This is a genomic window from uncultured Agrococcus sp. (assembly GCF_945915485.1).
Classification (GTDB): Bacteria; Actinomycetota; Actinomycetes; order Actinomycetales; family Microbacteriaceae; genus Agrococcus.
In genome coordinates this window covers 1-97598 of the sequence record NZ_CAMEFJ010000002.1, presented here as the reverse complement: position 1 = coordinate 97598, position 97598 = coordinate 1, and the positions used below count along the sequence as shown (strand labels likewise).

The following is a 97598-nucleotide window of genomic DNA, read 5'->3' as shown; positions in this document are numbered from 1 at the left end:
GCGCGTTCCCCGCGTCGGTAGTATCAACGCCGATGTCCCATTCGAGCATAAACGACTCCGACCGTAGCGTTGAGCAGGCGAAGCCGGACCCGTTCATCGTCAGGCGCGGGCACGGCATCCCGTTGGTGTTCGTACACGGCAACGGTGTCGACCATCGGCTCCTGCGTATCAGCGAACGGGGATCGCCAGAGTGCTCCTGGAGCGCGCGTACGAACGGGCAGCACACGCGGGAATGCAGATGGTCATGGCCGAGACGGGATGCGACGGCGGCCACACACCGGCACGAGACTTGTACGAAGCAGAGGGGTTCGTGCGTTGGCCCGTGGCCAGATACTTCAAAGATCTGAATGCGTGAGCCGCGCCGGACTCTGTTCAGAACGACGGCGATCACGCGCGCTGCGAGTCGGAGGCGCCTGCAATACTGCGAAGAGCATCAGCAGCAGCTATCCGAGGAGTCAAGATGCCCGTCCCCACGCATCACACCATCAGCTACATCGAGCTGGGCGTTACCGATCTCGCCGCGACACGGGCCTTCTACGAGTCGGCGTTCGGTTGGAAGTTCAATGATTACGGCCCCACCTACAGCGGCGTGCAACCGCCGGATGGAGCCGGTGAAATAGGAGGTCTGAACACTGCATCGGACCCTAGTAGCCAAGGACCTCTCGTACTGCTTTTCTCCGAAAACCTGGACGCTACGGTTGATGCTGTGCGAGGCGCCGGAGGAACGATCGCGGTGCCGCCATACGAGTTTCCCGGCGGTCGCCGGTTCGAGTTCACCGACCCGAGCGGCAACCGGCTCGGTGTCTTCGCGGATGCTTGACCTCGAGCAAACGCAAGTCGGTTCGATAGCCTGACAGTATCTTGACGTCGAGATAGCGCCGGGAGGATCCGATGCAGCTCCACCACGTACAGGTCTCGATGCCTCGAGGCGAAGAAGAGGAAGCAAGAAGCTTCTACCGTGACGCCCTCGGTCTGCAAGAAGTGCAGAAGCCCGCTGCCCTGCAGGGCCGCGGCGGATGCTGGTTCAGGGCGTTCGACGGTGACGTCGTCACGGCGGAGATTCATCTGGGCGTGGACGAGCCTTTCGTCCCTGCGCAGAAGGCGCATCCCGGTCTCGTCTGCGACTCGTTAGCTGCTCTGGAGGCCACGGCAGGGCGCGTTCAGCAGCGAGGCTACGAAGTCTCGTGGGCGGAACGAGACTCCTTCGATGGTTATGTACGGTTCCACACCCGAGACGGCTTCGGCAACCGGTTGGAAGTCATGACGCCGGCTCACGAGTAACGGACCACTGGATATGCTCGTGTGAAGCCATGAGGAGGAAGCCATGTCCGATGTAGCCCGACTTGCAAAAGCACTGGCGAAGCAGCACGATTCGGGTGAACTGCTTGTGCTCCCTACCGTCTGGGACACCTGGAGCGCGCGCCTCGCTGCGGATGCGGGATTCCGCTCGCTCACGATCGGCAGCCACCCCGTTGCCGACGCGATCGGCAGCGCCGACGGCGAGCACATGGAGTTCTCGGCGTATCTCGATGTCGTGGGCAGCATCACGAACGCCGTCGATGTACCGGTGAGCGTGGATGTCGAGTCGGGGTACGGCTTGGCTGCTGAGGAGCTCGTCGGTCGCCTCCTGGAAGTCGGTGCTGTCGGCGCGAACATCGAGGATGTCGTGCACGGGGAAGGAAAGCGAGTTCGCGAACGACAGGAGTACGCCGACTACATCGCGGCTGTTCGCAGCGCGGCAGATACGGCCGGAGTCGATTTCGTGATCAACGGCCGCACGGATGCCATCAAACTCGGTGAGAACGTCTTCCAGAACCCGCTCGAGGAGGCCGTCGCACGCGTACAGCTCCTTGAACAGGCGGGAGCGCGCTCCGTGTATCCGGTCGGGCTGTCGACTGCGGATCAGATAACCCAACTCGTGCAGGCCGTCTCGGTGCCGGTCAACGTGACCGCGCATCCTGTGAACGGGCACGGCGCGGGCGACTTGGCCGCGCTGACGGCGTTGGGCGTCCGTCGCGTCTCGTTCGGCCCGCTCTGGCAGATGTGGCTCAGCGACGTCTCGAGTACGCAACTCGCACAGTGGCGAACTGCGTAGCGCGGCTTTTCGCGCTCGCGTGATCGCCGAGCCATTGCCGTTGCAAGTGCGCGGGCGCAGCGTCAGATGTGCGTTCCGACGTTGACGACGGCGCCCGAGGAATCGCGGTAGAAGAAGCGCCGCACGCCCCAAGGCTCCGAGGTCAGCGGGTGCACGATTTCGAGCCCAGCACCAAGGGCGTTTTCGTGCGCGGCCCCGACATCGTCGACGAACACCGAAACATCGGGATTCACGGGGGCTGTCAGGTCGGTCGTCATGAGACCAAGCTGTCGCCCCTCGTTATCAGCAAGGAACGCGACCCATCCCGAATCCATCACCACGTGCATCCCGAGCACGTCCGTGTACTCCCGAATCGCTGTTGCGAGGTCGTCGACGGTGAGGACGGGGGCGAGGCGTTCAATCTGCATACTCCGACACCATCGGGTTCAGTCCGCACTTGTCAAGGCGCGAGGGCCGCAACAAGCGCAACTCAGCGAGTCGGCCACGGGAGAGGTGGGTGCACGGGATGAGCGCACAGCACGGCGATACTGACCGCTTCGTCTTTCGAGACGAGCTTCCAGCCCTGGGCTCTCGATAAGCTCGTCGACCGCACCGTCTCCACCATCCTGTTGCGGACCTTCGGAACGACCTCTTTTCCGTGCCGGGTGACCAGATAGCGAACAGGGTAATCGCGGGGAGCCAGCTGCCCGCCACCACGCTCTACGCTTCGATCAATCTTCTTGGCCGTTCGTTCCGCGTGGTAAGCGTGCCGGTGAGAGCGGTGAGGGCGATGGCTAGTTGTGCCCGGTGCGTTCATCTGCCGCAAGAATCGTCCGCCCGAACGCAGCCCGTTCCTCGGATCTCCACGGGCCGGAATACGCGAGTGGGATCTCAGTCATGAATCTTCGTTCAGCAGCCGGGATGCGCGGGTCCGCCAGTGCAATCGCCCAGTCGCCGGCACCGCACTGGGTCCAGCCAAGCTGCAGGAGATGGTGTTCCACCTCGGTGTGCGTCGGGGCCGCCCCGATATCGGCGAGTTCTCCGTGAGCCGCGGCAGCTTCCATGGCGGGGAGCGTATCAGCGAGCAAGGGGCTTTCGATTTCACAAGCAGAGGAGGATACTGAATTTGCCGTATTCCGACGACGAGGGAGTCAACGATGGCACAGTCAATCGCAACCTATATCGCGCTACCGGGCGCGATGGCCGAAGCCATGGAGCACTGGCACGCTGTCTTCGGAGGAGAACTGGAGATCACGCGCTACGGGGACACGCCGATGGAAGGGATGCCCTTCACGCCCGACCCGAACGCCGTGGCGCACTCGACGCTCACGACGAGTGCCGGTGTCATCGCCGGCGGTGACGCGATGGACGACGGGAACGACTACCCCGTGCGTGGCACAGCGTACTCACTGCTGTACACGACCGACACAGCGGACGAAGCTCGTGAGTACATTCAGAAGCTGCTCGATGGCGGCGGCACGATCGGCATGCCGTTCGAGCAAGCGCCGTGGGGTGGTTGGTACGGCCAGGTGTTCGACCGCTTCGGCGTAATGTGGGCGTTCTCCAGCGAGTAAATCGCGGGGCGCCCGCGTGGCAGAAATCCGTCGGTGCGTTCGACGCATACTCAGGCGCACGCGGTAGACATGCCCTATGAGCGGTTCGGATGACTCGGTGCACCGAGCAAAGCCCGGGTTCATCGCTAAGCTGCGTTCTTTCGTAGCGCACCCGGCGCTGTTTGTCCCCGCGGCCCTCATAGGACTCGCAAGCGGTGTCGTTGCCTTGTGGTTTCGTCTCGCCGACGTAGAAGCTTTGGAGGGGCTCTACAGGGCGACGCAGGTGGATCTGCGCTTCGCGGCCCTTGCGTTCGGCTCGGTAGGCACCAGCGGGGCGCTTCTCGGCAAAGACGGTGGCAGCGCGCCCGTGCCGCGAATCCGACGAGTCGTCGCGTATGCGGGTATTGCAGCAATGTTGCTGGGGCTGGGATTGCTCGTGTTCGGGTTGATCAGCGCCATGGTCGCGCATCTCGTCGCGTGAGGCTTCGATCGCGAGTAGCGTGAGTTCATGCACAACGATGCGAAGGCAATGCTGCTGTCCTATCTGCAGGAGAACCGGGACGCGGTGCTCTGGAAACTCGAAGGTCTAAGCGAGCGCGAACTCCGTCTGCCGCATACTGAGACCGGCACGAACCTGCTGGGGCTCGTGAAGCATCTTGCGGGCATCGAGTTCGGATACTTCGGAGACTGTTTCGGGCGACCGGGCCCGGATCTACCGTGGATGCACGACGACGCGGAGGAAAACGCCGATATGTTCGCGACGGCCGACGAGCCGGCGACGTGGATCGTCGACCTCTACCGCCAGGCGTGGGCTCATGCAGACGCCACGATCGATGCGCTGGCACTGGATGCCTTGGGAACTGTGCCGTGGTGGCATCATGCCAGGCGGGAAGTGACGCTGCATCGCATCCTCGTCCATGTCGCAACGGAGACGGCGCGGCACGCCGGTCATGCCGACATCATTCGCGAGCGCATCGACGGTGAGGTCGGGCTACGGTCCGGCAACACGAATATGCCGGCAGCGCAGCAGGCGTGGTGGCGCGACTACAACGCGAGACTGACCGCTATCGCCCTAACGTTCGAGGATGCCGGTGCGGCGGTGCGGAGTCGGCCGTGAATGGCTGGTCGGTCAGGAATGTGACCGATGCGTCCACACTGCTGGAGAACGCTCACGTGTTCGATCACGCAGTGACACCGGAGTCGGCGGAGGACTTTCTGCGAAGAGAGGGACATCTGCTGTTGATGGCGATGACGGCAGAAGACTGTGCCGTCGGATTCGTATCGGGTGTTGAGATGCGTCATCCTGATAAAGCACCCGAAATGTTCATCTACGAATTGGGCGTGGAGTCGGCGTGGCGCAGACGTGGTGTAGCGCGCTCACTGCTCCTTGCGCTGCACGCAGAAGCAATCGAGCGCGGTTGCACCGGTATGTGGACAGGCACCGAGCAAGCCAACGAGGCCGCCCTCGCGAGCTATAGATCCCTTGGCGCGGTTATCGATCAGGAATCGGTGTTCGTCACCTGGGACGCAATCGCAGCTGGAGACGTCTCTTGACCTTGCATGTCGTTCATAAGCGACACTCGGTGTCGCACGTAGGCATGAGCGCGCGCGACCGTGGGCCGATGGCATAGCGAAGAGGTTTCTCGACGATAGAAGTATGAATCAACGAGCTTCTCACAACGTCATTCTCAACCCGTACCGTCCTCACGGCGCAGACACGAACTCCGCACAGCGCGGTGGCAAATTGCACTGGGGTGTCGTTCTTCCCCTGGCGGCGATCGCTCTGCTGTGGCCGCTCTCCGGGGTGCTCGGCTTCGACGGCCCCGTGCGCGCGTTCGCCATTATCGGCGTCACGCTCGCAGTATGGGTCGGCGTCGTCGGCTTTGCGCGCGTCGCCCGGCCGGTACTGACACTCACGCTTGCGGGCACGGGCTATGGCCTTCTCTACCTGACGGCCAACGCCATCATGGTGACACCGCTGGTCTTCTTCGCCTGGTATACGGTTGCCGTTACCGCAGGGGTCGGCGCGCTCGCGGGTCTGGCCGCACTGGGCATTCAGCGGCTCCTCCCGCGATGAGTCCTCATAGACCGCTGCGTTCGATCGCAGTTGCCGGCGCGGTCGCGGCGCTGCTTGTCGGGTGCGGTTTGGCTCCGAGCACGTCGCCGGTCGACTCCGTCGAATTCGAAACGCCCCTGGTGATCCCTCCTCTCGCCGAGTCGACCGCCCAGAACGGAGTGCGCGTGTTCGAACTCACGGCGCAGGAGGGCGAGACAGCGTTCACGGGCGGCGATACGACCGCAACGAGGGGATTCAACGGATCGTTTCTCGGCCCCACCGTGCGTGCCGAGCGGGGTGAAGTGGTCGCGTTTCGCATTGCGAACGAGCTGAGCGACGAAACCACAGTGCACTGGCACGGGATGCACCTCCCGCCTGACATGGACGGTGGCCCGCACCAGCCGATCGCTCCGGGGGAGACTTGGGAGCCCAGCTGGACGATCGATCAACCTGCCGCGACACTCTGGTACCACCCGCACCCGCACGGCGCGACCGAGCAGCAGGTGTATCAGGGCCTTGCCGGGCTGTTTCTCCTCGATGACGAACACTCATCGGCAGCTGCTCTTCCGCAGGAATACGGTGTCGACGACATTCCCGTCATCGTGCAGGACCGCGATGTGGACTTGGAAACCGGGCAGGTTCTTCACGATCGGCTCGGCGGCGACGGCACCGAAGTCGGCCTCCTCGGCAACATCGTCATGACCAACGGCGTCATCGGCGCCTATTGGGACGTCACGACCGATCGCGTCCGGCTGCGGCTCCTCAACGGTTCGACGGCGCGAACCTATTCGTTCGGGTTCGAGGACAGGAGCGTGACGCTCGTAGCGTCTGACGGCGGCCTGATGCCGGAGCCGGTCGTGCTGGATGAAATCAGGCTGAGCCCGGGCGAACGCGCCGAAATCGTGGTCGAGATGGAGCCGGGCGAGCGCGCGATGCTGCGTTCGTTCCCGCCCGATCTGGGCAACCCGGCCGCGGGATTCGCAGCCGGCGAGAAGGACGAGTTCGACGTTCTCGAGTTACGCGCGGCAGACGAGCTGCAAGCGTCGGACGAACCTGCATGGACGTACGACGACGTTGGGCTCGCAGAGGCCGACGCAACGGTTGAGCGCGAATTCGAACTCAACGGACGGCGCATCAACGGCGCCGAAATGGATATGTCTCGCATCGACGAGGTCGTCGAAATGGGTTCCACGGAGATCTGGTCGGTGCGCAACGGCGAGCTCAATCCGCACAACTTTCACGTGCACGACGTGCAGTTCGAAGTGCTGACGATCGATGGCGAAGCGCCTCCCGCTGAGCTGTCAGGACGCAAAGACACGATCTATCTGGAGCCGCATCGAGAGTATCGACTGCTCATGCGTTTCGAGGATTTCGCGAATCCGGATGTGCCGTACATGTATCACTGCCACCTGCTGCAGCACGAGGATGCCGGGCTCATGGGCCAGTTCGTGGTCGTCGAGCCGGGCGAGGGTCTCGGTGAAGTGCCGGATCACGACCATTGACGTTGATCGAAGCCGAATCGATAGACTGCCCGCATGATCGGTGAGAACCTGCTCCAGCCCGACCCGACGCTGCTGCCAGAGGAACGGGAGGTCGTGAACGCGCTGGCCGACGGCGAGCCTCCCTCCCAGGTCGTTCGAGCGCACCCGGAGTCTCCCCTCGCGTGGGTCGAACTCTCGGATCACGCATGGGAAGAGGGCAGCGAGCTCGAGGCCTATGCGTACGCTCGCGTCGGCTACCACCGTGGCCTCGACGCCCTCCGGGGTGCCGGCTGGCGGGGGAGCGGCCCGGTCCCGTGGAGCCACGAGCCCAATCGCGGCGTGCTGCGCTGCCTCTACGCACTCCGGCGAGCGGCGGAACGCATCGGCGAATCCGGCGAAGTGGATCGGCTCAGTGAATTTCTCGAAGGGGCAGACCCGACGGCCGCAGCTGCGATCGAGGCCGTTGGCGACTGAGACGAAGCGTTACGGCTCGATCAACGGCACGAAGCGAAACCGACCGTGCCGACTGATTGCGACTTCGTCACCTAACCGTTGCACGCGGTGCATCACGCCGTCCACCGGAATCACCATGATCCCGGTCTCTGCCAGCTGCTCGACGAGTGAGTTCGGCAGCCCTAGCGCCTCGGCCGAGACCAGGATGCGGTCGAACGGTGCTTCCTCCGGCAAGCCGAGGACGTGGGGATGAGCCGGCACGATCGATGCGCGCTCCGCCGCGTACCTGCCCAGCGCGGCCCGTGCCGGCGGGATCAACCGCTCCTGCCGTTCGACGCCGAGCACTCGCCCTTTATCGCCGACCAGGTGAGCCAGCATCGCCGTCGTCCAACCGGAGCCCGCGCCGACGTCGAGCACCCGATCACCGGAACGCACATCCAGTAGCTGCAGCATGATTTCGACGGTGCTGGGCTGCGAATTGGTTTGGTCTTCTCCGATCGGCAACGGACCGTCGACGTCGGCGAGATTTCGCATTTTGCTCGGCAGAAAATCCACGCGCGGAACAGCGCGCATCGCAGCAGCAACGCGTTCGAACGGTGTCTTGTCTGGCGCGTTCATGATCAGCCTCCGGCATCCTCCCCTACGTCGCCAGGCTAACAGCGCAGCCGCGGTGAGTCACCGATCAGCGACCGCTCCGCTTCGACCACTCCCACATCCATGCACCCTCTCTCTCGTGACGTTCCAGCAGCGCCAGAACCGCATCCAAATCGGCATCCGGCGGCACATCGAGCGAGAACATCGGGTTCGGAAACCAGCTCGCCCCCTCGATCCACAGACCGTACCCGTGGAAGCAGTCGGACGCGCGCTGCGGGTCGCCCGCGAACGGGCCGTCCGGCAGAACGACGGCGCGAAAGGTGTCGTGCCTTCCGTCAACGGCAAGCCCGGCGAAGTGCAGGTGGGGCGGTTCTTCCGGGCCGCGGAAGAAGGGATCCCAGGATTCCTCCCAGTGCGGCTGCTCACGAGCCTCCACGATGTCACCGACGCCGATGTCGTATTGGAAGAAGGGCGCATTGAGAATCGTATACGTGCCTGCCGTGATTTCCTCTGCCCACAACCACTCCGCCGCAGAGGGTGCCCAGCCGTGCTCCGCCGGTAGCCCGAACCTGATTCTGACGCGTCGTGTTCGGTGTTCTGTTGCATCCATGTCACGCAGCGTAGGGACAACCCGATGTCGCGAAGAGCCGCTGATGCGCGGCCTGTGGAGAACCTGGCGATTTCAACGCTGTTGAGCCCGCTTCGATGCTTCCGGATATCCGTAGTGACTCCTCAGCGGATCGTTGATTGAATAGGAACACACAGTGTTTGATGCCGAAGTTCGTTGACGTGAAGGAGATCGGGTATGGGGTTGTTCACGGGCCGGCGGGAGCGCAGTCGGCAGGAACGAGCCAGGGTAATTCTTGCCGTTGACGGCGTCGCGTGCGGAGCAGGGGCGGTGCTCGTTGCGGGTAGCGGCGCAGTCGCCCGAAGCATCGGGCTGGGCCGAAACGCTCGAGCTATCGGTGCGATTGCGCTCGCGGTTACGAGCATCATGCTGTTGCGCGGCGCGGGCCGCGAACAACAGGACGACCTCGATCTCCGCAACGCAGCGGCCGTCAACGCGGCGTGGGTTGCTACCTGCGGCCACTATGCGAAGTGGGCTCCAACTCGTGCCGGTCGACGGCTTGCAGGCACAGTGGCGCTGGCCGATGCGATTGCCGGCGTCGTGCAGTGGCGAGCGCAGAAACGGTGAATCAGCTCAGCCTTACCCAGAACTTTCCCACACGGCCCGCCATTTTTCTGCAAGCGAATCCACATTCTCATGCGCGTTGAGGCCGCTGGGTTGCGGTACGACCCACAGGGCCGTTCCGTCGGGCCAGGCGGGGAGAGCATCGGCGTGCTGCTGACCGAGCTTCGCTTTCGGTGCATTGAACGCCGTCCGGTACGCCGTGATGCCGGCGATCGCAACGGTCGCGGGCCGGAGCGTCTGCACACGTTGTATCAGCTTCTCGCCTGCATCCCGTAGCTCCTGTTTCGTGAGCTCGTCTGCTCGCACCGTCGCTCGGCCCACGAGGTTGGTTATGCCGATGCCGGCAGCGAGCAGAGCTCGCTCGTCTTCTTCGCGCAAACCGGTGGAGGCGTCGACGAGTCGATCGGTGAGGCCCGCTCGATGGAGCGACGGCCAGAACCTGTTGCCGGGTCTCGCGAACGGGGCGTTCACCGCAGCGGTCCACAGCCCCGGATTGATGCCGACGATGAGTAAGCGCAGACGACGGCCGTCGCTGGGAAGCACATCGTCAAGCGCATCCGGATTGGCGGTTGCGAAATCCGACAGCTCGGCGGCACCGGGCCGTCGACCACCGAGAGGGGACTTCCGTTCGCGCATAGGTCGATCGTAGCGAGCTGTACTCCCGCTCGAGCAGGTCGTTACCATGGCATTGTGTCTGCAGAAGTTGGAACGGTGCGAAAGCGCGCGGTCGTCTACGGAACCGTGCAGGGTGTCGGCTACCGGGTATCCGCGCGCGCCGAGGCCGTGCGGCTCGGTGTCTCCGGCACCGTGAGAAACCGTTACGACGGCACGGTTGAGACCGAAGTCGAAGGCGACCCCGCGGCAGTCGAAGAATACCTTTCGTGGCTGCACAGCGGATCGTCATGGGCGAAGGTCACCCACGTCGACGTCATCGACATCGACCCGAAGGGCGAGTCCGCGTTCAGAATTCGCTGACGGGCTGGGCCCGTCAGGATGAGGCGGCGATGATCGCCGCGAGCTCCTTCGGACGCGTGAACATCGGCCAGTGTCCGGAGTCGATGTTCACGAATGACACGGAACTCACACTGCTGAGCTCAGGCATGTCGCCGGCCTCCAGCCAGGCCCGCGCGTCCTCTGGGCTGTACTCGGGGCACACGAGAACAACGGGAATCTCTCTGCGCCGCTCGTCCAGGTACTCGACCTTGCCTTTTGCGACGCCCTCGGGAACGGGATGCGCGTCGGCTGCAACAGTCTGCTTGAGCCGGTCATCCATGTCGTCGGAGTCGGGGCCCGCGAACGGCTCCCACCCGGGGAAGGGCATGAGTCCGTCTTCGATGTCGAAGAAAGCCGCGTATTCATCGCCTCCGGTTGCGGGAAAACCACCGACCATCAGAACGCGCTCCACGCGCTTCGGCCGGCGGTCCGCTGCGAGCCAGACGAGCGTGGATGCCGCAGAGTGGCCGACGAGAACGGCGTTGGCATCCGAGGCGTCAATTGCTGCAACGACCGCATCGAGCTGATCTTGCAGTGTCGAAGCACTGGTTCCGAGACCCTGCCCCGGCAGCGTCACTGAGGTCACCGTGAAGCCCTGACCGTGCAATGCACTCTCGACGCTGTTCCATGCTGAGCCGTCGAGCCAAAGACCGGGTACTAAAATGATGTGCTGCATTGCTACTCCTTCGATGCGATGGTCCTGAGCCTACAGAGCACATCCGACACGGACACGGGAGGGCACGGCTACTCGGACGTTAGGCTGGGCGAGTGACGACGGATCAGATTAGGTTGCAGACCATCGGAGCCGACGGTGCTCCTCCAGTCGTGTTTCTCCACGGACTCATGGGTCGCGGCAAGAACTTCCTCACCATCGCGAAGGGGCTGGAGCCCGAGTTCAGGTCCGTGCTCGTCGATCTGCCGAACCACGGCAGCTCCTCCTGGACCGAAACCTTCGACTATGCAGAGATCACCGACGCTGTCGCCACTGCACTGCGTCACGAGCTGCAGGTGCCCTTTCACCTCGTGGGGCACTCGATGGGCGGCAAAATCGCCATGCTGTTGGCGCTGCGGCATCCCGAACTCATCGACCGTCTCGTCATCGTCGACATCGCGCCGGCGGACTCCTCGCGCACCGGCTCGGAGTTCGAGCACCTGCTCGGCAGTTTGCGTGCGTTGGATCTCGACACGATCGCGAGCCGCGCCGACGCCGACGCCGCGCTGGCAGAACCCATTCCAAACTCGACCGTGCGCGGATTCTTGATGCAGAACCTCCGTCGTGAAGCTGACGGGTTCACTTGGGAGCCCAATCTTGCGCTGCTGTACGCATCCCTGCCGAAGATTGCGGAGTTTCCCGATCAGTCGGGCGCAACGTTCAACGGACCGACCCTCTGGATCGCTGGGGGCCGCTCGGAGTACGTCACCGACGAAGTCGTGCCGGTTATGCGTTCCCTGTTTCCGAACGTCAGGAAATCGACGGTCAAACAGGCGGGCCACTGGGTGCACTCACAACGGCCAGAAGAGTTCCTTGGTCTGCTGCGCGCATTTCTTCCACAACCCGCGTGAGCGCGGCAGGACGCCTGCTCGAATTCGTGAATGGGATCGGCTGACGGTAGCGTCGACGTATGGTTTCTGACCCGGTATTCGATGCGCCGCTGCGCATCGCATTCGTCGTACTGCACACATCGCCGATCGACGAGCCGGGGACGAAGGATGCGGGCGGGATGAACGTCGTCGTACGGGCGCAGGCCGAGCATCTCGCCGGCATGGGGCACACGGTCGAGCTGATCACGAGAAGACAGGATCCGGATGCGCCCGGCGTCGTGGAACTCGCGCCCCGGCTTCGCCTGCACTCGCTCGATGCGGGCCCGGCGCGCACGATCGACAAGGGCGACCACGAAGGCGTCATCGATCAGTTCCGGGCGGGCCTCGAAGAGCTCTTCCAGCGGCTGGAAGTGGACATCATCCACGGCGAACACTGGTTCTCCGGCATCGCCGCTCTTCCTGTAGCGCGCACACTCGACATTCCCTTCGTGCAGAGTTTCCACTCGATCGCCGCCGATGAGGCGGAGCCGCTCGACGCGGGCGAACGAGCAGAGTCCCCCGGGAGGATCGCGGGAGAGGCGATGCTTGCTCGCGAGTCGTGCGGACTCGTCGTGATCAGTCGCGCCGAACGGAGCACGGTGATTCATCGACTCGGCGCGTCGCCGGAGTGCGTTTTCATCGTGCCGCCAGGTGTCGATGCCGAACTCTTCCATCCTCAACGTCGTCCCCTCGGCAGCGTGAAGCGGCGAATCGTTGTCGCGGGCAGACTGCACCCCCTGAAGGGCGTCGACCTCGCGATCCGCGCACTCGCGGAGATTCCTGAACGGCAACGACCGGAGCTGATCGTCGTGGGATCACCCCCTCCCGACGGCGCCGAGTACGCAGAATCGCTTGTTGCACTGTGCCGTGAACTCCGGGTCGAAGCCGACGTACGATTCGTGGGCGCCAAGACACGAGTTCCGCTCGCAGAGGAGCTCAGAACAGCGGACGTCGTCCTCATGCCATCGCATTCCGAGACCTTCGGACTTGTTTCACTCGAGGCGGCTGCAAGCGGAGTGCCAGTAGTGGCCTATCGATCAGGAGGCCTGCAGGAGTCGGTGCTCGACGGGCGCACCGGACTCCTGGTCGACTCGCGAGATCCCGCCGACTGGGCGAGCGCGATAACGCAGTTGCTGCATGACGAAGCGCTGCGATCGAGACTGGCGAAACAGGCGCGTGAGCACGCGGAGAGCATGAGTTGGCGAGCGTCGACCGTGGCACTCCTGCAGGTCTACAAGAGGAAGCTCGACGATCAGCGGGCACAGGACACGGCAGATCGTGATTGAGAACGGCGCTCGCTTGGCGGACCTGCTGTCGCGCAGGCAGCCCGCCCTTCGCATCCTGGCTGTTCACGCGCATCCCGACGACGAGGCGCTGTGCGGGGGAGCATTGCTGCGCGAGTTCCGCGAGCGCGGGGCCCACGTCAGTCTTCTGACATGCTCGCGAGGTGAAGCGGGAGAGATCGTCACGAGGGCCGTTCCCACGGGAACACCCGCAGAGCAACTTCCCGAGATCCGGGAGCGTGAGCTGCGAGGTGCTGCCGATGCCCTCGGCATAGCCGAACAACTCTGGCTGGGAACCCCGCCGGCAAGGGCTGTGGGACTGCCACCGCGGAACTACCGAGACAGCGGGATGCGCTGGATCGAGGAGGGGCTCGCGGGCCCCGCGGACACGCACGACGAACATTCACTCACCGCCGCTTCGCTGCACGACGTCGTCGCCGATATCGACGCGGCGATCGCCGCGACCGAACCGGAACTGATCCTGAGCTACGACGACAGGGGAGGCTACGGCCACCCTGACCATGTGCGCGCTCGCGAAGCCGCACTGCAAACGGCAAGAAACCGCGGCATCCTCTTCGCAGAGTTCACGGAAGAGCGAGCAGCGGACGATGTGCTCTGGTTCTCGCTACCGCAGCACCGTGACGCCGTTCTGGCCGCGCTCCGCCAGCACAGGACGCAACTCACGGTCGACCGCGACGGCCGGGGCCTCACCCATTCGGGCGGTCAGTGGCAGACACTACCGCTCGACATCGGACTCCGCGCGGTCACCGGATAGCACTGAACGTGTCAGGTGCGCAGCTGGCGCAGTCCTGACATCGCTCGGTTCTGAGCGCGGTTGATCTTCGCTGGTCTGTGCGGCCGAGTCACTCACCGCGACCTCTCACGATGCCGGGCACACTTCTCGGTCCATGCCTGGCGACACGCCGATATAGCGCGGTCATTCCAGCTATGGACCGAGAAGTTCGCCTGAAGTTGTGGTCTAGTCGTCGCCAACCATTGTCTTGAGTTGTTCGATCTCCTCGGCACGCACACCGACCGCTCCGCCGGTCGATTCGATCAGCAGTCCGAACCCCGGCTGCATGCCCTTGACGATGAGTTTGACCGGCACAGGGGCGAACGTCTGCGTCACTTCCGAAACCTTGGCCGCGAGTTCCTCCGCCGGCTCCGTGAAAGCGAGCACCATGGGTTCGTCACGCACCTGCACCGTCAGCGGCGCGGAGGGCGAACCCGGGTCGTCCTCCTGCATGCGCAGCGGAACAACGAGAATCCCGTCGATCAGTGCCGCCTGAAAATCTTCCTGGGTGACGTCTCCTGAAGCCAGACCGCTTACCGCGTTGGTCAGTGTCGAGTAGTCGATTTCCTGGTTGCTGTCCTGTTCACTCATTACGCCAGTCTAGGGGCTCGCACAAGAGCAGTTAGGCTGAGCGCATGCCCACTCGAATCGACGCAGTTCAGCACGCCCAGGATTTCATTGATTTCGTCGCAGCAGCTCCTTCTAGCTACCACGCGGCCGCAGAGGGTGCGAGGAGGCTCGCGCTCGCGGGGTGGCAGCAGCAGGACGAGCGGGAAGCATGGGATGCATCGCCGGGAGGACACTTCATCGTGCGCGGGGGTGCGCTGATCGCTTGGTGGGTTCCGGAGGAGTTAGCGGATGACTCGGCATTCAGAATCGTCGGCTCGCACACCGACTCGCCTTCGTTCAAGCTCAAGCCGACCGTGCAGACGAATGCCGTGGGATACGAGCAGGCGGCGGTCGAGGTGTACGGTGGTCCGCTGATCGGATCCTGGACGGATCGTGAGCTCGGGTTCGCGGGGCGAGTCGTCGACAGGTCAGGTCGAGAGCACCTCGTGAGCACAGGTCCGATTGCGCGCATCCCGCAGCTCGCGATCCACCTGAACAGGTCGGCGAACGAAGAGGGCCTGAAGCTCGGAAAACAAGCGCACACCGCGCCCGTGATCTCGACCACGTCCTCTGGAGGGCCGGGGTTGCTCGGTGCGCTCGCGGAGTCGGCCGGCATCGCAGCGAAGGACATCGCAGGGCACGACGTCTACGCGTTCGACGTGCAGCGGGGAGCGATGTTCGGCGCCAACGATGAGTTCATCGCCAGTTCGCGCATGGACAATCTCACGAGCGTGCACGCCTCGCTGGCCGCCCTCCTGCGGGCAACGTCGGAGGGTTACGCGGGGCGAGATGTGCTGGTGCTCGCAGCGTTCGATCACGAAGAGGTCGGGAGTGAAACCGTGAGCGGGGCATCGGGTCCCGTCCTGGCGGACGTACTTACACGCACCGGTCGGGCTCTCGGGAATGACGAGGATGCCCGATTGCGGATGCTGCGAAGGTCGTGGTGCGTCTCGAGCGACGCCGGCCATGCGGTGCACCCGAACTACGTCGGCCACCACGACCCTGCGCACCACCCGGTCCTCGGGCAGGGTCCGCTGCTGAAGGTGAACGCGAACCAGCGATACGCATCCGATGCCGCCGGCGCGGCACTCTGGAATTCCGCCTGTGAAGCGGCTGGATCTCGGGCGCAGGCGTTCGTGTCCAACAACGATGTGCCGTGCGGCTCCACGATCGGGCCTCTCACGGCGACTCGGTTGGGCATCCGGACGGTGGATGTCGGAGTCCCGCTGCTGAGCATGCATTCGGCAAGGGAAATGGCATCGGTTTCCGACCTTGCCGCAATCGCGGGGGCGATCGAGGCCGTGTACGCAGGGCGCTGACCAGGGTATGCGTCCAATCGGTCGTCTTTTACGCCCGCGGGCCCTTCGGTACGTGGATCCGGCGCTGCGCCGGGAGTGGCATCAACTCTAAGAACCCTCTCATGCGCGCCTCACGCTTCCCGCATGCGGACAGGGCTAGCGTGAGAAGTACGTAGAAGGGACACGCGTGAAAAAGCTGACACCGTTCGCCGCGCTCTCCGTGGCGGCGCTTGCACTGGCCGGATGCTCTGGCGCCGGCGACGATACCACCGACATGGGGGATGCCCCGCAGGGCACATCGGACACGACGGAAACGGCGATGCCGAATCAGAGCGAGAGCGGAGACAGCACCGAGGACGCCGAAACGGAGTTCGACGAGCGGGATGTCCGCGGACAGCAGTTCGACATCGACCACGAGCGCGCCGTCGAAATCGCGTTGTCGGAAGCGGGCGGCGGATTCGTGTTCTCGCTCGAACTCGATCACTCGCGGCACCACGGTGAGTGGGTCTACGAGGTGGAAGTCCAGGACGGGTCCGCGCAGCACGAAATCGACATCAGCGCGATGACGGGTGACGTCGTCGAGCACGACACGGACTCCGACGACGATCGCGAACGCGAAATCACCTTCGAAATGACGCCGGAAGAAGCCTTATCGCTTGCGGCGGAGTTCAAGCCGGACACGGTCTTCGAAAGTTGGACCCTCTCTTGGGATGACGGCCAGCTCGAATACGAGATCGATGCCGAGCCGGGCGACGATCTCATCGTGGATGTCGCAACGGGTGACGTCCGCGAAGACTGACGCTCGCCGCGCCCTACCAGCGAATCGCCCCATTCGCCCAACCACCCGTCCCGAACATCCCCCGCACCCGCGATGTCAACTTCTCGGTCGCTGGGCGACGACACGCCGCAAAACCGCTGTCTCAACGCCAGGCGACCGAGAAGTTGACGCGAGTCGGCGAGATCAGGCGATGGCGTAGGCAGGCTCGGCGATGGCGCGGGCGGGTCAGGCGATGGCGCGGGCTCTGCGGGTAGGTGACGACTGCGGTCAGGTCAGGCTGAAGTCCGCGCGGGGGAGGAGCAGCTCCACCTCGCGCCCGTCGAGCTTCAAGCGTCGGACCCCCTCGGCGAGCATCCGCTTGCCGACTGAGTTCATCGTCGTAACCATGCGCAGATCGATGACGACGTCGCGTTCGTCATCGGGGATATCCGCGAACCTGCGCAGCACGAGTTCTGCCGTGGAGAAGATGACGGGGCCCTGCACGGCGATCATCGGTCGGCCATCCTCGCTTTCGTCCCGTGCGCCAATCGCATCGATCGATGGCGCGGGGAGTTCCATGATGTGCAGCCCCATATCGCCGGAGAGCCGTTCGAACAGCTGCACGCCTCGCACGCTGTTGCCGAACCTGTCGAGGCGCGGCGAGAATGTGCCGATGCCCGCCTGCCCCGGGAGAGCCCCGAGTATGCCACCCGAAACGCCGCTCTTCGCGGGGATGCCCACTTGCGACAGCCAGTCGCCCGCTGCGTCGTACATCCCGCAGGACATCATGACCGAGAGCACCTGCCGGCAGACCCACTGGGGGACCACCTGCTGGCCGGTCAGCGGGTTCTTCCCGCCTCCCGCCAGCGTTGTCGCCATGACGGCGAGGTCGCGCGCCGTGACGAGCGCGGAACACTGCTTGGTGTATCCCCAGACCGCTTCGTCGGGCTCTACGTGGATGAAGTCGTTGCTTCTCGCCATCGAGGCGAGAGCCACGTTGCGGTAGCGGGTCGCGTACTCGGATTCCAGCACGGCTTCGTCGACGTCGAGCGTTCTTCCGGCAAAGCGAGAGAGCCCGTCGATCAGCACAGCAGCCCGAGCCTCATAGGGGAGGGCCTTGTTGCCGACGAGCGAGTGTGTCGTGATCGCACCGATATTGATCATGGGGTTGCGGGGCCGCCCCGTGGCCGTCTCGACGGACATCTCGTTGAACGCGTCGCCACTCGGCTCGACACCGACGTGATCGAGAACGACGTCGAGGCCGCGATCGCGCAGCGCGAGAGCGTACGCGAAGGGCTTGGAGATCGACTGGATCGTGAACTGCGCATCGGCGTCACCCGCCGAATACACCGTGCCGTCCGGTGTGCACACCGCGACCGCAAGCTGTGTGGGATCGACTTTCGCGAGCTCGGGGATATAGGAGGCGAGTGCTCCGTGGGTGTCGTCGGTGCACCCCTCGATGAGTTCGGCCAGGTAATCGGGAACCGGTGTGCGCATACAGACAATCTAACTGCGCAGCGGCTCTCCCGGCAGCCGGGTCTGCTGTCGGTCGGCCAGGCGCATGATGCCGCGCGATCCGAACATCGGCGCGGGATTCCGGCGCTGGAGGAGAGTCCACGGCAACGTCATCAATGACCAGACGACCAGAATCATGGTGCCTGCGACGACGAGGTAGAACGGCCATCCGCCCATGACATCCAGCAGTGATGGTCCTGCGGGTGCATGGGCGAGGTACCCGTAGTTCGCGCCGGTGAGGGCGTTGACGACCGCCGAAGCGCCTGCCCATAGCAGCAGTGAACCGAATGCCACGGCAAGTGATTTCCAGGTCGGTCTGAAACCGAACCCGAAGATCAATACGAGCGGTGCGAGTAACGCGAGTGTGTGGAACAGCCAGTAGGACACGAACTCGATTTCGGGATGCGTTATGTAGTTCAAATCGGGCGTCACGAGCGATTGCAGGTTCAACGTGAGGCCCCAGTAGTACGTGATCGATATGAGTGTCGGGCTGCGCGTTATGAGCGCAAGCGCCGTGATGATTCGCAGGACATCCGAGAGGTGCACGGGCAGTGATTGATCGATCGTGAAGTTTGCGGGCAGAAAGTCCCAGATGGACCAACCTATCGAGAGAAGAAGATAGAGCCAGCCGGTTATCGCAAGCGTGCGTTTGGCCCGTTGCGTGAGCCCCGACCTTCGTGCCCATGTGATGGCAAGCACAGTGATCACAAGGAGCGCCAGCAGCATCGAGACGTGTTCGATGCCGTACATGGGCATACGATCACCGGGCACCATCGCGAGAGCGGTCACACTTGCAGTGTATGCAGCAGCGGGGCTCGCGCGAGGTAACCGCACCGGTTCCCGACTCAGCGCACTGTCATGAGAGGGCCGCGACTCGACGACGTGCCATGGGACCATCGCTGATTGAGAGCAGCAGCGCAGCAGGGTCGCGCTTCGACAGTATCGCTCCTGTCGCTCTGCCCGTCCGGGGACTCGATTCGGCAGTTCCTCCTAAGCTGGGATGATGCATCACTCTTCGGCAGCCCTCTCGTTCTGGGATCGTGCTCGTGTCAGTGTTCCCGAGCTCCCAGAGTCGCTGCCAGAGGTTTGGGCATTCGGGGCGACGCCCGAGCACGCTGACGAACTCCTTGCGCTCGTGCTCGCGGGGGTGAAGACCGGAACTGCTTCGTCGATGTGGGACTACGAGTCGAGTGGTGAGCCGGTTCCGGAAGAAGGCGACTTGAGCGTGATCCTCGACGCAGCCGAACAGCCTCGCGCGGTCATCCGGACGACCGAGCTCAGCATCGTGCCCTTCGATCTGGTGACGGCCGAGCACGCTCGATCGGAAGGCGAAGGGGACCGCACCCTAGAGCACTGGCGAGCCGTGCACGAGCGGTACTGGCGGGCGCACTCCGAAAACTCTCGCGGGTTCGCCCCCGATATGCCGGTGTTGTGTGAGCGCTTCGAGGTCGTGTACCGGGAGCCGAGCGCTTAGTGTCCGGATCCACCCATCACGGCACCGCCCACCTTCGAAGACATCGTGTGTCGGTGAAAACTCTGGAGCTGCAAGGGTAGGGTCATCACTTCTTGGCGCTCAGGAGCACCGAGAGTCCCAGAACGGCGAACAGCGGGCGATAGCAGCGCCTGTCGAGTTCGCGGAAGCGCTTCCCCACCTTTGGCGCCCCCAGCACGGTGAGTGCTACAGTCCCTCCTGACGCGGCTCGAGCGAGCAGCGCGATGCCGATGAATCGTCGGAGTGCGACCGCGGCGCGGCCTTCCCCGAGCCCACCCGCGGCGATGGCGCCGCCGGTGAATGCTGCGCCGGCGACGGACAATGTGGCGCCCGAGTCGGGGAGCGCCTTCGGGTTGCCGGCCACCGCATCACTCAATTGCCTTGTGCTCTTTGCGGGCCACGGCGATCCGGATGCCCAGACGGTGTGCAGAGCACCCGCCGCGGTCAGTCCGGCCCATCCGATCAACCGAAGGACGCGCTTCCCTCTACTCATGACACCACTCTAGGCTGTGTGCCGCGTTTCCTGCGCTGACGCGTGCACCTGCGAAACGAGTTCAGGCCCGACGTATTTCGTGAACGATTCGAGCACGTGCAGGTTGAAGTCCGTGCCCAGCCGGTTCGGGGTTGCTTAACGTATATCCAGATCACTTGTAGATGTCGCGTCGATGTCCGACTTCAATTGCGAGCACGACGAGTTCAGTGTCGCGAATCTCGCAGAGCACGCGATAGTCTCCGACTCGGTAACGCCATTTGCCTGACAGTCCAGCAGCCAGGCTTTTGCCTTGCGAGCGTGGGTTGTCGCAGCCGTCAATGTTCTTATTGAGCCAGGCCACGATGACGCGGCCAACACCTGGATCAAGCTTGCTCAACTGTTTGTCGGCTCGCAGTGAATAGAGAAGACGCCACATTTAGAGGTACTTTGCTGCGATCTCGTCGGCTGACAGCGTTTTGGGGTCGTCATCAAATTCACGCTTCGCCTCGTCCCAAGCGACAAGATCGAGCTCGTCCTCAATGCGAGAGAGCGCTGCGGTGCGCACAAACTCAGAAATGCTCATGCCAAAGGTCTTTGCGTAATCAGCAAGAACTTGCTTCTCTGACTCTGCGAGACGCAGTGTGACGGTTGTCGTAGCCATAATTCCCTCCTGTGTTACAGTGTAACACGCATGTTTGTTCTCGATGAAGCGGGGAGAGGGAAGTTGGACACGATCATTCGTCCAATTGAAGCTAGTGAAGTCGACCGGCTTGCGGACTTTCTCTATCTCGCAGTTCACCAACCAGATCCCGACAATCCCATACCTCGAAGCATTCTCGCCGTTCCCGAGGTTGCTGCTTACATCCAGGAGTGGGGCAAGCCTGACGATGCGTGTCTCGTCGCAGTCAAAGATCAGCGACTTGTCGGAGCAGTCTGGACGCGGATCATTGCAGGGGAGGTCAGAGGCTACGGCAATATCGACGCCCATACGCCTGAGTTCTCGGTATCTGTGCTGCCTGTGTGTCGGGGGAGAGGAATCGGTGCGCTCCTCATGAGACAAATGCTCGAGTTGCTCAGAGAACGTGGATACTCACGGGCATCACTCTCGGTGCAGAAATCAAACCCCGCGCTCCGGTTGTATGAGCGACTCGGTTTCAAAGCGGTTGCTGATCACGATGACGAGATCGTCATGGTCTACGACTTCTCAGCAAACGAACTTCAGTAATGAAGAGGTGGTTCAGCTGATTGGGTATCCCTCGGCAGGCCCCTCAGTGTTCGGCTTCCAGCCCAGAGCGGGTGCGACGTATTTCGCGAACGATTCGAGCACGTGCAGGTTGAAGTCCGTGCCCAGTTGGTTCGGAATCGTCAGCATGAGGGTGTCGGCCTCCATGACCGCCGCATCCTGGCGCAGCTGCTCCACGAGGCGGTCGGGTTCGTCGGCGTAGGTTTTCCCGAACGTCGACCTGAATCCGTCGATGATGCCGACCTGGTCGTGCTGCTCCCGCGAGCCCAGCCCGAAATAGAGTCGGTCGCGATCGTTCATGATCGGGAAGACGCTGCGGCTGACCGACACGCGCGGTGCCCGGTCGTGCCCCGCATCCCGCCACGCCGTGCGGAAGATGTCGATCTGCTCCGCCTGGAGGTCGGAGAACGCATCGCCGGTAGCCTCCGTCAGCAGCGTCGAACTCATCATGTTGACGCCGAGCTCTCCCGTACGACGAGCCGTGTCGCGGCTGCCGGCGCCCCACCAGATTCTGCTGTCCAGCCCGGGGGAGTGCGGCTCCACGCGAAGTCGCTGGTTCTGGCCGTACTGGGCGGGGTCCGCTGCCGCGAGCCGCTCTCCTCGAATCGCCCGCAGGAACAGGTCGAACTTTTCCTGCGCGAGATCTGCGCCCCTGGGGTCTTCGCTGCCGGTGTAGCCGAAAGCCTCCCAGCCTCGGAGGGCGGGTTCGGGTGAGCCTCGGCTGATGCCGAGCGCGACTCGGCCGTCGGCGATGAGGTCGAGAGCAGCTGCCTCTTCCGCTAACTGCAGGGGGTTCTCGTAGCGCATGTCGATGACCCCCGTGCCGACCTCGATGTTCTCGGTCTTCGCAGCGATCGCGCTGAGCAGTGGCAGAGGCGAGGCGGACTGCCTCGCGAAATGGTGCACGCGAAAGTACGCGCCGTTGACGCCGAGACGATCTGCTCCGACCGAAAGGTCGATCGCGCTGTGCAGGGACTCTGCCGCGCTCATGCCGCCGTTTGGCCCGGAACCGTAGTGGCCGAAGCTCAAGAATCCGAATGATCGCATCAGCACCCTCCTCAGTTGTTTCGTATTTTAAGCAACTCGGCGGGGCTCGCAGCTATTCCCCCGCGAGGAGAGTTGCGTGAGCCCGGACGACATCTCGGCTCGTGCAGTCCTGCTGACCGACGAAGCATTCACGGCGGCACGCGTAATCTGGGGAAACTCTGATACAAAGTTCCAGAGTGATCGAGTACACTGACCTGTGTCGCGGCTGTTCTGCGCCGACTGCGCCCTCCGCGACACAGCATCGCACGACCGAAGAGGTCGTGAACGTACTACCCGGATGGTCGCCACAGTCCCATCCGCAACGTAGGTGATCGAGGAGACGCATCACAGCATGACAGTGCAGCAGGCTTCACCGTCGCGTGCCCGCAGAGACGAAACGGGCGTAATCCCGCGGCTCGCCCGCGCGGCAAGGGAGGTCGAGTCGAGCGTGCAGCGACGCGCCGCGAGCCGAACGGGGCGCACGAAGTTGCAAACCGTCGCGATCCTCGTGCGCGAGGAGCGGGCCCGCATCAAAGCCGACACGAACCTCTCCAGTGCGAAGCGTGCGGAGGAGCTCAAGCGACTCGACGGGATCGCGTTGATCCTTGCGAAGTCGGCTTCGAAGGATCCGACGCTCCTCCCGTTGCTCGGTGAAGGCGCCCCTGTTTCGGATGCCGTTCGCACATTCAAGCGCGAAGTGCTGCTGGCCGCTGGTTTGGAGCCGGAACCCGAGCCCGAACCGCAGCCCGTCGTCCAGGAGACCGTTCAGCAGGAGACATCGAAGCGGGTCGTGCCGGCAACCGTTGCAGCCAGCCAGCTCGCACGTCCGTTCCTCGAGCCCGATCTCTCACTCGCCCGCAGAAAGCCGGATCTCGACCGGCTCGCCGGGTTCGACCTGCTCGACCCCCTGTTCCTATCCTTCGAAGTCGGAGCCGACGGTCGACCGGCCTGCATGGAGTTGCCGGAGACCGGCACTGCTCGCGCCCCGAAGGGCCTCGAGCTCATGCTGCACCAGGAACGCTTCGTGGCGGCTACACAGAACGGCCATCGTTCCTTCCTGCTCGCGGACGAGCCGGGCCTCGGCAAGACGGCGCAAGCACTGCTCGCAGCGTCGGCGGCCAAAGCGTATCCGTTGCTCGTCGTCGCGCCCAATGTCGTGAAGGTCAACTGGGCTCGGGAGGCCGAACGCTGGACCCCGGGGCGCTCCGTCACCGTCGTGCAGGGCGATGGCAGCAATGTGGATGGCTTCGCCGACATCGTCATCGTCAACTACGAAGTGCTCGACCGGCACGTCGGCTGGATGGCGAAGCACGGGTTCAGGGGCATGGTCGTCGATGAAGCGCACTTCATCAAGAACCCCGAGTCGAAGCGTTCGAAGCACGTCATCCAGATCTCGAAGGCGATCCTGGAGCGTGACTCGCGTGCGCTGATGCTGGCGCTGACGGGCACCCCTTTGATCAACGACATCGAGGACTTCCGGATGATCTGGAAGTTCCTCGGCTGGATCGACGACAAGCAACCGAACGCGGAGCTCACGGAACGCCTCGAGGCGACAGAGCTCACGCCCATGGACCGCAACTTCTACCGCGAGGCCCGTAAAGCCGTTATCGACATGGGCATCGTGCGGCGACGGAAGGAAGACGTCGCCGCGGATATCCCGGAGCGTCGTATCGCAGACCTGCCCGTCGAGCTCGACGAAGCGTCCGCCCGTGACATCCGTGCGGTCACCGGCGCACTGACCCGCCGTATGGTGGAGCGCTACGACCGCGTTCTCGAACGCCAGGAGCTGCCGAAGACCACGCTCGACGAAGACCTCATGCGCCGTATCGCGCGTAGCGAGCTCGACTCCGACGATGGCACATCGAAAGACCAGAACGTGTTCAGTCTGGTGCGTCAGATCGGTAAAGCGAAGGCGACCATGGCGGCGGATTACGCTGCACAGTTGGCGCGCAGCGTCGGCAAGGTCGTGTTCTTCGCAAAGCACATCGACGTCATGGATTCGGCGGAGAGGCACTTCCGCGAGCTCGGCATCCACCACACGTCGATTCGAGGCGATCAGACCCCGGCGCAGCGTCAAACGGCGATCGACGCGTTCGTCGAAGACGAAAGCGTGCAGGTCATCGTGTGCTCGCTGCAGGCCGCCGGCGTCGGCGTGAACCTGCAGGTCGCATCCAACATGGTGCTGGCCGAGCTGTCATGGACGAATGCCGAGCAGACGCAGGCGATCGACCGCATCCACCGCATCGGACAAGACATGCCCGTCGTCGCGTGGCGCATCGTCGCCGCACAGACGGTCGACACGCGGATCGCGGAGCTCATCGACTCGAAGGCGTCACTTGCTGCGAGAGCACTCGACGGCAGCGACACACCGCCGGAGGACTCGCACGACCTGCAGGTGCAGGCGCTCTTCGGCATGCTGCGCGAAGCGCTCTCGGATCGACTGCAGACCTCGTAAAGTATTTCGCCCTCGTTGGAAGAGCGCGACACACACCCCTAGGCTGGGGCAATGACACACATCGCACTGTTCGGAGGCCACGGCAAGATCGCGCTGCTCGCGACGGAGCAGCTGACGCAGGCGGGATACACGGTTCGATCCGTGATCCGCGACGCAGCGCAGTCGGACGCGATCCGCGAGCGAGGGGCTGAGCCCTTCGTCGCGGACATCGAGGAGCCCGATGCGGATTTCGCGGCGATCCTCGACGGCATCGACCTCGTGATCTGGTCGGCGGGTGCCGGCGGCGGCAACCCCGCTCGCACGAGAGCCGTCGATCTTGAAGCCGCCAAGCGTGCGATCGACGCCGCTGTCAAGCACGGCGTGCGCGACTTCCTCAACGTGAGCTACAAGGGCGCACGGCCCGACCACGGCATCGATCGGGACAATCCCTTCTGGCACTACGCGGAGGCGAAGGCCAAATCGGATGCAGCGCTCCGGGCCTCCGAACTGGACTGGGTGATCCTCGCCCCGACGACGCTCACGCTCGAAACCGGTGCCGGGTCGGTGGATGCTGAGATCACGGTGCAGGACGACTCGGGCTTCGACGCGGCCCTGCGCATCGACTCAGGCGGCACGCCCATAGCTCGCGAAGACGTCGCGACGCTCGTCGCCCAACTCGTGCCGGCGATGGTCGAAGGGCGCGTACATCACGTCACGGTTTCGGCCACGGGCGGGACGACGCCCATCTCGGACGTCGTCGCCGCGACCGTCGAAGCCGTCAGAGATGCCTGAGAAGCGTCATTAGGAAGGACACTTCGCGCGTTCGATGCGCTCCCAGGCGAGCGCTTCTGCTGCAGCGAGCGGAGTGACCTCGCGCTCTCGAGCCGTCGCATAGACACGACCGAGTGTGTCGCCGACTCCCAGGAGCCGCTGCTCGATCTCAGGTTCTGCGAGGCCCTTGCCGACGCCCTCGAGGTGAATCACGCCTCCTGCGTTGACGACGAAGTCGGGTGCGTAGACGATGCCGCGCTGCGCTAACAGATCAGCGTCGGATGCCCGCCCAAGCGGATTGTTCGCGGGTCCGACCACGGCCCGAACGGGAAGCGAGCGAATCGTTTCGGCGGTCAGAACGCCGCCGAGACCGGCAGGGACGAACACGTCGCCCCGTGTCGTCAGGGCGGCCTCGGGATCGATCCACTGAGCTCCGAGTTCTTCGGCGAGCGAGCGCTTCGCAGGCGCGATGTCGGTGATCGAAAGCGTGCCGCCTGCGCCGGCGATCAGTCGGGCGAGACGAGACCCCACTTGTCCGAGACCCGAGATGACGAAGTGCCGCCCCTCGATAGCACCGTCGCCGAATGCTTCTCGCAGCGTCGGCTCGATCGACGAGAACACGCCGAGGGCCGTGCCACCGGCAGGCTCTCCGGCTCCTCCCGTGTCCGCGGGGAGGCCGACGACGTGCTCGGTGCGTTCCCTCACGACCAGCATGTCGTGCTCCGTTGTGCCGACATCCTCAGCTGTGCGGTAGCGGCCGCCGAGCATCTCGACGACATCACCAAGGTCGAGCAGCGCGGCCCGTCGGCGGTCACCGTCCAGCTGCTCGCCGCGAGGAACCATGATGACGGACTTCCCACCACCGGCATCAAGACCGGCGACGGAGTTCTTCCTCGTCATTGCGGCGGAAAGGCGAAGAGCGTCCGCGTTGGCCTGGGGCCAGTCGTCGTACTGCCACACCCGGCATCCGCCGAGTGCCGAACCGAGCACGCTCGAGTGCAGGGCAACGGTAATCGTGAGACCGGACCGGTCTCCTGTCGCAATGACGACCCGCTCGTGGCTGAAGTCGGGCATTGTGGTGTTCGCGTTCATGGGCGATGCTCCTCATTGAGTTGTGTCTGCGGATCGCGCAGCTCGATACTGAGTTTGGTCACTCGCGCCCCCGGATGCAAGCCGACGCATCCGGGCATGCGCCATGATGGAATCGAGGTAGGTGACGATGGACGAGCTGCACACCCGAAACGAAGTCGACGAACTCGTCGAGTTGCATCGCAAGAGCCGGAACGGTCAGCGCACGCGGGAGGAGCGCAACGTACCTCTTCCGTGGCAGCAGGGGTATCCCTACGACAGCAAGATGAAGCGCAAGGAGTACGACGAGACCAAGCGTCTTCTCCAAATCGAACTGCTGAAACTACAGTCGTGGGTGAAGAGCTCGGGGCAGAAGATCGCGATTCTTTTCGAAGGGCGCGATGCCGCAGGCAAGGGCGGCACGATCAAGCGGTTCATGGAGCATCTCAACCCTCGCGGTGCCCGCATCGTCGCGCTCGGCATACCGACGGACCGCGAGAAATCGCAGTGGTACTTCCAGCGATACGTGGAGCACCTGCCGGCCGCGGGAGACATCGTGTTTTTCGACCGATCCTGGTACAACAGGGCGGGCGTCGAACGTGTCATGGGCTACTGCACACCCGAGCAGTACCTCGAGTTCATGCGTTCGGCACCGGAGTTCGAACGGATGCTGATCGACAGCGGGATTCACCTCATGAAGTTCTGGTTCTCGGTTTCAGAACTCGAACAGGCGGCACGCTTCGCTGCGCGCTCCAAGGACCCTCTGAAGCAGTGGAAGCTCTCTCCGACCGACCTCGCCAGCCGTGACAAGTGGCAGGCGTACACGGAGGCGAAAGAGGCGATGTTCTTCTACACCGACAGCCGACACGCACCCTGGACCGTCGTGAAATCCAACGACAAGAAGCGCGCCAGAATCGAGACGATGCGCTACGTGCTCAGCCAGTTCGACTACCCGGAGAAAGACGAAGAGGTCGTCGGCAAGGTCGACAGGAAGATCGTCGGAAAGGGCAAGAAGATCCTGGAGGAGGGTGAGAGCGCGACGCGGCTCTTTCCGACACTGTAACCACCGTCACGGGAATTCGATCGTGCTGCCGCGCCCTCCGGCCCCGCGTCTCACGCGAACGCGCTCCGGCAGCCGCTCCTGCATGCTCGGGACGTGGGAGATGACCCCGATCGTGCGCCCTCCGGTCTGGAGGTCGGAGAGCGTCTGCATCGCAAGCTCGAGAACGTCCGCATCCAGCGCCCCGAAGCCCTCGTCGATGAACAGCGTGTCGAGCTGCACGCCTCCAGCTTCCTGTTGCACGACATCGGCCAGCCCGAGCGCGAGCGCGAGCGATGTGAGGAAGGTCTCGCCCCCGGAGAGCGACTGCACGGTTCTGGAAATGCCCGTGTAGTCGTCTCGCACGATGATGCCGAGACCGCCCCGTCGTCCTCGATCCTCTCCCGCGTCATCGTGTTCGAGCTGATAGCGGCCCTGCGTCATCGTTTCGAGACGCAGATTCGCGGCGTCCAGAATCGATTCGAGCCCCGCTGCGAGCACGTAGGTCTCCAGACGCATGCGCTGCACGTTCGGGCCTCTGCCGTCGAGCGATTGCGCCAGTCTGGTGAGCGCGTGCGCTCGTTCGCCGAGCGACTCGAGCTCCTCACGCAGCCGCAGCGAAGCGTCGCACTCTCGCGCGATCGTCGATATGACCTGGTCGGCGGAAGCCACCGCTCCCACGGCCGCGGAGTGCGCGCTCTCGGTCAGCGACTCCTGCTCTTCCAGGGCAGCGAGATCAGGCATCCCGTCGGCCGTGCGTTGCTGAATCGACGTGATGGCGTCGCGTTCCAGAATCGCTCGCACTCGCGTGAACGCGCTCTCGTGCTCGCGAATCCGTTCTTCGAGCCGTTCTCGCTCCTGGCGAGCAAGATGGGCAGCTCGCAGGCCCTCTTCACTCCGGTCACCGAGTACTGCGGACAGCGCAGCCGCCGAGCGCTCCTCCGATTCCTGAGCATCCAGCACACGTTGGCGCGAATCCTGGACGGCGATGGTGCGCTGCAGCTCCTGATCGAGCTCGGACTTGCGTGCCGCCGCGCTCTTCGCCTCGCCTATCGCGGAGCGGATGCGAGACTCGGCATCTCGCACGGCCTTCGTGGCCGCATCCCGTTCGGAGACCAGCCGAGTTATGCGTTCGCCGAGCTCTTCCGTCTGTTCGTGCAAGGCATTCAGCTCTGCGTGCAAAGCGCTCAGCCGCTCCAGCGCCCTGGGGAGCTCACGTTCGGCATCTTCGGCTGTGCGCAGCGCAAGGTCGCTCCTGCGCACGGCTTCCAGGAGATCGGCCTCCGCTGCGTTTCCGAGTGCTTCGCGGAGGCGATCGAGGGAGGCATGAGACTCGCGCTCCTGCTCCTTCGCGGTGTCGCAGGCGAGCGCGGCATCCCGCTCGGCGGTTCTGGCAGCGTCGACGTCCTGCTCCGTGACGACTCCGGTTGTTCCGTCAGTGCTCGTTGCCGGGTTCGGATGGTCTTCCGCTCCGCAGACCGGGCAGGGGATGCCGTGCTCGAGCTCCTGCGCCAGGCGAGCAGCAGTGTCGTCGAGCATCGCCCGCAGCGTTTCCTCCGCTCGACGTGACGCCTCCGACTTCCTCTGCAGCGCCGTCCGCAGCTGCTCCGACAACGTGGCGTGCGTCGTTTCGGCTTGCGTCTGCCGCTCGAACAGGTCGATACGTTCGTGAGCCGTCGCAGCGGCGAGCCGACGTGCCGGCAGTTCCGCAGATTCCGTGCGCAACGCGTCGATACGAGTTTGCAGTTCGGTCTGCTGCTCAGGAATCGCACTGCTGCGTTCGCGGAGCGAAGCGCGCAGGTCATTCACCTCCCGTTGCTCCTCGACAGCATCACGTTCGGCCTCGGCCAGTCGGGGGAGTTGCTCTTCAAGTGCCAGGGCGTCTTGTACGTGGGTCAATTGCTCGCGTAGCGAGTGAACGGCAGTTGCCACTTCGCGATCGTCGATGTCCTGCAGCTCCGCCTCGGACTCCGCTGACGCGAGCTGCTGTTGTGCGTCGCTCAGGGCCCGCTCAGCTGCATCCTTGGCGGTGACGTTCGGCCAGAGCTCGAGTGCCCAGTTCGCCAGTGCGAGCCGCCGATTGTCCTCCGCGACCGGTTCCGCGGCACGCTCGAGTTTCGAAAGCTCCTCGCGGGCAGTGTCGCGCTCGCGGATGTCGGACATCAGGGTGCGGGCCGCATTCGCGGCTGCAGCAGCTGCATCCCGTTCGTTCCTCTTCTCCTGCGCGCGCGCTTGTCGCTGTTCGCGGGTGCCTTCCGCTCGAGACTTCGCTGCCCCGGGAGTCGTGACCGGATCGCGCTCTTCACGATCGCCGTCTTCTTCGAGCTCCCGCAGCGCTTCCTGCGCTCGGGTCGTGCCCGCTGCGATCTCTTGCTCGAGCTGATCTATGCGCCCGGTTGCGTCGCGTGCCTCCTCGGCTATCGACGCCGTGAGCTCCCCGAATCGCTGTGTTCCGAACAGGCGTCGAAGGATGTCGGTGCGATCTTCCGAGTTCGCCTGCAGAAACTCTGCGAAGCGACCCTGCGCGAGCAGAATCGTCTGCTGGAACTGCTCCGCGTTCAACCCGACGATCTCCTCGATGCGAGCTGCAGTGTCGCGGTATGCGGTTGCGAGCGTTCGCCAGCCGCCGCCGTCGGCGAGGTCGAGCGCGACTTCCGCTCGTGAGCGTGTGAATCCCTCCCCTCGCTGCTTGGGGCGCTCGTACTCGGGGGAGCGGCGAATGCGGTAGCGGTCGCCACCGACTTCGAATTCCAGCTCGACCCGAGTTGCGGTTCGCGGTTGCGCAAAGTCGCTGCGGAGGCTCTTTTTCTTGCCGCTCACACCGTCATAGCGGGGAACCGCGTCGTAGAGAGCGAACACGATGGCATCCAGGATCGACGATTTTCCTGATCCCGTCGGCCCGCCGATCAAGTAGACACCGGTGTCGGTGAACTCGGTGAAGTCGATCGTGTGGAGGCCGGCGAACGGGCCGAAGCCCTCGACCGTCAGCTGCTGGATTCTCATGACTCCGCCTTCTGCTGCAGGAGGGTCATGGCCTCGGTGATGATGCTCAGTTCGGTCGTCGACATCGGCTCGTGCTGCCGCACGTCACGCAGAAATCCTTCGACGACCTGCAGGTCGGTTCGCCGCTGCACCCGCTCGCGGTAGCTCCTGTGCGAAGCCTCGGTCTCCCGAGGACGCAGTTCCACGTGGGCGCAGTGCGGCCACCGCTCTCGCAGCCGACGCATCGGCTCGAGCGGTCGCCGGTCATCCGTGAGTACTGCTCGAACCCAGTGCTGTTCTGTTCCGACCAATGAGTCGTCGACGAGGAGATCGTCGAGGTTTCCCGTCACGGTCGTGAGCGGGCGTTCGACGGTGAAGCCGAGCCACTCGATGCTTTCGACGCCTGCCGGGCCGAGATCGATGAGCCAACCGCCTCGCTCCCGGGAGCGCTCGCCGAACGAGTAGTGCAGAGGAGCCCCCGAGTATCTGACGTTGTCGAGGATGCGCTGCCGGGAGTGGATATGACCGAGAGCGACGTAATCCACACCGCTGAAGTGCTGTGCCGAAACCATGCTCTTTCCGCCAACCGTGATGTCGCGGGGCGCGTCGTCCTCGATCGTCTCGCCGGTCGGCGTCGTGCCGACGAAGCAGTGTGACAGTACGACGCTTCTTGCCGGGTTGGCCGCAAGCGAAGAGCGAACGCCCCGCATCGCCCAGCGCAGTGTCCCGTCAGCGGTGCCGAGCGACGGATCATCGTGATTCACACGGAGCGCATTCGGCTCGAGATACGGGATGCCGAAAACGTGCACGGGGCCGTGCTCGTCTTCGAGAACGACGGGGTCCGCCGGCCACTCCGTCAAGATGTGTGTTCCTGAGCTTGCGACGAGAGGAGCGAGGAACCCGAGCCGGGCGGCGGAATCGTGGTTCCCTGATGTCGCGACGATGATCGCTCCTGCATCCCGGATGCCCTGCAGCGCTTCGGTCAGCAGCGTGAAGTGGTGAGCGGCCGGGGTCGAGAGATCGAAGACATCACCTGCGATGAGCACGACGTCGACCTCGTGCTCGACGACGAGGTCAGCGACCTCTTCGAGCGTTCTGCGCAGGTGATCCGTCGTGTCGAATCCGTGGAACGTGCGGCCGACGTGCCAGTCGGACGTGTGCAGCAATCTCATACACTTACGGTAGTAGCCGCCCCCGACACCGCGAGTGTTGAACATGGCGGTCGGGGAATATGCGCGCCGTTCGCACTGTTATAATTGCAGTCAGCACACCGACCGAAGCGGCCCGCGCCGCGTAAGCCCCGCTGCCCAGGGCAAGAAAGGCCGCTCGTGATCGTACCGCTCGTCATCAGTGCACTCTTGGCGCTGATCACGAGTCCGCTCTCGAAGCGAATGGGCCGCTGGGTCTTCCTCATTCCGGCGATCGCGAGCACAGCGGGTTTCGTATGGTTCGCTTCGCTCGCACCGCGAGTGTGGTCGGGTGACGCGCTCGTCGAGACGGTGACGTGGATACCGTCACTGGGTATCGACTTCGGCTTCAGACTCGGGAGCCTGCAGCTGCTCCTTGCGCTTGTCGTCACCGGCGTCGGCGCTATGATTCTGGCCTACTCCGTCTGGTACTTCGAGACGCGCACGCTGAAAGCAAGGACGGTCGGCCTGCTTACCGGTTTCGCGGGCTCGATGCTGGCACTCGTGCTCGCCGACGACATCATCGTGCTCGTCATCGCGTGGGAGCTCACGACCGTCTTCAGCTACTTGCTGGTCGGCCTGAACCACTCATCGCGACGCAATAGAAGTGCCGCCCAGACCGCGCTTATCGTCACCACTGCGGGTGGTCTTTCCATGCTCGTCGGAGCGCTGATTCTGGGCTCGGAATCGGGTACATACTCGCTCGCCGGCATCCTCGCGAACCCTCCCGAGGGCATTCTTGCAGCGACCGCGGTGATGCTGCTGCTCGTCGGCGCACTCACGAAGTCCGCGAACTTCCCCTTCCACTTCTGGCTGCCCGGTGCCATGGCGGCCCCGACACCCGTCAGCGCATTTCTGCACGCGGCCGCCATGGTGAAGGCCGGTATCTACCTCGCGGCGGCGCTCGTTCCCGCCTTCGCCGGGGTCCCGCTCTTCCGCCCGGTGTTGATTCTGCTCGGTGTCACGACCATGATCATCGGCGCGTGGCGAGCACTCTCGCAGACCGATATCAAAGTCCTGCTCGCGCACGGAACCGTGAGCCAGCTCGGGCTCCTCATGACCGTCGTCGGCATCGGTACGAAAGCTTCTCTTCTCGGTGGTCTCGCACTGCTTGCGGCGCACGCGATGTTCAAGGCCGCGCTGTTCATGGTGGTCGGCATCGTCGACAAGCAATACGGAACGCGAGACCTCGATAAGCTGGGCGCCGTCGCACGAGAGAGACCCATGCTCGCCGTTGCCGCGGTGCTCGCGGCGGCCGCTATGGCTGGTATTCCGCCCACCTTCGCTTTCACTGCGAAAGAAGTCGGACTCGAGGCCGCTTGGGAGGCAATAGGGCTGGCCGCGATTCCCGACTGGCTGGGGCTGTTCGCGTTCGCGGGCATCATCATCGGCTCGATCGGGACGGTTGCGTACACACTGCGCTTCATCGTCGGCACGTTCATCTCGGTCGGCAGCTCGGCCGAGCAGGCGCGTGCCGAGGCGCCCGCCCTCAGAACGGGCCCCCGCTCTCATCTCGTCGGCCTGTTCCCGCTCTCGCTCGCACTGCTGGGTCTTGCCGGGGGGTTCTTGGGCGACGGCATCACTTCGGCCCTGCACGGCACGTTCGCGGATGCCGCAGACGGCCACGAGACGTACCTTGCGCTCTGGCACGGATTCACACCCGCGCTGGCAGGATCGGTCTTCGCGATCTTCGGTGGCGCCATCGCCTGGTTCGTGCTGGGTCGTCGAACGAACGATCCTGAGGAACCGAGGTTCTCGGCGGGCGCCGTCTATGCCGCGTTCATGCGTGATCTCGACCGCATGGCCGTCGAAGTCACGGGTCGTACGCAGAGCGGTTCGCTGCCGATCCACATCAGCACCATCATCGTCACCCTGCTCGTCCTCATGCTGGGCGGGCTCATGTTCACGTCGTTCGCGTTCCCGGAGACCGTCTTCGCCGACTCCATCGGCCAGGCCGTCGTCGGCATCGCGATCAGCGTCTGCGCCGTCATCGCCGCGAACACGCGAGGTCGTCTGAAGACGTTCATGCTGCTCGGCGCTGTCGGCTACGGGACGGCGCTCATGTTCCTGCTGCACGGCGCCCCCGACCTTGCCCTCACGCAGGTGCTCGCGGAGACGGTCATGCTCGTCTTGCTCGTGCTCGTGCTGCGGCACCTGCCGAAGTACTTCACGAACCGGCCGCTCAAGGGTGCGCGGTGGCTGCGCGCCCTGATCGCCGTTGTCGGTGGTCTCATGGCCGCGATCGTAACGTTGCTGGCGATCGGCGCCCGCTCCGAGCGCCCGATCAGCGACCGCTTCTACGAGATGGCGTACGAGTTCGGGTACGGGCAGAACATCGTGAACGTCACCCTCGTCGACATCCGCGCCTGGGACACCGTCGGCGAGATCTCGGTGCTGCTCGCCGCGGCAACCGGTGTTGCGAGCCTGATCTTCCTGCGTACGCGGGTCGTCGACCCTACGGGGACGCTCAAGGGTCGTCGTGGACGCCCGGCTCCCGTCGAATCGACGAGCACGAGCTGGCTGCGTGCCGGGGGAGCGATCGACATGCACGCTCGTGCTCCCATGCTCGAGATGATGACGAGACTGCTCTTCCCGGTGATGCTGGTCGTCTCCGTATATCTGCTCTTCGCGGGTCACAACGACCCGGGCGGAGGATTCATCGCCGGAATGGTCGCGGGAATAGCACTGTGCGTGCGCTATCTCGCGGCCGGTGCGCTCGAACTCGCGGACGCGGCACCGATCGACGCGGGGAAGCTGCTCGGCGGCGGTATCGCACTCGCTGCTCTGACACTCATTGCTCCCGTGTTCTTCGGCGGCAGCGTCGGCCAGTCGTACGACGCATACGTCACGGTGTGGGGGATGGGCGAGATTCACCTCGTCACGAGCCTGCTGTTCGACGTCGGCGTCTACCTCGTTGTCGTCGGCACCGTACTCGACTTCATTCGCAGCCTCGGCTCCGGCATCGACGCGCACTGGCGCAACGACCAGACCCCGGTTCCCTCGGCGCACTCCGATCGCACGCTGCCGATGTCTGCGAACACGCGCTGGCAAGGAGGTGGGCGATGACCGCGAGCCTCTTCCTCGTGATAGCGGGAGCCGTGCTGGTTGCGGCGGGCCTCTATCTGTTCCTCGAACGCTCCCTCATGCGCATCCTGGCCGGTCTGCTCCTGGCGGGCAACGGCGTCAACCTGCTCTTCATGGCCGTCAGCGGCCCCGCACGGCTGGCGCCGTTCGTCGAGGATGCCACGGAGCAGTCTGCCATCTCCGATCCGCTGCCTCAGGCGATGGTGCTGACCGCGATCGTTATTTCTCTCGCGACCTGCGTATTCCTGCTGGCGCTGTCGTATCGTTCGTTCCAGCTCGACGGGCACGACGAGGTCGCGGACGACATCGAAGACGCCATCGTCCGCCGTCGTGCCGAGGCCGACCTCACCTCCGCAACGTTCGACGAGGCGGAAGAGGGCGTCGACCACGACACGGATCTCGCGGAAGCGGAAGCGGAAGCGCAAGCGGCTGCAGCGGAGGCGGAACAGCACGGGGACGCGGGAGCCGGCAACACGGATGAAGAGGAGGGCGCGCGATGATCGAAGTCAACCAGCTGCTCCCCCTTCCCGTGCTGCTCCCGCTGATAGGAGCCGGGTTCGCGCTCGCCTTCGGCAGGGTGCGCAGCGCACAGCGGCTGATCTCCTCGGTGACTCTGACGCTCGTGCTGATCGTCGCGGGCATCCTGCTCTGGGTTGCCGACTCCGAAGGTGCGCAGGTGCTGTGGCTCGGTGCCTGGCCGGAAGGTCTCGGCATCATGCTGGTCGCCGACCGCTTATCGGTGCTCATGCTCGTCGTGTCATCGATCGTGACCCTCTCGGTGCTGGTATTCGCCGCGCGAAGCGACATGGACGAGGGGCGTGAGAAGGCGCCGGTATCGATCTTCCATCCGACCTACCTAGTGCTGACGGCCGGAATTTCGAACGCCTTCCTCTCCGGTGACCTGTTCAACCTCTTCGTGGGCTTCGAGATGCTGTTGTTCGCCTCCTACGTGCTATTGACGCTCGGCGCGCCCCGCGAACGTGTACGATCGGGCTCCACCTACGTTGTCGTCAGCCTCTTCTCGAGCATTCTCTTCCTATTGGCGATCGTCTTCGTCTACGGAGCGGCGGGCACCGTGAACTTCGCCCAACTAGCCGAGCGATTACCGCAGCTCGACCCGGGCGTGCAGCTCGTCATTCAATTGATGCTGCTCGTCGTCTTCGGCATCAAAGCGGCGGTCTTCCCACTCTCCGCGTGGCTTCCCGACTCTTATCCGACGGCCCCCGCGTCCGTGACCGCAGTGTTCGCGGGTCTGCTGACGAAAGTGGGAATCTACGCGATCATTCGTGTGCAGACGCTCTTCTTCCCGCATTCGCCGTTGACGGATCCACTCCTCTGGATAGCGCTCGCGACGATGGTGATCGGCATTCTCGGTGCACTCGCGCAGAACGAGATCAAACGTCTGCTGTCCTTCACACTCATCAGTCATATCGGCTACATGCTGTTCGGTATCGCGCTCTCGAGCGAGGCCGGGCTGGGCGCAGCCATCTTCTATGTCGCCCACCACATCTTCATCCAGACCGCGATGTTCCTCGTGGCGGCGCTGATCGAACGAGCGGGAGGGTCGACACGGCTCGACAGGCTCGGCGGGCTCGCTTCGAACACCATCCTCGCTGTCATGTTCTTCATTCCGGCCTTGAACCTGGGAGGCGTGCCGCCGTTCAGCGGCTTCCTCGGCAAGGTCGCGCTGATCGAAGCCGGCGTCACGCTCGACACGTGGGTCATCTGGATCGTGATCGGCGGTGCCATCGTCACGAGCCTGCTGACGCTCATGGCCGTTCTGCGTATCTGGAACATGGCCTTCTGGCGACCGCTCCCGGAGGACGCGGAGGCACCGAACCGCAGACTGCCCGTCGACTGGCTGTTCTCCGCGGGCGCGCTCGTCGGCGTCACGGTTGGGATCACCTTCCTCGCCGGCCCTATCATCGAGTTCACGGAACGCGCAGCAGCCGACATTTTCGCGGACGCGTACCTCACAGCGGTTGCCGATGCGATTAGGGCGGTGGGTCTGTAATGTCGGAGCGTAGAAAGAACTTCCGGTTCTCGTTCCTCATGACGGCCGGCCTCGTCGTCGTGTGGCTACTGCTCGTGGGTGAGTTCACGGTCGGAGCCGTCGTCTTCGGAGTCGTCGTCGCCGCCGGAGTGCAGTTGGTGTTCCCGATGCCGGAGATACCGCAGATGGCGAGGATGCGTCCCATTCAGACCGTGTGGCTCATACTCACGACGCTCTGGGGGCTCGTGAGGGCATCCGCCATCGTCTCCTATCAGGTGCTCGCCTGGTGGCGTCCGACGACGAATTCGATCATCGCCGTCGACCTGCGCAGCAGCGACTCCTTCACGAGCACGCTCACGGCCGTGCTCGTGACGCTCGTGCCCGGTTCGGTCGTGCTGGAGCTCCGCGGCGGTCGTGCGCTCGTGCACGTCTTCGACACACCTGACGAAGAGGCGGTCGAAGCCGCCCGGCAGAACGTGCTCGCGCAAGAGCGGTTGGCGTTGCTCGCGTTCGGTACAAAGGAAGAGGTTGAGCGGATTCGCCAGGAGCGTCGTCAGCGATTCAACTGGAAGGGGCGCACAAAGTGATCATCGCACTCACTATCGCCGGCGCCTTCATCGCCGCCGCTCTCGTTCTATGCCTCGTACGACTCGTACAGGGCCCCGGCGCCGTCGACCGTGTGGTGGCGACCGACGTGCTGCTGTCGTTGCTCGTTGCGGCGCTCGCGATCGAAGCTGCCATCAATCAACACATGCACACCATTCCGCTCATGGTCATCACATCGATGCTGGCGTTCTCGAGCACCGTTGCGATGGCTCGGTTCGTCGCTGTGCGTAATGACCTCGTCGGTCGCGAGCGGGAGGATCTCTATCCGGGAGCTGTAGAGAAGACGGGACCCATCGATGTCGTAGCGCCCGAAGAGAGCGGGGAGGACAATTCATGAGCACGGAAGACTGGCTCAATCTCGCTGGCGGAATCTGCATTGCCCTCGGATCTCTGCTGGGACTCGTGGCGGCAGTCGGTCTCGTGCGGCTACCCGACTCTCTGAATAGAATGCACGCTGCGTCGAAGCCCCAATCGTTGGGAATCGTCATCATCTGCATAGGGCTGGGATTGATTCTGCGCGAGCCCGTCGCATGGTCGATGCTCGCGCTCGTAGCGGTGCTGCAGCTGCTCACGACCCCGACCGCATCGCAGATGATCTCGCGCAGCGCCTATCGAACCGGACAGTATCGCCGTGACCTGCAGTTCGCCGACGAGAGCGAGGAAGACGCGAGCCGAAGCGAGCATCGCGGGTTATAGTGGAGGCTAAAATCACATACAGGCCGTAGCAGCCGATGCGGAAGAGTTCGTCTCAGACGAGCACCGAAGGAGCATGCGTCCCCGCTAACCTCTCAGGTCACAGGACCGCATCAGGCAGGCCACTCTGGAGCGCGTCGTACCGTGGCACGTGACTGAGGGGGACTCCGAAATACAGGAGGACCGTTGAAGCACAAGACACCGCTCGCATCCGTGCATGAACGCTTGGGTGCGACCTTCACCGATTTCGCCGGCTGGGACATGCCGCTGAAGTACGGGTCGGAGCTCGCCGAACACGAGGCCGTTCGCACCTCGGCCGGCATCTTCGACCTCTCGCACATGGGCGAGATCCGTGTAGCAGGCGCCGATGCGGGCGCATTCCTTGATTTTGCACTCGCAGGCAAGCTGTCATCGATCAGTGTCGGCCGTGCGAAGTACTCGCTCATGCTGAACGACTCGGGTGGCATCGTGGACGACGTCATCGTGTACCGACTCGGCGAGACGAACTTCCTCGTCGTCGCGAACGCCGGTAACCGCGCCGCCGTCCTGGACGCACTGCAGACCCGGTCATCGAGCTTCGACGTGACCGTGACCGACGAGTCGGAAGACACGGCGCTGATTGCGGTCCAGGGCCCGAACTCGCAGGCGATCATCGAAGCTGCCGGCATCGAATCGGAGCCACTCGACTCGCTGCGTTACTACAGGGTCGTAGAGGCCATTTTCGAGGGCGAGGATCTGCTCATCGCGCGCACCGGCTACACGGGAGAAGACGGCTTCGAACTGTACATACCGGCACACGCCGCCGAATCGCTGTGGGAGACGCTCGAGCGGGTGGGAGAACAGTACGGACTCCGCCCGTGCGGTCTTGCAGCACGCGACACGCTCCGTCTGGAGGCAGGCATGCCGCTCTACGGGAACGAGCTGACGACCGATCGTCTACCGGAACAGGCGGGGCTAGGGAAAATCGTAGCGCTGAGCAAGGATGGCGACTTCGTCGGCCGCACAGCGGTCGAGCGGGGTCCTGAGCAGGACGCTCCCGTGCTGATCGGCTTGACGGCTGAGGGCCGGCGCGCAGGTCGCTCCGGTTACGAAGTCTACGAAGGAGACACCCTCGTCGGCGTTGTCACCTCGGGGGCGCTCTCGCCCACACTCGGCCATCCCATCGCAATGGCCTATGTTGCTCCGGCATCCGCTGAGAGCTCTGAACTCGCGATCGACGTGCGCGGCAAGCGCATCCCGGCCGCAGCAACCAACTTCCCCTTCTACAAGCGAAAGGCATAACCATGGCTGAGCTCAAGTACACACCCGACCACGAGTGGTTCCGATTCGAAGGCGATGTCGCAACGGTCGGCATCACCGACTACGCGCAGAACGCTCTCGGTGACGTCGTCTACGTCGACCTGCCGGAAGTCGGCAGTACATTCTCCGGCGGAGAAGCGATCGGCGAGATCGAATCGACGAAATCGGTTGGTGAATTGTTCGCACCTGCGGCAGGCGAAGTCGTTGCCGTGAACGAGACCGTTGCCGACGATCCGACACTGGTGAACTCCTCCCCGACGGGCGACGGCTGGCTCGTGCAGCTACGCTTCACCGAAGAGCCCGAACTCATCGACGAGGTCGCGTACGGGGAGCTGACTTCCTGATGCGGGGCTTTGCAGAGCGCCACATCGGCATCGACGATGCGGCGCGGCGGACGATGCTGTCCGCGGTCGGTTACGAATCGCTCGACGCGCTCATGTCGGTTGCGGTTCCGGAAGGCATTCAGCAGGACACCCCGTTCACCGCACCCGTGTCGGAGCGTGCCGCCCTTGCGGAGCTCCGCGAGATCGCCGCGCAGAACACGGTCCGCCGCTCGGCGATCGGGTTCGGCTACCACGGCACGATCACACCCAGCGCGATCCGCAGGGGCATTCTCGAGAACCCGTCCTGGTATACGGCCTACACGCCGTACCAGCCGGAGATCTCGCAGGGCCGCCTGGAAGCCCTGCTGAACTTCCAGACCATGGTCTCCGACCTGACGGGGCTCGACACCGCGAACGCGTCGATGCTCGACGAGGGCACGGCCGTCGTCGAGGCCATGCTGCTCGCGCGTCGCGCCGTGAAGCGCGGCGGTGACGTGTTCCTCGTCGACGAGAATGCCCTGCCCCAGACCAAAGCGCTGCTGCGGCTCCGCGCAGAGGCGGTCGGCATCCGGCTGCGCGAGGCGGATCTCCGGGGTGACGTCGATCTGGACGGCATCTTCGGCGCATTCGTGCAGTATCCGGGAGCTTCCGGGGAGATCTGGAACCCCGCGCCACTCATCGAGCGGGTGCACGAGGCGGGCGGCAAAGCCGTTGTCGCCGCGGACCTGCTCGCTCTCGCCCTCATCACGAGCCCGGGTGAGCTCGGCGCGGACATCGCGGTCGGTTCGAGCCAGCGTTTCGGGGTTCCCATGGGCTTCGGCGGTCCGCACGCGGGCTACATCGCCGTGCGCAAGGGGCTCGAGCGACAGCTGCCGGGTCGTCTCGTCGGCGTCTCCCAGGACGCGCACGGGATGCCCGCCTACCGTCTCACGCTGCAGACGCGTGAGCAGCACATCCGCCGCGAGAAGGCGACCAGCAACATCTGCACCGCGCAGGTGCTGCTCGCCGTCATGGCATCGATGTATGCCGTGTATCACGGGCCGGAGGGGATTCGCCGGATCGCGGAAGCCGTGCACGAGAGCGCTCGTGAAGTTGCGGGCGCGCTCCGCGCCGCCGGGTACACGCTCAAGAGCGAGAGCTTCTTCGATACGATGCGATTCGGCGCTCCCGGTCGCGCGGAGCAGCTCGCAGCGTCTGCTCGCGACAGGGGAGTGCTCGTGCATGCGCTCGACGCGGACACCATCCAGGTGTCGCTCGACGAGGAATGGGCCGACACGGGAGTTTCGGAACTGCTCGATGCTCTCGGCCTGGTCGCCTCGGATGCCGCAGGCACGCTGGGTGAAATGGAGCGCGAAAGCGACTTCATGACCCACGAGGCGTTCAACTCGGTGCGTAGCGAAACCGCGCTTATGCGTTACATGCGACGTCTCGCCGACAAGGACTACGCGCTCGATCGCGGCATGATTCCGCTCGGCTCCTGCACTATGAAGCTGAATGCGGCGACCGAGATGGAGGCAATCACCTGGCCCGAGTTCGGCAGCATTCACCCGTATGCACCGCTCGAGGATGCCGCCGGCACGCTTTCGCTCATCGATCAGCTCGGCGGCTGGCTGGCAACCCTGACCGGGTACGACACCGTCTCACTGCAGCCCAACGCAGGCAGCCAGGGTGAGCTCGCGGGCCTGCTCGCTATCCGCGGGTACCATCGTTCACGAGGTGATGAGCACCGCGACCTCTGTTTGATCCCGGCGTCCGCGCACGGCACGAACGCGGCCTCGGCCGTTCTCGCGGGCCTCCGTGTCGCGGTCGTGGCGACCGACGACGACGGCAATGTCGACCTGGAGGACCTGCACGCGAAGATCGATGCGAACCGCGAATCCCTCGCTGCGCTCATGATCACGTACCCCTCGACGCACGGCGTCTACGAGGAGCATGTTCGTCAGGTCTGCGACGCGGTGCACGAGGCCGGCGGTCAGGTCTACATCGACGGCGCGAACCTCAACGCACTGCTGGGGCACGCGACCTTCGGCGACATCGGCGGCGACGTTTCGCACCTGAACCTCCACAAGACCTTCTGCATCCCGCACGGAGGAGGAGGCCCCGGTGTCGGTCCAGTTGCAGCGAAATCGCACCTCGCTCCCTTCCTGCCCAGGGATCCCCGAGAGGCGCCGCTAGTTGTGGATGGCGTCACGATGGGCGACCTGCCCGTCTCGGCGGCACCGTTCGGGTCGGCATCCGTCCTCCCCATCTCGTGGGCGTACGTCCGCATGATGGGCGGTTCCGGCCTGACCGAAGCGACCGGCGCGGCAGTGCTCGCGGCGAACTACGTCGCGTCGAGGCTGGCCGAGCACTTCCCGGTGCTCTACACGGGGAACGAGGGACTCGTCGCGCACGAATGCATCCTGGATCTGCGGCCGCTCAAGGAGGCGACCGGCATCTCGAACGACGATGTCGCGAAGCGTCTCGTGGATTACGGATTCCACGCACCGACCATGTCCTTCCCCGTAGCGGGCACGCTCATGGTCGAACCGACCGAATCCGAGGACATCGGCGAGCTCGATCGCTTCATCGATGCGATGATCGCGATCAAGCAGGAAGCCGACAGAGTCGGCGCGGGGGAGTGGCCCGCCGACGATAATCCGCTCGTCAACGCGCCGCACACCTCCGAGACGATCGTCGGCGAGTGGAAGCATCCGTACGTTCGTTCGCTCGCGGTCTTCCCGGGCTCGGGCACGGGAGCGAACCGTCAGTCACAGCGCAAGTACTGGCCTCCGGTCGGCCGCGTCGACCAGGCATACGGTGACCGCAATCTCGTGTGCGCCTGCCCGCCGCCGTCTGCCTTCGAGTAGGCTGACCTGCTCACACTCGAATAGCTGACTCCATCGCTCGTGCCAACTTCTCGGTCTCCTGGCGTTGAGAGCGCGCTTTCACGGCGTGTCATCGCCCAGCGACCGAGAAGTTGGCGCGCAGCACGGGGATGCGTGCGTCGTGCGTTGCAGCGGTGGTTGGCAGCAGAGAACCAGGTGCATCGAGAGGCGGCGTTAGGTTGCAGAATCGGCAAATAACGCCGCCTCTCAGTGCGTATCCGAATTAGCGCCGTTTTTCGAGTCGTTTCGGAGAAGCGGCGTGGGTTGGCGAGCCTGCCGCTGTCGACCGTGCTGGATGCTGAGTGCGTCTATATGACCTGCTCGCGCACTCCCGTCACATGATGAACCCGCCGAGACAGCAAGACGCGCCGAGAGGCGGCGTTGGGTGCCAGAATCGGCAAATAACGCCGCTGCTCAGTGCGAAACCTGCATAGTGCCGCTTTTCGAGAGCGTCTCTGTCCCGCGGGGCGTGGGCTAGCCGTTGGGTAGCGGCAGAAGGTGCGCGACGAGCGGATAGCCGACGAACACAATGGCATCGATCAAGAAGTGCGCGATCACGAACGGCCATAGCCTGCCGGTCTTCTGGTAGATCCAACCGAACACGAGCCCCATCACGACGTTGCCGATGAAGCCGCCGAAGCCCTGGTACAGGTGGTAGGAGCCGCGGACGAGGCTCGAGGTCAGGATGATGAGCCACGGCTGGATGCCGAAGCGGCGCATTCGCTCGAACCAGTAGCCGAGCACGATGAACTCCTCGACGAAGGCTGCGCGTGCAGCCGCCAGCAGCAGTATCGGAATCGACCACCAGTACGGAGAACCAGAGCCGGGGTCGATGACCCGGTTCATGCCCGTCCACACCGACGCGAAGTAGAAGGCGATGCCGGGGATGCCGATCAGCGCGACGAGGCCGATACCCAGCAGTATGTCGCGGCCGGGCTTGGTCGCGTCGATGCCGATCTGCCCGAGCCGCGGCTTCGATGCCTGCCACAGCAGCACGATGACCAGCAGGACGGGTGCGAAGGCCAGCACGTGGCCGGTGAACTGGTTGAGGAAGTCGAGCCATTCACGGTCGCTGCGAGCAGGGTTGAGCGCAACCTGCTGCTCGTTCAGCCGGGATTCTCGGGTCAGCGCGTCGAGAATGCTGATGATCGACCACACCGCGCTGGCACCGAGCGAGACGAAGAGCACGGCCGTCATCTCGAGCCCGAGCCGGAGCCGTTTGCCTTTCGGTAGGACGGGCAGGGGAGGGAGCCCGCCTCGCGGTTTGTCGATCACAGGGATTCCCGCGATATGCGCCCGGAGGGAAGGGCGCAAGCAGGGGTCCCCCCGGGCAGCTTGTGCCTGTTCTGGGCGATGACTCGGTATCCGAGTGCGGCCACCGTCCGGATACCGGGCAGCGAAAGCGCGCGGCCCGCCCACGCGGTCGGCAGCGACCGCTGGCCGGCCAGGATGGCCGCGAAGACGTCCGCGCCGGCCCACATTCGCATGGGTTCGCGTGTGTCGATGAGCCATGCGGCGGCGGTGGTGTCCTGCTCGTCGAGACCGAACGATTCGAGGTCGAGGTGCTGGTACGGCACGGCTTTCGGAAACCGCGGAAGAGCATCCTGGAGCCACTGCACCGACGAAGTGCAGAAGGAGCAGTCACCGTCGTAGACCAGCAGTGCGGGAGTCATAGCGACAGTCTAAGAGCTGAGATCAGCAATCTCGTCGGCCCGCTTCGTCAACGATGCGTACAGAAGCGTTCTTCACTCCCCGCTCCACGCGCCGTCAACTTCTCGGTCGCTGGGCGGCGACACGCCGTGAGAACGCCTTCCCATCGTCAGGCGACCGAGAAGTTGACATGGAAGCGGGGGAGAGGGCGTGCGGATGGGGGTGGCAGAGAGGGGGAAGGGCACGAGGCGATGCAGAGGGGAGGCTGCTGCAGGGCACGAGATCGGCGCCTGAGATTGCTACCATGCGCTGGGGAGGTCTACGTGCGAAACAGACAACGGGTGAAGCGACGGTCGTCTGCCATCGTGGCGCTCGCGGCGGTAGGCGCGCTGTTGCTTTCAGCTTGCTCGCAGGGCATCGGTATGAATCGTGTGGCCGAAGGCACGAATCTCCGAATCGGCGTGCTCGACACGGCAACGACCGTGAACGCGCAGGATGCCTCGCTCGGGAATCCTCTCCTGCCCGCTGCGAGCGCAGAGCAGCTCGTGAGCAACTTGATGTACACGCCGATCGCGCTGCGCACCGTGCCGACGGTTACCTTCAACACCGAGTTCATCTCCGTTGACGTCGTAGAGACTGCGCCCCTCACCGTGCGGTACTCGCTCGAAGAGGGCATGGCCTGGAGCGATGCCGTGCCGGCCGATGATGCCGACCTCATCTTGGCCTGGGCAGCGGCATCGGAGCATTTCGCGCCCGAGGGGTTCGAGAGGGAGGAGCACGTCGCGGGAGACGGGAGGCTCGATGTTCCTTCCGGTGCCGCATGGTTCGATTCCGCATGGTCGCCCATGCAATACGGAACGGAGCCTGCGCGGCTCGCCGGCGACAACCGCACGATGGACGTCGAGTACTCGGAGCCGGTGCTGGAGTGGGAACTCGGCATCCGTCAGCTGCTGCCGGCGCACGTCGTAGCGCAGCACGCGTTCGATATCCGGGATCCGATGGTCGCGAAGCACGCCGTGAAGGAGGCGTTCACGACGGGGGACGAGGTCCGCATTGCGGCACTTGCCGATTCATACAGGGACCTGTTCTCCCTCAGCGGCGAGCCGGCAGAGGGTGCACTGGTCAGCAACGGCCCATACATGCTGGAGAGCGTCGATCCCTCTGGCGCGGTGACCCTCAAGCCCAACAAGGAGTACAGGATGGGCAACGGGGCGGTCGCCGAGACCGTGCAGATCGTGCCGTTCGAGAGCACGGGCGAGATGATGAATGCCATCAGCTCCGGGCAGATCGACCTGGCGATTCCCGAGAGCACAGTGCAGAACTGGCAGTCCATCGCCGACATGGATCGGCGCGGGTACCGTGCCCTGAGCGGGAGTTCCGAGTCATTCGTGCGCATCGACTTCAACATCGCAGGCGGTAAGAACGACATGCTGTTCGCCAACAGCGGCGTCCGGCAGGCCTTCCTCTCCGCCATCAGCATCACGGATGTCAATGCCGTCGCGGTCGACTCGATCGAGGGCGTTACGAGCCGTATGACCTGGACGTTCCATCCAAGCCACGAGGAATCATCCGGCGCGGCCGAGACGTCGGGCTTCTCGCAGTTGACGGGGCTCGATGAGGACGACTCGGAGGATCTCCTCGATCGAGCGGCCATTACCGACCGTGACGTGTGCGTGCTGTTCGATCCGCGTGCCGAGCTGCAGGCTATGCAGTTCGAGGTTATGCAGTCGGCCGCGGCGGAACGCGGGTGGACGCTCGAGGACTGCAGTACGGACGACTGGCAGCAGGCGCTCGAGGAACCCGACAGTTGGGATGTCGCGCTGACGACGGATTCCACGAGCGGGCGGAGCTTCGAAGACCTCGCGTCGCGATTCGTCACGGACGGCGAACGCAACTATTCGGGCTACAGCTCTCCGGAGGTTGACAGGCTCGTCGCGACCGCGATGCAGGAGGCGGATGTCTACAACCGCCTTGACGTCCTGATCGAGCTCGAACAGCACCTCGTCGCCGACGTCGTGGGGATGCCGCTCTACCAGGTGCCCGCGATCGCCCTGCACACCGATGCCATTGTGGGGGCCGGGATGACCGATTCGGCTCCGTACATCGGGCAAGATGCTTATGGCTGGGAAATTGGGCGGTAATACCGCAAGCGATGCCCGGATAACACAGAAGATCACCGCTTCGTAACGTTTCCGGATTTCGGACCCAAACCGGGCTTTCTCGGATCTACAGTTGGAGGGTAACTGATCGAGCACAACCACGTGCTCGTACGAATCCAAGGAGGCAAGCCTTGAGCACCCGCTTCAAGAGCAGCCGTAAGTTCAGCGCAACGATCGCCGCTTCGGCGGCGGCTGCGCTCGTTCTCGCAGGCTGCACCACCAATGGCGGCGGTGACGGCGACGACAACGGCGACGACACCACGTCCGGCACTGTCACGATCGCAACCACGAACGCTGCGAACTCGCTGAACGGCGCCACATCCGATCACAACCTGAACACCAACGGGATGATCGACTACATCACCGGTAACGGTTGGGGCAGCAGCGGCCCGGGTACGTTCTTGAACACTCGCGCCAACGCTGACGCCGAGATCGAGAGCAACCGCGACGAGACGAATGGCTCGTTCGAGCTGGTCTCGGAGGACCCGCTGACGGTCGAGTACACGCTCAACGAGAACGCTGTCTGGTCCGACGGAACAGAGATGTCCGTCGACGACATGCTGCTGACGTGGGTCATCAACTCGGGCTGGTTCGCTGGTGAAGACGCAGATGGGGAGCCCGCATCGTACTTCTCACTCGCCGGCTCCACGGCTGGTCTGGACACCACCGACTTCCCGGAGATCGACCGCGAGGCTCGCTCCCTGACGATCACATATGACGAGCCCTACGTTGACTGGGAGCTCGTGAACATGCTCGGCAAGCCGGCGCACGTGTTCGCCGACCAGGTTGACATGACGGCTGAAGAGCTCACGGACTTCTTCACGGACGCTGAGCCCGGCTACAACGAGGACGAGACGCTCGAAGCGATCGGCTCGTTCTTCAACAACGGCTATGCCATCACGGAGATGCCGAGCGACGAGGGACTTCTCGTGGCCGCCGGCCCGTACGTTGTGAGCGACTTCCAGGCGAACGACGGTGGCTACATCGAGTTCAGCGCGAACCCGAACTGGCAGGGCGATGCCCCCGGTGTCGACACGCTCATCATCAGCTTCATCGGTGACGCTTCCACGCAGATCCAGCAGCTGGCGAACGGTGAGGTCGACATCATCGAACCGCAGGCCGACGCCAACACGGTGCAGACGCTCGAGTCGAACGGCGCCGAGATCATCACGGGTGACCAGCTCTCGTACGACCACGTCGACCTGAGCTTCCGCGGCGTCTTCGAGGACGAGCGCATCCGCCAGGCCTTCCTGCACACGATCCCGCGCCAGGCGATCCTGGACTCGATCGTGACGCCGACGAACCCCGAGGCGCAGATTCTGAACTCACAGATGTACGTCCCCTCGAACGGTGACGACTACGTCGCAGCGACTTCGGAGAACGGCTACGAGATGTTCGATGAGCCCGACATTGAGGCGGCTCAGGAACTCCTGAACGGCGAGACCCCTGAAGTCCGAATTCTGTACGCAGCGGACAACCCGAACCGTGTCAACGCGTTCCGCCTCATCCAGCAGAGCGCTGAAGAGGCTGGCTTCGTGATCGTCGACGAGGGTGACCCCGAGTGGTCGCCGCGTCTCGGCTCCGAGGACTACGACGCAGCGATCTTCGGTTGGATCTCGCCCGGTGTCGGCTTCGCCAGCCTGCCGCAGATCTGGCAGACCGGCGGCGGCGGAAACTACAACAACTACAGCAACTCCGACATCGACGCCCTCGTGGACGAGTCGCAGACGCTGATCGAAGACCCGGAGCGCATGCTCGAGATCATGACGGAGATCGACACGATCACCCGTGAAGACGGCTACGGTGTACCGCTCTTCCAGTCGCCGGGTCTGGTTGCCCACAACGGAACCGTTGACGGCATCCTCTACAACCCGAACCAGACCGGTGTAATCCACAACATTCTGGAATGGTCGCTCTAACTCGACAGAGCAGAACCCATCCAGATCGTTGAAATCACACCTTAAGGGTTGACCAAATAGGCACCGGCCATGACCGCGCTTGCGGCATGGCCGGTGCTTTTTTGCACTCTCAACTCTTTTGCGTAATCATGGTGTAGTTTCCCCTGACGACCGGAGTACAACGACGTGTTCGCATACATAACAAGACGCATCCTGGTCTCCATCCTGACCATCGTTGCTGCGTCCTTCCTGATGTATACGCTGACAGCTGTTTCGGGTGATCCCCTAGAAGAGCTGCGCGCATCAAACGCCATCAATAAGGAAGAGTTGATTCAGCGAAGAATCGACCTTCTCAACCTCGATATCCCGCCCGTGCTGCGCTGGTTCCACTGGCTCGGCGGCGTCGGCGGATGTCTCGTACCTTTCGCCTTCGAGTGCACGCTCGGCAACAGCGTGGAGGGCTTCTCAGTAGCGCAGCTGCTGCCGCCGGCTATGGCTTCGACCGTCCGGCTCGTGACGGTAGCGACCGTGCTCGCGATCATCCTCGGTGTCGCCGTGGGCATGATCACGGCGCTGCGGCAGAATTCCGCTTTCGATATATCCATAACGTTCTTGTCGTTCTTCCTCTACTCGTTGCCGTCGTTCCTGATCGCGGTGCTGCTGAAGGAATTCGGAGCGATCGGGTTCAACAACTTCATCGCTCGAGGTGATCCACCCCAAATCGGATTATTCTGGGTCATAGCCATAACGCTGTTATCCGCCATCGTGTGGGCCATGCTGTTAGGCGGGGACGCGAGAAAACGCATCATCACGTTCGTTTCGGCGGGTGTTGCCACGGCCGGCGCACTCATCTACATCAACGTCACGGACTTCTTCCGCGTTCCTCACCTCGGGCCCGTGCTGCTGTTCCTGTTGATCGGGCTCACCGTCGTCGGAATGACTGCGCTGACAGCGAACCTGAAGAACCGCAGGGCACTCCTCGCCGCCGGTATCGCCGGCGCAGTCGCGTACATCTGCTATTTCGCGCTGCAGGGCCTCTTCAACGTCTCCTCCATGTGGACACTGATGATCCTTGCCGTGGGCGCGATCGCGGGCAGCATGCTGATCGGCTGGATCGTGAGCCTCTTCGGACCGGACAAGGGGCAAGTCATTCGTGCGGCGACGTTCACTGGCTTCTTCGCCTCCTCATTCGTCGTCCTCGACCGCTTCATGCAGGCGTGGCCGGCGTACATCAATCACCCACGCATCAATGGTCGCCCCATGGCCACAGCGCAGGCCTCGACGACGGGGTATACGGCAGACATATGGGGCACCGGGCTTGATCAGCTGATGCACTTCCTGCTCCCGACCATTTCACTGACGCTGATCTCGTTCGCCTTCTACACGCGTTTCGCTCGGGCGGGCCTGCTCGAGGTCTTCAACCAGGACTACATCCGTACGGCGCGTGCGAAAGGTCTCAGTGAGCACACGATCGTGATGCGGCACGCGTTCCGCAACATGCTCATTCCTCTCACCACGATCATTGCTGCAGACGTCGGCACTCTCTTGGGAGGAGCGCTCATCACCGAACGAGTCTTTGCGATCGCCGGCATGGGGCGCATGTTCGACGTCGGGCTGCAGAAGCTCGACTTGAATCCGATCATGGGGTACTTCCTCGTTATCGCGATTCTGGCAATCGCGTTCAACTTCATCGCCGACTTGATGTACGCGGTGCTCGATCCGAGAGTGAGGGTGAAGTAATGGCTGAATCAACCAACCTTCCCGTGGAAGAGCAAGTCAAGTCCGAGAACCAATGGACGCTGATCCTCAAGCGCTTCGTCACGAATCCGCTCGCGATGGGATCACTCGTCGTATTCATCGGCATCTGGGTATTCTCGGTCGTCATGGTGGGGCTCGGCCCGATCTCGGGCATCTGGGAGCTCAATCACCGCACGCCGTATCCTCAAGGAGCCCCGAACGGTGCTCCGACACTGGAGCACCCGTTCGGCCAGGACACCATCGGCCAGGACTACTTCGCCATGACTATGAGGGGTATCCAGAATTCGTACCTCGTGATGCTGCTGATCGGCGGAGTCGGAACCGTGATCGGAACCGTCGTCGGTGCCGTTGCAGGCTACTTCCGTGGCTGGATCGATGCTCTGCTCATGCGCATCACCGATGTCTTCATTGTGATCCCGGCGCTCGTCATCGGTGCCGTCGTCGGCCGCATCAGCGGCGACATGGGAATCTGGATTCTCGGCACGCTTCTCGGAGCGTTCTTGTGGATGTCGATCGCGCGACTCGTGCGCGGTGAGTTCCTCACGCTGCGAGAGCGAGAGTTCGTGGACGCGGCGCGTGTCGCTGGAGCATCCGATGCGCGCATCATCTTCAAGCACATCCTGCCGAACGCCGTCGGCGTCGTGATCGTCGCCTCGAGCCTGCTGATGGCAGCTGCGATCCTCACCGAGACTGGCCTCAGCTACCTCGGATACGGTATCCGACCTCCCGAAGTGTCGCTCGGTCGGCTGATCTCCGACAACCAGACCGCGTTCGCGAACCGGCCGTGGTTGTACTGGTGGCCCGCGCTATTCATCGTGACCCCGGCGCTCGCCGTCAACTTCGTCGGAGACGGTTTGCGAGAGGCGTTCGATCCGCGTCAGAAGCGCTTCAGCCGTCGCCGCACGCGCGAGCAGTCGTAGGGACTCCTATGCGATCACTGAAGAGCCAGAACAACAACCGCGAGGGGCATGAGCACCATCGTCGCGATGACAGCGTAGTTCGGTCGCTTGGCGGGTTCGTGAGCGTCGGCATCGGGAGCGGCGTCGCGAACGCGGTCGCGCCAGGTCTCCCAGCGGTCACGAACCAGCGCAGCAGCGTCTCCCGACTCCGTGCCGGGAAGGTCACCGATGCGGACGCCCGAATCCAGTGCCGTGTGCGAGTTCGGCTCCTTCTCGGCGCGCTTCACGGCGCGTCGCGAGGCGAGCTGACCCGGCTGCGGCGCGCAAGCCGCGGCAAACCGACCGAAGGGCGTGAAGATCGTCAGCGAGAACTTCGTGTCGACGTGGGTAACACTCGACCACGGGATCTCGACGGTGCGCAGCGGATTCACGATACGCACCGAATTGTCGGAGACCTCGAGACTCGGTCGCCAGAGACAGAAGTAGATGGTGAGCAGCAGCCACGCGATGCCTACCGCGACAATCGCGTAGCCCTGCAGGCCGTAGGCGTAGAAGCCCATGGCGACGCCGAAGCTCACGACGAAGAATGCGCTGAGCAGCGCCAACCCGCGGTTGGTCCTGGACACGAACGTATTCGAAGTAAAGCCACGAGCCATGCGGATATTCTCGCACGCGGCCGTGCCGCCGCTATGCAGCGAACAGGGCCCACGAGGCCCGTTGGACAAGATGAGGAGAGGGCATGACTGAGGAACGACACCTTGACGCCCCCGCACTGCGAATCACCGACCTGAGCGTCGACTTCGCAGTGGATGGAGTTTGGACACCGGCGGCGAAGAAGATCTCATACGAGATCGGCAGGGGAGAGATCGTCGCGGTGGTCGGCGAGTCGGGGTCGGGGAAGAGTGTGAGCTCCATGGCGATCCTGGATCTGCTGCCGAAGACGGCACGCCTCTCCGGGTCGATTCAGCTGGGCGGCGACGAGCTCATGGGAATGACGAACACGGCGATGCGCAAAGTGCGCGGTAACCGTGTCTCCGCGATCTTCCAAGAGCCCATGACCGCCATGAACCCCGTGTTCACGGTCGGCTTCCAGATCATGGAAGCGCTTCGCCTCCACCGCGCGATGTTGCCTTCGCAGGCGAAAGAGCGTGCGCTCGAGATGCTGAAACTCGTCGAGATGCCCGACCCCGTGAAGGGCTTCAAATCGTACCCGCACCAGCTCTCGGGCGGGCAGCGTCAGCGCGCCATGATCGCCATGGCACTCGCGCTCGATCCGGAGCTGCTCATCGCCGATGAGCCGACGACAGCGCTCGACGTGACGGTGCAGGCGGAAATTCTCGATCTCATGCGCGATCTCAAGGAGCGTCTGGGTTCGGCGGTGCTGCTCATTACGCACGACATGGGCGTTGTCGCAGACCTTGCAGACTGGGTCGTCGTCATGCAGAAGGGAGAGATCGTCGAGCAGAGCGCGGTCGCTGACATCTTCCAGCGCCCCCAGCACCCCTACACGAAGGAGCTCCTGGATGCCGTGCTGAGCCTTGGTGAAGGCGACGACGAGCACGACGAGATCGATCTCACGGCGACGCTCGCGCTCGCCGCCGACGCAGAGGACGAGAAGCTCGCCGAGCGTGTGCGGGCGAACCTCGAGGCCGCGCACGAGGTCGAAGAGCAGGAGCCGGGAGACGAGACGAGAGCGATCCAGATCGGTGAGCCCGTGCTCATGCTGGAGAACGTCTCGATCGAGTACGGCAAGAAGGGCAAGCTGGGCACGTTCAGGGCTGTCGACAGCGTCGATCTATCGATCTACCCCGGCGAGGTGCTCGGGCTCGTGGGCGAGTCGGGTTCCGGGAAGTCGACGATCGGGCGTGTTTCGATCGGTCTCCATCCGATTGCGGAAGGCAAGATCAGAGTGGCGGGCCGGGACCTGACGAAGCCATCGAGGAAGCTGACGAAAGACCTCATGCAGGATGTCGGCATCGTCTTCCAGGATCCGTCCTCGTCGCTGAATCCCCGCCTCCCGATCGGTGAATCGATCGGCGAGCCGCTGATGCTCTCCGGCGCTTTGAAGGGCAAGGCGCTCGACAAACGCGTCGAAGAGCTGCTCGACAGTGTGCGCCTGCCGAAGAACTATCGGAACCGGTACCCTCACGAACTCTCCGGCGGGCAGAAGCAACGTATCGGCATCGCGAGGGCGCTGTCGATGAACCCGAAGCTGCTCGTCGCCGACGAGCCGACTTCGGCGCTCGATGTCTCGGTGCAGGCGACCGTGCTCGATTTGCTGAAGGAACTCCAGCACGAGCTCGGCTTCGCGTGCCTCTTCGTGACGCATGACCTGGCGGTCGTCGACTTCATGTCCGATCGCATCGCGGTGATGCAGCGAGGCAAGATCGTCGAGGTCGGCAACCGTGATGCGATTCTGCGTGCTCCGCAGGATGCGTACACGCAGCGACTCATCGCGGCGATTCCCGTGCCGGACCCGGACAAGCAGCGGTCGCGTCGCGAACTGCGAAAGCAGATCCTCGAAGCAACCTGACACTCCTAGTTGTCCGGGACACTTCTCGGTCTGTGGATGGCGACACGCCCGTATAGCGCGTTCATCCCATGTATAGACCGAGAAGTGTTGCAGGTGGGAGACGTGCGATAGTGCTCGCTGGGCTGTAACATGGATCGGCTGCGCGTTCGCCCGGCCGCTCTATACCCAGGAAGACTCGAATGGCCACTGCCACCCGCCAGGACCTCAGGAACGTCGCGATCGTCGCGCACGTCGATCACGGAAAGACCACGCTCGTCGACGCGATGCTCGTGCAGACGAACTCGTTCGGTGACCACGACACGCACGACGAACGCGTCATGGACTCGAATGAGCTCGAGCGCGAGAAGGGGATCACGATCCTCGCCAAGAACACGGCGATCCGCTATGCGGGGGAGCACACCGACTCGCCTGTGACGATCAACGTCATCGACACACCGGGCCACGCGGATTTCGGTGGCGAAGTCGAGCGTGGGCTCTCGATGGTCGATGGCGTCGTGCTTCTCGTGGATGCCTCTGAGGGGCCCCTGCCGCAGACCAGATTCGTGCTTCGGAAGGCGCTCGAAGCCAAACTTCCCGTCATCCTTGTCGTCAACAAGACGGACAGACCGGATGCACGTATCGACGCGGTCGTGCACGAGGCGCAGGATCTTCTTCTGGGACTCGCATCCGATCTCGCCGACGATGTTCCCGACCTCGACCTCGACGCCGTCCTCGACGTTCCCGTCGTTTACGCGTCAGGCAAGGCCGGTCGAGCCTCGGCAGAACGACCCGCTGATGGCAGCCTGCCCGAAAGCGACGATCTCGAGCCGCTGTTCAAGTCGATCCTCGAGCACATTCCTGCTCCTCAGTACGATGACGAAGGCCCCCTGCAGGCGCACGTGACGAACCTGGACGCGTCGCCGTTCCTCGGCAGAATCGCGCTGCTGCGCGTTCACGCGGGCACACTGAGGAAGGGCCAGACGGTCGCTTGGGTGCGTCACGACGGCAATGTGCAGAACGTGCGCATCTCGGAACTGCTGAAGACGCAGGCGCTCGATCGCGTCCCGGCGGAGTCGGCGACCGCAGGCGACATCGTTGCTGTCGCGGGCATCCCGGACATCACGATCGGTGAGACGCTCGCTGACCCTGACGACGTTCGCCCACTGCCGCGCATTGCCATCGATGACCCCGCCATCTCGATGACGGTCGGCACCAATACCTCGCCGCTCGCCGGCAAGGTGAAGGGTGCCAAGCTCACGGCACGCATGGTGAAGGACCGTCTCGACCGCGAACTGGTCGGCAACATCTCCCTCAGGGTGGTCGACATCGGCCGCCCGGACGCCTGGGAGGTGCAGGGAAGAGGAGAGCTCGCTCTCGCGATCCTCGTCGAGCAGATGCGACGCGAAGGCTACGAGCTCACGGTCGGCAAACCGCAGGTCGTCACGCGTACGATCGATGGCACGCTGCACGAACCGTTCGAGTCGCTCACGATCGACGCGCCGGAGGAGTACCTCGGCGCTATCACGCAGCTGCTGGCGGCTCGCAAGGGGCGCACGGTCGGCATGTCGAACCACGGCACCGGCTGGGTCAGGATGGAGTTCTCGGTTCCTTCGCGCGGCCTCATCGGATTCCGCACCGAATTTCTGACCGTCACTCGTGGAACCGGTATCGCTAACGCGATCTCTGGCGGTTACCAGCCCTGGTCGGGTGAGATCGTGCAGCGGCACAACGGATCGCTCGTTGCCGACCGCTCGGGCGTTGCAACGCCCTTCGCGCTCATTTCGCTTGCCGATCGCGGCGCATTCTTCGTGCGGCCCACGGAAGAGGTCTACGAAGGCATGGTCGTCGGCGAGAACAACCGCGGCGAAGACATGGACGTGAACATCACCAAGGAGAAGAAGCTCACGAACATGCGCTCAGCGACGGGTGACGAACTCGAGCGGCTGACGCCCGCGCGCGACATGTCGCTGGAGGAGTGCCTCGAATTCGCCCGCGACGACGAATGCGTCGAGGTCACCCCTGCTGCCGTGCGCATCCGCAAGGTCACGCTCGACGCGACGCAGCGTGCCAGGGAAACGTCGCGCATGAAGCGCCTGTCGGCGAACTGAGTTCTCGACGCTCTAGGCTGGACTGATGGCAGGGAGTGAACGAGTTCTCGTCGTCACATCGGATCACGCGCAAGCGGGTCGGCTCGAGAGCACGATGGCGCACATGCGTGCCGGCAACACGATCCCGGTTGTCTTCGTCGTGCAAGCGGTTGCAGAGGCGCTTCCGGGTGCCGATGTCGAGGCAGCCTCTGTGCAAGCGCTGAGTCGACTTATCGAAGAGGGTGAGTTGGAAGCCATCGTGTTCCTCGCTGACGACGAAGACCGCGGTGACGTGACGAGCAGGATCGTTCGCGGTGTCGCCGCGGACACAGGGATTCCGCTCTGGCAGGTCATCGACGGGCAGGCCGAGAAGGGGGACCGCGCAGTCGGTGAGCATGTCTTCCGCAGCGTACCCGTTCAGGTGGCCGCGGCCATCGGTCGCCGAGGCTTCGGTTACTGGTTCGCCACGCTGGGGACGGGAGTGCTCGCCGTCGCGGTCACGGTCGCGGGAACATTCTCCTACCTGGCTGCTCCGCCCATAGGGCTGGTGCTGGCGACACTCGGAGTGTGGGGGACCCTCGTGGGAGCCCGGCTCATGCACCCGTATCGTGCGCCGGGCGTCGTCGCAGCGGTCGTGAGCCTGGTGACGCTGCTCGTGCTCGCGACCGACCCGTTCGGCGGTGTGCAGGGCTCCGCGAGCATCCTCATCCCGTCGACAGTGCTCGGCTGGACATGGATCGGCGTCGTGGCCATAGGCAGCTTCGCCACGCTTGCCGTGCCGGACCTACGCGGTGCCCGCGTCGGTAGACTGGACGTTCGGGAAGGAGCTGTACCGTGACCTATGTGATCGCACTGCCGTGCGTTGACCTGAAGGACCGCGCCTGCATCGACGAATGCCCCGTCGACTGCATCTACGAGGGCGATCGGATGCTCTACATCCACCCCGACGAGTGCGTCGATTGCGGTGCGTGCGAGCCCGTCTGCCCGGTTGAGGCGATCTTCTACGAGGACGATGTTCCTGAAGAGTGGGCCGAGTATTACGACGCGAACGTCGAATTCTTCGAAGAAGTCGGTTCTCCCGGCGGGGCGGCGAAGGTCGGCCCGATCCCGGGCGATCACCCCATCGTCGCGAAGCTTCCGCCGCAAGAGCACGACGTGTAATCTCGTGGCGCTGCAACTTCCCGAATTCCCGTGGGACTCGCTGGCTGACGCGAAACGCGTCGCGAGCGAGCATCCCGATGGACTCATCGACCTCTCGGTAGGCTCGCCCGTCGACCCGACCCCGGGAATTCTGCGCGAGGCGCTCGGCGACGCATCGAATGCGCACAGCTATCCGCAGGTGTGGGGAACCCCGAGGCTTCGGCAAGCCATCATCGACTGGTTCGCGAGAGTTCGCGGTGTTCCCGGGCTCACGGAGCGAGCCGTTATGCCGTCCATCGGATCGAAAGAGCTCATAGCGGGTCTCGCGCTCTGGCTCGGGCTGGGCCCGGGTGACACCGTCGTGATTCCGGAGGTCGCGTACCCGACCTACGATGTCTCGGCCCGTCTCGTAGGAGCGAGTGTGCATGCGGGCGATGATCCCGCTTCCTGGCCGGACTCCACGCGTCTCGTGTGGCTGAATTCGCCATCCAACCCGACGGGCCGAGTGCTCGGACTCGAGGAGTTGCGCGCAGCGGTAGCGCGGGCACGCGAACTGGGCGCTGTTCTTGCGAGCGACGAATGCTACGCACTCCTGCCGTGGGATGTTGAGGATGCCCCCAGCGTGCTCGACCCGCGAGTCACGGACGGCGATGTCACGGGCCTCCTGGTAGTGCATTCACTCAGCAAGCAATCCAGCGACGCCGGCTACCGGACGGCGTTCGTCGCCGGTGATGAGCAGCTCGTGCAGCGTGTTGTCGGCGTGCGGAAACACCTGGGCTTGATACCACCCGCACCGGTGCAGGCCGCAATGGTAGCCGCGCTCGACGATGACGACCACGTTGCGGAGCAACGGGAACGTTACAGGGCGCGGCGCGAGACACTCCTCACTGCGGTGCGTGGAGCCGGATGGTCGACCGAGTCAGATGCCGGGCTCTACATCTGGGCTGGCAATGGCGAAGCTGCGCGCGAGCAGGTACACGCTTTCGCGACCCTCGGCATCCTCGTCGCTCCCGGCGACTTCTACGGGGACGACACCCGGGTGCGTATTGCCTTGACCGCGACGGATGCCGTGATCGAGCAGGCCGCAGCTCGGTTGCGTGCAAACATCGCCTGACGACCGGCTATCGCGTAGTGTGCGCGGCGAGGGATTGCGATCGCCGTGGGGATCAGCGTCTCCAGACGGATTTTACTGGTTGAGACGGCGTCCAGACCCGTAAAATCCGTCTGGGATCGACGTGCCACGTCCCTCCCTTGTACGAAACCGGTCCACCGGCGCGCTGGAGCTCTTGTGCGAGGGTCCTTTCGGAGCCTCGCTGCGACGCCAGCGCCACGTCCGTCCTCGGGCGTGGGTACTTCTCCCGGCTTCGCCTGAAGTCAGGCTAAACGAGGTACCTCGTTGTTCAATCCCGGGAGCTCGCCCCGCGCCTTGGCGGTAAAAGCTTCAGTGCTTGTGCTCTCGAAAATCCCTCCCTTGTACGAAACCGGTCCACCGGACCGGTTTCCCAAAACAACCGTCTAGGCCGTAGTCTGTTCTGGTGACGAACAACGCGAATGAGAGTGCCCCGAAGAAGACGGCTACCATCACCGTTGACGGATCGCACCACGAAGTGCCCATCGTCCCGGCGACATCGGGCAGGTCGAGTCTCGACATCTCCAAGCTGATGTCGTCGACCGGTCACACCACGATCGACTACGGATTCGTGAACACCGCTTCGACGAAGAGCAAGATCACGTACATCGACGGCGACGCCGGAATTCTGCGGTACCGCGGGTACCCGATCGAAGAGCTGGCAACGCAGAAGTCGTTCCTGGAAGTCGCCTATCTGCTGATCTACGGTGAACTTCCGAGCCCGCAGGAGCACAACGACTTCGACCAGCGAATCCGCCGTCACACGCTACTGCACGAAGACCTTCGGCGCTTCTTCGACTCGTTGCCTCGCGACGCGCATCCCATGAGCGCACTCTCCAGCGCCGTCTCAGCGCTATCGACCTACTACGAGGGCGATCACGACCCCCACAACCCCGAGAGCGTAGAGCTGCAGACCATTCGCCTGCTTGCGAAGCTGCCCGTCATCGCAGCGTACGCGCACAAGAAGAGCATCGGCCAAGCGTTCCTGTACCCCGACAATTCGCTCTCGTTCGTCGAGAACTATCTCAAACTGAACTTCGGCCTCATGGCGGAGGAATACGAGCTCAACCCCGTCATGGTGCGTGCGCTCGAGCAGCTGCTCATCCTGCACGCCGACCACGAGCAGAATGCGTCCACCTCGACCGTTCGCCTCGTCGGCTCGACGGAGGCGAACCTCTTCGCATCGGTATCCGCCGGCATCCACGCGCTTTCCGGGCCGCTGCACGGCGGCGCCAACGAAGCGGTTCTACAGATGCTCCGCAATATCCGCGACTCCGGTGAAGGCGTGCAGCGGTACGTCGAGCGCGTCAAGCGCAAAGAGCAGGGCATACGCCTCATGGGCTTCGGTCACCGCGTTTACAAGAACTACGATCCGCGCGCGAAGCTCGTCAAAGGAGCAGCGGACGACGTCCTACAGGCCCTCGGCGTCAACGACCCGCTGCTCGACATCGCGAAGGAGCTCGAGCAGGTAGCGCTGGAAGACGAGTACTTCATCGAGCGCAGGCTCTACCCGAACGTCGACTTCTACACCGGTGTCATCTACAAGGCGATGGGGTTCCCAGAGCGGATGTTCACGGTGCTGTTCGCGATCGGGCGCCTCCCGGGCTGGATAGCCCACTGGCGAGAGATGGTCGGCGACCCTCAGACGAAGATCGGTCGCCCCCAGCAGCTCTACGTCGGCCCCGCTGAACGCCACCTCTGAGGATGACCGCTTCGAGCGAGTCGGCGAGGGTCGGTCGCCTAGCAAAGTTCTTTCACTTCGCTGAACGAGGTACCTCCGTTTCGCAGGAGGTACGCGGTGGCGTCGTGATGTTCGTCACGATGGCGTACATCATCATCCTGAACCCGCTCATCATGGGCGGGTTCGCAGCCGATCAGGCGGCGACGGATGTCGAAGGCGGTTGGCTGCCCAACCACCAGCTGGCGGCCGCGACGGCACTGACCGCGGGGCTCGTCACGATTCTCATGGGCGTCATAGCGAACGTGCCCTTCGGGCTCGCTGCCGGACTGGGCATCAATTCGTTCCTCGCGTTCACGCTCGTGCAGGATCTCACCTGGCCGGAAGCGATGGGGCTCGTCGTCATCAACGGGCTCATCATCGTGCTGCTCGGTGCCACGGGATTGCGCCGCATGATCTTCAACGCTGTCCCTGCCGCACTGAAGAGCGCGATCAGCGTCGGCATCGGCATGTTCATCGCCTTTATCGGCTTCGTGAACGCCGGTTTTGTGCGCAGCACAACGCTCCCGTCGCCACCTCTTGAACTCGGTGAAGGCGGTTCGATCACGAGCCTGCCCACGATCGTCTTCATCATCGGCCTCGCGCTCATGGGCGGGCTCGTTGCCCTGCGGGTCAAGGGAGCGCTGCTCATCGGCATCGTCGGCACGACGATCATCGCCATCGTGCTGGAGTCGATCTTCAAGGTCGGTCCTTCACTCGGGGAGAACCCGAACGCGTGGAACCTGAACGCGCCGGAGCTCCCGAGCGCGATCGTCGCGCTGCCCGACCTCAGCCTGCTCGGCCAGGTATCCTTCCTCGGCGCCTTCGAACGCGTCGGCTATCTCGCGGCCATGATGTTCATCTTCACGCTCGTGATCATGAACTTCTTCGATGCGATGGGCACCATGACCGGCCTGGCGAAACAGGCCGGCATCTCCTACGAGAACGGACAGTTCCCGGGTCTCCGTCGCGCGTTCATCGTCGAGGGCATCGGCGCAGTTGCGGGAGGCGCTTCGAGCACCTCGAGCAACACGGTGTTCGTCGACTCGGCGGCGGGCGTCGCGGAGGGTGCCAGAACGGGTCTCTCGTCGATCGTGGCGGGCATCCTGTTCCTCGCCGCGATGTTCCTGACGCCGCTCACACAGGTCGTTCCGCTCGAGGTCGCAGCCGCGTCGCTCGTGGTTGTCGGCGCGCTCATGATGGCGCAGATCAAGGACATCGACTTCACCGACTTCCGGGTGGCGCTGCCCGCCTTCTTGACGATCGCGGTCATGCCGCTGACGTACAACATCGCGAACGGTATCGGCGTCGGCTTCATCGCCTGGGTGCTGGTGCACGCCAGCAGCGGCCGCTTCAAGAGCATCTCACCGCTGCTGTGGATCGTTGCGGCGATGTTCGTGATCTTCTTCGCCAGAGGTCCTCTGCAGGCGCTGGTGTAGCGACCTACGATTCGCTCGTGACAGCCTGCAGCACCTGCGGCCCGCGCTTGTCGAGCGCCTTCCCTCCGACGCGGATGCCCAACACGAGTGTCGCAACACCGATGGCGGTGCCTGCCAGCAGCGCCATCCAGTTCAGCCACGGCACGAACACGCTGCCGATGAGAAGGCCGATGGTCGGGAGCAACAGTGCCCCGATGATCGCAACCGATGCGAGCATCTGGACCAGCGCCTGGATGCCGCCAGACGACCCTTTCCCGAACGGGCTCGCCCCCGGCCTGGGCGCGCGCCCCGGAAGATATACGCCCAACCAGCTGCCCGCCCCCAATGCTATGAGCGTCGACGAGAGTGTGAGAGCGAGCGCAGCGACGGTGTGGTCCCAGGCCCCGAATATCGCCGAGGATCCCAGCACGAGAACGAGTGCGAACGGAACCGCTATAACCGCAATGGCAAGGGCTCTTCCCGCTCGGTCGTCCTTCCCGGAGACTCCCGTGAGCAGGTGCGTCGCGAAGTTCGCGTGGTCGTACGCAAGGTCCATGCCGACGACAGTGCTCAGCATGAAGGGGAGGAACAGCGCAAGATAGGGCAGGAGGTCGAGGGGCAGCACACCGTTCATGCCCCAGACCGCCATGACGAACACGGGCAGGAAAGGCATGAGCACCGCGTTGATGATCATGCGCGGGTCGCGTCTGCGATACCGCAGACTGCGCACTGCGATTGCCCCTACCGGTGTTGCGGGGAAGAGTCGTTCCAGCAGTCCGCCACCCCGGATCGTGCCGCTGCCGCGCATCTGAATGGGGTTGACGAGCCTGGCGCCGACCTGCGCGGTCCAGGCCCACAGCAGCAGTGCCACCGTCGCCAGTGCGACTACGAGGCGAATGGCCGCGATGCCGTATTCGCCGTGCCACACCGCAAGAGGAACACCGAAAGCAGCTCCGAACGGCGTTGTCGCAATGATGTTGATGAACCGCTCGAGCGCCTCCAGGTTCTCACCGAGTTCGTAGGCGGCCATGATGCCGAACTGCAGCCAGAGCCCCGTGGACACCAACGCCATCATCAGGAGGATGCTCGTGAAGTCGCGGGTCTTCCGGGAAGCGAAGGCGCGTGCGAGGAGAGCGCTGAACGCCCGCCCGGCGAGCACGCACGTCGCGAGCGCGACCGGCAGCATGAGCACCATTGCCAGTAGCGCCGGCAGCGACACGCTCCAGGCGATGAGCGAGAGCAGTAGCAGTCCGATGGTGATGACGCCGCCTATGCCTGCCGCGGATGCTGCGGCGAGCCCACGAGCGAGTGGCCCCGGGCGCAGTGGCAGAAGGGCGAAGCGCTCCGGTGCGAGCTGGTGCGAACCCTGAATCAGCAGTGAGCCGAGCATCCAGATCAGCACGGCCGCAGCGCCGACGACGACCATCGCCGGAGGAAGCATCTCGGGGGCGAAAGCACGAAGGGTGATGAGCAGCGCAGCCAGTGCACCGAGGAATCCCAGCGCGCCGAGACCCGAGAACACCGTCGCAACGATCGCCCAGCCGCTGCGGGTGAGCAGATGGCCGAGCTGTCGTAGCTGCAGCGTTACTAGCTGCGCAACCACGAAAGGGACTCCTCGCCGAGCTGGTGGACGCCGACCATGCCGAGGAAACGCTCCTGGAGCGATTGGCCGGCTCGGACATCATCGAGCGTGCCGGCAGCGAGGACCCTGCCCTCGGCCATGATGGCGACGTGGTCGCAAAGGTTCTCGACCAGCTCCATCACGTGACTCGAGAGCACCACTGTGCCCCCTCCCGCGACGTACGAACGCAGAATCGAGCGAATGGTTTCACCCGAAACCGGGTCAACCGACTCGAACGGTTCGTCGAGAATCAAGAGGCGAGGCGCGTGAATCAGCGCCGATGCGAGCCCGATCTTCTTCGTCATGCCCGACGAGTAGTCGACCACCAGCTTCGAGGCGGCATCGGTCAGCCCGAGTGCCTCCAGCAACTCGTCGGTGCGCGAGACGACGTCCTCCGCGGCCATTCCGCGCAGGAGGCCCGTGTAGCGGAGCAGCTCCCGGCCCGTGAGTCGGTTGAACATCTGCTCTGCCTCCGGCAGAACGCCCATTCGGCCCTTCGCCGCGGCCGGATCCTCCCAGACGTTCGCGCCGAGAACGAATGCAGTGCCGGCATCGGGGCGCAGGAGGCCAGTGGTCATCGACAGGGTCGTCGTTTTGCCGGCACCGTTCGGGCCCAAGAGACCGAACATGGAGCCGACGGGAACATCGAGACTGACGTCGTCGGCTGCGACTTTCGGCCCGAATCGTTTGGTCAAGTGCCTCAGCGCGAGGCTTGCGGAGTGCTGCTGCTGATCGGTCACGGGAACCAGACTAAATGAGTCGATCGCGAGTCGCATCCGCCGCGCGGCGGATATCAGCGGCCCCAGGTGGCGGCAGCTTCAAAAGCGGCGATGATCGAGTGCGCAGTTCGCGTCGGTATTTGCGCAAGTTTTCGACGCAAGGGCCGCTCCGAAGGAGCCGCGGACTGGCTTTGGCAGTGCCGTGAATCGTGATCAGTGCAGCGCCTCGTTCAGCTCGATGGCCCTCCCGGACCGTTCGATAGCCTCGACAGCACCCGTCACGGAGTTCCTGCGGAAGAGCAGGTTGGGGATGCCGGAGAGATCCACCGCCTTCACCTCTTCGCCTGCCAGCAAGACCTTCGTGCCCGCAGTGACGTACAGACCGGCTTCGACGATGCCGTTATCGCCGATCGAGATACCGACTCCCGAGTTCGCGCCCAGCAGGACACCCCTACCGATTTCGACGCGCTCCTTGCCGCCTCCCGAAAGCGTGCCCATGATCGAGGCACCACCGCCGATGTCGCTCCCGTCACCCACGATGACGCCCTGCGAGATACGCCCCTCGACCATGGAGGTGCCGAGGGTGCCGGCGTTGTAGTTGACGAATCCTTCGTGCATGACGACCGTACCGCTCGCGAGATGCGCACCGAGGCGAACGCGGCTCGCGTCGCCTATGCGGACACCATCGGGGAGTACGTAGTCGGTCATTCTGGGGAACCTGTCGACGAGCTGGACCTGGATGCCCGCACGCTGGATCTGCACTCTGTGCTCTGCCCAGTATCCGGGGTCGATAGGGCCGGCATTGCTCCATGCGACGATCGGCAGCAACGAGAAGACACGATCCAGATTGATGGAATTCGGCAGTACGTGCTGATGACTCAGAAGGTGCAGTCGCAGGTACACATCCTCGACAGACGTCGGAGCAGCGTCCAGATCGATCTGCACGGATCGAGGCTCGACCGTGACCCCGCGCGTGTCATCCCGATACGGCTCGAGGCCGTTCTCTCCCAACCAGCGCTCGTCGCCGTCGGGGGCTTCGCCCAAGCGCGGGCTGGGGTACCAGACGTCGAGCACCTTGTCGCGATAGATCGTCGCGAGTCCGCGGCCGAAAGCAAAGCGTGTCATGGGAACTAGGCTAGTGCCATGCTGCAGAACTCTTTGGATCTCACCCAGGACGCCGTCGATATCACCCGTCAAATCTGTGACATCGAGTCCGTTTCGGGTAATGAGACGGCGCTCGCGGATGCCATCGAAGCCGCAGTGCGCTCGGTCGGCCATCTCGAGGTCGACAGGCACGGTGACACGGTTGTTGCTCGGACGAACCTTGGCCGCTCGCGCCGCGTCGTCATCGCCGGCCACATCGATACCGTGCCGCTCAACGAGAATCTGCCTACGCGGTTCGAGACGCGCACCGCGGGAGAGGTGCTGTGGGGTCGCGGGACGGTCGACATGAAGGCCGGGGTCGCGGTGCAGCTGAAGCTCGCCGCTGAGATCGCGGCGCCCAGCTTGGACGTCACCTGGATCTGGTACGACCATGAAGAAGTGAGCGCTGACCTCAACGGCCTGCGCAAACTTGCGGAGGCGCGCCCCGACCTGATGCAAGGAGACTTCGCCATTCTCGGTGAGCCCTCGAACGGAGCCGTCGAAGGCGGCTGCAACGGGACGCTCCGTGTCGACGTCATAACACGCGGAGTGCGCGCGCACTCGGCTCGCAGCTGGGTCGGGCACAATGCGATCCACGATGCGGCAGCGGTCCTGCAGATACTGCAGGATTATCGGCCCTCGGATGTCAACGTCGAGGGGCTCGTGTTTCGTGAGGGGCTCAATGCGGTCGGCATTTCCGGAGGAATAGCGGGCAACGTGATCCCCGACGAATGCCGCATCACGATCAACTATCGCTTCGCTCCTTCGAAGACGGTCGAGCATGCCATTGCGCACGTGAAAGACCTGTTCGCGGGTTTCGAAGTCGTCATCACGGATCAGGCCGGAGGAGCCAGCCCCGGTCTCGACGCCGTCGTCGCGAAGGAGTTCCTGGAAGCCACCGGTCTGAGCCCGAAAGCGAAATACGGCTGGACCGACGTCGCACGGTTCTGGTCGCTCGGCATTCCCGCTGTCAATTACGGGCCGGGAGACCCGCTCCTTGCGCATCATGACGACGAGCACGTGCCGCTCGACCAGATTCGCGACGGCGAACTTCGCTTGCGCAATTGGCTGACTGCTAGCTGAACGCCGACGCCGTCCCGTCTCCTTCGATCGTGAGACAATAGAACGGTTCCACAACAAGTGAAAGGGGTGGCGCATGGCCGCCATGAAGCCGCGCACTGGCGATGGACCACTGGAAGCAGTGAAAGAGGGACGACTGATCATCGTCCGTATCCCGCTCGAGGGTGGGGGTCGCCTCGTCGTTTCGGTCAACGATGCCGAAGCGGCGGAGCTGCACACGGCGCTCAGCGGCGTCGTCGTAGGAGCCTAGAGGCACCGTTCTCCTGCAGTGCTCGGCGAAGGCGCCGTTCCCCGGAACCGCAACACCACGGACTGTGACGCCTAGGGGGCGTCCGGCAGCCGGGTGATCTGCAGGAGTCCTCCGCCAACGGGATTCAACGCACTGACGACGACGTCGGTCGCAGCCAGTTCGGCGAGGAGGGCGCGCATATCGCCGACCTCCTCGCCCCGCTGCGCAGGGTCGGCGATGCGACCGTCCAGCAGTGCACCGTGAACAGCAACCGTACCGCCGACGCGTGTTAGCGTCAGCGCCAGTTCTACGAACTCGAGCAGGTGCTCAGAGTCAGCGTCGAGGAAGACGATGTCATAGCTTGCCTCGTTCATGCGCGGCAGCACTGCACGCGCGTCGCCGGTTATGAGGCGTGCTCGTGTGGCAGGGATGCCCGCGGCCGCGAATGCCGAGCGGGCGTGCTGCTGCGAGTCCAGCTCGAGATCGATCGAGGTGAGCGTTGCTTTCGGCGCTCCGCGAAGTAGCCAGAGGCCGCTGACGCCCGTGCCCGTGCCGACCTCGAGAATGCTGTTGGCGCGACACGCAGCACCGAGGACGGCCAGCTGCGCCCCGACTCCGGGCGCGACGGGATGCAACGCCATCTCCTCTGCGGCGTCGCGGGCAATGCTCATCGCGTCCGTCTCGATCGGTAGATCGTCGACGTACTTCCTGACGAGATTGGGATTAGTCACGGTGCCCTCCTGCGTCAAGAGCGTACTCACCCCTTGTGCCAGGAGCCGACAGGCTCGCCGTCACGGTGCGCGGGAAGATACCATCGAAGTGTGAACTTTCTCGGGCTGTCTCTCGACAAGCTGCTTCCCATAGCCTTGCTTGCCGTTATCGTGCTCGGCCCCTCGAAACTGCCGTATTACGCGGAGAAGCTGCGAGACGGCATTCGCGCGGCACGAGGCTACGCCGACTCGGCGAAGCAGCGCATGCGCGACGAGATCGGTCCGGAATTCGATGAGATCGACTGGCAGAAGATGGATCCGCGCAAGTACGATCCCCGCAGGATCGTGAGAGACGCCTTCATCGATGAGCCGTCGAAGACAACGGCAGCCGCATCGGGAGCGGTTGCCGCCGACACAGGTCCTTCGTCGCCCGCTGCGAAAGCCATGCTCGCGAGAGCCGGTGACCGCGTCGACGGGCCCGCTCCCTTCGACACAGACGCCACGTAAACACGTAGCTCCCGGTTATTCCGGGGAGAGCGGGATTCCGCGCCCGGCGAGCGGGGTGCGTCGCGCATCCAGCGCATCGGCGAGGGTTCGCAGCGCTTCCGTCCCGGGATCATCCGGTGCACGCAGCACGATGGGCTCGCCGGCATCACCGGATTGCCGCAGCGGAATCGAGATCGGTATGCGTGCGAGGACATCCACTTCGAGCCGCCTCGCGACCTCGTCACCGCCTCCCGAGCCGAACACGTCGAGCACGGACCCGTCGGGCTGAGCGAGACCGGCCATGTTCTCGACGACACCGATGACGCGTTGCCCTGTTTGGCGTGCCACGAGGGCCGAGCGCTCGGCGATGTCGGCTGCCGCAGTTTGCGGGGTCGTCGTCACGACGACTTCTGCGCTCGGCAGCAGCTGCCCGAGTGAAATCGCTACGTCGCCCGTTCCGGGGGGCATATCGATCAGCAGCGTATCGAGATCACCCCACCACACATCGCGCAGGAACTGCTCGAGTGTTCTGTGCAGCATGGGGCCGCGCCACGAAACGGAGGTGTTGCCCTCGACGAACATCCCGATCGAGATAACGCTCACTCCGTGCGCGACGGGCGGCATCATGAGGTCGCCGACTCGGGTCGGCTGCTGCTGCAGCCCGAGAATGCCCGGGATCGAGTAGCCGTGCACATCGGCGTCGATGAGTCCGACGCGCTGTCCCCTGCGGGCGAGCTCCACCGCGAGACCGGCCGTGACGGTGGATTTACCGACACCGCCCTTTCCGCTCGTAATCGCGATGACACGGGTGAGCGAGTCCGCGTCGAACTGTATCCGACGCGAGCCCCGCAGCCGCTCGACGAGAGCCTTGCGCTTGGCCGGCTCCATGACTCCCACGTCGAGGTCGACGCTATCGACACCGTCGACGCCGAGCGCAGCTTCGGCAACATCGGCGCGAATCCGGTCGGCAGCGGGGCAGGCGGCGATCGTGAGCTCAAGTCGGATGCGCGCGACTCCGTCCTCGACTTCCGCAGACGGAATCATGCCCAGCTCGGTCAGCGGGCGACGAATCTCAGGGTCGTTGACGCGACCGAGCGCTCGGAGCAGGGGTGACTCGGTCATGCTCGATCGTCGTGCTCCCGGTCGTGCTGCTGGTCTACTTCCTCGAGCAGGCTCTTCAGCTCGGCTCGCATCCAATCCTTCGTTGCGATATCGCGCATTGCCATGCGCAGGGCCGTAACCTCTCTCGCGAGATACTCGGTGTCGCTGAGGTTGCGCTCCGCTCGTACACGATCCTGCTCGATCTGCACGCGGTCGCGGTCGTCCTGCCGGTTCTGCGCCAGCAGGAGCAGGGGAGCTGCATACGAGGCCTGCAGGCTGAGCGCGAGCGTGAGCAGCGGAAAGCCGAGCCGCTCGGGGTCGAACTGCGCGTCTTCCGGTACGAGAGAGTTAAAGATGAGCCAGAAGCCGCAGACGATCGTCATACCCACGAGGAATGCTGGGGTTCCCATCCCTCGTGCGAAGATCTCGGTGAACTCGCCGAACTTGTCGCTGCCGGCGCCGCGCTGCTTCTTGGCCCCCGACTTCGGGGTGCTGAAGTCGTCCTTAGGCATGTGCGGTCACCTCGCTCACGTCGTGGTCCCGCCAGTCGTCCGGCAGGATGTGGTCGAGCACGTCATCGATCGTCACAACGCCGACCAGCTGCCCGTGCTCGTTGACGACCGGCAGGGAGACCAGGTTGTAGGTGGCCATGAGCCTCGTCACCTGCGCCCCGGAGGCCGACGTGAGCACGGGGTCCAGCGTCGGGTCCAGCAGCGTTCCCAGCTTTTCTCCGGGAGGGTAGCGAAGCAGCCGTTGGAAGTGCACGACGCCGAGGAATCGGCCGGTCGGCGTCTCGTACGGCGGGAGCGTTACGCACACGCTCGCCGCGAGTGCGGGGGCCACTTCGTGCTTCCGCACCATTGCGAGAGCCTCGGCGACCGTGGAGTCGGAAGCGAGGACGAGCGGTTCGCTCGTCATGAGGCCACCGGCCGTGTCCGGTTCGAATGCCAGCAGCATCCTGACGTCCTCTGCCTCTTTCGGCTCCATGAGGGCGAGCAGGGCCTCCATACGCTCAGGCGGCAACTCGGCGATGAGGTCGGCGGCGTCGTCGGGATCCATCTGATCCAGCACGTCGGCCGACCTCGCGTCGTCCAGTGCGTCCAGCAGCGCTACCTGATCGTCCGTCCCCATTTCGGCCAAGACGTCCGCGAGCCGACCGTCCGGGAGATCCGGGGCGACTTCGTGCATGCGCTGCGTCGGCAGATCGAGCAGCGCTGAGGCGACATCGGCTGCAGGCATGTCCTCGAACGTCGCGAGAATGTGCTCGGAGTCGGTATCGGCGAGCTCGTCGGTGCGCAGGTCGTCCCAGTCGGCGAGCAGCGTCTTGCCCTTCGAGAACGGGCCGGTGCGCGGTCTGCGGAGGAACACTTCGTCGATGCGCCATTCGCCGTTGTGCGCCCGTTCTATCGAGAGGTCTTCCACCGTGGCGCTCGTGCCGTCCGCGAGCGTGACCTGACGACCGAGAACCTCGGCCATGACGAGCTGCTCTCCGCCGCGCTGCTTGAACGCCTTCGGGCTGAACCTGCCGGTCGTGATGACCTGTCCGCCGCCTATCGACAGGACTCGGCCGATGGAGAGGAACGCTCGTCGTTTGCCGGAGAGATCGACGACCATCCCCACGATTCGGGGAGCATCGGTGCTTCTTTTGACGAGCACGACGTCGCGGACCCTCCCCGCCTTGTCGCCTGCCGGGTCGAAGACCGGGACACCGTGCAATCGCGCCACAAAGGCTTTCGATCCACTCATGGGTTCCAATGTACCGTTCACCCCGTGCGAACACGGCTGAACTGCGGGGATGTTCGTGGGACGATGGAGTTATGACGATGTTCTCAGGACGCCAGGCGCAGGGGCGCCTCCCGGAAGGGGTGACGGTTGCCACGTACCGCAGCTACGAAACGGCGCAGCAGGCTATCAACAGCCTTGCCGAGGCGGAGATCGATGTTTCCGGCATCGCGCTGGTTGGCAACGACGTCCGTGTCGTGGAGCGCGTCATGGGCAGGCTCACCTGGCGCAAGGTGGCCATGGCCGGCGCCATGCGGGGGCTGACCTTCGGTCTGTTCCTCGGCATCGTCTTCTGGCTGCTGGTACCCGAAGCGGGGATGATGGTGCTCGCCATGCCGATCCTGGGTGTCGCGTTCGGCATGCTGTTGTCGATCGTCACGCATTCGTTCACGAAGAAGAACCGGCAGTACCAGAGCGTGCAGCAGATCATCCCGGCGAGTTTCGACCTCGTCGCTCCGCAGGAGGTCGCGGCAGCGGTCATGCACAAGCTGGGCCCCGGTGTCCGGCGAGCTGCCGCGGAAGAGGCGACCGCGAGCGAGAGTGCATCGGCGGAAGAGGAACCTGCTTCGAACGAGGACGGTCCGGCCGACGGCACGACACCCGCCCGCGATGAGCGTATCGGCTCATCGGAGCGGGTGCCGAATCCGCTCGCGGACAGTTCGCGTTCGCAGGACTGACCGTCGCAGCTACGACGCCCGGTCCAGAAGGTTTTTATGGGTCAAGACGTCGTCCGGACCCATAAAAACCTTCTGGCGAGCGATTCCGGGCGTTGAATCAGCGCTGAGCCTGCACCCAGCCCTCGACCTCATCTGCCGTGCGGGGGATGTGCGCTGACAGGTTGACCGCTCCGTCCGCGGTGACGAGGATGTCGTCTTCTATACGAACGCCGATGCCGCGGAACTCCTCTGGCACCGTGAGGTCGTCCTCCTGGAAATACAGCCCCGGCTCGATCGTGAAAACCATGCCCTCGGCGACTTCGCCGTCCATGTACATGTCTCGTCGAGCCTGCGCGCAGTCGTGTACGTCGAGCCCGAGGTGGTGGCTCGTGCCGTGCACCATGTAGCGGCGGTGGTAGTGGCCGCTGGGTTCCAGGGATGCCTCCGCGGAGACGGGGAGCAGCCCCCACTCGGCCGTCTTCCGCGCGATGACCTCCATGGCCGCGGCGTGCACATCCCTGAAGACGATGCCGGGGCGGACGATCGACAGCGCGTAGTCGGCCGCCTCGAGAACGGCCTCGTAGATCATCCGTTGGGTGGGTGAGAACCGACCGGAGACCGGCAGTGTGCGCGTGATGTCGGCGGTGTAGAGGCTGTCGACTTCGACGCCGGCATCGATGAGGACGAGGTCGCCCTGCTGGACGGCTCCGTCGTTCCGTACCCAGTGCAGGTAGCACGCGTTCGAGCCGGCGCCGACGATGGTGCTGTAGCCGATCTCATTGCCCTCCATGCGTGCGCGACGGAAGAACGTTCCCTCCAGGACTCGTTCTCCGCGAGCGTGACTGGTAGCGGCGTCCAGCTCCGTCACCATATCGTCGAAACCGAGCTTCGTCGCTTCTACCGCGGCGGTGATCTCGTCGACCTCGTAGGCGTCCTTCACGAGTCGCATCTCGCTGAGTACGCGAGCCAGGTCGGCGCTGCCGTCCTCGTCAACGCGCCCGCTGAGCGTACTGGCGACGACCGAGTCGTCTTCTCCGACGACCAGCGCGTCGCCCTCCAGCTGCTCCAGCGCCGCTTTCAGCGCGGTCAGCGGCTGAACAGCGATGCCGAGGTCGGCTCCAACGTGCTCGAGCGGAGGGCGCGGGCCCGTCCAGAACTCACCGATGTCGGGATTCGCGTAGAACTCCTTCTCCGTGCGCGTTGCGCGTTCGCGGAAGAACAGCACGGCTTCGTGGCTGTCTTCCTTCGGCGAGAGCACGAGCACGGATCCGGGAACCGAGTCGGCACCCCAGCCGGTCAGGTAGCTGAAGTTCGTGTGCGCGCGAAACGCGTAGTCGGTGTCGTTCGAGCGAACCTTCGCCTCACCCGCTGCGATCACGAGCGATCGGCCCGTGAACTGTTCGGAGACGCCGGCGCGTCGTCGCGCGGCGTACGCGGCAGCGGAGCGTGGTTCACCGGGTGTTTCGTCTCGGTCTGCCCAGTGCTCTTGGATGTAGGTCGTGAACGCCGAGTCTCCGGGAACTGTGGATCGGTTCTCGGTCGCTCGAGGCGCGTCTTTCTGTGCGGTTTCCGTCATGCCTCCATTGTGTCACCAGGTCGCCGTTGCCCGCGCCCGTGGCGCCAACAACGTTCAGGAGGAGGTGTGCGCGGCGCGGCAGCTATTCGTTCGGGGTGAAACGCAGAACGGCAACGACCGGGCGGTGATCGGTCCCGAAGCTGTCGCGATCCGTGAGGACGTGCGCGTCGACGACCTGCCAGTCCGGTGTCGCGACGACGTGATCGATCTGCGCACCGAGCCAGCTCGGCAGTTCGGTCGGCCACGTACCCGCCGTCCCCGCTCCCGCCGCACCAGCGGCGTCAACGCATCTCCCGAGGTCGCCGCCGTCGACGCCGAGGCTCGCCCAGTGATCCAGCGTCGAGTTGAAGTCGCCCGCCATGATGACGGAGTCGATGCCATTGCAGAGCCCGGCGACGAATTCGAGATCCTGCCGCCAGTTGCGCATTTGCTGGGGGATAGGGGCGACGGGATGCGTCGCAACGATGACGGGGCCCGTTCCGTCGTCCGGGCGCGCCACGATCGTCGGCAGCGTGCGGGTCTGCCCGATTTCGAGATCGGTCGTGTAGCTGCCGAGGTCTGCAGAGATCAAGAGCGATGTGCTGAGGGCTCCGTACTGTTCCGAGAAGTGGGTCGTGTGCGCCCAGAACGGCTTGCCGAGTTCGCGCATCCTGACCGCTGCCTCGGCTGCGAACGCTCCACGCGTTTCCGGCAGCGCCACGATGTCGGCGTCCGTTTCCTGTATCAGTTCGACGAGCGCGTCGACACCCGGTTCGTCGCCGAGCGTGTTCCAGGTGACGACCGTGACATCTCCCTCGGCCCGTTCCAGCCCCGTTGACCCGGCGCCGCGGGAGAAATGCAGGCTCCCCGAAACGAGTGCGAAGAGGAGGAGCATGGTGACGACGGTCAGCGCGAAGCGCCGCGGGGCCTCCCATCTGGCGAGCAGTGCGAAGAGCACGAGAAGCACGAGAGCGATGCAGATGACGCCGACGCGGGGAGCCACGACCTGCGCGATGATGGGGGTCTGCTCGAGCCCGAAACCCTGCGGCCACGCAGCGATTGCGAGGCACACCGCGATGGGCAGCGCGAGCACGAGAGCGAGCAGCGTCTTCTTCACGTTGCTCAGTGTAAGCGGTCGCGCCAATAGGTGGCGTTGACTGCGGTGTGCGGTGCGGCCCTCGTGCTGCGTTGTCGTCGTCGAACGCAGCTCCACTGCGCCCTTCCTCCTCCGCCTTGCCCGAGAACCACACCGCGCATCCTCGCTACAACGCCCTATTGGCTTAACCTCTAGAGCCAGAAACGTACCCGGCTGCCCGTAAGATGAACGTATGCCCAGCTCATTCGATTGGACGTCTCTTCCGGGCCCCATCGACCTGCATGCGCACTCCTCGGCGAGTGATGGAACCGAAAGTCCGGCCGAGCTCGTGCGATCCGCGGCACGGGTCGGTCTGGGTGCGGTTGCGATAACGGATCACGATACGACGACCGGATGGGCTGCCGCTGGTGAAGAGGCGCTGCGGTCGGGCGTCGTACTGATTCCCGGCGTCGAGTTCTCAGCGCAGCTCGACTATCGGAGCGTGCACATACTCGGATACCTGCTCGACGAACGCTCGGAAGCGTTTCTGGAACAGCGGCAGCGCATCCGCTCGGAGCGGGTGCAGCGGGCGGAGCGCATGGTCGCGCGAATCGGGCGCGACTATCCGCTCACGTGGCAGCACGTACTCGATCACGCGGACGAGGGCGCCACGATAGGGCGCCCGCATATTGCCGATGCACTCGTCACACTCGGCGTCGTCACGGACAGGACGGCGGCATTCGAGAGCGTTCTGCACTGGCGGGGCGGCTACTACCAGCCCCACAAGGCGCCTCCTCCCGTCGAGGCGGTGCGAATCATTCGTGCGGCGGGAGGGGTTCCCGTCGTCGCTCATCCCGCTGCCAGGGGCCGCGCGGCGATGGAGCGAGACCAGTTGCAGTTGCTCGTCGACAACGGACTCGCTGGCCTTGAGGTGTTCCATCGCGACAATCCCGAGTCGGATCGTGAATGGCTCATGGAGCGCGCAGCAGAGTTCGACCTCATCGTGACCGGCTCGAGCGACTGGCACGGGCGCGGTAAACCGAACCTGCTCGGCGAGAACACGACGACGCCGGAGGCGCTCGCGAGAATCGTCGCCGAAGCCAGCGGCACGGCGCCGGTGGTGCCGGCTCAGCTGTTCGCGTGATCCAGCGAGGAAGACGCTAGCGCCGCGGATTCGACAGCGCGGGTCACGGTGTCGAGCAGCGTGGAGTTCAGATTCCAACGCTGCCACCACAGGGGCACCGTCACGACTTCGTCGCTCAATTGCACGAGGCGTGACTCTGCGATGCCGTCCTCGAACTGCCCCGGCATCAGCATGCCCCAGCCCAGGCCGGACGTCACGGCCTGCGCGTACTCGGCGGAAGCGCTGATGATGTGCCTGGGCCCGGTCTGGTCTGTTCCGAACGTGTGCGCGAAGCGCTCCTGCAACGTGTCGTGCCTGTCGAAGTCGACGAGAGGTGCTCGTCGCAGCGCCTCTCGCGTGACACCGACCGGAAACCAGCGCTCCGCGAACGACCGCTCCGCAATCGCGAAATACCGCAATTGACCGAGCGGTGACGACGTGCAACCCGGAACGGGGTCGCGCTGTGCTGTTACCGCGCCCATGACCGTGCCGTCGATGAGGAGCTCCGCGGTGCGTTCCTGATCTTCTCTGTGCAGTTCGAAGGCGACGCTGTTCTGTTCGGTGACGCTCGCGAGGACGGGCATGAACCAGGTCAGCAGCGAATCGGAGTTCACGGCGAGCGAGATTCGTGGCACCGTCGAGTCATCGCCGAGCGCTGCTTTGGCGTCCTGCTCCAAGAGCTCGAGTTGCCGGGCGAGTCGCAGCAGCGGCGCCCCGGCATCCGTGATCCGGATCGGCTTGCCACGCAGCAGCACGATACGGCCGACCCGCTGCTCGATGGCGCGGACACGCTGGCTCACGGCACTGGGAGTTATCCCGAGCTTCGTCGCGGCACGATCGAGCGTGCCCGCGTCGACAGCGGCGGACAGCGTGCGCAAGTGATCGAGCGGGAGTTCCACACCACCAGGGTAGATGAAGCAAAACTACATTTGCATAAGAATAGTTCGCTGTACTTCAGCAGCTGACGTTCGTAACGTCGAGAGCGTGACCGATCAGATCTTCGCGTTCCTCAGCGCTCTCGGGCTCGTGCTCGGGCTCATCGTCTCTATAGGCGGCCAGAACGCCTTCCTCCTGCGTCAGGGCGTCCGGAAGGAGCACGTGGGCACCGTGGTGCTCGTGTTCGTCGTGAGCGACGCGGTACTGCAGGCGGCAGGGGTACTCGGTATCGCGACGCTCGTCGAACGATGGCCAGTGTTGGAGACGATCGCGAGGTGGGCGGGAGCACTGTTCCTGCTCGGCTACGCGTTCTTCAGCGCGCGGCGCGCCGTCCGCGGTGGCGGGTCGCTCGTAGAGGCTCCCGAGCCCAACGGCGATGAACCCTCGACGGCAGGAACCACACTGGTCACATCGGCAAGGAGCACGCGTCGCCGAGCCCTCATGGGCGCAGTCATCGTGACCTGGCTGAACCCGCACGCGCTCGTCGAGACGACCGTCGTCATCGGATCTGTCTCGACGCAGTTCGGCCCGGACCGGTTGCTGTTCCTGCTCGGCGGCGTAACCGCGAGCACGCTGTGGTTCATCGCCTTCGGCTACGGGGCCAGGCTCCTGGCGCCGTTGCTGCGGACGGAGCGGGCTTGGCGCGTGCTCGACGGCGGGATCGCGATCATCATGGTCGCGATCGCCTTCGTGCTCGTAACGGGCTGACGCGCTACTCGGCCGTGGACTGCGAAGCACCCGAATTCGAACCGGAGCGGCGGCGACGACGACGGCGACGCTTCGGCTTGTCGCCTTCGCTACGAGGAGCATCGTCGGCTGCACGGGTTCGATCGCCTTCGGGCCGGGATCGCTCGTTCCGTCCGCGGGCCGGCTTGTCCTTCGCGGGAGGAGTCGGCTGCAGTCTGCCCTTCGATCCTTCCGGGATGCCCAGGTCGCTGAACAGGTGGGGGCTCGACGAATACGTTTCAACGGGCTCCGGCTGATCCATTTCGAGCGCTCTGTTGATGAGCGACCACTTGTGCATGTCCTCCCAGTCGACGAAGGTGACGGCGATACCCGTCCTGCCAGCGCGGCCGGTACGGCCGACGCGGTGCAGGTAGGTCTCCTCGTCGTCGGGAATCGTGTGGTTGATGACGTGCGTGACGTCGTCGACATCGATGCCGCGCGAGGCGACGTCGGTTGCGATCAGCACGTCCTTCTTGCCGGATTTGAACGCCTTCATAGCGCGTTCGCGACCTTCTTGGCGCATGTCCCCGTGCACGGCAGCAGCTGCGAATCCACGATCGATCAGCTCTTCCACGAGCTTCGACGCGGCCCGCTTGGTGCGGGTGAACACGAGTGTTTTGCCGCGACCCTCCGCCTGCAGGATGCGCCCGATGACTTCGTCCTTGTCGAGCTGATGCGCGCGATAGACGAGGTGACGGATGTTCGCCTGCGTCTTGCCCTCGAGCGGATCGGTTGCGCGGATGTGCATGGGGCGATTCATGAAGCGACGCGCGAGTGAGATGACCTGCCCCGGCATGGTCGCCGAGAACAGCATCGTATGCCGAACAGCCGGCGTCATCGAGAATAAACGTTCAACGTCGGGCAGGAACCCGAGGTCGAGCATCTTGTCGGCCTCGTCCAGCACCATCTCCTGCACCTCACCGAGCTGCAGAATGCGACGTCCGGCGAGATCGAGCAGACGGCCGGGGGTTCCGACGACGATCTGCGCACCGGCTTTCAGCTTCTCGATCTGCTCGTCGTAGCTCTTGCCGCCGTAGACCGAGACGACGCTGGCCTTCCGACCGGAGGTGATCATCTCCATGTCTTGCGTGACCTGCGTTGCGAGTTCGCGAGTGGGGACGACGATGAGCGCTTTGACGCCTTCTGCCGGCTCCTGCCCCAGTCGCTGCGCTACCGGGATGCCGAACGCGAATGTCTTACCCGTTCCGGTCTTGGCCTGACCGATGATGTCGGTGCCGCTGAGTGCGAGCGGGATGCACTGCTGTTGGATCGGAAACGCTTCTGTGATGCCCCGCTGCGCGAGGGTGTCGACGATGTCGCTGTCGATGTCGAGTTGTGAGAAAGTCAATGTCCACCTGTCTTCGGATAACCACGCCGGTTCTATCTGTCTGCGCCTCCCGGCATCCGATACCGCTTAGACTCAGTGGCGTGGTGAAATGGTTCGATCGGACGCCGCGCGAGGCGCTGGCTCCGCTGCTTCGTCCTCGAAAGCAACGCGTCGAGGGGAATCGCGTCCTATTGCAGGATCTGCGGCCCGATCCGCTGGTCTTTCTCGGCCAGGCCGCTGCCTTGCAACTGGCCGTACTGCAGCAGGCCAGCCAGGCGGTACGCGATGCGCCCTCCCTAGAGTCTAAGGCACAGTTGGCGGATGTCACGCGCATTGTGGCAGATCGCTACGCCGCGCTGAGCTCGCTGATCGAGAGCGAAGGGGAGGACAGCGAGCGGGTCATGCAACCGTTCCTCGCCGAAAGCGAGCGATTTACCCGTGCCACGAGCGGTGCCGACTGGTATGAACTCCTGTTGAGCCTGCACGTGACCAGCGGGCTCCTCATCGACTTCTTCGTCGCCTACGCCGGCAGCCTTCCGGAACCCTATAGGGGCCCGGTGCTGCGGGCGCTGCAACGAGAGACGGGGCAGCCGATCCTCGTTGCCCTGCTGAAAGCAACCATCGACGGTAACCCGCGGCTGGCCTCCCGGCTCGCGCTCTGGGGCCGCCGACTCGTCGGTGACACGCTGCTGCAGATGTATATCGCCGTCAATGGCGGCGACCAGGCGACCGTCGCGGACGCTTCGCCGGGAGAGGGGATGCTCGAGCCCGCGTTCAACGACCTCGTCGCCCTGCATTCCATGCGCATGGATGCGCTGGGCCTGACCGCGTAGGCGTTACGCGGACTGCTTCATCAGTTCCTCTAGGAGACGTTCGTCGCGCTTGGGGCGGCGCGCACCCGCGACGAACGGAACGATCATGGCCACGACGAGCCCGGCGCCGATCGAGATCAGCCAGATGCCGGCCTGTTCGCTGTACATGTCCGCCCAGAACAGCAGCCCACTCCACACGAGTCCCGTAACGGCTGCGGAAACGCCCGCTGTCAGGGCGACGCCGTAGGTTTCGCGATTCGGGAGCAGATAGCGCACGATCCAGCCGAGGCTCGCTGCGATCACCATCGCGACGAGGAGCCCCATTAGGCTACGAATCCGATCTTGCGGCCGGCTTCGTCGCCGATCTCGACGTAAGCGATCTGCGTGGACGGAACCAGGTAGCGGCGGCCCTTCGAATCGTCGATCTTGAGCACCGCCCCTTCGAGAGCACTCTCCACGAGCTGTTCGACGTCGTCGCGAGTCTGCGAGGAGTCGAATGCGATCTCCCTCGCCGTATCCTTGATGCCAATGCGAATGTCCATGATTGCTCCAGGATATTGCCTTTCCGCGCCCCGTGCACATCCGCAACCGCAGGAGATGTCGGATGTGCGGATTAGTGTTGTTGGAGGAGTCCCGAATCAACGGATTTCACGAACGGCGCAGAGGGGAGCAGGGCTTGCGTAGCACTCCGGAACACGATGGCTCGATAACGACGGGCTTCGTCCTCGACGCCGATCAGCAGGCGGCGATCAGCCAGCAGCCCGGAACACGGCGAGTGATTCTCGGTGGTCCCGGCACCGGCAAGAGCACAGCGGCTGTCGAAGCGGTCGCGCAGTTCCTCGAAGCGGGGGGCGATATCCGGCGAGTCATCGCGTTGACCTCCTCGCGAACGACGGCGACGGCTCTGCGCGACCGCATCGCCGAACGAGCGCAGCGCACTTCCTCCGGCCCGCTCGCGAGGTCGATCGCTTCGTTGGCGCACCTGATCGTCGGTGAACACTCGATGCAGACGCACAGGGAGCCGCCGGTGCTCTTGTCGGGTGGTGATGAAGACGCGCACTGGAACAGATTTCTCGCCGAAGACGCACGCAGCGCGGATGGTATCGCCTGGCCATCGCCGATCGACGCGTCGGTGCGTTCCCTCCCCGAATTCCGTGCCGAATTGCGAGAGTTCGTGGCCAGGCTGACCGAACGAGGAGCGACACCGGAGTCATTCGCGGCAGCTGCGAAGTCAACTGAGCACGCGGAACTCTGGGGTGCGGTTGCGAGCGCCTGGGCCGGTTTCCAAGCGGCGATCGCGACCGGATCGCAGAGGGCGCCGACGCTCACACTGAGCACAATCGTCCGGGAAGCGACACGCGTGAACAGGCTCTCCGCGGAACCCCGGTATGACCTCGTCGTCGTCGATGACGCGCAGGAGTTCACGGCCGGCGGAATGGAGCTCGTACTCAGCCTGACGGGTAGTGAGGTCGCAGAAGACCCCCGCAGGCGTTCGCGTGCATCCGTGCTGATGTTCGGCAGCTCCGACACGACAGCTGGTGTCTTTCGCGGGGCACAGCCAGACGTGGCTCGCACGGATCCGCTGCGGTACTTCGAGCGTGCCGAACTCGGTCAGCAGCATCGCTTCGGGCCCGAAATCGCGCAGGACTATGCACGAGTCGTAGAGACGATCGGCGTCTCCGGGTCGCCGGGGGAGCGGCGCTGGAGTATTGACGAGACTCTGGAATCCACCTCTCGGGCGGTCACCGTGGCTTCCGGAGCCGAGCAGACGAGATTGATCGCGAGCACGCTGCGACAGCGGAACCTCGTCGACGGGGTTCCCTGGTCGCAGCTGGCGGTCATCGCTCGCACCTCCGGCACGCTCGGACAACTCGCCGAGGCACTCGGAGCACTCGACGTGCCGGTGCACAGGGCGGGTGCACTGCAGTGGCGGCACTCGGCGGCGGTGCGTCCGCTCATCCTGTTGCTCGCTATCGCAGCCGGGAAGAGAAGCCTGAGCGCTACCGATATCCATTCGCTGCTTACCTCCCCGTACTTCGATCTAGACTCGGTTGCCTGGCGTCGGCTCCGTCGCGCGGTCCGCGCCGAACAGACGCGTTCGGGAGCGACACCCGCTTGCTCCGTCGACGAATGGCTCGTTGCGGCTGCGCGGCAGGAGATGGCACTCACCGCAGAACAGGACTTCGAGCGCGTGCGTATGCTCGCGGGTGTTCTGCAGCGTGTCGCGCGTCACGCCGACGCTGCACCGGGCCTGGCGCTCTGGGAGGCCTGGGATGCCCTGGGATGCGCGGATGCGTGGCACGCTGCGGCAACGGGCGAGGGCCGAGAACGGAGGGCCGCGAACGAGCACCTCGACGCTGTTCTCGCACTGTTCAAGCAGGCCGACACCTTCAGCGAACGCTTCCCGGACCGCAACGTCTCCGATTTCCTGACGGAGTGGTTCGCGTCCACGCTCGACGATGATTCTCTCGTGACCGGCGGAGCGCTTGATGCAGTCACGATCGGCACGCCGCTGTCGTTCGTCTCGACGGAATTCGACACGGTTGTGGTGGCGGGTGTGGAGGAGTCGGTGTGGCCGAACCTGAAGCTGCGCTCCTCGCTGCTGCGAGCAGAGCACTTCGTGCGGGGAGCCTCTGATCGGCAAGAGGTCCGGCAAGACGAAGCCCGACTGTTCGCGCTCGCGATCTCACGAGCCAGGCGGCGCCTCCTCGTCATCGCAGAAGAGTCTGAGACGGCCGGGCCGTCGTCCTTCCACGAGTTGCTGCGACCGCGGGCCGCCGCGGATCCCGGGCCCATGTCGGTTGCCGAGCTCGTTGCCGTGAACCGGCGAACACTGACTTCGGTGAGCTCGAGTGAGCAGGAGAAGGACGAAGCCGCGAGTGTTCTCAGGTATCTCGCCGATCGGGGCGTGGATGCTGCTCGTCCGAGCGGCTGGTGGGGCACGCTCGAGCTTTCGACGTCGACGCCGATAGGCGCTTCGACCGAGAAGCCGAGAATCTCACCGTCGAAGATCGAGTCGTTCACGGAGTGCCAGGTGCAGTGGGCGGTCGGCAATCTCGCCGGCGATGCCGTCGGAAATGCGCGTGCGATCGGCACGATCGTGCACGCTGCCGTCGAGCTCGCATCCGCGTTCACGGCCGATGAGATGATGCAGCTCGTCGATCGCCAGTGGGAGGGCCTCGAGTTCGAGACCGAATGGGAGGCCGCGCGGAGCCACGACAATATCGACCGCATTGTGAGCAGGCTCGAGGAGTACTTCCAGTACATTCGCGAAGAGGGCTTCCACGTGCACCGAGATCTGCGAGAGGCAAAGATTGAAGTGGATCTCGATGATGCGATTCTGACCGGCTACATCGACTGGATCGAGCGCTCTCCCGATGGCATTCGCATTTGCGACCTGAAAACCGGGAGCGCGATCACGAAGAAGGCCGCCGCTGAGCATCCTCAGCTGGGTGCCTACCAGCTGGCGGCGAGTCGCGGCGGGATCGTCGATGGTGAAAGCGTAGAAGACGACAGCGTGCTCGGCGCGAGGCTCGTCTATCCGAAACAGGAGGGCGCGTCCGTGAAGCCCATGATCCGCGAGCAGGCGCCGCTGGGGCGTGAGGAGCTCGACGCATTCGCGAAGAGCGTTGTGGCCGCGGCGAAGGCCATGGCAGGCTCGGTCTTTACCGCGAGCCCCGAACAGCACTGCTTCTCGACAGGCGGGTTCGTCCCGGATTGCCGCGTGCACGTCATAAGGCAGGTGACCGAGTGATGCTGTCACCGCACGAGATCACGGAGCGCATGAACGCGGTGCTGCCCGCGGATCAGCAACTGTTCCCTCCCAGCGACGAGCAGCTCCCGGTCGTCACAGCAGCGGCTGATCGCCCAGCGCTCGTCGTCGCCGGCGCCGGCAGCGGGAAGACGGAGACGATGGCCAACCGCACGCTCTGGTTGGTCGCCAACGGGCTTGTGAACCCCGAGCACGTGCTCGGGCTCACCTTCACAAGGAAGGCGGCCGGGGAGCTTTCGCACCGATTCAGGGAGCGGTTGGGGACGCTCGAGGCGGCCGGGCTCGCCGGTCTGGGAACCGAACGCATGCCGCCGACCGTCTCCACCTACAATTCGTTCGCGAACGAGGTGTTCAGAGAATTCGCCTACTTGATCGGCAGGAGCCCCGACGCGGAGGTGTTGACCGAGACGGCATCGCGCGTCCTCGCCCGAGACGTCGTGCTCGCGAGCACCGACGCTCGTCTTGCAGCGTTCTCCGGCGTGGATGCCGTTGTGAAGGCGCTCGTGGAGCTGTCGGCAGGCATGGGCGACAATCTCTTGACGACCGAGCAGCTCAGGGAGCATCCGAAAGAGCTCATTCGGGAGCTCGAGCGTGTGCTCCTGCAGAAAGCGAAGAGGAAGTCCGCTGTCGAGGCGGCGACGGGTCTGCTGGAGAACGCGCAGAAGTTCGAGGCGTTGCTCGACCTCGTCGACGCCTTCGAACAGAGGAAGCGCGAGAGGAACGTCGTCACGTTCAGCGATCAGGTCCGTTTGGCGATCGAGGTGATCGAGCGAGTGCCGAGCGTCGCGAGGGAGATGCGTGACAGGTTCCGTATCGTTCTGCTCGACGAGTACCAGGACACCTCGGTCATGCAGGTGCGGCTGCTGTCAGCACTCTTTTCGGGGACCGGCGTTATGGCGGTGGGCGATCCGAATCAATCGATCTACGGCTGGCGGGGCGCGGCCGCCGGAACGCTTGAACGATTCCTGGAAGAGTTCGCAGGTGCCGCCGCCGACCGTTTCGAGCTATCGACTTCGTGGCGCAACGACGTAGCGATTCTTGCTGCCGCGAATCGGCTAGCCCGCGGAGGCGATGGCGTTATCGAGCTGACGGATCGCTCCGGTGCCGGTGAGGGCCTCGTCGAACGCAGATTCTTTGAGCTGCTCAAGGATGAAGCGGACGCACTCGCCGAATGGCTTGCCGAGCACGTGACGAACGTCGATGAACCTCCGACAGCTGCCATGCTCATGCGTTCGCGCACCTGGTTGCGCGCGTACACTCGTGCGCTCGATGCGCAGGGCGTCGACTACACGATCATCGGCGGTGGCGGCCTGCTGCAGCAGCCCGTGATCGTCGATGTCATTGCAATACTGCGTGTTCTGGGTCGCCCGGACGACGGGCAGTCGCTGCTGCGCATCCTCGCTTCAGCACGGTGGCGGATAGGTGCCGCGGACATGGCAGCGCTCGTAAGGTTCTCACGTGCGCTCGCGGTGAGGGATGCCCCTCTGGTCACCGATGACGAGACGACGAGTACGACCTCCGAGCAGATCGCATCCGTGGTCGACGCACTCGATTCCCTGCATGTCGCCGAGCGCTTGCATCTCAGCACCGACGGGTTCTCCGAGTCGGGACTCGCTCGCATGCTTTCGCTTGCCGCCGAACTCAGAGCGCTCAGGACGGCCCGGCACCGGCCGGCAGCCGAGTTGATCCGCACAGTAGTCAAGTCGACGGGGCTCGACATCGAGCTGACGGCGAATGAGCACGCGGACCCGCGCGTACTGGACGCCTTCCTCGACGAGGTGCTGCTCATGCAGAGAACGGAACCGGTGTTCGGGCTCGAAGAGCTACTGGCATGGGTTGACATCGCCGAGCAGGACGACCGTATGGAATTGCCACCGCCAGAGCCGACGCCGGGCAGGGTGCAGATCATGACGGTGCACGGTGCGAAGGGACTCGAATGGGATGTCGTTGCGATCCCCGCACTCAGCACGGGTTCGTTCCCTGCGACATCGCGCGAGCAGTCGGGAGGGCTTACGCCTTCCACCGTGCCGCATCAGTTTCGCGGAGACAGGGCTGCGCTGCAGGTCTTCGACGCTTCCACAGCGGCGACCCCCGAAGACCTTGAGGATGCGCTGGGGCAGTACAGGGCCGCCAACGAGCAACGTCGGCTCGCCGAGGAACGCCGTATCGCGTACGTGGGAGTGACGAGGGCGCGCAGCAAACTCTGGATGTCAGGATCTGCGCTGGCCCCGGAGCAGACGCGCGCGAAGAAGCCCAGCGAATTCCTCACCGATGCGGGTCCCATCGAACAGGTGGCAGCACGGGAGGACAACGCATCCGATCCGCTGGAGACCGTCGTCGAATGGCCTCCACGGCCGTTCGGCGGCAGGGCCGAGGCGATTCGAGAGGCGGAGCGTCGCTTTGCGGAGGCGGCACCGATCAGCGATGCTGCTCTGACTGGGCACCTGGACGCGTTGCTTGCCGAGCGTTCACCGGAGACCGTTGCACCGTTGCGCAGGGTCGGAGCCTCCAAGCTGCTCGAGTGGATTGATTCGCCGGAGCGGGCCGACAGCGAACGCACCCGACCCATGCCATCGCGAAGGAGTGCGAGAGCGCTGCTCGGCACCGTCTTTCACCAGTGGGCGGAAGGCAGAATATCCGGTGGATACGACGAGACACTCCCCGGTTTCGAACTCGATGATCCCGGCGAGCGCTCTGCTGATCTTGCGAAGTTGCAGTCGAGCTATCTGCGGGCGAGCCGCTACGCGGAACTGGAACTCTCCGGCGGTCTCGCGGAGCAGCAGATCGATCTCCGGATCGCGGGTATCACGATCTCGTGCAAGATCGATGCCGTGTTCAACGCCGGCGATCGGCTGTTGATCGTCGACTGGAAGATCGGAAGATCGCCGAGCGGTCGCAATCTCGAGCGAAGGTCCAGGCAGCTTTCGCTCTACCGGATTGCGCTGAGCGAACTTACCGGTACTCCGCTCGAGCGCATCGACGCCGAGTTCTTCTTCGCAGAAGACGGTGTGACGGTTCCGCTTGAGTATCCGATGTCGAAGGAAGAGCTTGAACGGCTCATTCTGGCTACCGGGCGACTCGACTAGAGCAGTCGCCGGAAAATCAGATCACGTGTCCCGATCGGAATCCTCGGAGTCGTTCTCTGCGGACGACTCGATCACCTCGGTATCGTCCGGATTCTCCTGTGCCTCACCGGACTGCAGCGGCACCGTCTCGGCCTCGGGTGCAGCGGCGGGAGACGAGGGGACCTCGCCGGTTTCCTCTTCTTTCGGGACTGCTGCGGCTCGAGCCACACCGAGCGAACGGTTGCCTTCCAGGAGCTCCTGCACCTCGCTGAGATCCATCGTGTCGACGCGGGTCGGCTCGATTCGGACAGCGTCGTCGTCATCGTCGTCGACGCGCTCGACGAGAGCGTTGAGCATCCCGACAGCGTCGTCGATCGTCTCCTGGTGATTCCGTTCGACACCGAAGAGCAGCCACCGGGCGATGTCGAGTTCGGCATGCAGCATGGCTCTTGCTCGCACGAAGCGATCGCCGGGATGTCGTTCCGAGTAGCGTGCGAAAGCACTGTCGACCGCTTCGAAATCTGCGCTGCCGAGCAACCAGGCAAGATCGCGTGCCGGGTCTCCGACGCTGAGCGAGTGCCAGCCCTCGATGCCGCACACGGCTGCGCCATCGCGCCGCAGCGCCAACGCTTGGAGGTCACCGTGGGTCACGGTGGGGGTGAACTGCCAGAGCCCGGCGCTGTCGGCGGCCCGCTCCCAGCGTTCCAGTAGCGCAGTGGGCACGTTTCGGGTCGCGACAGCGCGATCGAAGACCGTCAAGACGTCCTGGCGAACACGTGGCGCTGAAAGATGGGGGAGCCCTGCGTCGGCCACAATGCTGGTGGGCAGATCGTGGATCGCGGCAACCGACTCAGCGATGCTCTCGGCAACTCCCTGCGCGCCGATGTCCTCCAGGGAGCACGGAGTTCCGGGAATTCGGGTCCAGACGAAGATCTCGGTTTTGCCGAGCGGAGCACGCCCCAGAAGTTCTGGAATCGCGAAGGGGAGGCGTTCGCGAACGCCTGCGCTTGCTGCGGAGAGTGCTTTCGCTTCCGCACGGGCGCGCTCCAGCACATGCGGTACACGGGGAACGCTGATGCGCACCGTAACACCCTCGTCGGTCTGCGCCGCTACCTGCTCGACCTCCGCAGAGGAACCGTCGTCGGTCGCCCCCCTGAGTTGGAGTCCTTCTACGGCTGTCGTAGCCAACGCGGCTAGAGTGAAGGGGTTGGAGGCCATGCGGTTAGCGTAGTCGCTTCGACTTGCGGGCCGCAGATGCCACGCGGCGCAGAAAGAGGGTGCGGATGACGATCGGGCGGCTGTCACGGAGAGGTCTCGACTACGCTGCGGATGCCGATGCGACTCTCGGCGCTGCCGTGCGCGACCCCCGTACGCGGCTGCTTGCGGTTGCTCGCGACGGCATCGCTTTCCTTTCCGATGCAGCGCGGGCCGGCGAATTCCTGGTGTGGTTGGGGCAGACACCCGACGAACGCCATTGGGTTGCGTCTCTCGGTTGGGAGGGCGACGAGGCCGAACTCGAATGGACCGGCTTGCGCGCCGTGCTGGCGGAGGGCGACGAAGACTTCACAGCGATCGCTACGCAGGCGACCGCACTCGCACGCTGGCACGACGACAACCGGTTCTCGCCCGTCGATGGATCAGACGTGCGACCTGTGCACGCAGGATGGGCGCTGGAAGATGCAACGGGCCGCTTGCATTTTCCGCGCACGGACCCCGCCGTCATCGTCGCGATAACGACACAGGATGATGAACGTCTCCTACTCGCGAGCAATACCGCGTGGGACGAGAACCGATATTCGCTCGTAGCCGGCTTCGTGGATCCCGGTGAGAGCCTCGAATCCGCCGTCGTGCGAGAGGCGCTGGAGGAAGTAGGGCTGGAGCTCTCTCAGGTCGGCTACGTGACCTCGCAGCCGTGGCCGTTCCCGCGTTCGCTCATGGTCGGCTTCGCGGCGACGGCGACGAACCCGAGCGGTGTGCACGTCGACGGCGTCGAGATACGGGATGCCCGCTGGTTTACCCGTGCACAGCTGTGCTCAGAGGTCGTGCAGTTACCGGGGAGAGAGTCGATCGCCAGGAAGCTGATCGAGCGGTGGCTCGCGTCGGAGGCACCGTGACAGTGCATCCGGAGTCGTTACTGGATGCGCTCGACGACGGGCAGCGGGAGGCCGCCGAGGCCCTGCACGGCCCCGTCTGCATCCTTGCCGGCGCAGGGACCGGGAAGACGAGAGCGATAACCCATCGCATCGCCTATGGGGTAGCGACGGGCGCATACGACCCGGCACGAGTCATGGCCCTGACATTCACGACGAAGGCCGCGGGAGAGATGCGCTCGCGGCTCGCTGCGCTGGGAGCGGGTGCTGTGCAGACGAGAACGTTCCACTCCGCGGCACTATCCCAATTGTCGTACTTTTGGCCGAGAACGCTCGGAACCCGTACACCGGAGCTGGTGCGCGCCAAGGTGCCACTGGTGGCAGACGCGGCGGCGCAATTGGGCGAACGGCTCGACACTGCGACGCTGCGTGATCTTGCCGGCGAAATCGAGTGGCGAAAGTCTCGATCCATGACGATGGAGCAGTACGCGGCGAACTTCGAAGAACGTGCTCTCGTTGCAAGGCTCGGCATCGATAGAGTCGTGGACCTCCATGGCGCCTACGAACGCATCAAGGACGACAGAAGGCAGATGGACTTCGAGGATGTCCTGCTGGCGACGGCGGGGATGATCGCGAGGGAACCGGATGTCGCGCAGTGGGTGCGCGAACAGTACAGGCACTTCACGGTTGACGAATACCAGGATGCGTCGCCCGCGCAAACCAATCTGCTCGAGCTGTGGCTCGGACGTCGAGCCGATGTCTGCGTCGTGGGCGACCCGCACCAGACGATCTATTCGTTTGCGGGAGCGGACAGAGCGAGTCTTTCGCGGTTCCAATCGGATCATCCAGGTACTCGCATCGTGCAGCTTGTCCGCAACTACCGGTCGCAGGCACGTGTGATCGAAATTGCGAATGCTCTCGTTCACGATCCGGAGCGGGCTCCTCTCGAAGCGACGCACGGGGCGGGCGAATCCGTGCGGATCGAGGAGGCGGAAACGGACGCCGCCGAGGGTGCCCGCATCGCGGAGCGCATTCGCGAACTGCTCGCCAGTGGCGTGGAGCCGGCGGATATCGCCGTGCTGGTGCGTTTCCACGCCCAGGGTGCGCCCATCGTGCAAGCGGTGCGAGCCGAGGGGATCGGCATCGTCACGGAGGGATCCAGCGCATTCTTCGAACTGCAGGTTGTACGCAAGCTGATTCTCGCTTTTCGGGCCGCGCCCGTGGATGACCGCCCCCTGTTCCAGCAGGTCGTCGACCTCGCGAGGGACGCGGGCTGGTCGTCGACTCCGCCGGCCGGGAGGGGTGAAGAGCGAGAACAATGGGACGCCGTGCAAGCCATCGTGAACATGGCGGAAGAGGCGGGCGGGGGTACTACGCTCTCCGCGTTCGCCGCGTCACTCACGCAGATGGCGGAAGCTGAGCAGCAGCCACGCGTCGACGCTGTGACGCTGGCGACGCTGCACGCGGCGAAGGGTCTCGAATGGGAGCATGTGATCATTGCAGGGCTCTCGGAAGGCATCCTGCCGATTTCGTATGCCACGACAGAAGCGGCAATAGAGGAAGAGGGCAGGCTCTTCTACGTCGGAGTAACCCGCGCTCGGACTTCGCTGGCGTTCACACGATCTGTTTCGTCGGGAGGGGCTCCGAGGAAGGCATCCCGTTTTCTTGTCCCGTTGCAGGATGCCCTGAAGCGAGCTCCGTCACGGGCTGCGCGTCGGTAGAGCAGGGACAGCCGTCGCGAACGCCCATTTCGGACTCGGTGACGACGGCGGTTCCGCGCCGCACCGTCACGAAACGACGATGGCAATAGCCGTTCGCGAAACTCGAGATCATGTCAGCGACAACGCCGAGAATAGCTGCGTGCTCCAGTGGCTGAAGCCGCAACGAGCGCTCGAAGTCATCGACGAGGGGAAGCAGGGGAGGAGCCGACCGCCGTGCACACTTCCTGCAGGGACGGCCGGGGAGCCAGAGCGGACCGACATCGATAGACGCGTCGCCGAGCACAACGGGCAGGTACGGCTTCTGTCGGGCGAGCGAGCGCTGCCACTCCCGTTCCGACAGCTCCCACTCGGCGACCGAGATGAAGAGGTTCGCCGCTCGCCTCCCTGCCGCATACCCGGAGGCGCGCACGAGCTGCTGAATCTCGCGAGCGACGGGCGACGATCCGGCGACTCGGATGCGTGCATCGGGTGCCGGTTGCACAAGCGCGTCTTGTAGGGCCCGTAGCAGCAGAGAGGCCCGTTCTCTGCCGCAGCGAACGACGAATTCGTTTCGGAGCATGCCGTGGCGCAACAGTTCGATGGCCTCCGCTTCCGCTTCGTTCACATCCAGACGGGCGAGCGGCTCCTGTACACCGACCTGGAGGGTCGTCGGCGCGACCCAGAACAACGGCAAGTGTGGTCGGAGTCGGAGCATGCGGGCATTCTGCCCGCTACGCGGCTATCAGCGCGGCGGTTTATCCACAGCCACAGCGAGGTCAGTCGGACGTGGACCCACCCTCTTGCTCGTCATCGCGCGCCTCGCCGTTACCGTCGTCGGAACCCTTTTCGCTGTCACCCGCCCCTTCGATGTGTTCACCGCCGTCGGCCTCCTCATCGAACAGCTGACGAAGCGCGATATCGATCTCGTCGAGATCGGCCGCTTCTCCCTTCAGCTGAGCGATTATGCGTGCCGGGTCGTCGATGTCTTCCGCCGTTGGGACGAGATCGAAGCTCTCCCACAGGCTGTCGCGCTTCTCGGCGCCGACTTCGGAGGTGACACGCTGCCAGAACTCGCTCGCCTCGCGCAGTCGCCGCGGCCGAATCTCCAGGCCGACGAGCGTCGAAAGCGCCTTCTCCGCAGGGCCACCCGTTGCTCGGCGCCGACGCACCGCTTCGGCTATGGCCGCTTGCTTCGGCAGCCGAGCCGCGGCCTGCTGCGTTACGCAGTCGACCCATCCCTCGATCAGCGCGAGCGTGGTTTCGAGCGAAGCGAGCGCATCCTCCTGCTCCTTCGTGCGAGGGGGTATCAGCGACCCGTTACGCAAAAGCTCCTGGATCTGCTGCGGGTTCGCAGGGTCGACCTGCATCGCGAGGTCGTCGAGCGCCCGGACATCCACGTGAATGCCCTCGGCGTAGCTGCGGATCTCGCTCATGACTTCGAGCCGCAACCACTTGGCGTGATGGAACAGTCGCGCGTGAGCGAGCTCACGCAGCGCGAGCCAGATGCGAATCTGGTCATCCGGAACCTCGAGGCCATCCGTGAGCTGCGGGAGGTTGGCGGTTATGACGGCCGCGCGGTCGTCGAGCAGCGGAAACCCGATGTCGCCGCCCGAGAGCACCTCGCCCGCAAGCTGACCGACAACCTGGCCGAGCTGCACGGCGAACAGGGTTCCTCCGACGGAACGCAGTAGCCGTCCGGCGCCCTGGACCATCTCGGCCTCCGACTCGGGCGTCATCTCGCTCATCGCGTCCGTCAGCGCCTTGGCTATGCTCGCCGCGACCGGCTCCGACATCTCCTGCCACACCGGGAACGTCGCCTCGGCCCACTGCTGCCGCGAGAGGTGTTCTAACCGGTCTACCGTGCCCAGCTGCGTCTGCTCATCGAGCCAGAGCGCAGCGAGGCGTGCCGCCTCCTGTGTCGCTTCTCGGTCTTCCGCGCTGACGGATCCGGGGTTCTGCTGCACAACACGCTGCGCCTGCTTCACCCCCGCCGACCAGTCGATGTCCTCGCTAGGGTTCGTGAGCGCCGACTGCAGGTGCTGCATGAGCCCTGCGAAAGCGTCGGCGTTGCCCCCCTGCATACCGGCGGCCTGAGCGAGCGATTGGAGATCGAGCTCGCCCTCGCCCCCGAGCATCCGCTGGATCATTTCGCGGAGTTCGTCGGCTGGATCCTTCTCATGCTCATCGGCCATGGCACTACGCTATCCGTGGAGGGCATCCCGCCGCAGTGAATTCGCGAGATTCGGCATCAGCCAGCGGCGAACAAACGCACGACGGGCTGCGACGAATGCGAGCATTGCGAGAGCCGAACATAGGGGAGGGCACGGGTGTTCCGACGCCGGACAGAGGGACGCAGAGCCGTTGGCACGTTCGCAACGCTCGCAGCTCTGCTGGCGCTTGCAACCATGGCTTTTCTTCCTTCGCCATTCATAACCCAGTCTCCCGGCCCCACGTTCGACACCCTGGGTGAGACGGACGAGGGCCCGATCATCGAAGTGAGCGACGCTGAGACCTATCCGGTCGACGGCGAGCTGCGGCTGCTCACGATCTCCCTGCGAGGCAATCCGGACAACCCGCTGAACTGGGCGGAGGTGGCTGCCGCCTACTTCTCTCCCGATCAGACCGTGCTCCCGATGGAAGCCGTCTACGGTCAGGTGACGGTGGAAGAGCGGAACCAGCAGTCGCAGGCCGACATGGAGAATTCGCAGGACACGGCGATCGCAGCGGCCTTGCTGCAGCTGGGTTACGACGTGGATGTGCGAGTGTGGGCGGCCGGTGTTCTGCCGGGCAGCCCTGCCGACGGGATCCTGCAGGACGGCGACGTGCTGCTCACCGTGAACGGTGAGACCATCTGGGATGCCTACACGATACGAAACGCGGCCGCCGAAAGCGACGACCCGGTAACGATTGTCTATGAACGCGACGGCGAAGTGGGCGAGGCCGTCATCGAACCCGAGGAGAGCGACGGCATCCGCCTGATCGGTGTGCAGGCCATGAGCGATGTCGACCTGCCGCTCGATGTGACCATCGCACTGCCCAACGTGGGCGGGCCGTCCGCGGGCATGATGTTCTCGCTCGGCGTCATCGAACGCCTCACTTCCGGATCCATGACGGGTTCCGTCGCGTGGGCGGGAACCGGCACGATGAGCGTTTCCGGAGCGGTCGGCTCCATCGGCGGGGTCGTGCAGAAGATGCACGGCGCGCTCGACGCGGGAGCCGAATGGATGCTCGTGCCCGCGGAAAACTGCGGAGAAGTCGCTGGCAACGTGCCGTCCGGCCTCAATGTCGTCCCCGTCGAGACGCTGACAGAAGCGCAGAGCGTCGTCGAAGTCGTCGCGAACGCGGACGGCGACCCCGAGCGAGTGAGCACACCGTTGCCGTCGTGCGGATAGAATGACCTGACCCCGTTTTCAAGTTGGAGATACTACGTGACGAGTTCCGCCGCCACCTCATCTGATTCGCCGAAACCCCGGGACCGCCGCTCACCGCTGCTATTGACGCTGGTGATCGTGGCGGCGCTGGCGATCGGGTTCTACTACTTCACCGGCTTCTACACCGACTACCTCTGGTTCGATCAACTCGGGTTCTCGGAGGTTGTGCTCGTTCGCTGGGGCTCGATAGCGGTGATGTTCGCCATCGGGTTCCTCGCAATGGCCGTTCCGCTCGCCATTGTCATGCAGGTTGCCTTCAGAACGCGCCCGACCTACGCCCAGCTGTCGAGTCAGCTCGACCGCTATCAGGCGCAGATCGAGCCCCTCCGTCGCGTCGGGATGGTGCTCATCCCGGTGATCTTCGGGTTGTTCTCGGGAGCCGCGGCGGCGAGTCGCTGGGAGCTCGTGCAGCTGTGGCTGAATCGTCAGCCGTTTGGGCAGACGGACCCGCAGTTCGGATTCGACATCAGCTTCTACGTCTTCGAGGTGCCGTTCTACCAGCAGGTGGTGACGCTGCTGCTGCTCGTCGTCTTCGCCTCGTTCGCCGCTACTGTCGCGATGTCGTACCTGTACGGGTCGCTGCGGATCAACGGCCGGGAGTTCCGCGTCGCAAGGGCGACTCGGATCATGCTCGCCGTTCTCGCAGCGCTCTTCATGCTGGGTCTGGCTGCGAACATCTGGCTCGGCCAGTACGCTGCCCTTTCGCAGCCTTCGAGCAGCGTTGTCCGATCCGGCGCAGGCTTCGCAGCGGTGAACGCGACGATTCCCGGAATCCAGATCATGGCAGGAATTGCTGCTCTCGTTGCGATCTGCTTCGTCGTGACGGCGGTGATCGGCCGCTGGCGCATTTCGATCGTCGGTACCGCGATGCTGATCGTGGCCTCCCTCGTTGTCGGAGCCGCCTACCCGGCGCTGATTCAGCGCTTCCAGGTCGACCCGAGCGCGAGAACCCTCGAGGCCGAGTTCATCGACCGCAACATCGAATCGACACGGGATGCCTTCGGTGTCTCCGAGGTCGAGATGGTGCCGACCGACACACGCACGACGACGGAGCAGGGCCAGCTGGCGGAGGACGCGCAGACGACGGCGAACATCCGCATCATGGACCCCGCGCTCGTGTCGGAGGCGTTCCAGAACCTCGAGTCGTACCGTCAGTTCTACAGCTTCCCCGAGCAGCTCAATGTGGACCGTTACGAGATCGACGGTGAGCTGCAGGACACCGTCGTGACGCTCCGTGAGATGAACACCGACTGGTTGTCCGAGCAGTCCTGGTACAACCAGACCATCGTGTATACGCACGGCTACGGCATGGTCGCGGCGTACGGCAACCAGCGTGGTCCCGAAGGGCAGCCGGTGTTCATGCAGGGCGGTGTTCCGACCTCAGGTCCGCTCGGCGACTACGAGCCGAGGATCTACTTCGGTCAGTCGCAGCCCGAGTACTCCATCGTGGGCGGAACGGATGACAGCGTCGATCTCGAAGTCGACTATCCGCGCGGTGGCGAAGAGGGTTCCGGTGCTGACAACGCCATGACGACATTCGACGGCGAGGGCGGTCCGAACGTCGGGAACCTCTTCAACCGCCTCGCGTATGCGCTGCAGTTCCAGTCGGAGCAGATCCTGCTGTCGGACGCACTCAACAGCGATTCCCAGATTCTCTACAACCGCGATCCCATCGAGCGCGTGCAGGAGGTCGCCCCGTACTTGACGCTCGACCAGACGTCGTACCCGGCGGTCGTGGATGGCCGTGTCGTCTGGATCGTGGACGGCTTCACGTCGACGGATCTTTACCCGTATTCGACGCCCATGTCGATGTCAGGCGCGATTCGCGATTCGACGAACCCGAATCCGCAGATGGGGCCGAACGACACCGTCAACTACATCCGCAACTCCGTCAAGGGTGTCGTGGATGCGTACGACGGCAGTGTGACGCTGTACGCGTGGGACACAGACGACCCCATTCTGCAGGCATGGCAGAGCGTCTATCCCGCTTCGACGACGTCGATGGAGGAGATGAGCGGTGACCTGCTGTCGCACGTGCGCTATCCGCAGGATCTCTTCAAGATGCAGCGGGCCATCCTCGGTGATTACCACGTGACGAACCCGGGTACCTTCTACTCGGACGACGACCGCTGGCGTACGCCGTCGGAGCCCACTTGGACGGGGGAGGGGTCGGCGCCACCGCAGCCGCCCTACTACCTGACGATGTCGGTTGCAGAGCAGGATCCCGCATTCACGCTGTACTCGACATTCATCCCGCACGGAGGTGAGGGGACACCGAATGTGCTCTACGGGTACTTATCGGTCAATGCCGATGCCGGCTCCACACCGGGCGAGGTGAGCGAGGATTACGGCAGGCTCGTGATCCAGGAGCTGCCACGCGACCAGTCTGTTCCCGGGCCGGGCCAGATGCAGAACAACTTCAACACCGACGACGCGATCTCGGTCGAGCTCAACATCCTCGAACGAGGTGCGACGCAGGTGATGCGAGGCAATCTGCTGACGGTGCCCGTCGGCGGCGGACTGCTGTACGTGCAGCCGGTGTATCTGCGTTCGACAGGTGACACCTCGTTCCCCGTTCTGCGTCGAGTCCTCGTCTCGTTCGGAGACAACATCGCGTTCGCCGACACTCTGGATGCCGCGCTCGATGAGCTCTTCGACGGTGATTCGGGAGCGGATGTCGATGATGCGCCAGAGGGCATCGAGGACGATCCTGTCGACCCGGATGATCCGGACACTCCGACCGAGCCGGAAGAGCCGGAGGAGCCGTCGGAGCCGGAGACGCCGGAGGAGCCGATCAGCGACGACCTCGCAGCTCTGCAGCAGGAGCTGAACGAGGTGCTGCAGGATGCCAACCAGGCGCTGCAGGACCGCGAAGAGGCCTACGCGAACAACGACCTCGTCGGCGCCGCTGAGGCCGACGAGCGGCTGCAGGAGGCGCTCGAGCGTGCGATCGTCCTGAGCGACGAGATCGAGCGCCTGGAGGCCGAAGGGTGATCGGATAGGGGTGGGGCGGACCCCGATTTGTCCCACCCCGCGCGGCGTGCTAACGTAGGTATCTGCAACGCGGGGTGGAGCAGTTCGGTAGCTCGCCGGGCTCATAACCCGGAGGTCGTAGGTTCAAATCCTGCCCCCGCAACGAAGAGAAAGACCCTCTGAACGAATCAACGTTCAGAGGGTCTTTGCTTGTCGCATGATCCCTCGCGCAATCACCCGGCCCAGCGCACCGTGACGTCGCTCAGAGGGGGGTCTGTCGCTGCGAGTGGAGCATTCCGACAGAAGTCCGGCCCGATCGGGGCGCCTCCTGGGCGTCTATCTCGAAAGCTCACGCAGCGATGCCTTCGTCGATCCCGCGACGGCCGAGACCGGGCTGTGCCCACCCGCGCGCTCAGCGACGGGGACGGCGCAACGCGCGATTGCCGACGTCTTCGATTCAAAGGAGACGAACGGCACTCGCCCCTTCTACACCTCCGGTGTTCCGACGAGTAGTTGTCCGTCGCTTGACCCGACGGTCACGGGTACCGATTGCTCCGTGCCGTCCCAGCTGAACGTGCACTGGAACGTCGTGCCCTGCTCGGGACGAACCTCGTCGGGGCAGGTAACGTCTTGCACTTCGGCGAGACCGTAGTCGTCGGTGAGAACTCGTTGCACTTCGCCCGCTATCGCACCGGAATCCATCGTCCCGGACTCCGCCCCGAACCAGCCGATCAGCCAACCACCCGGTATGAAGACAATTGCGGCGATTGCTGCCGTGATCAGGATCGGCACCGTGAGTGAACGCTTCTTCTCGCCGCCCGATCGTTGGCCGGGGGGAGGGGAGCTGGGGGAGGAACCCGGCGGTGGGGCGAACGGAGCCGACACCTGCGGACGAGCAGGGGCGCTGCCCGGAGGCGCTGCGTGCGGTGGAGCGCTCGGCGGGCCGCTAGGAGGTGCGCTGGGGGGTCCCCCGGGAGGTGCGCTCTGAGGGGGCCGGTTCGGCTGAGACGCAGGAGGCGAACCGAACGGTCCGCCCGGCGGCGGCGAGCTTGGCGCAGGGCCGGTGGGCGGGCCGGGCTGTTGCGGCCCCTGTGAGAACGGGCCCGGCTGCCGTGGTGGGAAGGGAGGATTGCTGTTGCTCATGGTGCTTCCTTACAGCTCGCCGATTCGGATCAGCTCGATCGTCCGCCAGAAGTCCTCCGCTTCGGAGCCCTCGGGCATTTCGAAGAGGTTGTCCTCTTCGAGGTTCTCAATTGGAACGGAGATTTCTTCCTGCGCCGCGGTGCCGGTGATCTCGAAGCCTACTTGGAGCTCCATTTCCAGATCCGTATCCGGCGCTACCACCGTGCCGTTCGCCTCCATTTTCAGCACCACTCCATCTGAGTTGATCCAGATGCGCATGGGGACGAGCGTGTCGAGCGTTTCGTCCGTCACCAGTTGTTCGAGATCGCCGCCGAAGACCCATAGATTCGCTTCGACCATCGAGCCGACGGTGACGGCCGTTGTCAACAGAACGCTGCCATTGGCATAACGCATCAGGTGCAGGGGAACATCCTGATGGCCGTCGTCAGACTCGTCGAAATGCTCCTGTGTATAGTGCCACGCGCGGAGCAATTGACACGCATACGCGACCGCGCTGAGTGCGCACGCATCACTCGGATGCACGTCCGGTTCCATTCGAGGCGCCGCAGTATGCCCCCACGGTGCAATGTCCATTTTCTCCTGGTACATGCGGCCGAAGAGGTAGTACTCGCGATCCGAGCCGGCAACGTGATAGACATCGATCGTCTCGCCCTCGTGGATCCCCTGCTCGAGCGAGAGATAGGAGCCATTGACGAACTTCGTCGTGTGCTGATTGTTCAACTGTGCGCCGTTGCTGGCGAGCCCGTGCTTGTAGCCGACGGCCGTGTACGACTCGAGCTGCCCGATGCCGGCAAGCAACTCATCGGTCTCCAGGTACTCGGCTGCCGCATCGATGTGGAATTCACGCAGGCCCTGATGCTCCGCTGCCGCGTAGGGCTGCACAGGGCCCGCAGCACATCCGGCGAGCGCGAGGAGGGCCGCTGCCGCGGTTATGAAGCGTGCCAGGGGCCGATGCTTAGTTCTCATCGCCGTACCCTCCGGCTCTCGCATACAGGGACTGAGCGACTTCTCCAAGGACACTGGATTCCGTGTGCGACACGTTGCCGTCACTGTCGAAGAACACGAGTGAATTCACGGCGACGAGGTAGCCGGCGTCAGTGTCTTCGTCGTAATAGGCGAAGACTCCGCCTCCCGACATTCCTGGCGTCATGTCGCATGGCCAGTG

General features: G+C 64.3%; 94 protein-coding genes, 1 tRNA gene, 1 pseudogene and 1 riboswitch. Of the genes and pseudogenes, 58 read left to right on the top strand and 38 right to left on the bottom strand.

Annotated elements, in window-relative coordinates:
* Positions 1-169 precede the first annotated feature (169 nt).
* The 4 genes and pseudogenes from Q0O95_RS00995 to Q0O95_RS00980 all read left to right on the top strand — a co-directional run.
* Positions 170-355, top strand: a pseudogene (locus Q0O95_RS00995) (GNAT family N-acetyltransferase); the annotation flags it as partial.
* 105 nt (positions 356-460) lie between these two features.
* Complete coding sequence (locus Q0O95_RS00990; protein ID WP_293694453.1) at positions 461-820, top strand: VOC family protein; 360 nt, start codon at positions 461-463, stop codon at positions 818-820.
* Positions 821-891: 71 nt separating this feature from the next.
* The gene (locus tag Q0O95_RS00985) at positions 892-1281 is read left to right on the top strand and encodes a VOC family protein (protein WP_293694451.1); all 390 of its coding nucleotides are present in this window, start codon (positions 892-894) and stop codon (positions 1279-1281) included.
* 43 nt (positions 1282-1324) lie between these two features.
* Positions 1325-2095: an isocitrate lyase/PEP mutase family protein gene (locus Q0O95_RS00980; RefSeq protein ID WP_293694449.1), complete on the top strand. Its 771-nt coding sequence runs from the start codon at positions 1325-1327 to the stop codon at positions 2093-2095.
* 62 nt (positions 2096-2157) lie between these two features.
* Here Q0O95_RS00980 and Q0O95_RS00975 read toward each other — a convergent pair whose 3' ends face one another.
* Together Q0O95_RS00975 and Q0O95_RS00970 are read right to left on the bottom strand one after the other, a co-directional pair.
* Positions 2158-2502 carry a VOC family protein gene (locus tag Q0O95_RS00975; protein WP_293694448.1) on the bottom strand — a complete coding sequence of 115 codons (345 nt, stop codon included), beginning with the start codon at positions 2500-2502 and terminating at the stop codon, positions 2158-2160.
* Between the two features lie 366 nt (positions 2503-2868).
* Positions 2869-3138: a hypothetical protein gene (locus Q0O95_RS00970; protein WP_293694447.1), complete on the bottom strand. Its 270-nt coding sequence runs from the start codon at positions 3136-3138 to the stop codon at positions 2869-2871.
* Between the two features lie 93 nt (positions 3139-3231).
* Here Q0O95_RS00970 and Q0O95_RS00965 point away from each other — a divergent pair, with 93 nt between their 5' ends.
* The 7 genes from Q0O95_RS00965 (at position 3232) to Q0O95_RS00935 (ending at position 7638) form a co-directional block, all read left to right on the top strand.
* Positions 3232-3648, top strand: a complete 417-nt coding sequence (locus Q0O95_RS00965) for a VOC family protein (RefSeq protein WP_293694445.1) — start codon at positions 3232-3234, stop codon at positions 3646-3648.
* 76 nt (positions 3649-3724) lie between these two features.
* Complete coding sequence (locus tag Q0O95_RS00960) at positions 3725-4108, top strand: hypothetical protein (RefSeq protein ID WP_293694444.1); 384 nt, start codon at positions 3725-3727, stop codon at positions 4106-4108.
* A gap of 27 nt (positions 4109-4135) precedes the next feature.
* Positions 4136-4744 (top strand): DinB family protein, encoded by a 609-nt coding sequence (locus tag Q0O95_RS00955; RefSeq protein WP_293694442.1) that lies wholly within the window; start codon positions 4136-4138, stop codon positions 4742-4744.
* Positions 4741-5181, top strand: a complete 441-nt coding sequence (locus Q0O95_RS00950) for an N-acetyltransferase (protein WP_293694440.1) — start codon at positions 4741-4743, stop codon at positions 5179-5181. Before Q0O95_RS00955 ends, Q0O95_RS00950 begins: the two co-directional genes overlap by 4 nt.
* 103 nt (positions 5182-5284) lie before the next feature.
* Positions 5285-5704, top strand: a complete 420-nt coding sequence (locus Q0O95_RS00945; RefSeq protein ID WP_293694438.1) for a hypothetical protein — start codon at positions 5285-5287, stop codon at positions 5702-5704.
* Complete coding sequence (locus tag Q0O95_RS00940) at positions 5701-7185, top strand: multicopper oxidase domain-containing protein (RefSeq protein ID WP_293694436.1); 1485 nt, start codon at positions 5701-5703, stop codon at positions 7183-7185. The genes Q0O95_RS00945 and Q0O95_RS00940 overlap by 4 nt, the downstream gene beginning before the upstream one ends.
* Before the next feature lie 33 nt (positions 7186-7218).
* Positions 7219-7638 (top strand): DUF3151 domain-containing protein, encoded by a 420-nt coding sequence (locus Q0O95_RS00935; protein ID WP_293694434.1) that lies wholly within the window; start codon positions 7219-7221, stop codon positions 7636-7638.
* Between the two features lie 9 nt (positions 7639-7647).
* Here Q0O95_RS00935 and Q0O95_RS00930 read toward each other — a convergent pair whose 3' ends face one another.
* On the bottom strand, positions 7648-8235 hold the full coding sequence (locus Q0O95_RS00930) for a methyltransferase domain-containing protein (RefSeq protein WP_293694433.1): 588 nt from the start codon (positions 8233-8235) through the stop codon (positions 7648-7650).
* A 64-nt stretch (positions 8236-8299) separates the two neighbouring features.
* On the bottom strand, positions 8300-8821 hold the full coding sequence (locus Q0O95_RS00925; protein ID WP_293694432.1) for a DUF4265 domain-containing protein: 522 nt from the start codon (positions 8819-8821) through the stop codon (positions 8300-8302).
* A gap of 195 nt (positions 8822-9016) precedes the next feature.
* On the opposite strand from Q0O95_RS00925, the gene Q0O95_RS00920 reads away from it, so the two are divergent.
* Entirely contained in the window at positions 9017-9406 is a 390-nt protein-coding gene (locus Q0O95_RS00920; protein ID WP_293694430.1) for a hypothetical protein, read from the top strand.
* 12 nt (positions 9407-9418) lie between these two features.
* On the opposite strand, the gene Q0O95_RS00915 is transcribed toward Q0O95_RS00920, so the two are convergent.
* A complete protein-coding gene (locus Q0O95_RS00915; RefSeq protein ID WP_293694428.1) occupies positions 9419-10039 on the bottom strand; it encodes a mismatch-specific DNA-glycosylase in 621 nt (206 codons plus the stop codon).
* 54 nt (positions 10040-10093) lie between these two features.
* Here Q0O95_RS00915 and Q0O95_RS00910 point away from each other — a divergent pair, with 54 nt between their 5' ends.
* Positions 10094-10378 (top strand): acylphosphatase, encoded by a 285-nt coding sequence (locus tag Q0O95_RS00910; RefSeq protein ID WP_293694426.1) that lies wholly within the window; start codon positions 10094-10096, stop codon positions 10376-10378.
* Positions 10379-10391: 13 nt separating this feature from the next.
* Here the strand turns inward: Q0O95_RS00910 and Q0O95_RS00905 are convergent, their stop codons facing one another.
* Entirely contained in the window at positions 10392-11072 is a 681-nt protein-coding gene (locus Q0O95_RS00905; RefSeq protein ID WP_293694424.1) for an alpha/beta hydrolase, read from the bottom strand.
* 92 nt (positions 11073-11164) lie between these two features.
* Here Q0O95_RS00905 and Q0O95_RS00900 point away from each other — a divergent pair, with 92 nt between their 5' ends.
* From Q0O95_RS00900 to Q0O95_RS00890, 3 genes are read left to right on the top strand one after another with little or no spacing between them, the layout of a single operon-like run.
* On the top strand, positions 11165-11959 hold the full coding sequence (locus Q0O95_RS00900) for an alpha/beta fold hydrolase (RefSeq protein WP_293694422.1): 795 nt from the start codon (positions 11165-11167) through the stop codon (positions 11957-11959).
* 59 nt (positions 11960-12018) lie between these two features.
* Entirely contained in the window at positions 12019-13263 is a 1245-nt protein-coding gene (locus Q0O95_RS00895) for a glycosyltransferase (protein WP_293694420.1), read from the top strand.
* A complete protein-coding gene (locus tag Q0O95_RS00890; protein WP_293694418.1) occupies positions 13256-14035 on the top strand; it encodes a PIG-L family deacetylase in 780 nt (259 codons plus the stop codon). Before Q0O95_RS00895 ends, Q0O95_RS00890 begins: the two co-directional genes overlap by 8 nt.
* A 204-nt stretch (positions 14036-14239) precedes the next feature.
* On the opposite strand, the gene Q0O95_RS00885 is transcribed toward Q0O95_RS00890, so the two are convergent.
* The gene (locus tag Q0O95_RS00885) at positions 14240-14644 is read right to left on the bottom strand and encodes an SseB family protein (protein WP_293694416.1); all 405 of its coding nucleotides are present in this window, start codon (positions 14642-14644) and stop codon (positions 14240-14242) included.
* Between the two features lie 44 nt (positions 14645-14688).
* Here Q0O95_RS00885 and Q0O95_RS00880 point away from each other — a divergent pair, with 44 nt between their 5' ends.
* Both Q0O95_RS00880 and Q0O95_RS00875 read left to right on the top strand, forming a co-directional pair.
* Complete coding sequence (locus Q0O95_RS00880) at positions 14689-15981, top strand: M18 family aminopeptidase (RefSeq protein WP_293694415.1); 1293 nt, start codon at positions 14689-14691, stop codon at positions 15979-15981.
* 166 nt (positions 15982-16147) lie between these two features.
* Positions 16148-16759 carry a PepSY domain-containing protein gene (locus Q0O95_RS00875; RefSeq protein WP_293694413.1) on the top strand — a complete coding sequence of 204 codons (612 nt, stop codon included), beginning with the start codon at positions 16148-16150 and terminating at the stop codon, positions 16757-16759.
* A 246-nt stretch (positions 16760-17005) separates the two neighbouring features.
* Here Q0O95_RS00875 and Q0O95_RS00870 read toward each other — a convergent pair whose 3' ends face one another.
* Complete coding sequence (locus Q0O95_RS00870; protein WP_293694411.1) at positions 17006-18214, bottom strand: glutaminase; 1209 nt, start codon at positions 18212-18214, stop codon at positions 17006-17008.
* A gap of 9 nt (positions 18215-18223) precedes the next feature.
* Positions 18224-19021, bottom strand: coding sequence for a TIGR02206 family membrane protein (locus tag Q0O95_RS00865; RefSeq protein WP_293694409.1), 798 nt, complete (start codon positions 19019-19021; stop codon positions 18224-18226).
* 211 nt (positions 19022-19232) lie between these two features.
* On the opposite strand from Q0O95_RS00865, the gene Q0O95_RS00860 reads away from it, so the two are divergent.
* Positions 19233-19706 (top strand): ASCH domain-containing protein, encoded by a 474-nt coding sequence (locus tag Q0O95_RS00860; protein WP_293694407.1) that lies wholly within the window; start codon positions 19233-19235, stop codon positions 19704-19706.
* An 85-nt stretch (positions 19707-19791) separates the two neighbouring features.
* Here the strand turns inward: Q0O95_RS00860 and Q0O95_RS00855 are convergent, their stop codons facing one another.
* From Q0O95_RS00855 to relB, 3 genes are all read right to left on the bottom strand, one after another.
* Positions 19792-20217, bottom strand: coding sequence for a DUF3995 domain-containing protein (locus Q0O95_RS00855; RefSeq protein WP_293694405.1), 426 nt, complete (start codon positions 20215-20217; stop codon positions 19792-19794).
* A gap of 151 nt (positions 20218-20368) precedes the next feature.
* Positions 20369-20632, bottom strand: coding sequence for a type II toxin-antitoxin system RelE/ParE family toxin (locus Q0O95_RS00850; protein WP_293694403.1), 264 nt, complete (start codon positions 20630-20632; stop codon positions 20369-20371).
* Entirely contained in the window at positions 20633-20857 is a 225-nt protein-coding gene (gene relB, locus Q0O95_RS00845; protein WP_293694401.1) for a type II toxin-antitoxin system RelB family antitoxin, read from the bottom strand.
* A gap of 30 nt (positions 20858-20887) precedes the next feature.
* Between relB and Q0O95_RS00840 the strand changes: the two genes are divergently transcribed.
* A complete protein-coding gene (locus tag Q0O95_RS00840) occupies positions 20888-21421 on the top strand; it encodes a GNAT family N-acetyltransferase (protein WP_293694399.1) in 534 nt (177 codons plus the stop codon).
* Positions 21422-21433: 12 nt separating this feature from the next.
* Here the strand turns inward: Q0O95_RS00840 and Q0O95_RS00835 are convergent, their stop codons facing one another.
* On the bottom strand, positions 21434-22486 hold the full coding sequence (locus Q0O95_RS00835; protein WP_293694397.1) for an LLM class flavin-dependent oxidoreductase: 1053 nt from the start codon (positions 22484-22486) through the stop codon (positions 21434-21436).
* A gap of 331 nt (positions 22487-22817) precedes the next feature.
* Between Q0O95_RS00835 and Q0O95_RS00830 the strand changes: the two genes are divergently transcribed.
* Both Q0O95_RS00830 and Q0O95_RS00825 read left to right on the top strand, forming a co-directional pair.
* Positions 22818-24920: a DEAD/DEAH box helicase gene (locus tag Q0O95_RS00830; RefSeq protein ID WP_293694395.1), complete on the top strand. Its 2103-nt coding sequence runs from the start codon at positions 22818-22820 to the stop codon at positions 24918-24920.
* A 51-nt stretch (positions 24921-24971) separates the two neighbouring features.
* Positions 24972-25691: an SDR family oxidoreductase gene (locus Q0O95_RS00825; protein ID WP_293694394.1), complete on the top strand. Its 720-nt coding sequence runs from the start codon at positions 24972-24974 to the stop codon at positions 25689-25691.
* Positions 25692-25700: 9 nt separating this feature from the next.
* Here Q0O95_RS00825 and Q0O95_RS00820 read toward each other — a convergent pair whose 3' ends face one another.
* Positions 25701-26762, bottom strand: a complete 1062-nt coding sequence (locus tag Q0O95_RS00820) for a Glu/Leu/Phe/Val dehydrogenase dimerization domain-containing protein (RefSeq protein WP_293694392.1) — start codon at positions 26760-26762, stop codon at positions 25701-25703.
* Between the two features lie 127 nt (positions 26763-26889).
* Here Q0O95_RS00820 and ppk2 point away from each other — a divergent pair, with 127 nt between their 5' ends.
* A complete protein-coding gene (gene ppk2 / locus Q0O95_RS00815) occupies positions 26890-27801 on the top strand; it encodes a polyphosphate kinase 2 (RefSeq protein WP_293694390.1) in 912 nt (303 codons plus the stop codon).
* Between the two features lie 6 nt (positions 27802-27807).
* Here ppk2 and Q0O95_RS00810 read toward each other — a convergent pair whose 3' ends face one another.
* Together Q0O95_RS00810 and Q0O95_RS00805 are read right to left on the bottom strand one after the other, a co-directional pair.
* A complete protein-coding gene (locus Q0O95_RS00810; RefSeq protein WP_293694388.1) occupies positions 27808-30780 on the bottom strand; it encodes an SMC family ATPase in 2973 nt (990 codons plus the stop codon).
* Positions 30777-31931 (bottom strand): exonuclease SbcCD subunit D, encoded by a 1155-nt coding sequence (locus tag Q0O95_RS00805; protein ID WP_293694386.1) that lies wholly within the window; start codon positions 31929-31931, stop codon positions 30777-30779. The genes Q0O95_RS00810 and Q0O95_RS00805 overlap by 4 nt, the downstream gene beginning before the upstream one ends.
* A 156-nt stretch (positions 31932-32087) precedes the next feature.
* On the opposite strand from Q0O95_RS00805, the gene Q0O95_RS00800 reads away from it, so the two are divergent.
* The 9 genes from Q0O95_RS00800 (at position 32088) to gcvP (ending at position 42793) form a co-directional block, all read left to right on the top strand.
* Positions 32088-35012: a Na+/H+ antiporter subunit A gene (locus tag Q0O95_RS00800; RefSeq protein ID WP_293694384.1), complete on the top strand. Its 2925-nt coding sequence runs from the start codon at positions 32088-32090 to the stop codon at positions 35010-35012.
* Positions 35009-35530, top strand: a complete 522-nt coding sequence (locus Q0O95_RS00795) for a Na(+)/H(+) antiporter subunit C (protein ID WP_293694382.1) — start codon at positions 35009-35011, stop codon at positions 35528-35530. Before Q0O95_RS00800 ends, Q0O95_RS00795 begins: the two co-directional genes overlap by 4 nt.
* Positions 35527-37044 (top strand): Na+/H+ antiporter subunit D, encoded by a 1518-nt coding sequence (locus Q0O95_RS00790; RefSeq protein ID WP_293694380.1) that lies wholly within the window; start codon positions 35527-35529, stop codon positions 37042-37044. The genes Q0O95_RS00795 and Q0O95_RS00790 overlap by 4 nt, the downstream gene beginning before the upstream one ends.
* Positions 37044-37610: a Na+/H+ antiporter subunit E gene (locus Q0O95_RS00785; protein ID WP_293694379.1), complete on the top strand. Its 567-nt coding sequence runs from the start codon at positions 37044-37046 to the stop codon at positions 37608-37610. Before Q0O95_RS00790 ends, Q0O95_RS00785 begins: the two co-directional genes overlap by 1 nt.
* Entirely contained in the window at positions 37607-37966 is a 360-nt protein-coding gene (locus tag Q0O95_RS00780; protein ID WP_293694377.1) for a monovalent cation/H+ antiporter complex subunit F, read from the top strand. Before Q0O95_RS00785 ends, Q0O95_RS00780 begins: the two co-directional genes overlap by 4 nt.
* Positions 37963-38325 (top strand): monovalent cation/H(+) antiporter subunit G, encoded by a 363-nt coding sequence (mnhG, locus tag Q0O95_RS00775; RefSeq protein WP_293694375.1) that lies wholly within the window; start codon positions 37963-37965, stop codon positions 38323-38325. The genes Q0O95_RS00780 and mnhG overlap by 4 nt, the downstream gene beginning before the upstream one ends.
* A gap of 28 nt (positions 38326-38353) precedes the next feature.
* Positions 38354-38443: riboswitch (glycine riboswitch) on the top strand.
* 65 nt (positions 38444-38508) lie between these two features.
* Positions 38509-39603, top strand: a complete 1095-nt coding sequence (gcvT, locus tag Q0O95_RS00770) for a glycine cleavage system aminomethyltransferase GcvT (RefSeq protein WP_293694373.1) — start codon at positions 38509-38511, stop codon at positions 39601-39603.
* Between the two features lie 2 nt (positions 39604-39605).
* On the top strand, positions 39606-39965 hold the full coding sequence (gcvH, locus tag Q0O95_RS00765; RefSeq protein WP_293694371.1) for a glycine cleavage system protein GcvH: 360 nt from the start codon (positions 39606-39608) through the stop codon (positions 39963-39965).
* Positions 39965-42793: an aminomethyl-transferring glycine dehydrogenase gene (gcvP, locus tag Q0O95_RS00760; RefSeq protein ID WP_293694370.1), complete on the top strand. Its 2829-nt coding sequence runs from the start codon at positions 39965-39967 to the stop codon at positions 42791-42793. Before gcvH ends, gcvP begins: the two co-directional genes overlap by 1 nt.
* A gap of 492 nt (positions 42794-43285) precedes the next feature.
* Here gcvP and Q0O95_RS00755 read toward each other — a convergent pair whose 3' ends face one another.
* Together Q0O95_RS00755 and Q0O95_RS00750 are read right to left on the bottom strand one after the other, a co-directional pair.
* Positions 43286-44086 carry a CPBP family intramembrane glutamic endopeptidase gene (locus Q0O95_RS00755; RefSeq protein WP_293694368.1) on the bottom strand — a complete coding sequence of 267 codons (801 nt, stop codon included), beginning with the start codon at positions 44084-44086 and terminating at the stop codon, positions 43286-43288.
* Positions 44083-44484 (bottom strand): thiol-disulfide oxidoreductase DCC family protein, encoded by a 402-nt coding sequence (locus Q0O95_RS00750; RefSeq protein ID WP_293694366.1) that lies wholly within the window; start codon positions 44482-44484, stop codon positions 44083-44085. The genes Q0O95_RS00755 and Q0O95_RS00750 overlap by 4 nt, the downstream gene beginning before the upstream one ends.
* A 300-nt stretch (positions 44485-44784) precedes the next feature.
* Between Q0O95_RS00750 and Q0O95_RS00745 the strand changes: the two genes are divergently transcribed.
* The 4 genes from Q0O95_RS00745 (at position 44785) to Q0O95_RS00730 (ending at position 51196) form a co-directional block, all read left to right on the top strand.
* The gene (locus Q0O95_RS00745; protein ID WP_293694364.1) at positions 44785-46602 is read left to right on the top strand and encodes an ABC transporter substrate-binding protein; all 1818 of its coding nucleotides are present in this window, start codon (positions 44785-44787) and stop codon (positions 46600-46602) included.
* A gap of 149 nt (positions 46603-46751) precedes the next feature.
* The gene (locus Q0O95_RS00740) at positions 46752-48539 is read left to right on the top strand and encodes an ABC transporter family substrate-binding protein (RefSeq protein WP_293694363.1); all 1788 of its coding nucleotides are present in this window, start codon (positions 46752-46754) and stop codon (positions 48537-48539) included.
* A 165-nt stretch (positions 48540-48704) separates the two neighbouring features.
* On the top strand, positions 48705-50258 hold the full coding sequence (locus Q0O95_RS00735) for an ABC transporter permease (protein ID WP_293694361.1): 1554 nt from the start codon (positions 48705-48707) through the stop codon (positions 50256-50258).
* Entirely contained in the window at positions 50258-51196 is a 939-nt protein-coding gene (locus Q0O95_RS00730) for an ABC transporter permease (protein WP_293694359.1), read from the top strand. The genes Q0O95_RS00735 and Q0O95_RS00730 overlap by 1 nt, the downstream gene beginning before the upstream one ends.
* Positions 51197-51210: 14 nt before the next feature.
* On the opposite strand, the gene Q0O95_RS00725 is transcribed toward Q0O95_RS00730, so the two are convergent.
* On the bottom strand, positions 51211-51801 hold the full coding sequence (locus Q0O95_RS00725; RefSeq protein WP_293694357.1) for a PH domain-containing protein: 591 nt from the start codon (positions 51799-51801) through the stop codon (positions 51211-51213).
* Positions 51802-51914: 113 nt separating this feature from the next.
* Here Q0O95_RS00725 and Q0O95_RS00720 point away from each other — a divergent pair, with 113 nt between their 5' ends.
* The 7 genes from Q0O95_RS00720 (at position 51915) to Q0O95_RS00690 (ending at position 61199) form a co-directional block, all read left to right on the top strand.
* On the top strand, positions 51915-53708 hold the full coding sequence (locus tag Q0O95_RS00720; protein WP_293694356.1) for an ABC transporter ATP-binding protein: 1794 nt from the start codon (positions 51915-51917) through the stop codon (positions 53706-53708).
* 179 nt (positions 53709-53887) lie between these two features.
* Positions 53888-55795, top strand: coding sequence for a translational GTPase TypA (gene typA, locus Q0O95_RS00715; protein ID WP_293694354.1), 1908 nt, complete (start codon positions 53888-53890; stop codon positions 55793-55795).
* Positions 55796-55820: 25 nt separating this feature from the next.
* Complete coding sequence (locus tag Q0O95_RS00710; RefSeq protein WP_293694352.1) at positions 55821-56612, top strand: hypothetical protein; 792 nt, start codon at positions 55821-55823, stop codon at positions 56610-56612.
* Positions 56609-56935: a ferredoxin gene (fdxA, locus tag Q0O95_RS00705; protein ID WP_293694350.1), complete on the top strand. Its 327-nt coding sequence runs from the start codon at positions 56609-56611 to the stop codon at positions 56933-56935. The genes Q0O95_RS00710 and fdxA overlap by 4 nt, the downstream gene beginning before the upstream one ends.
* A gap of 4 nt (positions 56936-56939) precedes the next feature.
* Positions 56940-58028: a succinyldiaminopimelate transaminase gene (dapC, locus tag Q0O95_RS00700; protein ID WP_293694349.1), complete on the top strand. Its 1089-nt coding sequence runs from the start codon at positions 56940-56942 to the stop codon at positions 58026-58028.
* A gap of 418 nt (positions 58029-58446) precedes the next feature.
* Positions 58447-59745, top strand: coding sequence for a citrate synthase (locus Q0O95_RS00695; RefSeq protein ID WP_293694457.1), 1299 nt, complete (start codon positions 58447-58449; stop codon positions 59743-59745).
* A 2-nt stretch (positions 59746-59747) separates the two neighbouring features.
* Positions 59748-61199, top strand: a complete 1452-nt coding sequence (locus Q0O95_RS00690) for an NCS2 family permease (RefSeq protein WP_293694347.1) — start codon at positions 59748-59750, stop codon at positions 61197-61199.
* Between the two features lie 4 nt (positions 61200-61203).
* Here Q0O95_RS00690 and Q0O95_RS00685 read toward each other — a convergent pair whose 3' ends face one another.
* The 3 genes from Q0O95_RS00685 to Q0O95_RS00675 form a co-directional block, all read right to left on the bottom strand.
* Positions 61204-62781 (bottom strand): hypothetical protein, encoded by a 1578-nt coding sequence (locus Q0O95_RS00685; RefSeq protein ID WP_293694345.1) that lies wholly within the window; start codon positions 62779-62781, stop codon positions 61204-61206.
* The gene (locus Q0O95_RS00680) at positions 62766-63539 is read right to left on the bottom strand and encodes an ABC transporter ATP-binding protein (RefSeq protein WP_293694343.1); all 774 of its coding nucleotides are present in this window, start codon (positions 63537-63539) and stop codon (positions 62766-62768) included. The genes Q0O95_RS00685 and Q0O95_RS00680 overlap by 16 nt, the downstream gene beginning before the upstream one ends.
* A gap of 192 nt (positions 63540-63731) precedes the next feature.
* Positions 63732-64643, bottom strand: coding sequence for a DapH/DapD/GlmU-related protein (locus tag Q0O95_RS00675; RefSeq protein WP_293694341.1), 912 nt, complete (start codon positions 64641-64643; stop codon positions 63732-63734).
* A gap of 18 nt (positions 64644-64661) precedes the next feature.
* On the opposite strand from Q0O95_RS00675, the gene dapE reads away from it, so the two are divergent.
* Positions 64662-65744: a succinyl-diaminopimelate desuccinylase gene (gene dapE, locus Q0O95_RS00670; protein WP_293694340.1), complete on the top strand. Its 1083-nt coding sequence runs from the start codon at positions 64662-64664 to the stop codon at positions 65742-65744.
* A 73-nt stretch (positions 65745-65817) separates the two neighbouring features.
* Positions 65818-65991 carry a DUF3117 domain-containing protein gene (locus Q0O95_RS00665; protein ID WP_293694338.1) on the top strand — a complete coding sequence of 58 codons (174 nt, stop codon included), beginning with the start codon at positions 65818-65820 and terminating at the stop codon, positions 65989-65991.
* 71 nt (positions 65992-66062) lie between these two features.
* On the opposite strand, the gene Q0O95_RS00660 is transcribed toward Q0O95_RS00665, so the two are convergent.
* Positions 66063-66701 (bottom strand): class I SAM-dependent methyltransferase, encoded by a 639-nt coding sequence (locus Q0O95_RS00660; RefSeq protein ID WP_293694336.1) that lies wholly within the window; start codon positions 66699-66701, stop codon positions 66063-66065.
* A 90-nt stretch (positions 66702-66791) separates the two neighbouring features.
* Here Q0O95_RS00660 and Q0O95_RS00655 point away from each other — a divergent pair, with 90 nt between their 5' ends.
* On the top strand, positions 66792-67187 hold the full coding sequence (locus Q0O95_RS00655) for a hypothetical protein (RefSeq protein WP_293694334.1): 396 nt from the start codon (positions 66792-66794) through the stop codon (positions 67185-67187).
* Positions 67188-67202: 15 nt separating this feature from the next.
* Here Q0O95_RS00655 and Q0O95_RS00650 read toward each other — a convergent pair whose 3' ends face one another.
* The 3 genes from Q0O95_RS00650 to Q0O95_RS00640 are packed head-to-tail and all read right to left on the bottom strand — an operon-like array spanning position 67203 to position 70013.
* A complete protein-coding gene (locus Q0O95_RS00650; protein ID WP_293694332.1) occupies positions 67203-68288 on the bottom strand; it encodes an Mrp/NBP35 family ATP-binding protein in 1086 nt (361 codons plus the stop codon).
* Positions 68285-68779 carry a DUF1003 domain-containing protein gene (locus Q0O95_RS00645; protein ID WP_293694330.1) on the bottom strand — a complete coding sequence of 165 codons (495 nt, stop codon included), beginning with the start codon at positions 68777-68779 and terminating at the stop codon, positions 68285-68287. Before Q0O95_RS00645 ends, Q0O95_RS00650 begins: the two co-directional genes overlap by 4 nt.
* Positions 68772-70013, bottom strand: coding sequence for a CBS domain-containing protein (locus Q0O95_RS00640; RefSeq protein WP_293694328.1), 1242 nt, complete (start codon positions 70011-70013; stop codon positions 68772-68774). Before Q0O95_RS00640 ends, Q0O95_RS00645 begins: the two co-directional genes overlap by 8 nt.
* Before the next feature lie 71 nt (positions 70014-70084).
* Between Q0O95_RS00640 and Q0O95_RS00635 the strand changes: the two genes are divergently transcribed.
* Positions 70085-70726 carry a general stress protein gene (locus tag Q0O95_RS00635; RefSeq protein ID WP_293694326.1) on the top strand — a complete coding sequence of 214 codons (642 nt, stop codon included), beginning with the start codon at positions 70085-70087 and terminating at the stop codon, positions 70724-70726.
* A 97-nt stretch (positions 70727-70823) separates the two neighbouring features.
* On the opposite strand, the gene Q0O95_RS00630 is transcribed toward Q0O95_RS00635, so the two are convergent.
* Both Q0O95_RS00630 and Q0O95_RS00625 read right to left on the bottom strand, forming a co-directional pair.
* On the bottom strand, positions 70824-72281 hold the full coding sequence (locus tag Q0O95_RS00630) for an aminopeptidase P family protein (RefSeq protein ID WP_293694324.1): 1458 nt from the start codon (positions 72279-72281) through the stop codon (positions 70824-70826).
* Between the two features lie 82 nt (positions 72282-72363).
* On the bottom strand, positions 72364-73377 hold the full coding sequence (locus Q0O95_RS00625) for an endonuclease/exonuclease/phosphatase family protein (RefSeq protein WP_293694322.1): 1014 nt from the start codon (positions 73375-73377) through the stop codon (positions 72364-72366).
* A gap of 211 nt (positions 73378-73588) precedes the next feature.
* Here Q0O95_RS00625 and Q0O95_RS00620 point away from each other — a divergent pair, with 211 nt between their 5' ends.
* Entirely contained in the window at positions 73589-74479 is an 891-nt protein-coding gene (locus tag Q0O95_RS00620) for a PHP domain-containing protein (protein WP_293694320.1), read from the top strand.
* Here Q0O95_RS00620 and Q0O95_RS00615 read toward each other — a convergent pair.
* Positions 74464-75357, bottom strand: a complete 894-nt coding sequence (locus tag Q0O95_RS00615) for a LysR family transcriptional regulator ArgP (protein WP_293694318.1) — start codon at positions 75355-75357, stop codon at positions 74464-74466. The two genes, Q0O95_RS00620 and Q0O95_RS00615, sit on opposite strands and share 16 nt — an antisense overlap.
* 85 nt (positions 75358-75442) lie before the next feature.
* Between Q0O95_RS00615 and Q0O95_RS00610 the strand changes: the two genes are divergently transcribed.
* Positions 75443-76102 carry a LysE family transporter gene (locus tag Q0O95_RS00610; RefSeq protein ID WP_293694317.1) on the top strand — a complete coding sequence of 220 codons (660 nt, stop codon included), beginning with the start codon at positions 75443-75445 and terminating at the stop codon, positions 76100-76102.
* Between the two features lie 4 nt (positions 76103-76106).
* Here the strand turns inward: Q0O95_RS00610 and Q0O95_RS00605 are convergent, their stop codons facing one another.
* The gene (locus tag Q0O95_RS00605; protein ID WP_293694315.1) at positions 76107-77468 is read right to left on the bottom strand and encodes a DEAD/DEAH box helicase; all 1362 of its coding nucleotides are present in this window, start codon (positions 77466-77468) and stop codon (positions 76107-76109) included.
* Between the two features lie 80 nt (positions 77469-77548).
* Here Q0O95_RS00605 and Q0O95_RS00600 point away from each other — a divergent pair, with 80 nt between their 5' ends.
* On the top strand, positions 77549-78280 hold the full coding sequence (locus Q0O95_RS00600; protein WP_293694313.1) for a ferritin-like fold-containing protein: 732 nt from the start codon (positions 77549-77551) through the stop codon (positions 78278-78280).
* 3 nt (positions 78281-78283) lie between these two features.
* Here Q0O95_RS00600 and Q0O95_RS00595 read toward each other — a convergent pair whose 3' ends face one another.
* Both Q0O95_RS00595 and Q0O95_RS00590 read right to left on the bottom strand, forming a co-directional pair.
* Positions 78284-78583 carry a hypothetical protein gene (locus Q0O95_RS00595; RefSeq protein ID WP_293694312.1) on the bottom strand — a complete coding sequence of 100 codons (300 nt, stop codon included), beginning with the start codon at positions 78581-78583 and terminating at the stop codon, positions 78284-78286.
* Positions 78583-78801, bottom strand: a complete 219-nt coding sequence (locus tag Q0O95_RS00590; protein ID WP_293694310.1) for a DUF3107 domain-containing protein — start codon at positions 78799-78801, stop codon at positions 78583-78585. The genes Q0O95_RS00595 and Q0O95_RS00590 overlap by 1 nt, the downstream gene beginning before the upstream one ends.
* A gap of 134 nt (positions 78802-78935) precedes the next feature.
* On the opposite strand from Q0O95_RS00590, the gene Q0O95_RS00585 reads away from it, so the two are divergent.
* Both Q0O95_RS00585 and Q0O95_RS00580 read left to right on the top strand, forming a co-directional pair.
* Complete coding sequence (locus tag Q0O95_RS00585; protein ID WP_293694309.1) at positions 78936-82013, top strand: UrvD/REP family ATP-dependent DNA helicase; 3078 nt, start codon at positions 78936-78938, stop codon at positions 82011-82013.
* Positions 82013-85117 carry an ATP-dependent DNA helicase gene (locus Q0O95_RS00580; RefSeq protein WP_293694455.1) on the top strand — a complete coding sequence of 1035 codons (3105 nt, stop codon included), beginning with the start codon at positions 82013-82015 and terminating at the stop codon, positions 85115-85117. Before Q0O95_RS00585 ends, Q0O95_RS00580 begins: the two co-directional genes overlap by 1 nt.
* Positions 85118-85138: 21 nt before the next feature.
* Here the strand turns inward: Q0O95_RS00580 and Q0O95_RS00575 are convergent, their stop codons facing one another.
* The gene (locus Q0O95_RS00575) at positions 85139-86314 is read right to left on the bottom strand and encodes a phosphotransferase (protein ID WP_293694307.1); all 1176 of its coding nucleotides are present in this window, start codon (positions 86312-86314) and stop codon (positions 85139-85141) included.
* Positions 86315-86379: 65 nt separating this feature from the next.
* Between Q0O95_RS00575 and nudC the strand changes: the two genes are divergently transcribed.
* Positions 86380-87210, top strand: a complete 831-nt coding sequence (gene nudC, locus Q0O95_RS00570; protein ID WP_293694305.1) for an NAD(+) diphosphatase — start codon at positions 86380-86382, stop codon at positions 87208-87210.
* Complete coding sequence (locus tag Q0O95_RS00565; protein WP_293694303.1) at positions 87207-88907, top strand: ATP-dependent helicase; 1701 nt, start codon at positions 87207-87209, stop codon at positions 88905-88907. Before nudC ends, Q0O95_RS00565 begins: the two co-directional genes overlap by 4 nt.
* Here the strand turns inward: Q0O95_RS00565 and Q0O95_RS00560 are convergent.
* Both Q0O95_RS00560 and Q0O95_RS00555 read right to left on the bottom strand, forming a co-directional pair.
* Positions 88801-89601: a hypothetical protein gene (locus tag Q0O95_RS00560; RefSeq protein WP_293694301.1), complete on the bottom strand. Its 801-nt coding sequence runs from the start codon at positions 89599-89601 to the stop codon at positions 88801-88803. The two genes, Q0O95_RS00565 and Q0O95_RS00560, sit on opposite strands and share 107 nt — an antisense overlap.
* Positions 89602-89662: 61 nt before the next feature.
* Positions 89663-91078: a zinc-dependent metalloprotease gene (locus Q0O95_RS00555; RefSeq protein WP_293694299.1), complete on the bottom strand. Its 1416-nt coding sequence runs from the start codon at positions 91076-91078 to the stop codon at positions 89663-89665.
* Between the two features lie 135 nt (positions 91079-91213).
* On the opposite strand from Q0O95_RS00555, the gene Q0O95_RS00550 reads away from it, so the two are divergent.
* The 3 genes from Q0O95_RS00550 (at position 91214) to Q0O95_RS00540 (ending at position 95453) form a co-directional block, all read left to right on the top strand.
* Positions 91214-92278 carry a S16 family serine protease gene (locus Q0O95_RS00550; RefSeq protein WP_293694297.1) on the top strand — a complete coding sequence of 355 codons (1065 nt, stop codon included), beginning with the start codon at positions 91214-91216 and terminating at the stop codon, positions 92276-92278.
* Positions 92279-92314: 36 nt separating this feature from the next.
* Positions 92315-95311 (top strand): UPF0182 family protein, encoded by a 2997-nt coding sequence (locus Q0O95_RS00545; RefSeq protein ID WP_293694295.1) that lies wholly within the window; start codon positions 92315-92317, stop codon positions 95309-95311.
* A gap of 68 nt (positions 95312-95379) precedes the next feature.
* Positions 95380-95453 (top strand) — tRNA-Met (locus tag Q0O95_RS00540).
* Positions 95454-95776: 323 nt separating this feature from the next.
* Here the strand turns inward: Q0O95_RS00540 and Q0O95_RS00535 are convergent.
* Positions 95777-96082, bottom strand: coding sequence for a DUF4333 domain-containing protein (locus Q0O95_RS00535; protein WP_293694293.1), 306 nt, complete (start codon positions 96080-96082; stop codon positions 95777-95779).
* A 1-nt stretch (position 96083) separates the two neighbouring features.
* On the opposite strand from Q0O95_RS00535, the gene Q0O95_RS00530 reads away from it, so the two are divergent.
* A complete protein-coding gene (locus tag Q0O95_RS00530; protein ID WP_293694292.1) occupies positions 96084-96278 on the top strand; it encodes a hypothetical protein in 195 nt (64 codons plus the stop codon).
* Positions 96279-96442: 164 nt separating this feature from the next.
* Here Q0O95_RS00530 and Q0O95_RS00525 read toward each other — a convergent pair whose 3' ends face one another.
* Both Q0O95_RS00525 and Q0O95_RS00520 read right to left on the bottom strand, forming a co-directional pair.
* On the bottom strand, positions 96443-97399 hold the full coding sequence (locus tag Q0O95_RS00525) for a hypothetical protein (protein WP_293694290.1): 957 nt from the start codon (positions 97397-97399) through the stop codon (positions 96443-96445).
* A partial coding sequence (locus Q0O95_RS00520) for a hypothetical protein (protein WP_293694289.1) occupies positions 97389-97598 on the bottom strand: 210 nt, incomplete at its 5' end. The genes Q0O95_RS00520 and Q0O95_RS00525, both read right to left, overlap by 11 nt.

Excerpts from the sequence above, each read along its gene's own strand:
- Q0O95_RS00990 (WP_293694453.1), top strand. The coding sequence starts at position 461 with ATGCCCGTCCCCACGCATCACACCATCAGCTACATCGAGCTGGGCGTT.
- Q0O95_RS00985 (WP_293694451.1), top strand. The coding sequence starts at position 892 with ATGCAGCTCCACCACGTACAGGTCTCGATGCCTCGAGGCGAAGAAGAG.
- Q0O95_RS00980 (WP_293694449.1), top strand. The coding sequence starts at position 1,325 with ATGTCCGATGTAGCCCGACTTGCAAAAGCACTGGCGAAGCAGCACGAT.
- Q0O95_RS00975 (WP_293694448.1), bottom strand. The coding sequence starts at position 2,502 with ATGCAGATTGAACGCCTCGCCCCCGTCCTCACCGTCGACGACCTCGCA.
- Q0O95_RS00970 (WP_293694447.1), bottom strand. The coding sequence starts at position 3,138 with ATGGAAGCTGCCGCGGCTCACGGAGAACTCGCCGATATCGGGGCGGCC.
- Q0O95_RS00965 (WP_293694445.1), top strand. The coding sequence starts at position 3,232 with ATGGCACAGTCAATCGCAACCTATATCGCGCTACCGGGCGCGATGGCC.
- Q0O95_RS00960 (WP_293694444.1), top strand. The coding sequence starts at position 3,725 with ATGAGCGGTTCGGATGACTCGGTGCACCGAGCAAAGCCCGGGTTCATC.
- Q0O95_RS00955 (WP_293694442.1), top strand. The coding sequence starts at position 4,136 with ATGCACAACGATGCGAAGGCAATGCTGCTGTCCTATCTGCAGGAGAAC.
- Q0O95_RS00945 (WP_293694438.1), top strand. The coding sequence starts at position 5,285 with ATGAATCAACGAGCTTCTCACAACGTCATTCTCAACCCGTACCGTCCT.
- Q0O95_RS00940 (WP_293694436.1), top strand. The coding sequence starts at position 5,701 with ATGAGTCCTCATAGACCGCTGCGTTCGATCGCAGTTGCCGGCGCGGTC.
- Q0O95_RS00935 (WP_293694434.1), top strand. The coding sequence starts at position 7,219 with ATGATCGGTGAGAACCTGCTCCAGCCCGACCCGACGCTGCTGCCAGAG.
- Q0O95_RS00930 (WP_293694433.1), bottom strand. The coding sequence starts at position 8,235 with ATGAACGCGCCAGACAAGACACCGTTCGAACGCGTTGCTGCTGCGATG.
- Q0O95_RS00925 (WP_293694432.1), bottom strand. The coding sequence starts at position 8,821 with ATGGATGCAACAGAACACCGAACACGACGCGTCAGAATCAGGTTCGGG.
- Q0O95_RS00920 (WP_293694430.1), top strand. The coding sequence starts at position 9,017 with ATGGGGTTGTTCACGGGCCGGCGGGAGCGCAGTCGGCAGGAACGAGCC.
- Q0O95_RS00915 (WP_293694428.1), bottom strand. The coding sequence starts at position 10,039 with ATGCGCGAACGGAAGTCCCCTCTCGGTGGTCGACGGCCCGGTGCCGCC.
- Q0O95_RS00905 (WP_293694424.1), bottom strand. The coding sequence starts at position 11,072 with ATGCAGCACATCATTTTAGTACCCGGTCTTTGGCTCGACGGCTCAGCA.
- Q0O95_RS00895 (WP_293694420.1), top strand. The coding sequence starts at position 12,019 with ATGGTTTCTGACCCGGTATTCGATGCGCCGCTGCGCATCGCATTCGTC.
- Q0O95_RS00885 (WP_293694416.1), bottom strand. The coding sequence starts at position 14,644 with ATGAGTGAACAGGACAGCAACCAGGAAATCGACTACTCGACACTGACC.
- Q0O95_RS00880 (WP_293694415.1), top strand. The coding sequence starts at position 14,689 with ATGCCCACTCGAATCGACGCAGTTCAGCACGCCCAGGATTTCATTGAT.
- Q0O95_RS00870 (WP_293694411.1), bottom strand. The coding sequence starts at position 18,214 with ATGCGCACACCGGTTCCCGATTACCTGGCCGAACTCATCGAGGGGTGC.
- Q0O95_RS00860 (WP_293694407.1), top strand. The coding sequence starts at position 19,233 with ATGATGCATCACTCTTCGGCAGCCCTCTCGTTCTGGGATCGTGCTCGT.
- Q0O95_RS00855 (WP_293694405.1), bottom strand. The coding sequence starts at position 20,217 with ATGAGTAGAGGGAAGCGCGTCCTTCGGTTGATCGGATGGGCCGGACTG.
- Q0O95_RS00850 (WP_293694403.1), bottom strand. The coding sequence starts at position 20,632 with ATGTGGCGTCTTCTCTATTCACTGCGAGCCGACAAACAGTTGAGCAAG.
- relB (WP_293694401.1), bottom strand. The coding sequence starts at position 20,857 with ATGGCTACGACAACCGTCACACTGCGTCTCGCAGAGTCAGAGAAGCAA.
- Q0O95_RS00840 (WP_293694399.1), top strand. The coding sequence starts at position 20,888 with ATGTTTGTTCTCGATGAAGCGGGGAGAGGGAAGTTGGACACGATCATT.
- Q0O95_RS00835 (WP_293694397.1), bottom strand. The coding sequence starts at position 22,486 with ATGCGATCATTCGGATTCTTGAGCTTCGGCCACTACGGTTCCGGGCCA.
- Q0O95_RS00830 (WP_293694395.1), top strand. The coding sequence starts at position 22,818 with ATGACAGTGCAGCAGGCTTCACCGTCGCGTGCCCGCAGAGACGAAACG.
- Q0O95_RS00825 (WP_293694394.1), top strand. The coding sequence starts at position 24,972 with ATGACACACATCGCACTGTTCGGAGGCCACGGCAAGATCGCGCTGCTC.
- Q0O95_RS00820 (WP_293694392.1), bottom strand. The coding sequence starts at position 26,762 with ATGAACGCGAACACCACAATGCCCGACTTCAGCCACGAGCGGGTCGTC.
- ppk2 (WP_293694390.1), top strand. The coding sequence starts at position 26,890 with ATGGACGAGCTGCACACCCGAAACGAAGTCGACGAACTCGTCGAGTTG.
- Q0O95_RS00810 (WP_293694388.1), bottom strand. The coding sequence starts at position 30,780 with ATGAGAATCCAGCAGCTGACGGTCGAGGGCTTCGGCCCGTTCGCCGGC.
- Q0O95_RS00805 (WP_293694386.1), bottom strand. The coding sequence starts at position 31,931 with ATGAGATTGCTGCACACGTCCGACTGGCACGTCGGCCGCACGTTCCAC.
- Q0O95_RS00795 (WP_293694382.1), top strand. The coding sequence starts at position 35,009 with ATGACCGCGAGCCTCTTCCTCGTGATAGCGGGAGCCGTGCTGGTTGCG.
- Q0O95_RS00790 (WP_293694380.1), top strand. The coding sequence starts at position 35,527 with ATGATCGAAGTCAACCAGCTGCTCCCCCTTCCCGTGCTGCTCCCGCTG.
- Q0O95_RS00785 (WP_293694379.1), top strand. The coding sequence starts at position 37,044 with ATGTCGGAGCGTAGAAAGAACTTCCGGTTCTCGTTCCTCATGACGGCC.
- mnhG (WP_293694375.1), top strand. The coding sequence starts at position 37,963 with ATGAGCACGGAAGACTGGCTCAATCTCGCTGGCGGAATCTGCATTGCC.
- gcvH (WP_293694371.1), top strand. The coding sequence starts at position 39,606 with ATGGCTGAGCTCAAGTACACACCCGACCACGAGTGGTTCCGATTCGAA.
- gcvP (WP_293694370.1), top strand. The coding sequence starts at position 39,965 with ATGCGGGGCTTTGCAGAGCGCCACATCGGCATCGACGATGCGGCGCGG.
- Q0O95_RS00750 (WP_293694366.1), bottom strand. The coding sequence starts at position 44,484 with ATGACTCCCGCACTGCTGGTCTACGACGGTGACTGCTCCTTCTGCACT.
- Q0O95_RS00730 (WP_293694359.1), top strand. The coding sequence starts at position 50,258 with ATGGCTGAATCAACCAACCTTCCCGTGGAAGAGCAAGTCAAGTCCGAG.
- Q0O95_RS00720 (WP_293694356.1), top strand. The coding sequence starts at position 51,915 with ATGACTGAGGAACGACACCTTGACGCCCCCGCACTGCGAATCACCGAC.
- typA (WP_293694354.1), top strand. The coding sequence starts at position 53,888 with ATGGCCACTGCCACCCGCCAGGACCTCAGGAACGTCGCGATCGTCGCG.
- Q0O95_RS00710 (WP_293694352.1), top strand. The coding sequence starts at position 55,821 with ATGGCAGGGAGTGAACGAGTTCTCGTCGTCACATCGGATCACGCGCAA.
- Q0O95_RS00690 (WP_293694347.1), top strand. The coding sequence starts at position 59,748 with ATGACCGCTTCGAGCGAGTCGGCGAGGGTCGGTCGCCTAGCAAAGTTC.
- Q0O95_RS00675 (WP_293694341.1), bottom strand. The coding sequence starts at position 64,643 with ATGACACGCTTTGCTTTCGGCCGCGGACTCGCGACGATCTATCGCGAC.
- dapE (WP_293694340.1), top strand. The coding sequence starts at position 64,662 with ATGCTGCAGAACTCTTTGGATCTCACCCAGGACGCCGTCGATATCACC.
- Q0O95_RS00665 (WP_293694338.1), top strand. The coding sequence starts at position 65,818 with ATGGCCGCCATGAAGCCGCGCACTGGCGATGGACCACTGGAAGCAGTG.
- Q0O95_RS00650 (WP_293694332.1), bottom strand. The coding sequence starts at position 68,288 with ATGACCGAGTCACCCCTGCTCCGAGCGCTCGGTCGCGTCAACGACCCT.
- Q0O95_RS00645 (WP_293694330.1), bottom strand. The coding sequence starts at position 68,779 with ATGCCTAAGGACGACTTCAGCACCCCGAAGTCGGGGGCCAAGAAGCAG.
- Q0O95_RS00640 (WP_293694328.1), bottom strand. The coding sequence starts at position 70,013 with ATGAGTGGATCGAAAGCCTTTGTGGCGCGATTGCACGGTGTCCCGGTC.
- Q0O95_RS00635 (WP_293694326.1), top strand. The coding sequence starts at position 70,085 with ATGACGATGTTCTCAGGACGCCAGGCGCAGGGGCGCCTCCCGGAAGGG.
- Q0O95_RS00630 (WP_293694324.1), bottom strand. The coding sequence starts at position 72,281 with ATGACGGAAACCGCACAGAAAGACGCGCCTCGAGCGACCGAGAACCGA.
- Q0O95_RS00620 (WP_293694320.1), top strand. The coding sequence starts at position 73,589 with ATGCCCAGCTCATTCGATTGGACGTCTCTTCCGGGCCCCATCGACCTG.
- Q0O95_RS00595 (WP_293694312.1), bottom strand. The coding sequence starts at position 78,583 with ATGGGGCTCCTCGTCGCGATGGTGATCGCAGCGAGCCTCGGCTGGATC.
- Q0O95_RS00590 (WP_293694310.1), bottom strand. The coding sequence starts at position 78,801 with ATGGACATTCGCATTGGCATCAAGGATACGGCGAGGGAGATCGCATTC.
- Q0O95_RS00580 (WP_293694455.1), top strand. The coding sequence starts at position 82,013 with ATGCTGTCACCGCACGAGATCACGGAGCGCATGAACGCGGTGCTGCCC.
- Q0O95_RS00575 (WP_293694307.1), bottom strand. The coding sequence starts at position 86,314 with ATGGCCTCCAACCCCTTCACTCTAGCCGCGTTGGCTACGACAGCCGTA.
- nudC (WP_293694305.1), top strand. The coding sequence starts at position 86,380 with ATGACGATCGGGCGGCTGTCACGGAGAGGTCTCGACTACGCTGCGGAT.
- Q0O95_RS00560 (WP_293694301.1), bottom strand. The coding sequence starts at position 89,601 with ATGCTCCGACTCCGACCACACTTGCCGTTGTTCTGGGTCGCGCCGACG.
- Q0O95_RS00555 (WP_293694299.1), bottom strand. The coding sequence starts at position 91,078 with ATGGCCGATGAGCATGAGAAGGATCCAGCCGACGAACTCCGCGAAATG.
- Q0O95_RS00525 (WP_293694290.1), bottom strand. The coding sequence starts at position 97,399 with ATGAGAACTAAGCATCGGCCCCTGGCACGCTTCATAACCGCGGCAGCG.